The sequence below is a fragment of the Hyphomicrobium sp. GJ21 genome (assembly GCF_001006785.1).
Lineage (GTDB): Bacteria > Pseudomonadota > Alphaproteobacteria > Rhizobiales > Hyphomicrobiaceae > Hyphomicrobium_B.
In genome coordinates, this window is the sequence record NZ_CDHO01000003.1 from 904,534 (window position 1) to 1,019,876 (window position 115,343).

Here is a 115,343-nt window from a genome sequence, read left to right on the forward strand (position 1 = left end):
ATCGCTTCGACCGATGGAAAGTGCTCGAGATGCACCGCCTCGACCGTCGTGATGATCGCAGCATGCGGGCGAACCATTTTCGTCAGCGGCCGAATCTCGCCCGCGTGATTCATGCCGATCTCGAACACGCCGAAGCGTGTCTCGCGCGGCATCCGCGCCAGCGTCAGCGGCACGCCCCAATGATTGTTATAGGATTTCTCCGAAGCATGCGTCGCGGCGAGATGCGAAAGACATGCGCGCAGCATCTCTTTCGTTCCTGTCTTACCCGCGCTGCCGGTCACCGCAACGACGCGCGCATCCGGACTGAGCCGGTCTCGCGCCGCACGGCCCAGCGCTTCGAGCGCCTTCAGCGTATCGAACACGCGAAACAGCGCGCCGTCTTCCGCGCGCCGCACATAGCTTTCGGAAACGAGTGCCGCCGCGGCCCCGGCCTTGAACGCTGGAGAAACGAAGTCATGCCCGTCCCGCTGATCCTTCAGCGCCACGAAAAGATCGCCTGCCTGCAGCGTACGCGTATCGATGGAAACGCCGGTAACCGGCTGGTCCGTCCCGCCCTCGGGCGCGACGCCGAACACGGCGCTCAATTCGGAAAACGTCCACAACGGTTGCATACTGTCAGCTCTCGAGCGCCTTGCGGACTTCATCGTGATCGGAAAACGGCAGGATGCGATCTCCGACAATCTGGCCCGTTTCATGGCCTTTGCCGGCAATCAGCACAACGTCGCCCGGCTGCATCATGCTGACGGCCGTCGCGATCGCCTCCGCCCGGTTACCGATCTCCCGAGCCCCCGTGGCACCGGCCAGAATTTCGGCGCGGATCGAGGCGGCGTCCTCGCTGCGCGGATTATCATCCGTCACAATCGTCACGTCAGCTTTCTCGACCGAAATGCGACCCATGATCGGCCGTTTGCCCTTGTCGCGATCGCCGCCGCAGCCGAAAACAGAAATCAGACGGCCCGTCACGAACGGCCGGCATGCATCGAGCGCCGCGGCCAACGCTTCCGGCTTATGCGCGTAATCGACGACGGCCAGTCCCCTATTCCGTTCGCCGATAATTTCCAATCGCCCCGGCACGCCCTTGAGACTTTCGAGCGCTGCGAGAACCGCATCAGCCTTTTCGCCCGTCGCAATCGCCAAGCCCGCCGCGACCAGCGCGTTCTCCACCTGATAAGCGCCGACGAGGGGCAACCGCACGTCAAAGCTCCGGCCATCGAACAGAATTCCGATACGCTGCTGAAACCCGTCACGCGTCAGCGATGTCCGTCGAAGCGTATCGCCCGACTGCCCGACCGTCATGACGCGAAGACCGCGCGCCTTCGCTGCCGCCGCAACGTCCGCAGATCGCGCTCCGTCCGTGTTGATGACGGCGGGTTGCCCCGGCTGCAAAAGCTCCGTGAACAATCGCAGCTTGGCAGCGAGATAAGCTTCCTCTGTCGGATGATAGTCCATGTGATCGCGGCCGAGATTCGTGAATGCCGCCGCTGTCAATTCGACGCCATCGAGACGGTTCTGATCGAGCCCGTGCGACGACGCCTCGAATGCGAGATGCGTCACGCCTTCATCGGCGAGCGCGGCAAGCGTCGCGTGCAGCGTTACCGGATCAGGCGTTGTCAGCGATCCGTAGACGGCCCCATCGGGCTTCACGATTCCGATTGTCCCGACCGACGCCGCCTTGCGCCCGAGCGACGTAAAGATCTGCCGCGTGAAATCGGCGACGGAAGTCTTGCCGCTCGTTCCCGTCACCGCGACCGCGCAACGCGGCTGCCGACCGGCGAATTTCGCGGCAATCTTCGCGAGCGCCGCGCGTGGGTTATCGACCTCGATCAGCGCAACGCCGGCAGGAACCGTGACGCCTTTTCCCTTACCGATAACAATGGCGCTGGCGCCGCGCTGGAGCGCATCCGGAACGTACGACGCGCCATCGACCTTCGATCCCGGCAGCGCCGCGAAAATGGCGCCCTTGCCGACCGCCGCGCTCGCGGCCGTTATTCCTGTCACCTCAACGGAGCCTGTGCCAGGAGGCGGCTCGATGCCGGCCGGCAGCACGTCGCTAAGCCGCATACTTCCCCTCGCCCGTGTCGTCTCGGCCGCATCAAATCGCGCGGATGAATTCGCGGAAGTTAGATACGTGGCCGACCCCTCGGTCGTCAAATCGCCACCGGGTTTGCTCTGGTCTGCCTATTGGCTCGCCGCCACGTCCATCGGTGCCACGCCGAGTTGCCCCGCAATCCGCGAGATCAAGCGGCCGGTGACCGGAGCAGCGGTGTAGCCGGCCGTATGCTGGCCTTTCGTCTCTGCCGTTCCCTTGGGATCGAACAGGATGACGAATGTCACATACTGCGGATCATCCATCGGGAACGCTCCGAGAAACGACGAGATCACAGACTTCGACGAATACCCTCCGCGACCCGGCATGTCGGCCGTACCGGTCTTCCCGCCGACGCGATACCCCGGAACGTCGGCCTCCTTGCCCGTCCCATCCGGCGCGGTCACATTGAGCCGCATCAGGCGCGCCATATCGCGGGACGTCGTGCGCGTGACGAGCGATTTCTCGGCAGCCTGATCTCCGCCGTAGCGCTTGAGAAAGGTCGGATGAACCGGCTTGCCGTCATTCAGAACCGACGCCGTCGCCGCCGCGAATTGCAACGGTGCAACGGCCAGACCATGCCCGTAGGATATCGTGATCGTCGACGCCTTGCCCCACTTCGGCGGCAACTGCGGCGCGGCGACGGGGCCTTCTTCCGTCTTGAGCGGCGACAGCATTCCGAATTTGCGCAGAAACGCCTCGAATTTGTCCGGCCCGGCCTGCAACGCCAGCATGCCCGCGCCGATGTTGGAGGAATGCGTGAAAACTTCTGTCACGCTCAAGGGCCGGTTCGCGGGATGGAAGTCGGTCACCGTGAAACGTCCGACCTCCAACGGCTTGCGCACGTCGATGATCGTATCCGGCTTGGCGAGACCTTCATCCAGCGCCATCGCGATCGTCAGCGTCTTGAAGACGGAGCCGAGCTCGTATGTTCCGGCGGTCATCTTGTCGAGATACTTGTCGTCATGCGCCTGCGACGGCCACGCCGGATTGATCCGCGGCGTCGATGCGCTGGCGAGCACTTCTCCCGTTTTGATGTTGAGGACAATGCCCGCAGAACCGGCCGCCCGGTATTTCTGTTCCGCGTCGTCGAGTTCGTCTTCGAGCGCATGCTGGACACCGATGTCGAGCGAAAGCCGCACAGGCATCCGCGTCGAGAGCGACGCCGCATGAACCGGATCGGTGCCGATGCTCTCGTCGATGTATTTTTCGATGCCCGTCAGTCCGCGATTGTCGACGTTGACCGTACCGAGCACGTGGCCTGCGAGCAGTCCCGCCGGATACGCCCGCTTCAACTCATAGCGGAAGGAAAGCCCCGGAAGGCCGAGATCATGCACGCGCTGCGCGATTTTCGGCGACACGCCCCGGCGTACCCACACGAAACGGCGCGAGCGGTCCGAAAGCGCCCGCAGAAGCTCTTTCTGATCGATATCCGGCAAAACCGTCGCGAGCTTTTCAACGAGTTCGTCCCGGTCGAGCACGACGCCCGGATCGGCATAGATCGACGGCGCTTCCAAATCCGTCGCCAGAAGCCGGCCATTGCGATCGACGATATCGGGACGGCTGAAGCTCGTCGCAACCGGCTCCGAAACCGCGAGCGTCACGGCCGACTGATGACCAGCCGCCAGCGTGAGCAGATGAATCGCGACTTCCGCGAACGCGAAAAAGAGAAAGCCATAGACGACCGTTTCCGTCGCGCTGCGCGTCCGCCGCTTGCGAACGTCATCAGGCCCCGGACGGCCGATCGCGAGCGTGCCGTCAGCGGCCATTGCCACGATCCTGATCGCCGAGATCGGACACTTCGCGCCCATTGGCGAATTGATCGACACGCGGAGGCGCAAGACCGATCTGCCGCGCCAGTCCGTCGATGCGGTCCGGGCGAGCCAGCGTTCCGCGTTCCGCCTTGAGCACCGCGATGTCGTCGCGAGCGCGCTCGGCAGCGCGTTCTTTCGACTGCACTTCCGCTTCGAGACGCCGGGTGTCGTAGTTCAATCCGTAAAGGAGCAGCGCGCTCGTGATGGCGAAGAAAAACGCGGCAATGTTCAGGAGACGCATAGCGGGCTCTCTCCGTTTACTCTGGACTCAACCCTAGATACTAATCCTCGAACGCTGGAAAACCTAACGTTTCGCGATTGAGCGGCCAAGGATCCGAGTCTGTACGAAATGCTGCTCTGAGACGTGCCGACCGAGCACGCGGGTTCACATCCAATTCACCTTTAGAAGGTGTTAACGGCCGCGAGTTAACAATTCGGAAACTTGGAGGCGTGCTTTTTATCGTTTCTGTTGGCAAATGGCGCGAAACCGACTGGGTTTTGCCGCTGCGCTCGGCGATGAATTTTTTAACGATCCGGTCTTCCAGACTGTGAAATGAGACAACGACAAGACGGCCGCCGGGCTTCAGCACGCGCTCCGCGGCCGATAGTGCGGAAGCCAGTTCGCCAAGCTCGTCGTTAATGAAAATCCGCAATGCCTGAAACGTCCGCGTCGCCGGGTGCCGGCCATCGACTTTGCGTCCGTGAAAAACGCGAGACACCGTGTCGGCGAGTTCCCGCGTTCGCGCATACGGCGTCTCCGCGCGACGCCCGACGATCGCGCGCGCAATCGCCCGCGACTTGTGTTCCTCTCCGAACGCGTAAATGACGTTGGCGATTATCTCTTCTGCTGCCGAATTGACGAAATCGGCGACCGTCTGCCCGTTGCTCGACATGCGCATGTCGAGCGGACCGTCGTGTTGAAATGAAAAGCCGCGCTCCGCATCGTCGAGCTGCATCGACGAGACGCCGATGTCGAGCACGACGCCGTCCACTTGCGCGCCGCCGAGCGCGTCATGAGCGACCTCCTCAAGCCGGCTGAACGGTGACTCGACGAGCGTCAGCCGCGGACCGAACTCGGCCTGCAACGGCGCCGCGCCTCGGATGGCATTGGGATCGCGATCCAGCGCCAGCACTCGGCAGTCGGCAGCTTCAAGAATCGCGCGCGTATACCCGCCTGCGCCGAACGTGCCATCGATGTAGGTTTCGCCGGCCTTCGGCGCGAGCGTCTCGAGTACTTCGGAACGAAGCACGGGAATGTGGCGCGGAGGCTTTTCAGCCGGCCCCAGCGAGGCTCCCTCTGCCCCGCCACCGCGCGTCATTCCCGTGCTCCCGCGTCACCGTCGTCGTTCGACGTGCGACTACCCGCTGCGAAAAGCTTGCGCGTCACCTGGACTTTGCTGCGCGCTTCGGCCCGGCGTTTTTCGAAACGTCCGGGTTCCCAGATCTGAAACTTGTCACCGAGGCCAACAAACGTGACGGCGGCGCCCAGGCCGGCGTGCGCGCGAAGGCTTTCAGGAAGGACGATGCGGCCGTCGCCATCGATCGTGAGAACCTGGACGTCGCCATAGAGTGCGACAGACAGCTCGTCGCGCTCGTCCGAATAGTCCGGCAGGCCTGCGAGAAGCCCGTCGATTTTCTTTGCAAGTCTTTCGCCGCCCGCATCGAGCGCAGGAGCATCGAGCGAGGGGTAGCAGTAGAGGCCGCCCGCGTATCCATCGCGCTCCAAGACGGCGCGAAACGAGGCCGGAATTGAGACGCGGCCTTTGGCGTCGATCTTGTTTGTGAATGTCGAGACAAAGCGGTCCATCTCCCAGCTAACGAAAACTCGTCCTCCTCACTCGCTACTGGTCGCTACGCTTCGAATTGGCCCTGGCGACTCCCCTTCGGGGAGCCGGCCGCCAGGGCCGGAAAACCTGTTCTCTGGCGGCCGGCTTCGCGAAGCGAAGTGCCAGAGACAATTAGGAAAGAGGCCGTGGCGGTCGCTCAGATTTGGGCCCTCAACCAAACCGGCGCCCTACCACGGTATCCGCCCGGTGCGGACGGGCTCATATGGGATCGCATGGGATAAGGCGGTCGTCAACGGTTTCTTAAGGATATTTCTGCCCAGGCACGGTTTTGCACCAGTGCCCAGTCCGGATCGGCCCAACAAGCCCAGTTCCGGGGACTGAAGCGCGCGCTTGATTGGAGCGTTTAGCTGGACTTGAGCATGCTCACGGCTTCCTGAATTGACCGTGGAAGCGGACAGCGCATGTTAAGATGATCAGGCGAGGCGGGCGGGTATGAGAGTGCCGACGCACCTGTATGGGCTCGGCACCGCAACCTATGGGGTGTCACATGAACAGCCCTAGATCACAGTCAGCAATCCTTAATCCCGTCCTCAACCCAGGATCTGAACTTCGCTGGCCCGCATCCGGTCTCTGGCGGGACGGCGAGCCGGAAGTCCGCAAGATCACCGTTGCCGACGTGCGGGATGCGCTCGCCCAAGGCACCGAGGATTTTCGCGAGTTTCCGACACACGCCTTTTTTGCCTGCATCATTTATCCCGTCGTCGGACTTCTGCTGGCGCGGCTGTTCTTCGGCTACGACGTTTTGCCGTTGATCTATCCGATGGCCGCTGGCTTCGCGTTGCTCGGCCCCTTCGTCGCGATCGGTCTGTACGAATTGAGCCGCCGCCGGGAACTCGGTCTCGACAATACGCCCGCCCGAGCGTTCGACGTTCTGAAGAGACCCGGCATCGGCGCGATCCTGCTCCTTGGCTTGGCGCTAACCGGCATTTTTGTCGGATGGCTCTATACCGCCAACCTCATCCACACCCAGCTCTTCGGTGGCGAAGCTTCCACGCCGCAGCAATTCTGGGATCAACTCACGACAACAGAGAAAGGCATGCACCTCATCGTCGTCGGCAACGTCGTCGGCTTCGTCTTCGCGCTCGTCGTGTTGGTGACCAGCGTCGTCTCGTTCCCGATGCTCGTGGACCGAGACGTCAGCGCAGGCACGGCGGTCCGAACGTCTATCCGCGCCGCCCTCGAAAATCCCGTGCCTGTGGCGGTGTGGGGATTGATCGTTGTGATCGGACTCGTGCTTGGCGCGATACCGTTCCTGTTGGGCCTCGCCTTCGTGCTGCCGATCCTCGGACACGCGACCTGGCATTTGTATCGGAAGCTGGTCGTGCCCGAGAAAATCGAAGCTAGCGAGCGTGCGCTTCAATGAACGACGCAATCGCCGGAACGAGTTCCGGCGCCAGCAGCTTGTCGAACGCGCCGTAGATCGCAAGATTCGCGGCGCGCTCCTTTGGAGCTTCTCGCAAGACGTGGTTCATCGCTTCTATCAGAACGAGCTTCGAATTCGGCCGCCCCGCCGCCAAACGCTGCGCATCCTCCACTCTGATCTGCAAATCATGCGTGCCTTGCACGATGAGAGCCGGAGCCGTGAGGCGCGCAAGCTCTGCGGCGGGATCGAGCGGCAGCCACGACATAAGATAGGGCTGCACGCTGGGGCGATAGAGCGCCGTGAGTTCCGGCGGCACGTCCGCAACCGCAACACCGCGCGCCAAGCTTTGTGAAATTCTTTTCGACTCGATTTGAAGGTGTTCCGGAACGCCAGCATCTGAAAGCTGCCGTGCGATGAGCGCTGCGGCAGGTTCGCCCGCTCCCGCGACAAGAATGATGCCTGCAACCTTCACCCGCTGCGCCGCGAGCGTCGCGATCAAAGCGCCCTCGCTGTGACCGAGAATGAAGAGCGGACCGGTATCCTGACGCGCGCCAAGAAACGCCAGCCAGCCGATTGCGTCATCGACATACGTTTGAATACGCAGGTCCTCCTCGCGCATCGCGGCGGTTCGGCTTTGGCCGATACCGCGCTTATCGATACGGAGAGAAGCGATGCCACGTTCTGCAAGCCCGCGAGCCAGAAGCTTCAGGCTGTCGTTGCGCAAACCGGGCAAATTCCCATCTCGATCGACTGGACCCGATCCAGCGAGGATCAAAACGGTTGCAGATCGCGCGCCACGATCCGGCACAATCAGCGAGCCACGCAGCCCGTCGCGCGTCACATCTTCGTCCGACCATGACATCGCTGGTCCTGCAAACATTGCGGCGATGAAAAAGGACACGAGTAGTGCAGACAGCGAACGCATTCGGTCTTCCGAAACGCGCAAGCAAGCACTGCGCAAGAAATTTACCAGCCGGCCTGTAAGCCGGGTTCTGTCTGGAGACAGCCCAACACCGGCATGCCGGGTGTTGGCCTAAATGCTCCGCGACGGCCATTCATCTGGGACGCCTGTTGCCAGACGCCTCGTGCAATCAACCCGGATGAGTAGCGCGATGACACGCCCCGCGTCTGCGGTTTCCCGCTCCGCGCGCCCATCCCTATTCGATCTTGCTCCCGGTGGGGTTTGCCCTGCCGCCTCTGTTGCCAGAAGCGCGGTGCGCTCTTACCGCACCTTTTCACCCTTACCTCGCCGAAGCTGCAAAGCAGCGAAGGCGGGCGGTATGTTCTCTGTGGCACTTTCCCTGGGGTCGCCCCCGGCGGCCGTTAGCCGCCACCGTGTCATCAAGGAGCCCGGACTTTCCTCCACCGGATGTCTTGCTTGCGCGCCTTTAGAGCGCGTTTCGCCACAACGAAGTCCGGCAGCGGCCGCCCGGCCGGCTGGTCCCGCGACATAAGCGACGCGAGCGCGCAAACGTCAAGACCCGACCTGCGAAACGGTGAAGGCGCGGTTCGCAACAAACATCAAACGCCGTGATCGCCGGTTGCGATTGGCGCTGACGCTCCCATATCGCACCAGATCATTCAGTAACGCGGAGTATCGGATGCAGCCCAAAACTGATCGCGTGATCCGCATCCTTCCGCATCCGGCGCGCCTGCGCGTTTGCTGGCGCGGCCACGTCATCGCCGACACCACAGGCGCATTGATACTGCACGAAGGATCATATCCCGCCGTGCACTATATCCCGCGCGCCGACATCGACATGACGATGTTGAAGAAGACTGCGACCGTCACGCGCTGCCCGTTCAAGGGCGAAGCCGTTTACTTTTCTTTGCATTCGGACGATGCGACCGCGCCGGACGTGGCCTGGAGCTACGAGAAGCCCTTCCCGAGTGTCGGCCAAATCAGCGGGCACTTGGCATTCGACGCAAAGGCCGTCGAATTCATCGAAAACAACACGCCCTGACACCGACGCTCAAGACCTCAGCGGAAGGCTTGGAACAATATATCGGACTTCGCGTTGCGATCTTGTCGTGCTGCAGGCGACGGTTATCGAAGCGGATGAGCTCTCTTGAGCAGCGTGTTTTGTGCATCGTTAGGTGAGCTTCGGCAGAACGCCGCCGCTCGCCGTTTTTCGCACGTCACTTCTGGCCCAGCATCTTCAGAACGCGAAGCATTGCAGCCTAATTGCACGCGCCCGACAGCACAATATTCCACATCTCAAATCCTAGTTCTATGATCGTCGCGCGGTAGGAGCCGGCTGAGGAGAATGATTATGCATCCGACATTGCTCACCGCTGCGAGCGCCGCCCCTCTCCCAAAGTCCGCTGCGACGACGATCGCCGAAAGATTATTCGCCACGCGCCGTCATTCGCTTGCGCTTGCTGCACCGCTCACGTCCGAGGACATGGTCGTACAAGCAATGGAAGACGCGAGCCCCACCAAATGGCACCTCGCGCACGTCACATGGTTTTTCGAGAACTTCATTCTGAAGCAGCATCTCGATGGCTACCAACCGTTCGACGAAAACTTCAACTATTGCTTTAATTCTTACTATGAAGCGCTCGGACCACGCCATCCGCGTCCGAGACGAGGGCTGCTGACACGTCCCTCTGCCGAACGCATCTTTGCCTACCGCGCACACGTCGATGAGGCGCTTGAAATGCTCCTCGCATCTGAACAAGGCCAGAGCGAAGATCTTGCGCGCCTCATTGAAATCGGCATCAACCATGAGCAGCAGCATCAGGAACTGCTCCTGACGGACATTCTCGCTCTGTTTGCCGCGAGCCCGCTCAAGCCCGCCTATCAGGCGTCGCCTTCAAATGTCGACGCATCGCAGCCCGAACCCCTGCGCTGGTTTGAATTTGAGGGCGGAATTCATCGCATCGGACATGCGTCGAATGACTATTGCTGGGACAATGAACGGCCGCAGCATGACGCGCTTGTGCATCCGTTTCAGCTCGCAGACCGTCTTGTCACCAATGCCGAGTGGCTCGAGTTCATTGCCGACGGCGGCTACGTCACGGCATCGCTTTGGCTCGCAGACGGCTGGACGACGGTCAACCGCGAGGATTGGCAGGCTCCGCTCTATTGGGAAAAAAGCGACGCCGGCTGGTTCCAAATGTCGTTACACGGACTTTTACCGGTCGTACCTGCAGAGCCAGTCGCGCACGTGTCCTACTTCGAGGCCGATGCGTTCGCTCGCTGGGCTGGAAAACGCCTGCCGACCGAATTCGAATGGGAAATGGCGGCGCTTCAAGCAAGCGCGCGGCACGACCAGCCAGCAAATCATTTCAGGCCCCAACGAGCGAAAGACGCGGATCACCAAACGCCGCGACAGCTCTTTGGCGACGTGTGGCAATGGACGTCGAGCGCATATCTGCCCTATCCCGGCTATCGTCCCCCGACAGGCGCGATCGGCGAATACAACGGCAAGTTCATGATCAGCCAGCAGGTCCTTCGCGGGGCATCGTGCGTGACACCAGCGGGCCATTCGCGGCCGACCTATCGCAACTTCTTCTACCCTCATCAACGCTGGCAATTTGTCGGCCTCAGGCTGGCATCGGAGGCTCACTAATGTCTCGTGCTCAAACGCTTCCCAAAGCTTCCTGCGCTCATGCCGACACGCTCGAGAACGAGTTCGCTCGTGCCGTAATCACAGGCTTGTCGAAAGAGAAAAAAACGCTGCCGTGCCGCTATTTCTATGATGCACGCGGCAGCGAACTGTTCGAAGACATCACGCGCTTGCCGGAATATTACCCGACACGAACCGAAACGCAGATCTTGCGCGATCATGCGGCCGACATCGTCGGTGAAATCGGCGACGGAGAATTGCTCGTCGAGTTCGGCTCGGGATCGAGCTTGAAAACCGAAATCCTCCTCGACCGTATCGCATCTTCGATTGCATACGTGCCGATCGACGTCTCGGAAACGGCGCTGGCCGACGCAAAATGCAGGCTCGCGAAGCGCTATCCAGAACTTGACGTTCGGCCGATCGAAGCTGACTTCTCGCGCGCGATTGCGTTGCCCGCGGATCTCGCATCGCGCCGAAAGACCGGATTCTTTCCCGGCTCGACCATCGGCAATCTCGCGCCCTCTGACGCCCAATCTCTTCTGTCGTTTTTCGGCCGCGCGCTTGGCGAAGGCAGCCGCCTAATCATTGGCGTCGACCTCAAGAAAGATCCGCGTGTCCTCATCGAGGCCTACGACGATGCCGCAGGCGTGACAGCTGCGTTCAATCTCAACCTGCTTCACCGCATCAATCGCGAACTTGGCGGCGACTTCGATGAACGAGGGTTTCGGCATCGCGCGCTCTATGATCCAGCCAAAGGCCGGGTCGAAATGCATCTCGTCAGCGCTCGCAATCAGCGTGTCGTAATCTGTGGCCGCTCGTTCCGGTTCAGAGAGAACGAAACCATCCACACCGAGAATTCATACAAGTACACGCTCGATCAGTTTCGCGAGGTCGCACGCGCATCAGGCTGGAACGCGAAGCGAGTCTGGACCGACGCCAACAATCGCTTCAGCGTTCACGAACTCATCTGGCCAAAAACGGGCCGCAGCGTCGGCTGAATTCAAGCGTCTTCTTCGATCGCCGACTGCGCGATTTCGGTCGCCCCGCCATTGAAGTGCGCGCCGACCAGATGGCCGACGGCAACGGCGCCGATGCAAAGCGCCACCGACAAGACGATGTTCAGGGCCGCGCGGCCGAGAGCGCCGTCTCTCAGCAGATCGAGCGTCTGCAGGCTGAAGGATGAAAACGTCGTATAGCCGCCGCAGATGCCGATCATCACGAACAGCCTGAATTCTTCCGACACCGGAAAGCGCCCATGCGCCAAGGTGAGCGTTCCGAAAAGTCCGATGATGAACGATCCCGTGATATTGACGATGATCGTGCCCCAGGGCAGCTGGCTGCTGATCGGCAGCGCAAACAGCGACACCAGATAGCGCATCAGCGTTCCGAGCGCGCCGCCGAACATGACGATCAGGCATGTCGTGAAATTCATATGGCTCTCCCTTACCTCATTCCGAACGAATGCGGCCTCGCCAGGAGTCATCAGCCATAGCGGCGGTTATCGGGGAACCCCATCCCCATCGACGGCTACTCTTACACGAAAATCTTGGGAAACTAAACGGCCTCAAGCCGTAAAATGGCGACCCTCGCCGGGGCGGATGAAAATAGTCAGGGCCGAGACCTGCAGCAGGATCTGACGCGCAACCCTTCCTACCCGGGCCGTCGAGCCATGATCGCCAGCCCACAATACTCCGCACGCAGCGGATAATCGAACATCGACGGACTCGCACGGTCTGATTGAAGTTGGCCGATATCGATTTTGCCATAGATCATATCTATCGCGATACGATGCCGTGGAGCAAAAATACAACGCTCAATCATATAAGAAAATAAATCCAAAATGTCGCCTTGGAGCCCTTCAGAAATTCGATATAGCCACAAGGCTATGAAAACATAGCCACTCGGCTATATTGCGGTCTCTGGGGGGAGTCCTATGCGTTCGAAAAACGTCTGTGCGTCAGCGTGCATTGCGCTGGCGATGACATCTGCTGGCAGCCTGCATGCGCAGGAAGCGGGCGCTACCAATCAAGGCGCGTCGGAAGTCACGCTCCCGCCCGTCGTGGTGGCGGCGCCGAAGCAACGCATCGCTCAGAAGCCAAAAACGAAGCCCAAAGGGACGGACACGGCTCAGTCAGGCTCGACAAGCGGCCAAGCCGAAGACGTCGACGCTGATGGCGTGGGCACCGACGGAGGCTTGAGCGGCAACGGCCTGCCTGGAACGGCAGGCGTCTTCACGCTCGGTCAGATCGACATGGTCGGCGGCAGCGCCATCACCAATGACGCCATGTGGACCTTCTCGAAGTCCACACTCGATCAAGCGCTAGCACTGGCGCCAGGCGTCGCGGCGTCTAATTCCGGCGGCAGCCGCAACGAGCAGCTGATTTTCGTACGCGGATTTGATCGCTGGCAGGTTCCGCTCTCAATCGATGGCATCACCATCTATCGACCCGCCGACAACCGCATCGACTTTTCCAGCTTTTTGACCGCCGACATCTCGGAAGTTCAAATCGCGAAAGGCTATACGTCGGTATTGAACGGCCCCGGCGGCATGGGCGGCGCAATCAACCTCGTGACCAAGAAGCCGACCAAGGCCGTCGAAGGCGAAGTCCAGGGCGGCATGATGTTCGGGACCGATGGACAATACGAGGGCTACAAGACCTACGCCTCGCTTGGAACACGTCAGCGCGGATACTACGCCCAGGTCAGCGGCGCGCTGTTGGACACCGATGGCTGGTTCATGTCCAACGACTTCAAGCCGACCCCGGTCGAAAACGGCGGCGAACGCGATCATTCCTACAAGGACAACTGGCAGATCAGCGCCAAGCTCGGCTTAACCCCGAACGCAACGGATGATTACTCCATCAACTTCGTCCGCATGAACAATGCCAAAGGCGCGCCCTACCACGTGACGGACCCCGTCGCCCAGCAGCGCTATTGGGATTGGCCGGATACCACTCAGCAGAACTTGTACTGGCTCTCGCACACCAAGCTCGGCTCAGCTTCCTTCGTCGAAACGAAAGCGTATTACACGACGTTCCAGGACAATCTCGTAAGCTACGATAATCCGGCTCAGACGACCCAAAGCCTACCGAAAGCGTTCATCAGCAATTATGACGACTGGGCCGGCGGCGGCAGCATCCTCTTTGGAACCGACGTCACACCGTGGGATACGTTCAAAGCGACCTTCCTTTATCGCCGCGACCAGCACGATGAAACGCAGGCGTACAACATCAGAAACGTATCCTGCGGATCGACAAAGCCGTGCTTCCGGGAACCGACCCAGACAGATCTGGAAGACACGTATTCGATCGCCTTCGAAAATACTGTTCACGCGACCAATCGGCTCGATATCGTCGCAGGCGTGAGCTACGATTGGCGCAAGCTCTACAAGGCCGAGGAATTCACAGCCCCCTCCACTGCCCCAACTCCTTCTAATCCAGGCACTTTCTTCGAGTACAATAAGAAGGACTCGGACGCCTTCAACTGGCAAAGCGCGATCGTCTATCGTTCCGATGACTTCAACACCTGGCACGCCAGCGTTTCGGATCGCACGCGCTTCCCGACAATCTTTGAGCGCTTCAGTTCACGCTTCGGCGGCGCGACGTCGAACCCAGGCCTCGAACCCGAGCGGTCAATCAATTACGAAGTCGGCTGGACGAGCGCATTCGCGCGCAACAGCCAGATGTCTGCAGCGGTCTTCTACAGTGATGTGACGAATCTCATCCAGTCCGTTCCCTTCATCTATCAAGGGAATGCCGTCTCACAGAGCCAAAACGTGGGCGACGGCCACTACTATGGCATCGAGTACTCGATCGATTATGCGGTCAACGACAAGCTGCTGATTGGTGGCAACATCACTTGGTTGCAACGCGACATCCACAACCCGTCGAATGCGGCATTCGAGCTGACTGGAATGCCTACGGTCAAAGGCATCAGCTACCTGACCTACAAAATCACCGATGCGTGGAGCATCACGCCGAACGTCGAGTTCGCATCGGATCGCTGGACGGTCAATTCAGCCGGCACGCTCTATTATAAAACAGGCGCATTCGCTCTGGCGAACTTCCAGACCGAATACGATCTGACCGACAAGACGAGCCTGATGTTCACGGCACGCAACATCCTCGACGAGAACTATGTCCTGACCGATGGCTATCCTGAGATGGGACGTAGCTTCTACGCCAACATGCGCACGCAATTCTAACCCGATTAGGTTCTTCGCTATGAAACGTTCAATCTCCCGTTTGCACGTATCATTGCGGCTCCTGCCCGTTGCCGTTTTCGCGGCAACGGGTTTTCAGGGCGCCGCCTCGGCAGAAACGTGTGCTGCCTTCAAGTGGTCCGTTGCCGCTGACTTGACCCTGATGGCGGCGCCGGAAGCTGTAACCGTCGCTTCAGGCGGCGCGATCGCGTCCGTTCCGAGCAAGGCGATTCAGTTGCAGCTTGAACCGTCGCCGGGCATCAAATTCCCGGCAGCATCCGGCATCAAAAAGCAGGCGATACCCCAGAACAGCTTTTCTGGATGGTTCAAGATCGACGCCATCGCCAAGCCTGGTCTCTACCAGATCACGATACCCGACCACTCCTGGATCGATGTCGTGCAGAACGACGAACTCGTTCAGTCTACGGCCTTTTCCGGCGACCCGGAATGCAAGACGCTGCGAAAGAGCGTGCAGTTTGAACTCGGCTCAGGGCCTGTGATCGTGCAGATCGGTGGCTCTGCGGAAAAGACGATGAAACTGACGGTCCGCGAGGCCGATAAGAAATGATGGTTCGGGTCGAAAGACTCGCGATTGCGCGCTGGCTTCGCCGAAGCATCGCTTGCATTTACTTCTGCGCGGCCACCGCGGCCGCGGCAGCGTCCTGCATTACGCTTCAATCTGCGCAGGCTGAAAACTTAAAGACGCGCGAAAAACTCGGGGAAGCGCTGTTTTCGGACAGAAACCTGTCCTTCAGCCGCAAGCAGAACTGCGTCAGCTGCCACTCGCCAGAACTGGCATTCACCGATCCGAGAGTTCTAGGCGAAATCCAAGGCGCAGTGTCACGCGGTGGCGACGGCCGCTCGCTGGGCGACCGCAATTCGCCAACGCTTGTCTACATCCGCACGACGCCGGCATTTCATATATCGCCGGCACGCGAGGCCGTCGGCGGAATGTTTTGGGACGGACGCGCAGGAACACTCGAAGATCAAGTCCGCGACCCAATTCTCAATCCGGTGGAAATGGCCATGCCGGACGAGGCAAGCATCGTCGCCCGCCTGCGCGAGAATGCAGACTACCGCGCTGCCTTCGCCGCGCTCTATGGCGAGGATGCGCTGGCTAGCACGCCGAAAGCAATCGCAGCGCTCAAAAACGCACTTGCGGCATTTCTCAGCACACCCGAATTCGCGCCGTTCACTTCGAAGTACGACCGTTCATTGCGCGGCGAAGTTTCGCTATCGGAAACCGAAGCACGTGGCCGCGACTTGTTCTTCTCCAACGACGGCGCGGGTTGCAATCGCTGCCACTCAAGCGTAGCCGCCGGCACCCGCGATGAAGTGTTCACCAACTTCGGCTATTTCAACTTGGGCGTGCCGCGGAATGCTGTCGCGCGGCGCCTGAACGACAGCAAACCACAGCGCGTTGATCACGGGCTCATGGAAAATCCCGTGGCAGCGCACGGCGAGTTCGACGGAAAGTTCAAGGTTCCGACACTTCGCAACGTCGCCATCACCGGACCCTACATGCACAACGGTATTTTTCGGGACCTGAGAACCGCGGTGCTTTTCCACCTCCGCTCATCTGATACCGCCATCGCCAAAACCAATCCCGAAACGGGTTCCGTTTGGGACAATCCCGAAGTTTCGGCCAATATCGCCGATCTCGGATCTCGCTCACTCAGCTCCTCAGATGTCGACGCTCTCCTGGCGTTCCTGAAAACACTCACCGATCGCAAATACGAGAACCTGCTCTCGCAATAAAACGGGCTCGGATCAAAGTGAGCCAAGCGAGATCATACCGATGCTCGCAAGCATCGTCACGTGTCTAGCCCGTCCGACAACGCACGCCCCGTGCTTGCCCAGATTCTTTCACACGGCATCAGCTCGCAGTGCGGCCGGCGTGCGCCAACGGCAAACCGCGTTAGCCGGAAATCGGCCCTCCGCAAGCGCTGACACAAGCAACGTTGAGCCCGGATCAGCTCCGCCAACCCTTATGGTATGAATAAATTTTGCATATTCTATCGCATTGCAGCGACGATTGCCGTCAGTGTGAAGACGATAAAGCGCCAGCGCGCTTGTAAAATCTCGCGAACATGAAATCTTCTGCGGCACGAAGAACCATACTTGCCGCATCCCGAAAGCAAACATGATCAAGGTCGAGATTGATCCGATATGGCGTTTCCAGCGCGACGGCGACGCCCAATCAATGAAGATCATGCTCGAATTCCTCACCGAAATTCGCGCGACCGGAAAGATTACGGCAGCGGCCGACCGAGCCGGCGTTTCTTACCGGCATGCCTGGAACCTGATTGAGAAGTGGTCTGATTTCTTCAAGATGCCGCTCGTTATCCGCAAGCAAGGAGCGGGAACACAACTGACCGACTTCGGCGAAAAGCTGGTGTGGGCCGGACAAAGATTGGAGGCGCGGCTGCGACCGCTGCTGCAGAACCTCTCGCAAGAACTTGAAACCGAAATCAACGAGTTGCTTCCGAACGGTCCTCTGATATTGCGAGTCCATGCCAGTCACGGATTTGCCGTGCCGAAGCTTCGCGAGCTATTAGGTCGGGAACCCAAGATCGGCATCGACTTCCGTTATGTGAGCAATCAAAACTCGCTCGCTTCTCTCGCGCACGGCGGATGCGATCTCGCCGGAATGCATTTGCCTCAAGGAAAATTACGCCAGCGCGCGATCGCCGCGAACAAGGAGTGGCTCAATCCAAACACGCACCGCGTTATTTCCCTGGTGACCAGAGAGATGGGCCTGATGGTTCAGCGCGGAAATCCACTGCAAATTTCTAATCTCGAAAGTCTTCGTAACCCGGCCGTTCGCTTCGTCAATCGCGAGCCGGATTCCGGAACCCGACTGCTGTTTGATCAACTCCTGGCGCAACATCGCATAAATACTTCGTCCATCCGAGGCTATGAGCAGTCCGAATTCACCCATGCCGCGGTCGCTGCATATGTCGCCAGCGGCTTGGCCGATGTCGCCTTTGGCGTTGAATCCGCGGCACGCCAGTTCAATCTCGACTTCGTTCCGGTCCTGACCGAGGACTACGTTTTTGTCTGCCGCAAACAGATCCTCAAATTACCAGCGATGCAGCGCGTGCTCGAGATCATGCGCGGGAAGGAATTCCACGCCGCCATTGCGGCGCTACCGGGCTATCGCGTCAAGGACGCCGGAGCCATAAAGACAATCAGCCAAGTCTTCCGCAATTCGGTATAACGCGGCGCGCGCTCTAAAAATTTCTAACCCCTCTGGCAGGTTCACATCGATGAAGGGAATGATCGCACGGCTCGGCTGGTTGGGCTCCGCGATACTCTTCATCGTGGTCGCTCTCGCAATTTTTTACGGCTCCGGTCATTTCCGCAAACATGCCTTGCGCGCGTCCATTCTTCAATCTGACCCCGCACGTCTGGAGCGCCTCGGCCGCCGGTTGATCGTCGGATACAAGGACGTCGCAAAGATCAAAGCACTCGTCGAAAAACGCGCAATCGCCGGCATATTCCTCACCACACGCAACGCTCAGGATCGCACCGCCGATCAGATCCGCTCCGAGATCGAGAGCTTGCAGGCGATCCGAAAAGCGCAAGGCTTGCCTCGCCTCATCGTTGCCGCCGATCAGGAAGGCGGTATCGTTTCGCATCTGTCGCCGCCTCTGACGGCTCAACCTTCACTTGGTGCGACGATCTCAGACCTGAGTTCCGATGACGAACGGGAAAAGGCAGTCAAAGCGTATGCCGCGCCCCAGGCTCGCGAACTGCAGACGCTGGGCGTAAACATGAACTTCGGGCCGGTCGTCGACTTGCAGCCGTCGGCCGCTCCCGCCAACGACAGCGGAAGCCGGATCTACTCACGGGCAATTTCCAGCGATCCCGACCTCGTCGCAAAAGTTGCGGTCTGGTACTGCGAGACACTCGCAGAATTCGATGTCACGTGCACGTTGAAGCACTTCCCGGGCCTCGGGCGCGTCGCCAACGATACGCACGTCGCAGCCGGCACACTGGCGACGCCGGAACCGCAACTCGAGCGCGAGGACTGGCTGCCGTTTCAGCGCCTCAAGAACGATCCCCGTTTCGCAATGATGATCGGCCACGTGCGCGTCGACGCGATAGATCCGACGCTCCCTGCCTCATATTCTTCAGAGGTAATCAACGGGCTGCTCCGCACGCGCTGGAAGGTCGATGCCTTGCTCGTCACCGATGATTTTGGAATGGGAGCGATCCTTGAGTCGAAAGACGGCATCGGGGAAGCGGCGATCAAGGCACTCAATGCCGGCGTCGACCTCGTGCTGCTGTCCAACTCTGACAAGCATTTCGATACCGTGATGACGGCTCTGGTCGCCGCGGATAGCGGAGGCCTCATCCGCAAGGACTTGGAATCAGAGACTTTTCGCAGGCTTGTTCGCGCGTCAAAGCACCCTTAGCCCACGCCGCGCCGATGTTCTGGCGCCAGATCGTCCGTATCCGTTGTTTCTTCCACTCGATCCAAAAATCCCTTTCATAAAGTCACTGTGTTGTGGATCAAACGATCCACCCCATTCCGAATCACTAATAATCGCTCCGTGCATTTGCGGAGCGCGGCATGCTGGGCAAATCTCTTTCGGACGCCACCGAATACGTCGAACGAAGAACGGCTGCTGCGGCGGTCACAGCTCGCGACGCGCTTCTGCCTGTCGCGTTCACGTTCGCTCTGATGTCGCTCGTCGCCCCCAAGTTCAGCCACACCCTATTGCCGGCCGCATTCGCTTGTCTTGTGCTGTTACACGGTCGATCGGCCGCCCGTCAGACGACTGCACAGCCGATGTCCTTCGGCTCCGGTTTCACGCCCATTTATTTTATTGCTGCGGCCCTGTACTTGTTCGCTCGCGCAGTGACGGCGCCACAACCAGCAAGCGCTTTAGCGCTACTTGCCGTTTTTGGCGCGTTCCTGACGATGGCCTGGCAGATGAGCCGTACGCTCACCGGGCTTCATCCGATTGATCAGCGAAAACTCTCTCAAGGTCTTCTGGCTGGAACCTTGGTCGGCGCCGTGTATCTCGTTGCCGAACTCTTGACCTCGCAATCCATCGTCACATCAATTCTCAATCATGTGCCCTTGCTGGCCGGCGGACGAAAAGGCCATTTCATAATCGCAGACGATAGGATCCAATCCGTCCGCACGTACGTTTTCAATCGCAACATCGGCGTTTTGAACCTGCTCTTCTGGCCAGTTCTGCTCATCGCAGCGAACGAGGCCGAACGCTTGAAGGACCTCAAAAGCAAGCTCTGCGTCTATGGCCTGTTTTTCGCGACGTTCTGCGCAACCTTCCTGTCGGTCCATAAGACATCGAAGGTCGCGCTGGTGTTTGCCTGCGCCGTTTTTGTTCTGAGCAAACTATCGAAGCGGGCGGCGCTATCGGCAATGACCGTCATCTGGATTCTGGCAACGCTGGCTGTCGTCCCCGCATCCCGCATCGCCTACGACAACGGCCTACAAAATTCCACGGTGCTCGCCGGATCGGCGCGAGCCCGCATCGTCATCTGGAATTTCGAAGCCCAACAGATTCCCGAGGCCTGGCTATTCGGCCGGGGGATCCAAAGCGTGATATACTACGACCAGCTCCAAGCTCCGACCGCGACCGTCGTTCCTGGCGAGCTGAGCGCGCAACGCAATGGTCACCACTCGCACAACATCTACCTGCAAATCTGGTACGAGCTGGGCGCTGTCGGAGCGCTGCTGTTCTCGATCGCCGGTCTCCTGATTTTGCGGCGAATAGCATCGATGCCCGCCCGATCGTTCCCGTTTGCGATCGCAGCGTTCGCCTCAGTAACCGCCATCATGGCATTCAGCTGGGGCCTCTGGCAGCACTGGTATTTTGCGGCGGTATGTATGAGCGCAGCTGTTCTGGCGTTGGCCAGCACGGGCGAGAGAACAGGCGGAATGCGCGGAGCTGCGGAAACGCCTTCGCGAACAACCTCACAGGCTTGACGAAAAGATACTTCCGGCTGGGCCGCATCCCGGCTCGAATAAACCGTTGCCGAGCCGGATGGCCAAATATGCCGTTGGTGCCTCAGGAGGGACTCGAACCCCCACACCCTTGCGAGTAGCAGATTTTGAGTCTGCCGCGTCTACCGTTCCGCCACTGAGGCTTAGCCGCCCGAAACGAGCGGAAGGGGCGATCTATACCGGCCTGCACGCCTGCGTCAACGCGTGAGACAGGCTATTTCAGCGTATGAGTGACGCGGCCCGTTCCGTGGTGGTGCTCCACGACCTGAATTTCGTCGCCAACCTTGATGCCGCGCGACTTGTAAGCCAGCACGCGGATCAGCGGCCCGTGATCGAGTTGAACGATCACGTTTTCTCCTTCGGCCTCGGCCACGCTCGATTTCGTCACCAACGGCTCGATGTCGGTCACCTTGCCATGGACGTCTTTGTTGTCGACCTTCGTGTCGAGCGTCTCATATCCAAAGGCCAGCCCGATCGCCGCGACAATGCCGAGACCAATTCCGAGGTACTTCGCACGATCGAGCCATATGGCTCGATCCAGTCGCCGCCGAACATCTTCGCGCACGGGTCTCTCCCTTGAAGCCGAGCCGCCTGTATCAGAACTCACCGCGCCATGTCATCCACTGCATGGGGGTAAATCTATGATCGGCGACGCCGCGTGGCCGCCGGGCCTGAGAACGTCATCGCCCGGCGCGGCAAATCCACGATAAAAATCAAAGCGAGAATAAAGGCGCGTTAGCCCCGCCCGATCGGTACGGCCTCAAGCCGCCGCACTGGTGTGCTGGTCAACCAGCTGGACGATATCCGCCATGATGTCGTTCAGCTGGAAGTCTTTCGGCGTGTAGACGGCCGCAACACCGAACGCTTTCAAGGCCTTCTCGTCTGCTGGCGGAATGATGCCGCCGACGATCACCGGCACATCGTCGAGGCCTTCCTTGCGCATCCGCTCCATGACGTCCTTGACGAGCGGCACATGCGACCCCGACAGGATCGACAATCCGACGACGTGCACCGCTTCGTCGACGGCGGCGCGCACGATCTGCGCGGGCGTCAGCCGGATACCCTCGTAGACCACTTCCATGCCGACGTCGCGGGCACGGACGGCGATCTGCTCGGCGCCATTTGAATGGCCATCGAGACCCGGCTTGCCGACAAGAAACTTGATGCGGCGTCCGAGGCGATCGGACACCTCGTTCACGGACTCGCGAACGGTTGCAAGCTGCGAACCCTCGCGCACGACGGCCGCCTGCGCGACGCCGGTCGGGGCACGGTATTCGCCGAAGACCTTGCGGAGCGTCGTGCCCCACTCGCCCGTCGTGACACCGGCTTTCGCGGCGGCGATGGACGAATCCATGATGTTTATGCCTTCTTTCGCCGCCCGCTCGACCTCTGCCAGCGCCGCCGCAACCTTCTTGGCGTCGCGATTGGCTTTCCAGGCCTTGAGGCGCCCGATCTGCTCGGCTTCGACAGCAGGATCGACGACCATGATCGCATCCGTTCCGCCCGACAGCGGCGACGGCTCTGTTTCCTTGAACCGGTTGACGCCGACGACGGTCAACTCGCCGCTTTCGATCTGCGAAAGCCGGCCCGTACCGCTTTCGACGAGCCTGCGCTTCATGTAGTCGATAGCCGCGACCGCGCCGCCCATCTTGTCGATCGTCGCAAGCTCGGCCTTGGCCTCTTCTTTCAGCGCCGCGACCTTCTTCGCGATCTCGACCGACCCGTCGAAAATATCGCCATATTCCAGCAGATCCGTCTCATACGCCACGATCTGCTGCATGCGGAGCGACCATTGCTGATCCCACGGCCGCGGCAATCCCAGCGCTTCATTCCAGGCGGGCAACTGAACGGCGCGAGCACGCGCGTTTTTCGACAGCGTGACGGCCAGCATTTCCAGCAGAATACGATAGACGTTGTTCTCAGCCTGCGGCTCGGTGAGGCCGAGCGAGTTGACCTGCACGCCATAGCGGAAACGCCGGTGCTTGGGGTCTTCGACGCCATAGCGATCGCGCGCGATCTCGTCCCAAAGCTCGTTGAACGCGCGCATCTTGCACATCTCGGTGATGAAGCGCATGCCCGCGTTCACGAAAAACGAAATGCGGCCGACCACGTTGCCGAATTCTTCCGGCGGCACCTCTCCCGATGCCTTGACGGTGTCGAGCACGGCGATGGCCGTCGCCAGCGCGTAGGCGAGTTCCTGCACGGGCGAGGCGCCGGCTTCCTGCAAGTGGTACGAACAGACGTTCGTCGGATTCCACTTCGGCACGTTCTTCGTCGAAAAGACGATCGTGTCCTTGATCAGCCGGAGCGACGGCTGCGGCGGAAACACGTAGGTGCCGCGCGACAGATATTCCTTGATGATGTCATTCTGGATCGTGCCGGTAAGCTTCAGCCGCGATGCACCCGTCTGGTCGGCGACGGCGATATAAAGCGACAGCAGCCACGCGGCGGTCGCGTTGATCGTCATCGACGTGTTCATCTGGTCGAGCGGAATGCCGTCGAGCAGCGTCAGCATATCGCCGAGATGCGAGACCGGAACGCCGACCTTGCCGACTTCGCCGCGCGCCAGCTCGTGATCGGAATCGTAGCCCGTCTGCGTCGGAAGATCGAAAGCGATCGACAGGCCCGTCTGACCCTTGGCCAGGTTTTTCTTATAAAGCTCATTAGACTTTGCCGCGGTCGAGTGCCCGGCATAGGTCCGAAACAGCCAAGGCTTCTCGCGCTCGACCTTGCCGTCTTTTGCTTTGGCTGGACTTGCAGTCTTGGATTCGGACATGCGAACGGCGTCTCTCGGCTCAGGAACAGTCGCTAGGATCAGGGGCTGTAAGGTAATAGAATGTCGCGGAAACGCAAAAACGGCAGTTCGCCGCGTTTTGCCGACTTGATAACGCCCGGCTTATACCAAAATCAAGCTATCGGTTCGACGGCAAGCGCCGGGTCGGTGAATGGGCGGCGACCGGCTCGATACGCGCGCGGCGCGCCTGATGTTCGAGCAACAGCGCCCAGAGCCATTTGACACTTACAATCACGAGGAGTGCGGCCACCACCCCGACCGCCACGGTCGCGGCGGTATTGGTATCGCGATCATAAGTCAGCGAGACCATCGCCCTCCGAAATCCGATCGGAGCCAGAATGCCTCCGAGCAGCAAAAACGGCACGGACACAATGGCCAGCACCGGCGCGTTCACGATTTCCCGGATGAACCAGAAAACGGCGGCCGCGAACGCGATAGCGATATAGAACGTGAACGCGTCAGTTTCTCTGATCTGCCACAGCAGGTCTTGCATGTCGGATCATCCGGTCGAAAGGCGTGCGGCGAATGTGCGGGTGGCAAAAAGTATCAGTTCTTGTACACGCTAAAACCTAGACGTCCCCGGTTAAGGAGTTCTTGATCCTCGGTTAACGTCAGGTTTGAGCCCCCTTCATTGCAGCGCAAAAACGTGCTTCATACTGCGACCCCCTTTACCGGACCGCAGGGGAAGCGCGAAGAAGACGAGCCAGAACGGCCCCTCATCGCGGGGAAAGTCGGGAGAAGCAATATCAATGGCGAGCCAAAACGTGGCAACGAAAAATGAGGCGGCGGCCGCTGCCCACCCGCTAGAGGCAGGGGTCAAGAAAGACCTCTACGAGATCGGCGAGATCCCGCCTCTCGGACACGTACCAAAGAATATGTACGCCTGGACGATCCGCAAGGAACGGGAAGGCGAACCCGATAAAGCCATGCAGGTCGAGGTCGTTCCGACGTGGCAGCTCGACAGCCACGACGTGCTGGTTCTCGTTATGGCGGCGGGCGTGAACTACAACGGCGTCTGGGCCTCGCTCGGCAAGCCGATTTCGATGTTCGACGTTCACAAGCAGCCCTACCACATTGCGGGCTCGGATGCGTCCGGCATCGTCTGGGCCGTCGGCTCCAAGGTGAAGCGCTGGAAGGTCGGCGATGAGGTTGTCGTTCATTGCAATCAGGACGACGGCGACGACGAGGAATGCAACGGCGGCGATCCCATGTTTTCGCCGAGCCAGCGCATCTGGGGCTACGAGACCCCGGATGGGTCGTTCGCGCAGTTCTGCCGCGTACAGGACCGCCAGCTTCTCGAGCGTCCGAAACATCTGACCTGGGAAGAGAGCGCTTGCTACACGCTTACGCTCGCGACGGCCTACCGCATGTTGTTCGGCCATCGTCCGCACGTGCTGCGGCCCGGCCATAACGTGCTCGTCTGGGGCGCTGCAGGCGGCCTTGGCGCATTCGCCGTACAGCTTTGCGCGACATCGGGCGCGAACGCCATCGGCGTCGTGTCGGATGACGATAAGCGAGACTTTGTCATGCAGTTGGGCGCCAAGGGCGTCATCAACCGCAAAAACTTCAAGTGCTGGGGCCAGCTGCCGAAGGTCAATTCGCCCGAGTACAATGTTTGGCTGAAGGAGATGCGCAACTTCGGCAAGGCGATTTGGGACATCACCGGCAAAGGCGTGAACGTCGATTGCGTGTTCGAGCATCCCGGCGAAACAACGATCCCCGTCTCGGTGCAGGTCGTGAAGCGCGGCGGCATGGTCGTCATTTGCGCCGGCACCACCGGCTACAATCTGACGATGGACGCGCGCTATTTGTGGATGCATCAGAAGCGCGTCCAGGGCTCGCACTTCGCGAACCTCGCGCAGGCTTCGCAGGCCAACAAGCTCGTCGTCGAGCGCCGCATCGATCCCTGCATGTCGGAAGTTCTGTCTTGGGAGCAGATCCCCAAGGCGCACATGCGGATGATGCGTAACGAGCATAAACCCGGCAACATGGCCGTTCTTGTCTCGGCTCCGACGACTGGACTTCGCACGCTCGAGGACGTCATCGAAGCCGGTCCCCGGCTAGGCTAAGGCGCCCGCGCCAAGGCTTATGCATCGGCCCTAAACGAATGCTCTATCCCCTCCCCTCGACGGGAGGGGATAGATCCCCAAGCTCTCAGCTCGGCGAACCACCGTGAAAGGCTGCACGCTCGGCCGCTTCACGCCGCATCCGCTTCATTTCGCTGACACCGCGATTGAACTCCGCGCCAAGCAAAATCGTGATCGCCGTGAACTGAAAGAAGATCAGCGCGATCATCAGCTGCGAAAGACCCGCGTAGAATAGCGAGTAGTTGGTAATCGCGAGATACCGCGACCAAAGTCCCGCCAGCGCCAGCCAGAGCACGATCGACAGCAGGACGCCCGGCCACACGTCAGCCAGGCGACGACGGCCGGCCGCCAGCCATAAATGCAAGGCGCAGAGCTGCGCCGCGATCACCGCACCGGCGAGCCCATATCGAACGCCCGGACCCAGCGCCGTCGAGTCGAAGAGGCGCTTGATCCATTCCGACTGGAACTGCGACGCGATTGCCGGACCGACGACGCTCGGGCCGACGACGACCGCCCACGTCAGAACCAGCGTCGAAATCGCGCTGACGAAAACAAACAGCATGCTGATCAGCAGGCAGAGCGGATACGGCCGCTTTTCGTGCACGCGATAGGCTCCGTTGAGCGCCGCACGCAGCGTCTCGATCGCGCTCGTCGCGAAGAACAGCGCCAGAAATCCGCTGGCCGTCAGAAGATCGATACGCCGCGATCCCATCACCGCCTCGATCTCCGGCGCGATGCCCTTGGCGACCGGCTCAGGCAGAATGGCGAAGAGCTGGTTGATGGCATCCTGCGCCAGTTCCCGCCCACCGAACACGCCGGACAGCGCGCCCAAGAAGATGCAAAACGGAAAGATCGACACCACGAAGGAAAACGCGACTGCACCCGCCATGGCGAACCCGGAATGCTCGTAGAGCCGATAGATGGCTTCGAACAATCTGCGCGCGCGCTTCATCGTTTGTTTGGTCTCCCGGCCTGCCGTTCGCCGCGGAACCTAGTTGCTGAGGTTCCGGAGGTCCATAATCCTTAAAGCAGCTGGTCCGCTCGGGCTGCATTTCAGACACAGGTTTTTCTACCTGCGTTCGATCCGTTAACCGCCAGCCCTCAGGCTGCCCAGTGAGGCGGCCGCATGAGCCCCGGACCGCCAAGCTGCGGCTCAGTACCGGTTGCGGCGGACGACCAGTTGGCTTATTTCCGGCCGCTAGTAAACTGTTCGTGGCGTGGCGAATGAGCATCGCGGCTCGAGCCAACGCTCCCAGCTATTTTCAGGAGAAATCCATGTCCGTCGCGCCCTTGAAGGCCGGAACCTCTATTCTGCACGCCGGTTCCGAGAAACTGATCGAGCGCTGCGGCGAAGCCGTCACCGGCGCCGATCGTATCCTGCAGGCAGCGAAAGCCGGCGTCCGCGTCAAGATTCAGGAAGCCGGCGGCATCGACAACGCGCAGCACACCGCGCACGGGCTCGCATGGCTCGCGACCGCCGTCGAAGGCCTTCGCCAGATGCACGACTGGGCGAGCCGCCTCTCCGGCGAAGGCCGCTTCGGCGAATTCGAACAACTCCTCCTGATCGCCGCATTCGCGGAATACGGAGCCCAGATCTCCAGCGGCATTCCGATGAGCCAGCTCGAGATCGCCCGTCCCGACGCGCTCGGCGTGCCGAAGGCCGATCTCCGCCGCTTCGAGGATTCGATCGCCGATCTCGTTGCCGAAGGCGGCTCGGAACCGGTGAAGGCGCGCCTCGGCGAATTGATCGCGGCCCAGCCGGAAGCGATGACGTTCGGCGACACCGGCCTCGACGAAACGCACGCTCAGATTCAGGACCTGATGCGCCGCTTCTGCCTCGATGAAGTTTATCCGCACGCGCACGAGTGGCACCTGAAGAACGAATACATTCCGCTCGACGTCATCGCGAAGCTCGCCGAACTCGGCGTCTTCGGATTGTCGCTTCCGGAAGAATTCGGCGGCATGGCGCTCGGCAAGGAATCGATGTGCGTTGCCTCGGAAGAGCTGTCGCGCGGCTACATCGGCGTCGGCTCGCTCGGCACGCGCGCCGAAATCGCGGGCGAGTTGATCCTGCACAACGGCACGCCCGAGCAGAAAGAGAAATACCTCCCGAAGATCGCATCCGGCGAAATCCTGCCGACCGCCGTCTTCACAGAGCCGAACACCGGCTCCGACCTCGCCTCGCTCAAAACGCGCGCTGTGAAAGACGGCGACGTCTACAAGATCACCGGCCAGAAGACGTGGATCACGCACCCGGTCCGCGCCGACATCATGACCGTGCTGACGCGCACCAACCCGAACGAGCCGGGCTACAAGGGCCTGTCGATGTTCATCGCCGAAAAGCCGCGCGGCTCCGACAAAGACCCATTCCCGGCCGAAGGCATGACCGGCGGCGAGATCGAGGTTCTCGGTTATCGCGGCATGAAGGAATACGACATTTCCTTCGACAATTTTGAAGTCCCGGCGGCCAATCTTCTCGGCGGCGCCGAAGGTCAGGGCTTCAAGCAGCTGATGAACACCTTTGAAGGCGCGCGCATCCAGACCGCAGCCCGTGCCGTCGGCGTCGCCCAGTGCGCGATGGATCTCGGCCTCAAGTACGCGCTGGAACGCAACCAGTTCGGCAAGGCGATCTACGCCTTCCCGCGCGTCCGCAACAAAGTCGTGATGATGGCCGTCGAAACGATGATCGCGCGCCAGCTCACCTACTTCTCCGCACGCCAGAAGGACGCCGGACGCCGCTGCGATCTCGAAGCGGGCATGGCGAAGCTGCTCGGTGCTCGCGTCGCGTGGGCCAACGCCGACAACGCGTTGCAGATCCACGGCGGCAACGGCTTCGCACTCGAATATCCGGTGAGCCGCGTACTCTGCGATGCGCGCATCCTCAACATCTTCGAGGGCGCCGCCGAAATTCAGGCACAGGTCATCGCACGCCGCTTGCTCGAAAACGCCAACTGAGTGACAGCCTTACCAAGGGAATGAGGAGCCGAGCCCGATGAAATTCACAACGGCAGTCCTCATGGCGGCGCTGACCTTCGCGGCCGGCGCCCCTGCCCTCGCTGAAGATGACGAAGGCGCGCCGGCGGCCAGCTGGATCGCCGTCGAACTCAACGGCAAAGCCGTCGATGGACTGACGCTCGACTTTACGTCGGACAAAGCCTCCGGGACCGGCGGTTGCAATCGCTTCACCGGTCCTATCAGCATCGAGGACGACGCGATCCAGATCGGACCGTTGGCCTCGACGAAGATGTTCTGCGAAGGCAAATCCGAAACGGAAGCGCAATACTTCGCCGCTCTCGAGGCCGCGCGGTCGTTCACGACCGACGGCTCTCTCGTCAGCCTCAAGGACGAGAGCGGCAAGGTGATCCTGAAATTCAAGAAGTGACCTTCGCGCCTAAAGCCGTTCCAACCCTGCAAAATTTTTGCGCCTTTGCAGTTGCGTCCGTGAGCCTATACACGAGGACGAACACCGTCCTCGATTCACGTTGCTAACCGGGCTTTCATGGCACGCTCAATTCTCATCACCGGATGCTCGTCCGGCATCGGCCTCGACGCCGCCCGAACGATGAAACAGCGCGGCTGGCGCGTAATCGCGACGGCCCGGAACGCCGAAGACCTCAACCGCCTCAACACGTACGAAGGCCTCGAAGTTCTGCGGCTCGAATTGGCCGATCCGCAATCGATCGCAACATGCGCCATTCGCGCGCTGGAATTGACCCACGGACACCTGGATGCGTTGTTCAACAACGCGGCGTACGGTCAACCGGGTGCTGTCGAGGATTTGACCCCAGCGCTCCTGCGCGAACAGCTCGAAGTCAATCTCGTCGGAACGCACGATCTGACACGACGGCTCATTCCGTCGATGCGCAAGAACGGCGCCGGACGCATCGTCAATTGCTCTTCGGTCTTGGGAATGGTCGTCGCGCCGTATCGCGGTGCCTACTGCGCGTCGAAGTTCGCACTCGAAGCACTGACGACCTCGCTACGGCTCGAACTCGAAGGCTCCGGCATCGGCGTGTCGCTGATCGAGCCTGGCCCGATCCGATCGCGCTTCGTCGAGCATTCCGTCGCGCGGCTGCTCGCGACGATCGACATCGACAACTCTCCGCACCGGGACGTCTATCGAACGCGGCTCGAGCAGATGAAGGCCGGCGGCCAGATATCGTTCAAGCTGGAGCCCGAGGCCGTGAGCAAACGCCTGATCCATGCTGTCGAAAGCAGCCGCCCGAAAGCGCATTACTACGTGACGACGCCGACGCTGATCGCCGCCGCGATGCGCCGCCTGCTGCCGCAGTTCGGCATCGACTATTTCGCCCGGCGCTTCTGAGCCACCAGCGATCCCGCCAGTTTGGCCCGCCAAACGCCGAGCTTCTCCTCAAGCGATTTCGTGTAGAGCGGGCTCGACGACGGTAGATCGATCATCGCGCAAACCTGTTCCGGCACGTGTCCCGGCTTCACGACATGACGGCGGAACAAGTCGCGCGCCTTTTGGCCATTGAACGCGATCGTCCGGATGTTCGGATAGTCGGCGAGAAATGCCGCGAACGGATTAACGATCGCATTCCGAATGGCGGCGTCCGAGCTTCCGATGCGCTCCGCGCTTTCCAGCACGTCCCAAAGCGCGCAACCGTGGCGCTTTAGAAGAGCGATCCGCGCAGAATAGTCGGATGGCACAGCCTCGCCGAAAATCGCGGCGATCAGCGGCCAGAAATGATTGCGCGGATGCCCGTAGTATTGCTGCAGTCGCAGCGATTCCTCACCCGGCAGCGTGCCGAGAATAAGCAGATGCGCGTCCGCCGTGACGATCGGCGGAAAGCTGTATTTCGCCTTCGCTCCCGGCATAACGCATCACGCCCGATGATAAGGATGCCCTGATAGAATGGTCGCCGCCCGGTAAAGCTGCTCGAGCAGCACGACGCGCGCGAGACCATGTGGCAGCGTCAGAGAACCAAGCGACAGCGTCATTCCAGCTGACTTCAAAACCTGCGCACCGTGCCCATCCGGCCCACCGATCAGGAACGCGCACGTTTTGACCGCACCGTCGCGTTTTTCGCCGAGCGTGCGCGCGAAAGCTTCGCTGCCGACGGACTTGCCTGCAGGATCGAGCGCGACGACGAACGTGTCGGCCGCCAGATCCTTCAAAAGCCGCGCCGCTTCATCTTGCTTGCGCTCATCGGCGCTCGCCTGCCGGCTTTCGTTCAACTCGCGAATATCGATCGGCCCCAATCCGATGGACCGGCCCGCGCCGTTGAAGCGCTTGGCGTAACGATCAGAAATCGCCCGCTCCTCGGCGTCTTTCAGCTTGCCGACGGCGAGGAGCGAAATGCGCATGAAAACCGCCCGCGGTCACCAAGCGAACCGCGCAAAACAACAATTAGGAGCGCGACGCGAGGCTCAGTGCTGCGAGCTGTCGCCGCGCGAGGCATCGGCGGGGATATCCGCCTGCCACATCTTCTCGAGGGTATAGAATTCCCGCACCTCGGGTCGGAAGACGTGGACGATGATGTCGCCCGTGTCGATCAGGACCCAATCGCAGGCGTTCAATCCCTCGACCCTCACGCGAGCCTCACCGCGCGCTTTGAGCTTGTCGCGCAGCTGCTCGGCGATAGCGCCGACATGCCGGTCGTTACGACCGGACGCGACAACCATGAAGTCGCCGAGTGAAGACTTGCCTTTGAGAGGGATGGAAACGATTTCCTCGGCTTTAGCGTCGTCAAGCCAATGGACGACGTCTTCGAGGAGAGCGGCCGAATCCGGCGCCTTGGCGGCGGACTGGGCTTGAGAGCTACCCTTGCGGGCGGCCTCGGCTGTGGTTCGGATCAAGCGGTAAGCATCCTTTGCTGATTGGTCCCGCATGTCAGACGGCCCGGCCGATTCCGGGTTGGCGTTATATTAAACGGCGTCGCCCTAGCCCGCAAATGAAATCCGGAAGCCGTCTGTCGCGAAAACGTCATAAATTTTAATGGCTTAACTGACATGCTCTGGCTCAGAGCGCGCGGCGCTACGCAACGCCGTCGACGAAAGGTCCGAAAGACGGATCGTCAGCAGTACCCAGGCCGGCGGCTTTCTGGCAGCCAGTCCATGGGCCTCGGATTCAGGAATGCGCCAGCGCGAAAGCGCGAGAGCGGCTGGCGACGACAGGCCTCGCAACCGCCAGCCGGGCCGGTCCACCACTGCGATCGGCATCAGATCGGCGATGCTCCGCCAATGCTGCCAACGGTCGAAGAACGCGAGATTGTCGGCGCCCATCACCCACACGAAGCGCACGCCAGGATACCGCCGCTTCAAGTATGCCAGCGTCGCAGCCGTGAAACTCGTGCCGAGTTCGCGCTCAAAGCTCGTCACTTTCATTTTCGGACCGACGGCGAACTGCCGGACCGATGCCATCCGGCCGTCCAGCGCCGACAGACCATCGCGCGACTTGAGCGGATTGCCGGGCGTGATCAGCCACCACAGCTGATCGAGTCCCAAACGCTTCATCGCGGCTTCGGCTGCAATGCGATGCCCAGCATGCGGCGGATTGAAAGAGCCGCCCATGATCCCGATCCGTTGACCAGGAAGGCACATCGGCGGATGGACGCGAAGCGATCCAAAACTCTGCTGCGGAATCTTTCGCGTCAAATCAGACGTGCCTCATCCGTAGCGCTACTTCGGCCGCGTCTGGCCGGTGCCTCGCACCTTGTACTTAAAGCTCGTGAGCTGCTCGACGCCGACCGGCCCACGCGCATGCATCTTGCCCGTCGCGATGCCGATCTCGCCGCCGAAACCAAACTCGCCGCCGTCGGCGAACTGCGTCGATGCGTTGACGAGAACGATCGCGGAGTCGACGCGGTTCAAAAACCGCTCCGCTGTCGCCTCGCATTCCGTGATGATCGCATCGGTATGCTGCGAACCATAGCGCGCGATGTGCTCGATGGCGCCGTCGACTCCATCGACCGTTTTCACAGCGATAACGGCATCGAGAAATTCCTTGCCGTAGTCATCGGGCTGAGCCGCCTTGACGCGAGGATCGACCTTTTGCGTCGCCTCGTCGCCACGCACTTCGCAACCATCGTCGAGCAGGGCTTTGACAATCGGCGACAAGAGATCGGTACGCGCATTCTTGTCGACGAGCAGGCACTCGGTCGCGCCGCAAATTCCCGTGCGCCGCATCTTGGCGTTGACGACCAGCGGCACGGCGATCTTCAGGTCCGCACCCTGATCGACATAGGTGTGACAGATACCTTCGAGATGCGCGAAGACCGGAACGCGCGCTTCGCTCTGCACGCGCTCTACCAATCCTTTGCCGCCGCGCGGTACGATGACATCAACCGACCCGTCCAAGCCGCGCAGCATCGCGCCGACGGCTTCGCGATCCGTTGTCGGAACGAGCTGGATCGCGGCTTCGGGCAAACCAGCCGCGCGAAGGCCTTCAACCAGGCAGGCATGAATCGCGACGCTCGAATGATGGCTTTCCGAACCACCGCGCAGGATCGCCGCGTTCCCGGCCTTGAGCGCCAGCGCGCCCGCATCGGCCGTTACGTTCGGGCGGCTTTCGTAGATGATGCCGATCGTGCCGAGCGGCACGCGCACGCGCTGAAACTTCAAGCCATTGGGCCGCGTCCATTCCGCCAGCACGGTTCCGACGGGATCGGGAAGTGCTGCGATCTCTTCAAGACCGGCGGCGATGCCGTCGATGCGCTTCTCGTTGAGCAGCAACCGATCGACGAACGCATCCGGTCGGCCTGCGGCTTTCGCGGCTTCGATGTCCTGCGCGTTCGCCGCGAGGATTTTGGGCGTCGCTGCGCGCAGAGCTTTCGCCGCCGCGACAAGCGCCGCGTTCTTTTCCTCCGGCGTCGCGATCGCAAGCCTGCGGCTCGCAGCCTTCGCGGCTTGTCCGATGCCGCGCATCAGCTCTGCGGTCTCGTTTTCGATGCGCTCCGGTTTGTTCATACTCATTTCCTCGTCAGCGCCATGTCGTCCCGATGGATCAGCGTCGCGCGCCCCTTGAACCCGAGGATCGCGGCGATCTCGCTCGAACGCTTACCCATAATACGTCGCGCATCGTCCGCCGCATAGGCGACAAGGCCCCGGCCCAGTTCCCGGCCGTCCGCCGATCTTATCGTAACCGCATCGCCGCGGTCGAAGTTGCCGTCGATACGGGTGACACCCGCCGGCAGAAGGCTTTTTCCCGATGTGAGAGCCTTCTCGGCACCTGCATCGAGGTAAACGTGGCCGCTCGGCTCGAGCTGCCCGGAAATCCAACGCTTTCGCGCCGTCACCGGATCTGAATTGGCGACGAACCACGTGACACGTGCGCCGTCCGAGATCGCCTTGAGCGGATGAAGAACCTTGCCGGTCGTGATGACCATATCGGTACCGGCCGAGAGCGCGATCTTGCCCGCCTCGATTTTCGTCTTCATGCCGCCTTTGGAAAGCTCGGTCCCGGCGTCACCAGCCATGGCCTCGATCTCCGGCGTGATCTCGGTCACGAGCGGGATGTGCCTGGCGTTCTGATCGTCGGCCGGAGGCGCGGTATAGAGGCCGTCAACATCCGACAGCAGCACGAGGCAATCCGCCGACACCATCGACGCGACGCGCGCTGACAGTCGGTCGTTATCACCGTAGCGGATTTCCGCCGTCGCGACCGTATCGTTTTCATTGACGACCGGAATGGCCTTCAGCGCCAGCAGAACTTCAATGGTGTTGCGCGCGTTGAGATACCGCCGCCGCTCTTCCGTATCGCCGAGCGTTAGAAGGATCTGCGCCGCCGTCAGACCGCGCGCGGCCGCGAGTTCCTGATAGGCGTGCGCGAGACTGATCTGCCCGACGGATGCCGCAGCCTGACTCTGTTCGAGTTCGAGCGGTCCCTTCGGCAGCTTCAGCACATGCCGGCCCAGCGCGATGGAGCCCGACGACACCAGCACGATGTCCTTGCCGGCGCGCGCAAGCTCGGCGACATCATCCATGAACGAGTTGAGCCAGTCCGACTTGATGCGGCCGGTGCTTTTATCCGCCAGCAGCGCCGAACCGATTTTCACGACAATGCGCCGCGCCTTCGCCCATTCAGGGCGCGCGGTAGCGATCGTAGCGGCGGACTGCGGAGCGCGGATCATGGCAATCCCGGATTGAAAGTCGAACCCGATGCGCGAGGCACCGGAGCATCGCGTGCTTATCTGTAAATGCGCGCATTCGGGCAAGAGGCCGATGCCGCATATCAGCCCGCCACGTCAATTTTTACCTAATTAACTGCCTGCAAGTCCGCCTTAGGGGACCACGGCGAAGAACAGGAACGTGCCGAACAGCACCAGATGCAGGAAGCCGAAAAGCACATTCGTCCGCCCGGTGCCGAATGTCAGGATGCTGGCGCCAAGCGTCATCACGACGAGCGCCATGTCCCGCGGATCGAGGCCGAGAATGAGCGGCTTTTGCAGAATGATGTTGGCCGCAGCGATTGCCGGGATCGTCAACCCGATCGTCGCCAAGGACGACCCCAGCGCCAGATTGATGCTTTTCTGCAGATTATCGCGGCTCGCCGCCCGGATCGCCGCAATCGACTCCGGTAACAGCACGATAAACGCGATCACGACGCCGCTAAACGCCGGTGGGGCGCCAACAGCCGAAACGGCGGCGTTCACTTCAATCGCGAACAGCTTGGCGAGCAGCACAACGGCGACAAGCGCGACGCAGAGAAAGAGGATCGAGCGGATCAGCTTCCCGCCTGTCTGCGCATTGGGATCGGGCGGATCGTAATCTCCGGCAAAATAATCCCGGTGCCGAACGGTCTGCGTAAAGACGAAGACCGCATAGAGCGCGATAATCGCGAAGCTCATGAACGCCAGCTGGCTCGTCGAGTACAGGCGACCCGGAGCCGAGCTGGTATAATTCGGCAGGATAATCGACAGCGTCGTCAAGACCAGCAGCATGGCTAGATAGATCTTAGCCGAGGTCACGTCGAACGACTGCTCGCGATATCGAATACCGCCGACGAGAAGACACGCTCCCACGAGCCCCGTCGTAATGATCATGACCACAGAGAACACGGTATCGCGCACCAGCGTTGGCGCCGCCTTACCGGTCAGCATGAGGGACACGATCAAAGCCAGTTCGATCACCGTCACGGCCATCGTCAGAACCAAGGTTCCGATAGGCTCGCCGGTGAGATGCGCGACCTCTTCCGCATGATAGACCGCCGAAAATACAGCGCCCATAAGAAGAGGGATCAGGATGATCGCAATAGCGATACCGAGAGGGTCCGACGCAAAATCATCGCCAAACCCGACCCATGTCGCGAACACGAAAAGCGCTACCCCAACAATCGGCAGTGCCCACGACCAAACCGGCGTTCGCGTCGAATGAACCATTGATGCTCTTTTTTATGAGGATTGAAGGCGGATGCGCGATTGTGCGCGACTTGCGGGCATCTCGCAAGTCAAAGCGCAAAGTTCTTTAAGGCTGCCACGCCCCGCTTGCGTCGCGATCCTCATCCTCTTCCGCCGCATCTTTACGCGAGATTTCGCGCGTCAGTGCGTACAGGGCTTCCTTGATGCCAGCGCCGGACACCGCAGAAAGCAGCAGAGGCGTCTTGCGCGCCGCCTTCTTCAAAGCTTCGCGTCGTTCCGCAAGCGTCTCCTCATCCAGCGCATCGATCTTCGAAAGCGCGACGATCTCTTTCTTCTTCTCGAGAGCGCCGCCGTAGGCTTTGAGTTCCCGGCGCACGGTCTTGTAGTCGCTCGCCACATCCGCCGAAGTTGCATCAACGAGATGAAGAAGAACGCGGCAGCGTTCGATATGCCCGAGGAAACGGTCGCCGAGCCCCGCGCCTTCACTCGCACCCTCGATCAACCCCGGAATGTCGGCGAGAACGAAATCGACGTCCCCTGCGCGCACGACGCCGAGGTTCGGGTGAAGCGTCGTGAACGGATAATCGGCGATCTTCGGCTTCGCGGCGCTCACTGTCGCGAGAAACGTCGATTTTCCAGCGTTCGGCAAACCGACGAGCGCCGCATCCGCAATCAGCTTCAGCCGCAGCCAGATCGTCAGTTCTTCGCCCGGCTGTCCGGGATTGGCGTGACGCGGCGCCTGGTTCGTCGAGCTTTTGAAATGCGCGTTGCCGAAACCGCCATTGCCGCCCTTGGCGAGACGAACGCGCGCGCCGGGCTCCGTCAGATCCGCAAGCAGCGTCTCGCCGTCTTCGGCGAACACCTGCGTGCCCGGAGGCACCTTGACCGTGCAGTCGCGCCCGTTCGGACCCGCTCGATTCTGCCCCATGCCGGGCGTACCGTTCTGCGCGGAAAAATGCTGCTGATATCGGTAGTCGATGAGCGTGTTGAGGTTCTGCACGCACTCGACCCAGACGTCGCCGCCATTACCGCCGTCGCCGCCGTTCGGCCCACCGAACTCGATGAACTTCTCACGCCGGAACGCGACGCAGCCGTTTCCGCCAGCGCCGGACTTTATGTAAATCTTGGCTTGATCGAGAAATTTCATGACGCCAAAGCTCGAATGGCCATCGTCCACGGCCTGCGCAGTTCATAGCTCAGCGCCGGAAGCTCGCACTGGCGAGCTTCGCACCAGCCGGTGGAATCTCCAACGTACTTGAAGCCGAGCTTCTGGATCACGCGCGCCGAGCCGGGATTGCCGGCGAGATGCCTGCAAACGAACCGCCTGACGCCCGCCTTGGTGAATCCATAAGCCATCACGGCGCTCGCCGCTTCGGTCGCATACCCATGACCCCAATACGGCTTACCGATCCAATAGCCAAGCTCGGCATCGCCGTTGGTGTCGATCGTGAAGCCGCAAATCCCGATGAACTCTGCTTCGCGTTCGATCCCGAAAACTTGTTCGCCCTCTTCGACGCCGCTGATCCAATGATGCGCGGCATCCGCCGAGTAGGGATAGGGAATGCGGCCCGTCATGCTCGCGACATCCCAGTCACCCGCGAGATCGGCGATCCGGGCGGCGTCACTGTCGACAACGGCTCTGAGGCGAAGGCGGGCGGTCTGCATGCCTGACAACTAAACGAACGTGTGTGGCGAAAAGGGATACGAGGCCGCCGCCAGAAAAGCAAAAGGGGACGGCAGCGCCATCCCCGAATTCGCAGCAATCTGGTCTCGCGGCTTACTCGGCCGCGACAACCTTCGCCGGCTTGACCGAGATATAGATGCGGCCGTTGCGCTTGGTATCGAACTCGACCGTACCTTCTTCGACTGCGAAGATCGTGTGATCGGTTCCCATGCCGACACCCGAACCCGGATGCCACTGCGTGCCGCGCTGACGGCAAAGGATGTTACCGGGAATGACGTACTCGCCGCCGTAGCGTTTGATGCCGAGACGTTTGCTCTCGGAATCGCGGCCGTTACGCGTCGAGCCGCCTGCTTTTTTCTGTGCCATTTCAGAATCCTCGAATGAAGCGGCGGCTCGTTACGCGCCGGTGATATCGGTAATACGCACGATCGAAAGGTCCTGACGGTGTCCCTTCTTGCGGCGTGAATTTTTGCGGCGGCGCTTTTTGAATGCGATGAGCTTCGGCCCGCGCGACTGCTCGACAAGCTCTGCAACGACCTTCGCGCCCGAAATGATCGGTGCACCGATCTTAACGTCGGCGCCCGAGCCGACCATTAGCACTTGGTCGAATTCAACGGTGGCTCCGGCATCGCCGGCAACCCGTTCGATCGTGACGACATCGTCCTTGGAGACGCGGTACTGCTTGCCGCCCGTCTTGATGACAGCGTACATGTTCAATCCTTCCGGCCTTCTTGGCCTGTTTCCGCGCCCTGTGGCGCCATCGAAAAACGATGGACTTTCAGAGAGATGCTGAATTTATCAGCATGAGCCTCGGGCAGCGCATTGAAGGCGGAACTTTTATTCCGCCTGCGAGTGGCGGTTTATTGTCGAACTGAGGCACCTTGTCAATCGCCATGCGGCGTTTCGCTTTTTGTTTGAGCGACCTCGCTGCTCCTCGCAAAAACGCCACCCAGTAACCATTTTCACTCGCGATAGGCAAAGCCGGCAGCAAGACTGCCGGACCATTCAAGAGGAAAGCCGGGAAACGCGATGCAGGCACAGCTTCAGCACGATGCAGCTGCAATTCGCGCGCGCGTACCGAGCCTCACCGAAATCCCACTTCTCGATACCGGACGCGATTTCCCGCTCGCAACGCTCCGCACCTTCGAAGACCGCACCCATGCCCTGCTCGATGCCGCATCGCGGCGCTATCCGCGCAGCGCGCTGACGGCCCTCGACAAGGTGTCCCGTGCCTGGCTCGCGCGCTGGAACAATCGCCATCTTCCTGAAATCGATGAGATCGCCCGCACGCTCGGCCGCCCCGGAGCCTACTTTTTCTCCGTCAATTACGAATGGGCCTGCACCTGCCGCGCAGCACCCTCTCCCGACGGCCGGTCGGCCCGCCTGATCAGGGTTCTGGACTGGAAAGCCCCGGGCCTCGGCGCCAACCTCGTCTGTGCGAAAGTATCGGGCGCCGGCGCGGGACCGTTCTCGCTGCTGACTTGGCCGGGATACACGGGTGTCCTGCAGGTCATGGCGCCCGGCCGCTTTTCGGCGGCGATCAATCAACCTCCGATGCGCAAGGCGACGGGCCTCTTTTATCTCGACTGGGCCGCCAATCGCCGCCGCGTCTGGCATATGCCGCACCCGACGCCTGCCCACCTGCTGCGCAAAGTTGCGGAAGAAGCGCGCGATTTCGCCGAAGCCCGCCTCATGCTGATCGAAGAACCGATTTCAACGCCCGCCATCTTCACGCTCGCGGGTCTCGCCCCCTCCGAAACGGCCGTGATCGAACGCACCGAGGATGACGCTCGTGCCAGGGACGGCGCGCACGTCGCCGCCAATCACTGGGAAACGCCGGATTGGCACGGACATCCGCGCGGCGATCAAAGCACCGATCGCGCCTGCCTCATGCGCGACGTGGACACATCCTTTGAGCCGGAATTCCGTTGGCTCATATCACCCATCCTGAACGACAAGACGCGCCTCGCAATGGTTGCCGATGCCAGCGAAGGCCGCATGATCGCGCGCGGCTACGAGCCGGACGGCCCCGCGACGACAACGCTCGATTTGACTTGGCGTCCAACCGCCTGACCCGCTTGCCTAACGCGCAAAGCACAGCTACAAGCCGCACCTTGCCGTCAGGCGCCACGGCTTCCGGAGAGGTGGCAGAGTGGTCGATCGCGCCGCACTCGAAATGCGGAGTACTCGCAAGGGTACCGGGGGTTCGAATCCCTCCCTCTCCGCCACTCTAAATTATCGTTTAAAATCAATAACTTACATCGTTATTAAAAATCGATCCCGGGATTCGAACCCAGTAAAAATGTCCCAATTTCCGTGCTTTTGGATCGCTTGAGACAGTGTGACCCAAATGCGGAGTGGTCTCTCGGGCCCGCTTCTGAAAACTAATTCCGGGAATTAAAATACGGCCCGATAATTTGTCAGGCACTTGAGTTCCTGAAATTAACAATTCTAATGTAATTGGGCGTTTTGCCGAAATTACTATTTAATGACATCGGAATTGACCGCATTCGACTATATTGAGTTGGATGGAATTGTGTCCGTTTGCGAATTAAAATTGGAAAAGGCCAATTTATCCCAATAGCGGACGTCGGCGACGGTCATCCGAAATGTGCCTATCGATGGGTCCGCAGGGCGGCATTTGGGCGAAATGCTGACACCGAGCTGGGGCGGTATGTCAATCGGTGTTGAACTTTGCCCCCTATCGGCATTCGATGCTGAACCCTCTGAGGGACCAAAGTGGGTGGAATGCGCCGGGGAACACGAGCCTCGTCGTATCAGAAAGAGCTTTGTGATTATCGTCCTGCGCGCAAGATTTGCCGACTTCAGTCGGCGCCGTTGGCGTATGCGGCAGCAATCAAGGCGACTAGCGCATCGCGCTTCGTGGTGAGGTCTTCCTTTTGCAGTGATAACCTATAGCGCCCCCACCGAGCATCATACGGCAGGGTATCGAATCCGGCCTCCTCGATGACGGCGTCGGTTTCTTCGGTTTTCGGAAGGCGCGGCTCCATGTTCAGCGTATTGCGGCGGGGGCGGAGGGTGACGAAGTTGGAAGGCTGTCCGTCGCGGGCCAGCCCGATGTAGAATTTGTTGTATTTCAGCTCCAGCGACGGGTCGTGGGCTTTGACTAGGAGGAGCAGCTGGTCGGCCAGCTGGAGGGTTTCGCGGGAACCCTTGTTTTCCCAATAGGGGCGATCGCTGGGGGCGGCAGCGGCGTCTTCGTCCTCGTCGACGAGACCGCGCGTCAGTTCGCTCATTACGGTGGTGAAGACAAGGGTCAGGTTGTCGGCGACCTTGAGCGCTTGCATCTGGATGGCGATGAGGGGGATGGTGCCGTTGAAGAGGGAAATGACGTTGAGGAAGCGGCTGGTAATGTCCTCTGCTATGATGACGGCGCAATGGTCATATTGCGGGTAGCGCTTACGTTCAAGGTCCCAGTATTCGAGGGTGCGGATGATGTGGGTCTCGTCGGTTTGGCCGAGCTGGATTTCGACTTCATAGCGCCTGTTGTCGGCGTCTTGCAGCAGGAGGTCGAGGCGACCGGCGCGCGGCTGGGTGCGTTCGGCGTCGCGTAGCTCAAGGTCGCCTAGGCCCAGGATGGCAGGATCTTGGGCGATAAGGTTCTGGACCCACTTCTCGGTAAGCAGGGGATGCAGTTTGAGGCTGATGCGCTCGTTTTTGACGTAGTTGTTCAAGCGAACCTCTCGGTCTGTTGTATTGCGCGTAACTCATAAAGGAGTCGGTAGAGGTGTGGAATTGGCGCAGGTGGGCGTGAAGGAGGGTGCCAGATTGATCGACTGCTCTTCTCCGGCTGGCCTAATTCCGCATAACGTGGGCTTCTGGGTAATGCGCAAAAAGTTTCCGGATAAACTCTAAGGCATTTTGATACCGCGACGAAGAGTGTCCACCCTTCCTTAATAGGGTCGACATCAGGTGGCGGTAGCTCCAAGCCCTCTCGAACTCCTCGTCGCTGGCCATTGGATTGGCACTCGTGGGCGTCGATACGGCCCGACCATCGCGCCCAATCCTGACATAAAGGGCGTCCTGCTTGAGGCGGTCGCGCTTGCCTTCGGCAATATGCAACGCCGGAGCAGCGTAGTCAGGGGGCTCTGACCATTGCCAGTTGTTAGATACCCATCTGCCGATTTTCTCGTGGCGAAGGATTGATATAGCGTCCGCTACGGCAAGTGGAATTCCTAATCCGCACATCACCTCCTCGCGGATACGCTTGACCATCTCCTCTTCGCTCTCATCCTCAAGGGGGTTGATGTATTCGATTACCGTTCCCACAAGTTGTTTGCAGATATGGTCATTCATCGCGCGTAGAAGATAGGGACTCCATCGGATCACATCTTCACGCACGAGGAACAGAAGGAATGCCTTCGCGTATTCCTCTTGCGCCAACATCGCAAGGACAAGCTTGCTCGCGGGCGGCTCCTGACACTCCAGCCACATGGCGTCATCGATAAGCCGCTCGCCGTTTGTAATGCAGGCTTCTATGGATGAAGTCAGCGTCTTCGCCGTAGGCATGACAGGAGCATCAACCTTTGCCATAGCGCCATCTCAGCCCGCCGCAGTTGCACTGAACCCATTCAGGCCCGCCGGCTTCCGAGAGTGTGACGGGCTTCTCGCAGGTTACGCACTTGAATACCTCGAGAGCCTGCTCGCAGGCCTCGATAAGCTTCGACGCCTCGCCGGTTGTAACATCTTGTGAGTGGGAGCCCTTGTTGCCCCACGTCAGGAGCAGCTTGTGCGCGTTTTCCAGCCTGTTGAGGGCATCGGCATAGATCGAATAATCTGTGACGTCCTTCTTCTGAAAGCACTTCCTCCCGTCGGCAACTATGCGCTCAAGAAAATCGTTGCTCATTCGATGATCGTTCCTGTCACCGCGTCGGTAGGGCAACCGCAATTGGAGCTTCTCGGCAATAATTGACAGCTCGACATCCATAATCTTGCGGGCGTCGTTGCAGGCAGAGTCCGGCCGCTCCTTCAAGTGCGCGCGCGCCTCGTCAAAGTTTGTCGTCGTGCCGGACCAGCGGATGCCGAGCTGCGGCGTCTGGAACGGCAGGAGACTCCGGAAGTTCCAAGACTTGCCGTCAAGCTGGTGACGCAGCTCCGCAAACCAGTCGCGGTCATGCGTAAGAAGCACCACCTGCCTGCCGGAAAATTCCTTCTCAAGAAGCTCGACGATCATGCCGCGATGATTGCGGTCGAAGCTGACCACCACGTCATCCAGGATAAGAGGGCGGTCGCTGGCAGCCTCGCGCTTTGCGAGCGCAAGAAAGATGCAGAGCCCTAGGCTGTTGCGGTATCCCTCTGAGAGGGTCAGGCGCGGCGAATCCTGATCCTTGCCGTGAAACTTGAGTGCAATATCGATCGCCTTGTCGCTGTCAGGAAGATAGAGCCGCACCTCGTCGATCGGCTCGTCCGGGTGCAGGACCTTCCACATCTGCCCGATATCGTCCGATATATCAGCTATGGCTGCCTCCGATTTAACGCGGATCTCCTCCCGTACGTTTGCTTCCGTGGCACTGACGAATGCGAGCAGGCTCTCCAGTTTCTCGATCTCGGCGGCCAGAGAATTCGCCTCCAGTACCGCCTTGGCGGCCTCAGCAATCGATTTGTCGTCAGAAAGCGTTTTGACTGCCGGCGGTGAGTTCTGGCTGGCTGTTTCTGCGGCATCGATGAGCGGGAGGCTATTCGCCTCGACCTCCCCGAGAACTCCTTCGTCGAGCGACTGCCGCAGCGACTCAGCGTCGAGTGCCTCCAACCATTCCAGCTGCTGCTTCAGTGGGCCAGAACGTAACTCCGCTTGCCAGTCCTGGAGTTCGGTCTTGGCAAAATTCGACTTGAGCGTTTTCAACTCGTCAATCAATGTGCTGATCGCTGCGCGACGCGCTTTAAATACAGCGTTGATCTCCTGAAGGCGGTCTTGTTCCGCCTTGATATGTGCTTTGAACCGGTCTTTACCGACCTGTTGGCCGCAGGCGGGGCACGCAATATTGTCTTCGGTGGTCAGCTTTATGCCGTAGGCATGAGCCGATTCCAGAACGACCAGCCTTTCCGCGACGAGTGGTTCCACCGATCCGGCGAGCTTGGCGTTGGCGACGCGCACTGCTGCAAAGGCGCTTGCCGGCTTCGATGTCGCGATAGCCCGCAGGGTGACATGGCGAAGATTTTCCGTTGACAGTTCGTTGAGTCGGGCAGCCAGCGCGTTGATTATTTCAACGCACAGGGCCGGCGTGTCCGTCTCCGTCGAAGACGGGCAGTAAGCTGCGTGAAGGTCAGCGACCTTCTTTTCGATGTCGTCGTTGCTCTCATCGTCGAAGGCGAGTTTGCGCTTGCGGTCGATCTCGCCCGCAACACCGCGCTTTTCCTTAAGCTTTGATTGCTGTTCGACTGCGCGCGCAAGCTGTCGTACGTTTTCGGCGGCAACCTCCAGCTCTCCCAGTCCGAGAAGTGGTAGAAGATCGGAGTATTTGTCGCCCTTGCTGCTGTGGATGAACCGCGAGATTTCGTCCTGTCGCAGGACCGTCCGGCGGTAGTCCCAGGCCGTCATGTCGACGACGCCGGAACGCTTGTGCGTCCCATTGCGTCCAATAGCGACACTGCACTCCTCGTCATCTTTGAAGCGGATACTGAACTTGGTGCCACAATCATCCGGCGTGTGGGTGTTGGGTACGGCCTTTTCCTGCTTCGTGCCGCTGTACTCGTGCGCAAGGTGATCGATCTTGCCGGCCTTGCTAATGGCGTACTCGACGGCGTCGACGAAGGAAGATTTTCCGGTGCCGTTCTGGCCATAGACGACGAGGGATTTGGAACTGCAGTCGAGAACGGCGGAGTCGGCAGCACCTCGAAACCAGCTGAGGTTGATTTTATCGATCCTCATGGTGCCGCTTCTCCGGCAGGCTTCTCCACGAGACATTCGATGAGCTTCTGCGCGAGGGCAGCAAGCTCTGAATTTTTGAGCGAGCGCTCACGCGCTCTGCCTTGCAGCTCTTCGGTCAGAGCTGTCGCAACAGATGCTGGCACTGCACCGCACTTGAGTGCCTCGGCGACGCATCTCTCTGGCCAGTCGGGCTGCCATTGCAACGGATCGGGTGATGTTTCGGACGCTGTGCTGGTATCGTTCATACTGTCATGCTCCCCCTATCACCTCCAGTAGAGGCAACATTCGCAAACCTAGAACCCATCCCTGGGCTTCACACAGGAAAACGCGTGCATCAGCTAACTTGCGGTATGCGGCATCAACTCAGAAAGTGCGCCTAAGTACATTAGGCAAACTCTATTGATTCGGCAGTGGCCGAGTGCTTCCGCACCGCCGGTGGAAATAAGAGGCTTTCTGACTGGAACGAGCGTGTTCGAAGGGGCGGACCGGCACGATGGTTGAGTGCGATGACCGGCTTGCCAGCTGTTTTGCGTCGCCAATAAAGCCGTCGTGGATAGGGCACAGCGAGCTTATTAAAGACTTCGATTAAGCGACGGTGCGTTATTCCAAACTCTTGCGCCAGTTCATGCGGCGGGGTTTCCCAGGCACGTCTGTGCAACTCTTCACGGGTAATCGTTATTGTTGCGCCTTTGTCCGGATCGTTCATGCGATCCCCGATGAGGAGGGCGCGGCCCTTCAGCGGCGCAAGAAAAAGGGTCCCTTTCGCTCGCCGGTTCGAGCATCGCGTCGACTGCGACGTCTGCCCTATAACTCCGAGCTTAGCTCAACGAGCGCGAATGACCCTAAACGGCTACACGCGTTCGCAGCTCAGCTTTCGTAATGCCGACTCGTCCCAGCAATGACCGTAAGGGTGACATGAGGCATCGGTGATGCCCCTAGCGCTTGGCGGGTTTGTAGCTTGATCGCTTGCGCCTCTTGGACTCAGGCCAATTCAGCTCAGGACGCACGGGGTATGACGCCCCGTGGTAGCTGAAAAGTCGGGGCGAAACCGGCATCAGACCGAAGGTCTTCCCGAACATTTCAGGGCTCATCACCCTTGCCTTTAGAGCCGCTACGGTTGAGTTCCGGCCCTGAGCTTCGACTGACTTTATCAGCCTGAAATCCATGGTCAGAAAGCAGTAACAGTTGTGGTGCTCGGCCGTCGCAATGTGCCACGCGTCCTGGCTGTTATTGGGTCCCAAGACCTGGACGAGGGCCTTGAACAACGGATCGGCTTTCGAAGCCAAGCGCTTTTTCCGCTGTTCTTCCAGAGATGGGGTGCCAAGATATCTCGGACCGATCGTCATCGCGTAGGCCGGGTCGGGAAGTCGCTCAATCTTCACGGACGAGAAAAGACTGTGGTCATAGTACCCATAGCCGCTGTAGCGCCCGATAGGTTGCGCCATCTGCTCATCAAGAAGCTCAGGTGAAGAGAACAAGGCCAGCGTGCCATGGCGCGCAAGACTCGCAATTCCTGCGAGATACCGCACGGATCGTGCGGCCTCAGATTGATCGTCCTCGTCGTGGACTGGAATACGCGCCGAGTAGCCCGTCTCACAAGGTACCGTCCCGCCCCACATCTTGGTACCGGTGCTGATCCAGCCGGTCTCGTGGGTCACCGCGTGAGCGACAACCGTGTTGTCGACCAGAAGTCGCGAGGCCCCGGCTTGCACGATCTGCTTTCGCGAAGCGAAGGTGGACGCTTTGACGGTCCAGTCGATGGCGGCTGGAAAGTAATTATAGAGCGCATGAGATTTGGCGTTGTGTGCAATTCTTAAGAGGTGCTGTATCGCCGTCATGCGTCTCATCCGGAAAGCTATCTGATCGATTCTCTGGCAATCGCAGTGGCTTGTGCAAGTGGGATAGCAAAGATGCAAATGTCCAAATGCAACTGACCGCGATGTAGGTCGGTACCCGCGTGTCCGTACCGCCTATAATTAGTGATTCGCTCGCGATGGTTAGAAAGGTCAGTGGGTCCCTTGGACGATGAAGGTTCCGAAGAAAATCAGTCACGATATTCGCGGCATCCTGGACTCACCGCTGCAAAAGGCATTGCGGGACGTTGATGCGCTTCCCGCGATGAGGGCTGCTCGCGAACTTATGGATTCGCCCTCCATGAGGATGGCGCGTGAGCTTCAGGATTCGCCTACGATGCGGCTGATGCGCGAGTTGGAGGATTCGCCGACTATGCGGATGATGCGCGATCTCCACAGTCATGACTTCTCGATCGCCGGGCGGCTGGCGTCGCAGTTCGCCGGTGCGTTTGCGGCCGCTGGAGTGCTGCAAGACTACTCGAAGCTTGCGGCAGCCGGCACGATAGCCGGAAAGCTGGCGGACAGCTTCGGTGACATAGGCAAGATCCACGGATTGGCAAGGTACGATGTTCTGTCGTCTGTGAGCGGGCAATTGGCGGCCTTTGCGCGTGCTAACCAATGGGCGATGCAACTCCACGAGAGCAGCGCGATAAAGCTTGCGGCACTGATCGGTGCCCAGCCGGCATTTTTGGGCGAGATCGAGCGCGTCCGTCAGGCCGCAATAGGGATTTCGTCTCAGTTTGATAGCCTGCGATTGCCTGAAGCACTGGGGCTCTCGGGCGCATTCTCTTCTGAGATCGAGCACACCCGCTTGAAACTTTCGGCCCTGGCAGGCGCGGGAGATGTGCTTGGATTTGCAGCGGGCACCAGCTTCGCAGCCTATGACCGCCTGTTCGGTACTTGGCACACAAGTCCAGGTTTGCCGGTCCGATTTTGGCGCGACCCCACGATGCGGCGCCAGCACTATAGGGATGCTGACGTCGATGGAGGGTTGATCGAGGCAACTCCTGCGGTCGCCCTTGAAGTCGTGATCGGCAGCGGGCTCACCGCCGGTATCTGCGAGGAGGGAGTATCTGTAGCCGTAGTGGACATCTGCGGCATCTCGATGGAGATCCGATCCAACAATGTCTCGCGGGGTGCGTTCGAAGTGATCTGTGCGTTCGAACAGTCATTGCGAATGTTCATCAGCACAAAACTTGAGGCAGTTGCTGGCCCGAAGTGGATGAAGCATCGAGTCGATGGGCCCGCTTATAGCAAGGCACGAAGCAATCGCACGGCCGCACTAGCCAATGGCGAGCAGGAGAAATCGCTGATCTCCTACCTCGATCTTGGCGACCTCATTGCGATCATCCTGCGCAATGACAACTGGGACAGCGTGTTTGGGAGTGTATTTCCCAACAGGGAGAGCTTGCGGTTTGACCTCAACGCTCTGGTTGCGACCCGTCGGCCGACCATGCATGCTCGTAAGGTCGATGCAGTGCGGTTCGTAGAGATGATATGCATCGTGAGGCGTCTCAATCAATGGATTGATGGAGACGGAGACTGGAAGCGGTGGGCGACAGCGGACGACTAAAAAGGCAGACTCAACGCAAACGTCGCCCGCCTTCCGGCATGTCCACGTCTTTGATCCGGATGCCAATGCGTTAAGCGCGTAGCACGATATGTCGCGCTGAACAGCGGCTTTCCAGGGCTCGCCGTTTGATCTCATCGAACGCGTATGCGGGCAGCTCGACCACCGCCTTGCGCACCGGTTCGCGCACTTGATCCAGCGCGCGCTCGTAAACATGGTTTCGAAAAGCTGCATGTTTGAGCGGGCCACAGTGCCCACTTCCACCACAAATTCGTGCTTCGCACCGTCGCAGCATTGACGGTTAGGTATCGATGCAGTGGGAATGAAGGGAACTATCATGTCCGCTGCCGGCTGCTATGCGGACGCGCCGGCCGACCTTAAGCATCTCGCTTCGCTTGCGGTCCATGACGTCAGCAAACTCGGCGAAGCGGCCCTTGGTATAGAAACCACCCGAAAAACGGTTCGTGTGAAATTTGTACGAAATCTGCGCGCCGCGTCTAAGTCGGCTTTGCCGAGGAAGCAGACGTCCGCCTAAGGGCGAACCGCGCTGCCAAATCGTGTGGGTACCCGTCCGGTGTTCTACTGTTAGCGGACAGTGTGGGCAGAGGCGTGGGTTTCGGCCTCACCGTGAGTGCGCAGATCCGATCATTTGCGTGATCGTTTCAACTTAGAAAGGGCTGCGGTAACGAGGGGCGCGGCGACCTCACGATCGCTCGCGACTCTGGTGACGTCGTCGGGCGTCACTATCCCTTGCAATATCGCTTTTCGCAGCGCCGCCTCGGCAACCTTGAGACCAACCCTCTCGTGCCAGCTGAAGCAGTCGACGATCGAGCGTGCGGGCGTCGTAACGCGCACGCTAACGTCACCGCCATCAAGGAGGTACGGCGCATGGCCCGTAGCGAATACCTTCGGATCCGTGGTGAAGAGGCTGAGGCCCCGTGTGTCCGTCGGCGGTTCGGTGCCCCACATCCAGATATCGGGACTGTAACGCTCGGTGAGATCGTGAATAAAAAGTGCCGTCGTCAGGCACACGATGCCGTCCGGGTACCGATAGGCTGCAAAACGCAGAACGCGTTGTTTGATGTCCACTCCTTCGTCGCCTTCAACATCAGCGAGACGTGGATCATCCGGTGTGAGTTGTGCCACCCCGAATCGGCGCCACATTCTCTCTTCGTCGGGGGACGCGACAGCTAACGCTCGCTCAAATGCTCGAGAGCCGGAGCGGAAGAAGGGGTGAGGCGGTTGTTTCGGAGCAAATTTTGGGTACAGTTTGTGGATGTCGATCTTGGGCATCCATGTCATGCGCCAGAGACGTGACCACTCGTCGTAGGTCTTTAATTGACCATTGTAGTGGGATTCGAACTCACTGGCGAGATCAGCGATAACGCCGGCCCAACTGCGCTGCCTCCTGGAGGCAGTGAGATCGCACGAGACATCCTCGTCGACCAGCTCCTCAAACGGATCGTCATCTCCGCCGATTAGGTCATGCGGCAACCAAGGCGGGTACCGCCCCAGGGCCCATTGCCGGTCGGAATCGAGCACGATTGGCGGCCGCACCGATGTGGTGGAGTATTTCGCGGAGAACTGCTCGATTGTCAGCATGTGTTGAATCTGACCGATTCGTACACACCTTGCCAACACGTTGTCCACACGGAATGCACATTAATTGCGTCTGAGCGCATCATGCGGGTTCGATGATTGGATCAGACCTGGAAACGATGGCGAGGCTTCTCGAAGCAAGTGGCGACTACCTGCCCAATGTCTGCGGTTAGGATCTTGCGGCTGTGTCACGAAGTGGCTGCAGAGAAAGCGGTCTTTTGCAACGGGATAGCTTGTAAAGGCTCCCGAATAGATCCGCCGTCCTCGGAAAAAAGGCGCCGCTATTTGTTTGGCTGTGGGCCAATAGTAGCGTTTAGCTTAGCTACCGAGTGGATTTACATCGGAGCAAATCGACTTATACCCTGTTCTCTAACTCCTGTCGAAGGACGGTAGGCCGTAATTGCCTTATAGAGGACGGCCAATTTATATCTTTCGGGGGGCACTCTGCTGATTACAAAAACGATATTTCTTGATTATTTGATTTGTCACAAAAATTGCTGGCTCAAGGTTTATAGGCCGGATTTTGTGGATGCATTCGCTCTTTCCGAACTCGAGCTTCAACTTGTCGAGCAGGGAAACGAGGTCGAGAGCGCGGCCCGCACGCTGTTTCCCGCGGGAATACTTGTGGCAACATCTGGTGAGGACGCTGTCTGCCAGACACAGGAGCTTATGGCCAACGGGGCGACGATCTTTCAAGCGGCGTTTGCATCGGGCGACTTCTTCGTACGGTGTGATGTCATTTCTCCCGCTCCCGGCGGCGCCTGGGATCTCTTTGAGATCAAGGGCAACAACGCGCTCAAAGAAGGAAGCGAAGATCGTGATCACATTACCGATCTCACGTTCCAGGCGATTGTCGCCGAGCGCGCCGGTGTCACTCTGCGCAACCGCTCCATCGTCCTTTTGAACAAGACCTACGTCCGATTCGGCGCATTGGCTGTCGACCGCCTTTTTGAGCAAACGGAATGTTCGCCGCTCGTCGCCACGAAACAAGCGGATACGGTGCGGGCAATGGATGAAGCCCTCGTGTATCTCGAGCAAACGGACGAGCCTCAAGGCGGATGCGATTGCCACTATAAAGGACGCAGCCGCCAGTGCAGCACCTTTCCCTATTCGCATGCAGACGTCCCGGCCTATTCCGTGCACGACATCGTTCGTATCGGCGCCAGCAAGAAGAAGCTCGCCGACCTCGTCGATCGCGGGATATTCACGCTAGCAGAAGTTCCTGAGGATTTTGCCCTGAGCGACGCGCAGAAAAATCAGGTCAATGTCGCCAAGACCGGCCAGCCCATCATCAGTGGAGCGCCCATCCGTGAAGCTCTTCACTCTTACCAGTGGCCGCTTTATTTCTTTGACTACGAGACGTTTGCGCCGGCGATCCCGATGTTCGATGGCTACGGGCCCTATCGGCGCATCCCCTTTCAATTCTCGCTGCACGTTCTGACCGCTCCGGAGGCTGAGCCTGCGCACTTTGAATTTCTGCATGAAGAGCTGAGCGATCCGACGGCAGACGTCGTTCGCTTGCTCGACGAACGTATCGGACCCGATGGCTCGGTCATCGTCTGGTATGCGCCGTTCGAGCGTGGCGTGAACGCGGAGATGATGGCGCGGCGCCCTGACCTGGCGCCCGTACTCGCGCGGATCAACGGACAAATCCGGGATCTGCGGGATATCTTTGTAGACCAGCATTATGTGCATCAAGGCTTCAAGGGCAGCACGTCGATCAAAGCTGTGCTGCCGGTTCTTGCCCCGGATCTCAGCTACGAGCATCTCGATATCCAGAACGGCGGGACGGCTTCCGCCCGATGGATCGAAATGGTCACGACGACGGACGGCGATCGCCGCCGCGCAATATCTGACGCTCTCAGAGCTTATTGCAGGCTCGATACCTTCGCCATGTACGCGATCTGGAAGGAGCTTAACGCGATCGCCTTGACGCAGCAGCCGAGTTGACGGGCTTCGATTTGCCGGGGGAGGGAAGAATGCCTTTGTCTTGCCAATCATTCGAACGCTTCTAACGCCGAGTAGCGCCGAACCCGTCTTAAGAGAGACGGTGATATGAGGTTTGCTTTCATTCTCCCCCATTTCATTGGAATGGATTGCCTTGGAAACGGTTCATAATCCCGATCGGTTCATGGCGGACTTGCGCCAAATCCTCTCGCAGGGGCGCAAGAGGATCGCGTTGCTCGTCGGCGCCGGCGCGCCGCTCGCAATCAGGATCGGGAAAGACGGACACCTGTCGGAGACCGGTCAAGCCTTGATCCCGGGCGTCGATGAATTGACCAAGAAAGCGGTCGCGGGCCTCAAAGGGGGAAACCTTGCCGCCGCGACTGCGATCATCGACAGTATCGGGGCTGGCGCCAATATCGAGGCTGTTCTGACGAAAGTCCGATTGCTCGAGATGGCGCTCGGCACAACAAAGATAAGCGGGCTCGACGGCAAGGGCTATCAACTGTTGGGGGAGGAGATTTGCAAGAATATCGGAAAGATCGTCTCCGCGACATTACCTTCTGGGCGAACCGGATATTCCGAACTCGTGTCCTGGGTGAGCGGCACGCTGCGGGCCCATGCGGTCGAGATTTTTACGACCAATTATGATCTCCTCTTCGAAGAAGCGTTCGAACGCGTCAGGGCTCCCTACTTCGATGGATTTACCGGCGGTCATGCGCCTTTTTTCGATTCCGTCACCGTCGCTGGCGACGATCTTCCGCCTCGTTGGTCGAGACTTTGGAAGCTCCACGGTTCCATCGGTTGGGCGCTTGATAACGACGCGGTCGTGCGCGGACGCGGGCGGGACGCCACGCAGCTCGTCTATCCCGATCATCTCAAATACGATCTGACGCAGAAGCAACCTTATTCGGCGCTTTTCGAGCGTTTGAAGCAATTTCTCCTGACCCCCGATACGCTGATGCTGGCCATTGGGTTCTCATTTCGCGATGCGCATGTTTGCGCCGTCCTCGGCGAAACCCTGGCGATGAATGCCAACAGTGCCGTCTTTGCCTTTCAGTTCGGGTCGCTCGATAATGAGGAAGCCGCGTCCCGCCTCGCCTACGATCACCCGAATCTTTCCGTCTATGCTTCCGACGGGGCCGTGATCAGCGGCGTTCCCGGAAAATGGCGACCGGGCGAACCGCCAAAGAATTGGGAAGAAATCCGCGCGAGTTTCTGGGGCCAGCGTAACTCCGGGGAACCACCGCTTTTCTTGCTTGGGGACTTTGCCCGCTTTACCCGCTTCTGTGCCCTTGCCCAGGCCACGGATCTTTCTCTCCCGGGCGCACCGGAACCTCCCGGCGTCGACGGCCCATCTCAAGCGCTTACGGAAGCCCCCCAGTGAACAGCAACGATCCGACATTCCTCGGGACCGTAAGTGCTGTTTCGGGCGCTTCCGTTTCCGTGCGGCTGGCGGAATCGCTCGGTTCGGGATTGGCGATCATTGCCGGCCATACCTACCGCGTCGCCCAGGTCGGCAGTTTCGTTCGCATACCTCAGGGCTACCAACATCTTTACGGCGTCGTCTCTGAGGTCGGTGCGACCGCCGCACCTCAGCACCTCGATCTCGATGCCATCGCAACGGGCCGCTGGATGCGGGTCGAATTGGCAGGCGAAGCGATCGGTGATCGCTTTGAACGGGGATTAAGCCAACACCCGAACATCGATGACACCGTCCATATTGTCACCGAAGGCGACCTGCGCCGGATCTATGGCGGCCAGGGCGATGATCAGATCGAGATCGGCCACCTGGCGAGCGCCGAAAATATCGCCGTGCGCCTCTCACTCGACAATCTCGTTACCCGCCATAGCGCCATTCTCGGTTCGACCGGATCGGGTAAATCCACGACCGTAGCCAGTCTTCTGAGGTCGATCGTCAAATCCGGCGACGGCAAGGGCGGGTCTCCCGCCGCGCGGATTCTGTTGCTCGATATACATGGGGAGTATGCTTCGGCACTCGCAGATATCGCGCGCGTCTACAGTGTTTCGCCCCAAACAAACGAATTGCCCCTGTTCGTCCCCTATTGGGCGCTGGAAGCGGGTGAGCTCTTGGATCTGTTAGTCGGCAGCTTGAGCGACAACCATGAAATCACCTTCACCGACAAGATCCAGGAGCTCAAGGAAAAGCGGCTAGCTCTCAAACCAATCGCCGGCGTCGATCCGGCCTCGCTGACCGTTGATACCCCGGTGCCGTTTAGCTTGAAGCAGCTCTGGTATGAATTGATCGATTTCGAAACCATGACGTACACCGGCCCGCAAAGAGACGTGCCTGCGCTCGCCGCGCAAGGCAACGCCGACAAGCTGATGTCGCCGCGCTATCAACCGCATGCCATCGGCAGCGCCGGGCCTTACCTCAACACCGCGGCGAAGGGGATCCGGCGGCAATTGAACCTTCTGCGCTCCCGGCTTCTCGATCGCCGCTTTGACTTTATCCTGCATCCGGGGCCGTGGGAGCCTAACCTCAAAGGAGAGATCAAGCAGGACCTCCCGGAGCTGTTGCAGGGATGGCTCGGCCACGATCGGCAGATCACGATCCTCGACCTTTCCAGCGTTCCGAGCACCGTTCTGGTTCGATTGATTAGTTCAATTCTGCGCATCGTCTATGAGGCGCTCTTTTGGAGCCGCGAAAAGACGGAGGGAGGAATCCTGCGTCCGCTTCTCGTCGTTATGGAAGAGGCTCACCGTTACCTCGGAGCGGGAGGCGACAGCGCTGCCTCCGACATCGTCAAGCGGATCGCTAAAGAAGGACGGAAATACGGCGTCGGCGCCATGCTCGTCTCCCAGCGTCCGGCCGAGGTTGACGAAACGATTCTTTCGCAATGTGGAACGCTCATCGCGTTACGATTGGCAAACCCCGCAGATCGAAGTCGGGTCAAAGGTGCGTTGCCCGATAATCTCGCCGGGCTCATGGATTTGCTGCCGGTCCTGCGGACCGGAGAAGCGATCATTGCCGGTGAGGCGGCAAGATTGCCGGTGCGATGTCGAGTAACGCTGCCTCGCGAGGAGTATCAGCCGAGGAGCGCAGACCCCAAGGTGACCGAAGCCTGGGCCAATCGCCGCGTTGCGGAAGGTTATGATCGTATGGTCGCCTCATGGCGTGCCCAGAGTACGAGAGCCGTCGCGAACAACCCGGTGATCGTGCGACAATCTGTTAAAGACTCTCCCGATGATCAAGGTGGCAAGGTATGAATCGCGAATACGTATCATCAACCAATATCGCGTCCATTGGGTACGACGAGCCGACACAGACGCTTGAGGTCGAGTTCACCAACGGCTCGGTTTATCAATATTACAACGTTGGCGTGGGACTCTATGAGCAGTTCAAGGAAGCTCCGTCGAAAGGCCAGTTTCTGAACGCCTATATTCGGACCGCCTATCCTTACTCACGCGTCGGCTGAACGCATTTTTTCCATCTTGTCTGGCCCGGAGAAGCCGCCAGCGCAAGAGACCCAGGCTAAACCGCGGCTCGATCGGGCCACGTTCCACTTCAATCTGCCGTACGAGATGCAGCCCTACTCGCGCAAGCCAAAATGCGCCTCGATGGGAATGAGCACTTCTGCTCGGGCACGCCACGGCACTGATTGACGAAGCCGGTTTCACAACTTTCCTAAAGTGTTCTTTAGTCTCTTCTGGGAGACTACGGCAGTTTGCACCAACGTGTTTTGGCGCTACGGCGCGTCACAACCCGCATGTCAAACAAAGCAATCGCTTGCCGTCATGCCCACTGGGCCAAGTGCGGTCCCTCATTTATCCGATTTCACTGCGGTAGTTTGCGGCGTACATAGGTCTGAGACGCTGGGGTGCCCGCTCCTTAACCAAAGGCAGACATCTGCCAACTCACACCGGGCCATTGATCTGCGTTCATCACAGATGTCTGCAATTGGGATTTAGCGGACGTTACGGCCGCACGGCTCGCATTTGGCGTTACATCCGCAATTGGCCCCAAAGCGACGTGAGCGTATCCGACAGAGATGTTCAGTTGTGGTGGAAGAATAGAAATAAAGACCGAATCCGTTTGTGCCTTACGCGCACGTCTTTCTGCGATTTAAGATTGCGCGTCGCAAAGTCGACGACGAAACGTCTAGACGCCGAGCAGTTTCCGACAATTGGCAGCAACCTCCCTCTCGAACAAATGCTTCGACTTGAGCGCTGCTCAGCTTCGATGGTCGTCCGACTGTTGTGCCTCTTGCCCGTGCAGCCGCTATGCCAGCCTTGGTTCTTTCGCTGATGAGTGATCTCTCGAACTCGGCCAACGCACCCAGCATGTGAAACTGGAGCCGGCCGCCTGGTGTGCTCGTATCAATGGTATCCGAGATCGACTTGAAGGCGATTGCGCCGTTCTCGAGATCGGTGATGAGTGAGATTAAATGCGATAGACTGCGCCCCAGTCTGTCGAGCTTCCACGTGACGAGGGTGTCACCGGGCTTGAGCGAGGCGAAGGCATCGTCAAGGGCAGGCCTGCTTCTAAGGGCGCCGGAAAAGCCCTTGTCGCAAAACACCCTTTCACATCCCGCCTTCCGAAGTGCATCGATCTGCAGATCCAAATTCTGCTCTTCAGTTGAGACCCGAGCGTATCCAATCAACATTCCCATCGACCCGGCATGAGCAATTTGCCCGCGAGGGGCGTGCACCGAAGAAGGCAGTGGAAAAGTATCAAAAAGGGTCCTTTTTGCTCGATTACTGAGGAGTGGTTTCTGACGAAGCCAACCGCCCGCAAATCCAAGATACGTGTGCTGCTAACCATCATGCAATGAAGCTGCAACAAAAACGACCGTTTTTGCGCAATGGGCCTCGCGGCCGATCTTTATGCAGCAAGCTATTCGATGCCATTCCAACAGTTGTGGGGAAGCATGCGGCTTAAAAATTCCAATCGGCCAGGGCGTTCCTCGGGTCCGAGTAAAACGCACATTGCGATCGAAGAAATAAAGGCGCGATTAGAAGACAAGCGGCAGCCGGCTGTCTTCCTGTCGGCAAGAGACGTGGTACGCCGTACAACTCTTAGCCGTGCTCAAATCTATCGAATGGTTTCTCAGGGCACCTTTCCCAATCCCGTCGCGGTGTCTCCAGGGCGACGCGTTTGGGTTGATGCAGAGGTCAGTGAGTGGATGAAGAAGATAGTCGATGAGCGAACTTATGGTTGGCCTTCCTAACTCGCGAGCGGCAACTTGATGACAAGCTCACTATCGGGATAGGAGGCATCGGAATGCTCTGAAAATCTCGCCTCTACAACCATATTTTTTTCGTCTAACTATATGCTTGGAATAACAATTTGAGTGGGACTAGGAGAGGGACCATTTAAACAATAAAAATTCATTATTGTTTAAATTCAACGACTTAGAGAGCGGGTTCCAATCCCTCCCTCTCCGCCAAATACCGCTGATTGAATAATTCGGCGCGCGTTGCCGCTGAACGTCGCCGATGATGCTTCCCGCGGGGCGCTCGCCGACGAGCGCATAACTCAAGCTGCTCCAGCACGGCTTTCATTCCCGCCCGATCAACTCAGAGCGTCCATCAAAGCTGGAAGAATAAAAGGCTAGTGAAGTGAAAGCGGAATGCGCTTCACCGCCGCCGCTCCGAAAAGGAGCGGGATCTCGTATCCAAAAACTCGCTTATGCCGGAGCCTCAATTCCCCCGTCGCCCGGCAACCTTCATCTTCGCCATAATCAGTTGAATTGTGCTTCGAGCTCCTTTGCGAATTCGAAGATGTCCATGCAGACGCCGTAGGTCGCGACGTTGAAGATCGGCGCTTCCGGATCGGTGTTGACGGCGATGATGGTGTCGACGTGCTTCATGCCGTAGAGGTGCTGCACGGCGCCTGAGATGCCGAGCGCGACGTAGACTTTGCAGGCGCTCGCGACCTTGCCGGATTGCCCGACCTGATGCGGCTTCGGCAGCCATCCGGAATCGACGATCGGGCGCGAGCAGCCGAACGTGAAGCCGAGCCGGTCGGCGAGCCCTTCGAAGCGCGGGAGGTTGTCTTTTTCCTGGATGCCGCGGCCGACGGAGAGAATGTATTCGGCTTTCGCGATATCGATGTTCGACTGCGGCGCTTCGATGTAGCCCGTGTGCTGCATGCTCTCGGAGGCCTGGATGAGATTGGGCTCGATCGCCGTGCGCTTGGCGCTGCCTTTGGCGTCGGGCACCGGATACGTCGCGCCGCGAAGCGCCAGCACGACGATCTTGCGGTCCGGGAACGCCACCTCGAGGTTGACCTTGTTGCCGTAGGCGCCGCGCGTCGCGGTCAGGCCGGTGGCGTCGGCCGAAAGCGCCAGCACGTCGCTCGCAAAGCCCGCGCCGAGCCGCGCCGCGATGGCCGCCGCGAGCGCCATGCCGTTGACGGTATGGCCGAGCAGGATCAGCTCGGGCTGGTACGTCTTGCCGAGTTCCAGAACGCACTCTTCATAGACGTGCGGATCGAAGTGATCGGCCGGCGCCTTGACCTGCACGATCTCGTCGACGCCCGCGAGGTCGAGCGAGTCGGCGATCGCGCCGATGTCGTTGCCGATGACGGCGACGACGACCGGACCGCCGAGGCCCGCCTTCACCTGCTGCGCCGCCCCGATCGCTTCCCGGGTGATGTCGCGAACCACGCCGTTCAGATGTTCGGCGACGATGAGAATGCCGGCCATGATCAGCCCTTCTTTTCACGAATGAGGTTGGCGATGAACTTCGCGATCTCCGCCGGCGTGCCGGTCAGCATCTCGGCTTTCGACTGCTCGGGGATGTACATGCGCTTGACGACATAGCCGCCGCTACCGTCGACGACGCCGGCGCCGCTGACGACGACGAGCGGCTTCTGCTTCGCCTGCTTGACCATCTTCATGGTCGCGAAGCGCGGCGTGTTGATGCCGGTCTGGATGGCGACGACGGCCGGCGCCTTGAGATCGAAGTTGTGCCGGAGGCCGCCTTCGAGTTCGCGCGCGAGCTTCAGCGGACCCTTGCCGTCCCACTCGAAGCCGACGACGACAGCGGCATGCGGCAGGCCGAGAATGCGTGCGAGCGCGGTACCGGTGGCGCCGTGCGCCTGGTCGCCCGACTGCACGCCCGAGAACACGAGATCGGGATCTTCCGCCTTCGCGACGCCGGCGATGGCGCGCGCGATGGTGATCGGATCGGCGTTGGCGAGCGAGTCGTCCCAGATCCGCACCGCCCGGTGCGCGCCTTTAGCGAGCGCCTTGAGCAGCGACGCATCGGCATCGCCGTCGCCGACGGTGACGGCCACGACTTCGCCGCCGCCCTGCTTCTCGACGCAGCGGAGCGCTTCCTCGAGCGCCGCGTCGTCCCACTCGTTCAAGGAGAACTCCATGAACTCGCGGCGCACGTCGCGGCCGTCGGCGGTGAAGCCGTATTCGTCACCGAGCTTGGCGACGTTCTTGATGGTGACGAGAATGCGCAGGCCGGTCTTCGGCGGCGCCTGATAGTCGGCGAACGTCGCCGGCGTGACGGGCTTCAGTCCGTCCCACGAGACCGGCGTCAGCTTCTGTTCGACGGCCGGTGCCGCGGGTGCCGCGGCAGGTGCAGCATCCGGCGCCTTCGCTTCCGGTGCAGGTGCTACTTCGGCGGGAGCTTGCGTTGGTGCAGCTGGTGTCGCCGGAGCCTGCTCCGCAACGGCGGCCGGAGCTGCAGCGAGCGCCACGGGGGCGGCCGCCACCGGCAGGCTCGCGAGCCGCGCCGAGATCACGGCGTCGAGCTTCGTCGCCACCGCATCCGAGATGTGCGTTGCGATCGCGGCGACGAGGCGGTCGGCGAGCGGCGGCAGATCCTTGAGGTTGAGCGACTTCAGCTCGATGGCTTCCGCGACCAGCTCGGCCAGATCCTGGACGACGAAATCCTTCTCGTGCCCGCCGGTCTTTCGAGCATCCTCAAACATGGTCAGGTCCTTTGGACAGCAAGTGACGAAGATATCGATGTTGAGCGCCGCCGCTTCGTGCACGCGGTTCTCGGAGGGCTTCTGCGTGCCCTGCGTATCGGGGATCCAGATGCGTCCGCCGCCGGCGCCGCAGCAGAACGAGTTGTCGCGATTGCGCGGCATCTCGATCAGCTCGCAGCCGATCAGCTCCAGCACCTTGCGCGGCGCGTCGTAGCCGCCGTTCAGGCGCCCGAGATGGCACGGGTCATGGAACGTGACGCGCTTGTTGAGCGGCTTTTTGACTTTGAGGCGGCCGCTGGTCAGAAGGTCGGCGAGCACGCTCGAATAGTGCTCGATCGGCGCGACCTCACCGAAGGCCGGGTATTCGTTCTTGATCGTGTTGTAGCTGTGCGGATCGGTGGTGATGATGCGCTGGAACGGCTTCGCGCCCTGCATCTGCTCGATGTTGTGGCTCGCGAGTTCCTCGTAAAGGCCCTCTTCGCCGACGCGGCGCACGTCGTTACCCGCCGTCTTCTCGCCCTCGTGCAGCAGTGCGAAGTCTTCGCGTGCGGCTTTGAGGAGCCGCGCCACCGTCTGGCTGACCTTCTGGTTGCGCGGATCGAAGGAGGCGAAGTCGCCGACGAACCACAGCGTCGGGGCGGCATCCTCGCGGATGTCCTTGACGCGGAACTCGAGCGCCTTCGTCCATTGCGAGCGCTTGCGCGAGTTCTCGCCGAAGCTGTTGCCGGTGTCGCCGATCTGCACGATCGTGTTGCGCAGCAAGGGGTCCATCGTGCCCTGCTCGACGAGATGCCGACGCATGCGCACGATGAGGGACGGATGTTCGATGCCGACCGGGCAGATCTCCTGGCAGGCGCCGCAGGTGCGGCAGGCCCAGAGCGTCTCCGGCGCGATGACGCCGCCGACGAGATCGAGCGCCGGCGACGAGCAGCCCTTGGCCTCGTCGTTGTAGGCGCGCAGATCGAGAATGAAGTCGCGCGGGCTGAGCGGATATCCGGCCGTCCGCGCCGGACAGGCTTCATGACAACGGCCGCACTTGGTGCAGGCGTCGAGATGCAGCATGTCCTTCCAGGTGAAGTCCTCGATCGCGGAAATGCCGGCCTTCTCGGCGTCCTTGGGCTCGCCCGGCAACAGCGCCAGCGGCTGCTTGTTGCGGAAGATCAGCGATCCGACGGCGGCAATGATGTGCTTGGCCTTGTACCACGGGATCGCGGCCGTGAACGTCAGTGCCAGGATGCCGTGCATCCACCAGTTCGTATGCCGGATCGCCGCCGCCGTTTCTTCCGTCACGCCGGCGCCGGTCAGCACCTTCGACAGCGCGAGGCCCACCGGCGACCACGCCGCCCACGCCGGCTTGTCGATGATGAGGCCGCAGGCTTCCTGCAGGAAGCCCGAGCATTCGATGAGCAGCAGCGAGACGACGAAGACCCAGTCCTCGATGCGCCAGCCTTCGGCGACGGCGCGCAGCTCCGTCTCGCCGCGATAGTTGCGCACGTAGTCGAGCTTCTTGGGCTTGATGAGCGCCCGGCGCACGATCATGTAGACGAGGCCGATGATCAGGGACAGATGTCCGAGATCGAGCAGCAGGCTCATGATCAGATAGAACTTGCCCTTGACGAACGTGATGCCCGTCAGCGGCTTCAGAAGATCGACCTCGATGAAATAGAGCGTCGTCGCGATGGCGCCGAACAGATAGCCGTAGAAGATGCCCTTGTGCGCGAGGCCCGCCCAGCGATCGCGCCGCCTGAGCGTGCGATGCGAGAAGATGTCCTTCAGCCCACGGACGACGCGGTCATAAAGCTCGAGCGGCTCGACCAGCGACTTGCCGCGCGCATACTTCGCGATGTGCGCATACGCCCCGTACAGGAACACCGCCATCGACAGCGTGCCGAGCATGTAGAACATGATCAGCTGCTGCGTGTTGATGCCCCAAAATAGCTCGCGCGATTCCACCGATTTATCCTCTTTGGCCTGGCGCCGTCAGCAGCTCGTCTCTGGCTGCGCCGGACGCCATCGGCCCTTGCGATATCGTTATCGCGCCGCCGGACCTCCTCCGATCAAGGCGCGAACGACACCTGCCGGCAAATGGCGCGGATGCCCGCGCCACGCCAATCGTCGTGATTTTTCTTTGTTGTTTGTTCGGAAACGAAAGGCCGCTCCATCTCGCGATGGAGCGGCACAGCACATCACGCGATGCGGATGGCGAAGATCTTTCGGATCGTTGCTTCCGTCTTCCAGGTACCGACGAAACCGGCGTCGATCTGGAAGCTGTCGCCGGCCGAGAACTGCGCCGTCTTGCCGGTGCCGTCTTCCGTCAGCGTGACTTTGCCTTCAAACAGATGAATCAATTCGTCGGCCTTGTAGGTGACGTGATAGGTGCCGGGCTGTGCTTCCCAGAAACCGGTCAAAAACTTGCCGTCGGCGGTTTTGTTTTCGATCCACGTCTTCATCGAAGGTGTGCCGGAGACCGGCTTCCAACCGTCGAGGTCGGCAGTGATCGGCGTTGATTTCGGTGCTGTGTATTTTCCGAATGCTGTGATGGTCATTGGACTATTCCTAATGTGTTGACACGATGGAGTATGCACCAAGAAAGGAGTGGCGCTAGACGCGCCACACCAGATCCGGATTCTCGTCCGGGTTGTACGCCGTGCCCCAGGCGCGTTGCTCGCGCTTGTATGGTTTCTGATGCTGCGGATCGGCATCTTCGATCTCACGTGCCAGCCGATGCCCATCGAACGTCGCGTCCGCGATGATACGGGGCGACTCGGCATCGCCGATGACGAAGACATTGCTGATGCCGTTCGCTTCCCACTCGCTCTTCCGCGCCTTGAGCTGACGATAGAGCGTATCCTCGGACCGGCGCGACGTGACGAGGATCACGGTATCGCACTCGTGCCATTCGTGACTGGAGTTCTCGTTGCGCGGCAGCTGCCCGGCACCCTTGTAAGAGCGCTTGTAGCCTTCACCCCAGATGTTGAAGAGTTCGACGCGACCCTGTTCGACGCGCGAGCAACCCGTCTCGCCCAGAACCTTGATGCCGAGTTCGTGGATGAGACGCTGCATGTTCGCGCCCTCGAGCGTGTACTCCATGTAGGCGCCGAGACCGCACACCGTCGCAACCGTTACGTCGTGACCGGCGCGGGCGAACTTCTCCGCAAGGCTTGGCGCCGTGTAGTACGGATCGTAGTTGATGATCATCACGCGCTTGCCGACAGCCTTCTTGCCCTCGTACACCTGTTCGGGTGTCAGGACGTGCGGCAGGCTCGCATCGGCGCCGGGGATCGGCTCGTGCGTGCGGTGATTGACGCCCGTGGTGCTCCACTTCGCGCCCGTCGCAATGACGACGCGCGACGCGCCATACTGCAGAATGTCATCGGCAGTCATCGGCTTCTGCTTGAGCGCGATCTGGCACTCGGGGTTCTTCTTGAGGAGCTTTTCGAGCTGCGTCTGGCGATAGTCGCGATGGAAGCTCCACTCGCCGAGACCCGGCAGCGTGGCGACGTCGTTGACATAACCGCCGGTCTTTTCCCGCGTATCGACAAGATGCACGGTGTAGCCGCGTTCCATGAGCACACGGGCGCATTCCGATCCGGCAGGGCCGGCGCCGACGATCAGGACGTCGTGATCCGACTTCTTCGGTTCGAACTTCTCCGGATGCCAGCCGCGGCGATACTCTTCGCCGGCCGTCGCATTCTGCGTGCAGATGAACGGCACGCCGCCCATTTCCCAGCGCGAGATGCAGACGTTGCAGCCGATGCAGGTGCGGATGTCGTCGACGCGACCCTCGTCGATCTTCCGTGGCAGCCACGGATCGGCGATCGACGGACGCGCCGCACCGATGATGTCGATGATGCCTGCCTTGATGACCTGCAGCATCTTTTCCGGATCATAGTAGCGGCCGACGCCGACGACCGGCTTGTTGGTCGCCTGCTTGATATGGCGGATCCAGTCGTTTTCGTGCGCAATCGGATAGAAGCGCGAGGGACCCGCGTCTTCACCCCACTCGGCGATGTCGCCGATGTTGACGTCCCAGAGGTCGAGATACGGCGAAGCAAGCTCGATGAAGCGCAGGCCGTCCTCGGTCAGCTCGACGCCCTTCGTTCCATAGAGGGTGTCGGTCGCGCAGCGCGTGACAAGCGCCACGTCATCGTTGACGGCCCGGCGGATCTTCTCGAGCGTCTCGATCCAGAAGCGAGCGCGGTTATCGAAGCTGCCGCCGTATTTGTCGGTGCGCCGGTTGTAGTAAGGGTTGAGCCACTGCATCGGGCCATAGGCGTGAGCGCCGTAGACGTTCACGAGGTCGAAGCCGGTATCGCGGGCGCGCAGTGCCGCGTCCACATACTGCTGCTGCAGGCGCTCGAGTTCGTCGATGTCGGCTTCATGATTGTAGGTGAAGCCGGGGCAGCCCGGAACGGTTGCGAATTCGGAGTTGTACTGGCTCGGGCCACGCGAAATCGTGCGCGATTCAATGGCCGGCGCGTGCGGTCCGCCGTAGAAAAGTTCGCAGCCTGCGAGCGAGCCGTGGCTGTGCACGTGGTCGACCATGGCGCGCAGGTTGCGCATGTCGCCCTGGTCCCAGATACGGGCCGTGATGCGCAGCGTGTCGTCGCATTCCGGATGGATCGAGCACTGCTCGGTGTTGACGGCGCCCCAGCCGCCTTCGGCCTTGATGCCGCGATGAGCCATGTTCATGCCGGGCGAGTTCGTTCCCGCGCCGTTGCAGTGAGGCACCTGATAGAAGCGATTGCGTATCGTTTTAGAGCCGAGCTTCAGAGGCGTGAAGAGGATGTCGAAGCGAGGATCTCTTGCCATTTTTTAGGACTCCTTGGTTCTCCCGAGAACCAAGGATTGGCTATGGCGCGATGCCTCCCGTCTATTGTCACGACCGATTACTCCTTAGGAGGTAGATTTCTGCTGCACATGCGAAGCGCCGCCAGTTTCGGTCAACTCACAGGATAACCGTTGCTCTGGGCCTAAACAAGCGCTCGGACAGTGAGTCCAGTAGCCAGATGAAACGGTCCCTCATGGCGTATGTGCGCTATGGTCACAGACAGCTTACGAGCACGCCTGCCGCAACATATCGCATTGCGATATAACAATTAGTGCAATACGGATATTCCGCGTAATGAATTACACGAATAGTCCATATAATTAGGGGGGCTTAAGAGCGTTTGACCGAAAACAACGATAGGAAAAGAAATTTTATATACAATGCACTCGGATCTAGCTGCAAATTTCTGAAAGCGGCCCATTTGAGCGGTCGGACATATACGGCCACTCGCCGCGACGAGCAGAAAATCGAGAAATAATAAAGTTAGCCAAGTGCACTACCCTTTTCAGACATCTTGACTGGCAACGCGATGAAATGCACATCGAGCCTAGTCGGATGGCGCTCAAACCACCCGGGGGGAGGGGAGATTTCGCCTGATATGTCCAGACTGCCTATATCGTGCTTCATTATTGCTCAAAACGAGGCTGATCGCATTGTCAGAACAATTCGGTCGGTTGAACCATGGGTTGATGAAGTCGTGGTCGTCGACAGCGGCAGCACCGACGATACGGTGTCTGTTGCCCAGGGTGCGCACGCACGCGTAATTTCACAGACGTGGCTTGGCTTTGGCAGGCAAAAACGATTCGCCGAAGAGCAGTGCCATCACGACTGGGTATTGAACCTGGACGCCGACGAAGTCGTCTCCCCAGAACTTCGTACGAAAATTACGGAACTATTCCGTTCGGGCGAGCCAGCGCGTGAGGCGTATGGCATGCCGATCCACGTCGTCTATCCGCAACGGAGCAAGCCGCGCATCTGGGCTCGGGACCATTGGTGCGTCAGGCTCTACAACCGCCAGGTCGTGCGCTTCAGAGACTCGCACGTTCATGACACTGTCGTGACAGACGGTCATGCTGTAGGCCGCCTCACTGCGCCCATCCACCATTTTTCAATCCGTTCGTTCGATCACATGAGGGCCAAACTGGACAGGCGCATGTCGCTTGCGGCCGAACACGCTTCGATCACCAGCCCGGCACTCACATTGGCGCGCCTCACGATCGAATTCCCACTGAACTTTTATAAGTACTACATCGTCAGGCGACACATCACCGGCGGCGTCATGGGCGTACGCTACGCGGCGCTGCAAGCCCGCTTCAGAGCAGCGAAAGTCTATCGTCTCTGGCGGCGTCACCGAAGGCCGCACGCGTAACGAAACCAATAGGTACAAGCCTCACTCCACCAAGGTTCTCGTCGCAGTCGGCCGTTGGTACGCTTCCGAACATAACGCATCAGCTCACGTACCCGCTTTTCTGGAAAACTCGGGGACAAGCTCGAGTGCCGGCCTCGTCAACCCGCGAGAACGCGTGCAATAGCTTCTGACGAGCGGCCGTCGCCATAGGGCTGCGCATCCTTGCCGGCACTGCCGATAGCCGCGAGAATGGCCTCCGCCACGTTGCTCGTCGCTGGCGAGACGAGCCTGTTCCAGCCAAGATCCACGAGTTCGACCCATTCCGTCTCGTCTCGCAGCGTCACGCAGGGTACGCGATAGAAGAACGCTTCTTTCTGGACGCCGCCCGAGTCTGTCGCGATCAAGCTCGCCTGCGATTCAAGCGCCACCATATCGAGATAGCCAACCGGCGGCACCGTGCGCACCTTATCGAAAGCGAGGCCCGCGGCCTTCATCCTCGCTTGAGTCCGCGGATGAAGGGGCAGCACCACCGGCAGTTTCGCCGCGACCGTTTCGAGTGCCGAAACGATGGCGGTGAGACGCGCCAAATCGTCGGTATTCTCCGCCCGATGAATGGTCGCGAGCACATAACCTTTCGGCACGATGCCGAGCTTCGTCAGGAGTTCGCCCCGGCGCGCAGCAACGTCGGCGAATTGCAGAGCCGCGTCATACATCACGTCGCCAACCGCAAAGATACGTTCCGCTGCAATGCCTTCCCGTTTCAGATTTTCGACCGCGGTCTCAGTTGAGGCGAACAGGATGTCAGACAGCTGGTCGGCGACAATACGATTGATTTCCTCGGGCATGGCGCGATTGAACGAGCGCAAACCCGCCTCGACGTGCGCGACCGGTATATGCAGCTTCGCAGCAACGAGCGCGCCGGCAAGCGTCGAGTTGGTATCGCCGTAGATCAAGACGCGATCAGGCTTCAACTCCTGCAACACCGGCTCTATTTGCTGAAGCATCGCGCCGGTCATCGCGCCATGACCTCCACCGTGAATGCCCAGGTGGTGATCCGGCGCGGCGATGCCGAGTTCTTCGAAGAAAACATCCGACATGCCCGCGTCGTGATGCTGCCCTGTATGAATCAAAACCTCGCGCACTGTACCCGTCGCCGCGAGCGCTTTGCTTACCGGCGCAACCTTGATGAACTGCGGACGAGCGCCGACGATGGTAGCAATGGTTTTCATGATGTTGGTAGCTTCCTCGCGCGGTGCGCGGCCCGAACGGGCCCATGGATATAGAATGCGATAGGACTGCGATCGTCACTCTGAAATGACCGATCGCGATAAAGCCAGACTGCGCTTTTCACATTTGCGCGGCCTATTTCAACTTTGCAACATAGAAACTCAGAAAAATATAAATCGAATATGCAATCGATTGAGCAATAGAGAGAAAGATCATCGATTGCATGAGGCTAAGGCCGAAAACCTGAGTCGCCGCCAACCAGCTTGCCAACGCCAGGAAAAGAGCGCCATCGAAAACATATTTGTATTGCATGCACTTCAGCACGATCAGGCTCCGGCTGAGCGGCGACGCTATGAATTGCAGGCAGATCGCCGGAACGAGATAGAGCCCGATCTCGCCGCTGAGCGCCCAGGTTCCATTGTAGAGATTCTGAGTGAGAAACCAGAACGCGACGGCCACCGCAGGCAGCAGCACAATGGCGAACAACGTCAATAGAGCAGCCGTCTGCGACAATTGCTTTACGATCACGGAGCGATCACGCTGACGCGCCATCTGACCTTGGAATACGTCGCCGACCACCGTGCCGATCAGCGCGACCGGCAAGCCAAAGATCCGCTGAACCAGCCAGAACGCGCCACCAACTTCCGGACCATGCGTCAACAGCAAGATAACGGGCAAGCTCTCTGATTGTGCGAAATCGACGATGCTCGATGGCAGGGCAACCTTAGTGTAGTGGCCGTATCGGCGCAAAAGCGCAGCCTTCGCCTGCTTCACGAAGCGCCCGAGCGGCAAAACTTCCAATGGCTTACCGAGACGCCGCACGATGACGAGAATGCCGAGCACGCGCGCGGCGAGTTCCGTCACCAGAAGCATCAGGACGGACGGCAGGATCATCCCGAAAGCGATCTGCAGCACCTGCCGCGAAACCATCACGACATTTCGCGACAGGTAGACATCGCGGTACGCCTGCTCGCGGATCCCCCATGACTGCTGGAAAATGCCGAGACCGATAGCAACGGCGATCGGCGCCGCCATCATCGCCTGGCCACGTTCGATGGCGAGAAGATTGTAGAGTTCGGAAGGCGCTAATAGAGCAACGGCGAACAGCGCTGCTCCCCACAGAAGGAGGAGGGTTGCAGCAAACCGCATCAGCAGGTCCGCTATGCGCCGAGAATGCTCGTTGATGACGGCCCATTCGAGCCTCAGGCCGCCGTATCCGCCGACAAAATTGGCAACATAAAGGACGACCGCGAGCTTGCCGAATTCGGCGGGCGTATAGAAGGCAATGGCAAGCGGCGTCAGCGCGAGAGAAATGGCGTAGCCGACGATCTGGATGCCTACACTTGCCGACAGCAGGCCGGCATTTTCCATGCGCAGAATTTTGCGGAGGCGTTGCATCATCGTGCTGGCGCGTGAACTCTTCGGCAACCCACCTTGCTTCTCCGATCGGAACTACGCGAGCCGCCGCTTAGCACTCTGGAGGCACGAATGCAATTCACCCGGCCGCATTGTCAGCAAAGCACGATTGGACGGCAAAAATGGCTTAGTCGGCGCGGGGTGGCGGGCGCCGCTTTCTTCAATTATGAGATGCGGCGGAGCGAGAGACGCGCGATCTGACGGGGGCGATAATCTATGTGTGGGATTGCGGGCTTTATTCGCACCGATGGAGGCCCCGCGGAATTGGCCGTCGTACAGCGGATGACCGACGCAGTTCGTCACCGCGGCCCAAACGGAGCCGGGCATTTTATCGATGGGCCCGTTGCGCTCGGCCATCGTCGGCTCTCGGTGCTGGACCTGTCGGACGATGGTGCGCAGCCCATGCAATACGCCGACAGCGGGCTCGTCCTCACCTTCAATGGCGAGATTTATAATTATATCGAGATCCGGGAAGAGCTGCGCGCGCACGGCTATGCCTTTCACACTCAAACCGACTCGGAAGTGATCTTGGCGGCCTACTCGTGCTGGGGCGAAGACTGCGTCACGCGCTTCAACGGCATGTGGTCGTTCGCAATTCTGGACCGCCGGAAGAAGAAACTGTTCTGCTCGCGCGACCGGTTCGGCGTCAAACCGTTCTATTATCGAGTAGACGGCAAAGCCTTCGCTTTCAGTTCCGAGATCCGGCAGCTCTTGCCCTTCGGCGAAAGCACGGCGGCCGACATGGACGTCGTGCGCACGTATCTGGTGACGGACGCAAGCGAACTCGACGACGCAACGTTTTTCAAAGGCATTCGCCGCATGCCGGGCGGGCACAGCGGCGTCTACGATCTTGCCACCAACAAGTTCAGCATCCGCCGCTACTACGAGATCAAGCGGCGCGAGGAGATCTCGGCCCTGGGCATCGATGCCGCCATCAAGCGTTTCGGTGCGCTTCTGGAAGACGCGGTCCGGCTTCGAATGCGCTCGGATGTGAAGGTCGGCACCTGCCTCAGTGGAGGCATGGATTCTTCGACCGTCGCCACACTCGCATCTCGCCTCTACCGGCAATCGGCGGGCGGAGCCTTCGCCGCCATAACCGCTGTGAGCGAGCAGGAATCGAACAACGAGGCCCGTTACGCCGAGATGGTGGTGAAGGCCAGCGACCTCGATTGGCATCCGGTGAAGCCTGGCTATCGCGACTTCGCCGATACGCTCGACGCGGTCGTGCGCGCGCAGGAGGAGCCTTTCGGCAGTCCGTCATTGACGATGCAGTATTTCGTAATGAAGACGGCGCGCGACAACGGCATCACCGTGCTCCTTGATGGCCAGGGCGGCGACGAGACGTTGCTCGGCTACGAAAAGTACTACGCCGCCTACATCGCCTCCTCGTTCCGCCGCGAGGGCATCGGCGCGACCCTCGCAGCAATCCGCGCATCGGCCCGCAACAATTCTAAAATGGGGTCGGTCAACATGGCGAAATATCTCGTCGGCGGCATGGTCGCGCCGGCGCGTTACGCCTTCTATAAGCGGCGCCACCGCCATTTCACGCGGCACGCGGCGCGCCCGCCCCATCTCTCGGCGTTCGCGCGCAACTGCTTCGACAGCTTCGAACTGCAAAAGCTCGAGATCGAATCGACTAACCTTCCGATCCTGCTGCGCTACGAGGACAAAAACTCGATGGCGCACAGCATCGAGGCACGGCTGCCCTTCCTCGACTACCGCCTGCTCGAGATGAGCTTGTCCTTGTCCGACACCTACAAGATCCGGGACGGCTGGTCGAAATGGATCCTTCGCAAGACGATGGAGACGCGGATGCCGGCCGAAATCGTGTGGCGCAAGAATAAATTTGGCTTTGAGGCTCCGGAAGACATCTGGCTGAGGACGCATGCGGCCGAGATTGAAAAAGTTGTGGCTGCCTCACCGCTCGTGCGCGAGCTGACCAACGCGTCGGCGCTGTCGAGCGCCATGAAGCGTCTGGACAAGCGCAGCCGCTGGCGCCTCTATAGCCTCGCGTTATGGGAAAAAGAGTTCAAGATTGCCGCTTGAAATGCCAATTCGGCTCCAGCCTCCAGTCATCCGAAGGCGACACCAACCGTGAAGATCGCCCATCTCACATCGGTACATGCGCGCTTCGATACACGCATCTTCCTCAAACAGTGCCGTTCGCTGGCTGCGGCGGGCAACGAAGTTACGCTCGTTGTCGCAGATGGTCAGGGCGAGTCTAATCGTGATGGCGTCCAGATCATCGATATCGGAAAATCATACGGGCGGCGCGATAGAATGCTTGGTGCAACGCGCCGCGTCCTAAGGTGTGCGGTCGCGATTGATGCCGACATTTATCATTTCCATGATCCGGAATTACTTCCGATCGGCCTCGCTCTGAAGCGGCGCGGAAAAAGAGTGATCTATGACGCGCATGAGGATTTGCCGGGGGACATCCTTTCTAAATCTTACATTCCCGCACCGCTACGTCATCCCATCGCGGCTGTGGCGAATCGAGTTCAGAACTTTGTCGGCCGAAAGATCGATCGTGTTGTTACTGCGACTCCGGCCATCCGCGATAGCTTCACGCGCGTCGGCATTCCTGCCATCGACATCAACAATTTCCCCTTGCAGGGAGAACTTGAGGCAGAGATTGCCTGGAGCAACAAACAGAATGAAGCCTGTTATGTCGGCGGCATCGCAGAAATCCGGGGTATCCGGGAGGTAATTGCCGCAATGGCGATGACCAAATCCGGCACACGGCTGAATATCGCCGGCACATTTCAAGAGCAGGAGCTTAAAATAGAAATGGAGGCGATGCCCGGCTGGTCAAGAGTTAACGCGCTTGGCTTCCTTTCGCGCGACGAGGTACGGGATACTCTTGGACGTTCCGTTGCGGGGATCGTTACGTTTCTTCCGTTGCCTAACCATATCGACGCTCAGCCAAACAAAATGTTCGAGTACATGTCGGCCGGAATCCCCGTTATCGCGTCGAACTTCCCTCTCTGGCGCGAGATCGTCGAAGGAAACGAGTGTGGTCTGTGCGTCGATCCCCTCGACCCGAAGGCAATCGCCGCTGCAATCGACCAACTGGTCGAAAATCCTTTGCGTGCGAAGCGGATGGGCGAGAATGGCCGTCGGGCAGTCGTCGAACGCTACAATTGGGCTAACGAAGAACGTAAGCTGTTGCAAATCTATGATGAAGTCGCGGCTTGAGCAGGTGACCTACGCAGCGTCATCCGGCGGGCTCAACCAACTCGAGACGCTCTTTCGTCATGCCATGCCCCGGCGATCAAGCCCAACGCAAACATTGAAAGGCGTCCGCCCCAGTACGCGGACATCAAAAGATCACAGCCGACAATCAAGAAGCAGCATAGAGCAAATGGATCGGACCCTCTTAGGCCTATGGTTCCGGCATAAGTTAGGATCACGATTGCAAGGATAACGGCTATAAGTCCAGCCTCCGCAAACAGCTCCAGCAACACGTTGTGCGCCATAGGCGTGATGCTGTAATTCAAATTGCCATACCCCCACCCCAAGATAGGTCTCAGGTGGATGTGGCTGATCGCTGCCTTCCAAATATCAAGTCTGTTCACGCTGTCCTTTGCAAGTTTCTCGAAGTGCTTCTTGTCTTTAAAAAGTCCCTCGAGGATCTCTGGCGTGTATGCGGTGGCTTCGCGCACCTGATCTCGCTCACCGTCCGCCAGATCGACATCTTGCACTACAGCCGCATGTTCGTAGCCGGCGTCATTTGTTCCCTCGACAGTTTCCTCGCCGACGCTGCTTTTCTCTAAAGGCCCAGCGTCCACTGGACGAGGTGCAGCATCGTCCTTGCCAGATTCCGTTGCTTGGCTGCTCGTTTGAGAGCGATCGAGCGAAACGGCGGACGCCGATGACCGGCTCGTTTTCTGCTCGTACCGTAATGCAACACCATAACCTTTGATGACGATGCGGTTGAGACTCAACGGCGGGCCAACGACAGCTGAGTAAAGCCCGATCAGTGACAAGGACGCCAGCACCTGCACGCCGGCCGCCTTCACGTCATGTTGCAGAAACCACATAACGGCAACTGCCGCGCTGCCGAAGATGGCTGCCGTCACGTTGCCGCAGACCAGCGCTCCCGTAATTGAAGCGGCCAGTCCGAAAGGATTCTTCAGCGACGCGCTTGCGACCATCGAAAACGCCAACAGAAGTCCCGTCAGCTGATAGCTCGCGCCTCCGATCGCCGAAAAAGAAGTTGGATCTTTTAGACTCTGCAGCACGACAACAGCCGAAGCGGCAATTCCGACGCAAACGAGAAGCTTTTTGAGAGCGAGCCTTTCCGAGGGCTCCACGAAAATTGCATATCCCGCCATTAGCGCGACCGAGCCGAAACTGAAGATTTCGGCGATCTTCCGAATTCCCCACGGGGCAAAATCCGGAATTAATCGCAATGCGAGAAAAACATTGAGGAGGACGATCAAACCCACCAACGGCTGCACAATGCCCTGCAGCCTGACAACACGCAGGCTCAACGCGAGAGCCACGAAGCTCCCCATCAACACCGTCCAATCGACCGGTGACGGCACAGTCGTCTTGTAGAACCCCGAAAACAGGAACAACAATGTTAACGTAGGTAACACATATGAGGCCGCAGCCGAGCTCCGGAGCCGACGATACGGCGTCTGCACAAGCGTCATCGATCTAGCACCGCGTCAAAAAATTAAGTATTGCCTTCTCAGCCGACGGCTACGCCGGCCTAGTCGAGTTCATCGACAACAAACCCCGGACCCATATCATATTGACGACGGTGCCGACATTCCTAACGTCGCTATCGTGACACAAATCGCGGGTCGGTCTTTTCCTGATCGGCAACTATGTTGCGCATAATGGACTCGTTGCTTCCCGGCTATTTCGCTCCCCACCGCCGTAGGTCCCGACTGGCCGACTCCTAATCTGCTCCCGTACTCCATTTATTTCTGTTCTGGGAAGCAACCGGCCTCCGATCACCGGGAAATACCTGCAATGGATTTTCTGCAGCTGAGTCCCATAAAATTGGGGCGCGATGATAGCGCTGAGCCGTATGCTCTTGATCAGTCGCAAGACCACGAGATGGAAATCCGAACTGCATAGAGGATTGCACCCACTCTACCAAGGCGAGGCACTGCTACATCGCTTACTTATGACGTCGGCGAGCACGTGCAAAAGTAGAAACTTGGTACGCTTGAATCCATCGGCGACATTTGATGTGATGAGCATGGCAAGACCCACGCTTGCATAATCAAATTTAGTCATGTACGAGCCAATTGCTCACTCCTCAATCAATTGGATCGTGTCGTGATGCCTAATAGCGTCGAAGGTGATATTGCGCTTATCGGTCTTGGCTATGTAGGCTTGCCACTTGCGGTCGAATTCGGAAAAAAGCGCCGAGTCCTCGGTTTCGATATCAACGCCGCGCGTGTCGAAGAGCTGCGCAATGGCATCGACCGGACACTCGAGGTCGAGCGCGAAGAATTAGCAAGCGCGCGTCATCTGACATTCACAAACGACGCCGCCGATCTCGCCAACTGTCAGGTCTTCATCGTTACGGTGCCGACCCCGATCGACGATGCCAATCGGCCCGACCTGACACCACTCGTCAAGGCTTCGGAAATGATCGGCGCTGTGATGCGCCGTGGCGCAACGGTCATCTACGAGTCGACCGTCTATCCCGGCGCGACGGAGGAAGTCTGCGTCCCTGCTCTGGCCCGAGCTTCTGGCCTCGTCTTCAATCGCGACTTTTTCTGCGGCTACAGTCCCGAGCGCATCAATCCGGCCGACAAGCAGCACAAGCTGCCGACGATCGTAAAAGTCACCAGCGGCTCGACACCTGAGGTCGCCGATCAGGTCGACGCCCTCTACGCCTCGATCATCACAGCCGGAACGCACAAAGCCAGCAGCATCAAGGTTGCCGAGGCATCGAAGGTAATCGAGAACACGCAGCGCGATCTCAACATCGCTCTCATGAACGAACTCTCGGTTGTGTTTGCGCGCGTCGGCATCGATACCGCCGAAGTTCTGAAAGCCTCGTGCACAAAATGGAACTTCTTAAACTTCCGGCCCGGGCTGGTCGGAGGTCACTGCATCGGCGTTGATCCGTATTATCTCACGCACAAGGCCGAGCAGCTCGGCTACATTCCGCAGGTCGTGCTCGCGGGACGCCGGATCAATGACAACATGGGCCGCTATGTTGCACGCAATACCGTCAAGCTCATGCTGAAAAACGGCATCGATGTCCCGCGCAGCCGCATTGGCGTGATGGGCATCACGTTCAAGGAAAACTGCCCTGATACGCGCAACTCGAAAGTTGTCGACTTGGCGCGGGAGCTGGCTGAACACGGGGCGGAAATCGTCGTCGAGGATCCGCTCGCCGATCCGGACGAGGTGAGCCACGAATACGGCATCAAACTGAGCAAGGTCTCGAGCGAACATCCGGTCGATGCACTTGTCATCGCCGTGGGACACGACAGCTACCGCAGCTTGACGACTGACGAGATCAAGAGCCGGTTGCGCGGTTCGGCGCCGGTCGTCGCTGACGTGAAGAGCCTCTTCGACCGACACGCCCTTGCCGCGCGCGGCATCACCGTGTTTCGACTCTGATGTCGCGAATTGAAAGATCTGAGGCGCGCGAAGCGCGTAAACGTCGACACGATCGCAGGCGCCTGGAAATTATGGGCGTCACGCGTAGGATTGCTCCAGAACATTTGCTCACGACCCCGCCGTCGAATAACAAGACCCTAATTCATCACTCGAGCTTCGCAGCAGGATTGACACGATGACGGCGATCACAGACCGAAAGGTTCGTTTTGCACTCGTTGGATGCGGACGCATTGCAAACAATCATATCGGCGCGATCAAATCGCATAGCGAGCGATGCGAGATTGTCGATGTCTGCGACGTGTCGCCTGAGACGCTCAAAGCCGCTACGGAAGCGACAGGCGCGAACGGGCATGCCAACTTGGCTGATATGTTAGCCAAAACCGACGCCGATTGCATCGTGCTCACGACGCCCAGCGGCCTGCATTCCTCACAGGCGATCCAATGCGCGCGGGCCGGCTTCAACGTTCTGACGGAGAAGCCAATGGCAACGCGGTGGAGCGACGGCCTCGCGATGGTCGAGGCGTGCGATAACGCCGGCGTCAAACTTCTGGTCGTCAAACAAAATCGCCGCAATGCCACGCTTCAGCTTTTGAAAAAGGCGATCGAAACGCGCCGCTTCGGCCGTATCTATTCCGTATCCATCAATGTCTTTTGGGCTCGACCTCAGGAATACTATGACAGCGCTAAATGGCGCGGAACGTGGGAATTCGACGGCGGCGCATTTATGAATCAGGCCAGCCACTACATTGACTTGCTTCATTGGTTGATCGGTCCCGTCGAAAGCGTCATGGCTTACACCGGCACCCTTGCCCGCGACATCGAGGTCGAAGACTCGGGCGTCGCCGCCCTCCGCTGGCGCAACGGCGCCATCGGCACGTTGAACGTCACGATGCTGACGTACCCCAAGAACTTCGAAGGATCGATCACGATCCTCGGCGAAAAGGGCTCCGTGCGCATCGGCGGCGTCGCCGTCAACGAAATTCAACATTGGGAATTTGCAGACAAGCAAGCCGAGGACGACGAAGTCCGGCAAGCCAGCTACGCAACGACGAGCGTCTATGGTTTCGGCCACCCGCTCTACTACGATAACGTCATCAAGGTGCTGCGAGACGAAGCTGTACCGGAAACAGACGGGCGCGAAGGGCTGAAATCTCTCGAGCTGTTGATCGCGCTTTATCGCTCGGCGAGGGACGGCCGGCGCGTCGCGCTTCCGTTGGAATACTGACAGGCGAGCAAATCATACCAGCCGCGCTGAACAGGTAAGAACGATATGCAGTTCATCGACCTCAAGACCCAACAAGCCGCGATCAAAGCGAACCTCGAACGCCGCATCCACGACGTTCTTTCGCACGGCCAGTACATCATGGGCGCTGAAGTCGCGGAGCTCGAAAAGACGCTCGCCGATTATGTTAGCGCGCGCCATTGCATTAGCGTCGCGAGCGGCACCGAAGCACTACTGATCGCGCTCATGGCCTTCGGAGTGGGCCCGGGAGACGAGGTCATCACGGCTCCGTTCACGTTCGTCGCCACCGCCGAGGTCATCGTCCTGCTCGGTGCCAAGCCGGTCTTCGTCGACGTCGAACCGGCCACGGCGAACATCAACGCAGCGAGCATTGCCAGCAAGATTTCATCGCGCACCAAGGCCATTATCCCAGTCAGCCTGTACGGTCAGGTCGCCGATATCGATGAAATCAACGCCGTCGCGGCAACTCACGGAAACATTCCGGTGATCGAGGACGGTGCCCAAAGCTTCGGCGCTACCTACCGCGGACGTAAAAGTTGTGGCCTATCGACGTTCGGTGCCACGAGCTTTTTTCCGTCGAAGCCTCTTGGATGCTACGGCGACGGCGGCGCCCTGTTCACGAACGATGACGCCTTGGCGACCGCCGCGCGCGAGATCCGTACACATGGCCAGAGCAAGCGCTATGTGCACACGCGCATCGGCGTCGGAGGCCGCATGGACACGCTGCAATGCGCTATTCTCCTCGCGAAATGGCCACGCTTCGAGTGGGAGGTCGCGGAGCGCGAGCGGATCGGGCATCGCTACGGTACGCTTCTCGCGGAAGCCATCCCGAGTTTTCGTCCTCTCGAACCTGCGGACCTTCAAGCTCCTCTCGCCAGCGCTCGCGGGTTGAAGGTTTTGTCCGACCGAACCTCGGTACACGCGCAATACACGATACTCGTGCCGCATCGCGCCGAAGTGCAACAACGCCTCAACGCCGCCGGCATCCCGACCGCCGTGCACTATCCAGTGCCGCTCAACGAACAGCCGGCCTATCGCGATCTTTGCAACGACGATCCGACGCCTGTTAGCGCATGGCTGGCACAGCACGTGATAAGCCTGCCGATGGGACCGGATCTATCGGAAGCCGACCAAAACACCGTCGTTGCGGGTCTACAGAACGTTCTAAGCGCCATGTCAGTCGAAAAAACAGCCGCCGCCCGGTGATCGTTGGACACCCGCTTACGACTCCGCACCTGCAAATCTGCCATACCTCGTGAGTTCAATACGAACTCGAACTACGGAGCGGAACGTTCTCCGTCGATTTAGATCGCAGTCGAGGGCAGCAACAATGACTGTCGCCAGCGCTTGGAAAGATGCGAGATTCTGGATCATCGGATCGGTGATCGTCACGCTTGTCGCCATCGCGGCTTGGCTCAACCATCCAAGAGTGTCTCCGCTCATCTTGGCACTGCAAAACGGCAGTCAGTCCCCCGAACTTTTCGAACTGCCGAACGGCGTGAACGAGTTCGACCTGCTCTTGATCGACGGTGTCTATTATTTTGCGCAGGACAACAAGACGACAACTGAATTGCGATCTGCAAAGTCGCTGAAAGATCTTGCCGTTGCAAAGTCGTACACACCCGTGCCCGACGGTCGTTATCCCTCTATCCAATATGAAAGCGGCATCTGGCACCTGTGGCTCTGGCTGTCAGAGAAATCGGCCACTCAACATTTCACATCGTCTAAATTCGAAGGGCCGTACACCTCGACCGATACACTCCCGGCGAACTTGGCGGATATCCACGTGCGCAAGGCCCGGAATGGGCAATATTTCGCGGTGTACAAAGACCTCGGGAAAGGCGCGCAACTAGCCGCTGGCTTGCTTACAGCTCGGTCACTGGATGGCCCCTGGCATGATCTCGGCCACATTTTTGAGAACGACCGAGACGCTTGGCATGCTAGCGAAGAAGCAGATCCAGCATTCTTCGAATCATCAGGACGATCCTACGTTTCTTTTGCAGGATGGAGTGGAACCGATCATTCGCAGAACCAAAAACTTGGAATGGTTGAAGTTGACCCTGAAACAGGAAAAGCAATTGGAAAGGCGACAATTCTATTGGAAGCCAGCAAACCGTGGCACATAAAAAACAACCAGCGGAAGTTGTTCAATCCTGTTTTTCTATGCGATCAGTTTCGATCGCGGATGTTCTTCGCTCAAAATGTCAGCGCAGCCGGCATTCCCGCGGGATGGGGTTTCATTGACGCGAACACGCCATGCCAGGGATGAGACGAGAACGGCACTTCCTCAAGGCAACTTTTTCAATATCATCAACCTGGCCGCTGACAGAACAAGCTTTCACATCTGCATCCAAGCATGGACAGATCGCGCCCCGACAGGAGCTGCTACATGACCGCTAAGCCGCCGTTCGTTCATGAAAGCGCCTACGTCGACGATGACGTCGAACTCGGAGAGGGGACGAAGATCTGGCACTTCAGCCACATCCTTTCGCGCACCCGTATCGGCCGCAATGTTTCAATCGGACAAAATGTGGTCGCAGGCCCGGACGTCACGATCGGCGACAATTGCAAGATTCAGAACAACGTTTCTCTCTACAAAGGCGTCGAACTGGAGCAGGGCGTGTTCTGCGGTCCGTCCTGCGTTTTCACAAACGTGCTCAACCCGCGCGCCGAGATCGAGCGGAAGGATGAGTTTCGCTTAACCCGCGTCCGGCGCGGCGCCACCATTGGCGCCAACGCGACCATCGTCTGCGGTCACGAGCTCGGCGAATATTGCATGATCGGCGCCGGCGCCGTCGTGACCAAGGACGTGCCAGCCTACGCGTTGATGGTCGGCGTGCCCGCCCGACGCATTGGCTGGGTCTCAAGAGCAGGTGAAATCCTCAACGAGACTCTGACTTGCCCAAGAACGGGCGAACGCTACACCGAAGAGCGCGGCACGCTGCGGCGGACAGATGACGAATAGGTCGTCGTCACCGCAACACCCGCGCGTCCTGTTAGTCGAAGTTGGATTCGTCAGTAATTGGGCCATAACCGAAAGCCTTTTCAAGGTTCACACCGAAAATGCAGAAACGCCTTGCAGGAACGCAAAGCAGCATTGTAGGGGGAGTGAATAGATGGCATCGACTATCTACGACTGTCGGCAAACGCACACATTGCTCCAATCGACATGAAGCACGTCTGGATCCTAAACCACTACGCGCAGGAACCGGGCGGAGCGGGAGGCACGCGGCATTTCTCCCTCGCCCGTCACTTATCCAGCTACGGCTGGAAGGCAACAATCATCGCCGCCAGCACCGATCATTCAACCGGATTGCAGCGCCTGAACGCTGGAGAGACGCAGCGACTCCAGACCTACGATGGCGTTCCATTTCTTTGGCTGAAAACGCGCGGGTATTCCGGAAACGGAATGGACCGCGTGGCGAACATGTTCGACTACACTCGCGCTGTCCTAAATCGCCGGAATCTCTCTTCGCTTGATCCACCTGACGCGATCATCGGTTCAAGCGTCCACCCGCTTGCCGCATGGGCCGGACGTAAATTGGCGAAGCGCCACGGCGTGCCATTCGTGTTCGAGGTCCGCGATCTATGGCCGCAAACGCTGATCGACATGGGACGGCTCTCGGATCATCATCCAGCCGCCATCGGACTTCGATGGCTGGAGAAATCGCTCTATCGCGCTGCTTCGCGAATTATCGTGCTCCTGCCGCATGCCCACGAATACATCGAGCCGCTCGGAATAGCGCGGGAGAAAATAGTCTGGATTCCAAATGGGACCGACACAGATAGTTTTGGGCGCCAAATGCCCATCATGGAAACGGATAAATTCACGCTGATGTATTTCGGTGCCCACGGCGCCGCGAACGGACTGGATAATCTGCTGTCAGCGATGCAAATCGTAGCGAAAACTCCAAAAGGCGATCGAATTTGCCTGCGGCTGATTGGAGACGGGCCGTTGAAGCCGTCTCTTATGGCGGCGGCGAAAGCCAAGGGCCTGACGAATGTCGAATTTGAAGATCCGGTTCCTAAGAACGACATTCCCGCGCTCGCCGCACAGGCCGATGCTTTTGTATTCAACCTGATTGATGCGCCGGTTTTCAAGTACGGCATAAGCTCAAATAAGCTTTTTGATTTTCTGGCAGCCGGGCGCCCTGTGCTGTTCTGCTGCGCTTCGTCAAACAATCCCGTCGCTGATGCCGGTGCCGGAGTTACCATCCCGCCCGAAGACCCCCAGTTGCTCGCCGATGCGATAATGAATGTCGCATCGCTTTCCTTGGCACAGCGCACGGAAATGGGTCTCGCCGGCCGGCGGCATCTCGAACAAAATTATGCTATGGATCGTCTCGCCGGTCGGCTTGCCTCTATGTTGGATGTAGCGTGATTTCGCAATGAAGCGAGCGTTTGACATCGTCGCTGCCGGTTTGGCCGTTATCGTGTTCGCGCCATTCATCGCAATGATCGCGCTATTGGTACGCTGGCGACTAGGCAGTCCTGTCCTGTTTCGCCAAATGCGTCCGGGCAAGGATGCCCAGCCTTTCGAGATACTGAAGTTCCGATCAATGACGGATACCCGCGACACGGAAGGCCGTCTGTTGCCAGACGCCGACCGGCTGACACGGTTCGGCCGTTTCCTGCGGTCAAGCAGTCTCGACGAGCTTCCAGAATTGTGGAACGTGCTCAAGGGTGACATGAGCCTGGTCGGGCCGCGCCCGCTTCTGATGGAATATCTACCGCTATACTCGCCTGATCAGGCACGCCGTCATGACGTGCGGCCCGGATTGACCGGATGGGCGCAAATCAATGGGCGTAATGCGCTGTCGTGGGAACAGAAGTTCGCACTGGACACGTGGTATGTCGATAATCGGTCGTTCTGGCTGGATATCAAGATTATTGGACGTACTATTGTTGGCGTATTGAAGCGCTCAGGAATTTCGGCGCAGGGCGAGGCAACCATGCCGCGCTTCACAGGAACTGAGAATGGGAAGGGAAATTCGGCGTGACGCGATCCCTTCTCGTTTTAGGTTGCGGAGGACATGGCCGCGTGGTTGCCGATGCCGCGCTCGACTGCGGTTATGAAGAAGTCGCATTTCTCGATGACGCCGCATCTGTAGATCGCCCAACCGGACTAAGGGTACTCGGTCCTTTCAAGGCGGCAACGGAACTGGCAAACGAATGGCCTGTCGCCATCGCCGCAGTTGGCAACGGCGCTGTGAGGCTGGAGTTATTTCACAACTTGCGTCGTATGGGCTTTCAAACCCCCCGCATTGTTCACCCTTCGGCAGTCGTCAGTCGCGGTGCTTCCCTCGGTGAAGGCATATTCGTCGGAGTTGGCGCCATCATCAACGTTGGCGTGCAGATCGGCGACGCCGTGATCGTCAACACCGGAGCCAGGATTGACCATGACTGCGAGATCGGGGCGGGAAGCCACATCGCCCCCGGCGCAACTTTATCAGGTGGCGTCGTAGTCGGTGAACGAGCTTGGCTCGGAACGGGCTGCGCGGTTCGGCAAGGCGTCAAGATCGGCAGCGGTGCATTGATCGGTGTCGGTGCAGCCGTGGTCAGTGACCTTGCAGCCGATAAAACGTTTGCCGGCGTTCCGGCTCGCATACTCGAGTGAGCAACCAGATAAGGCGCGGCATGCTCAATACCCCCTTCTCTCCTTGGCCGTCCTATTCTGAAGAAGAGATCGACGCCGTCGCTCGTGTTATGCGCTCGAACCGCGTCAACTACTGGACCGGCGACGAATGTCGCAAATTCGAGAACGAATTTGCCCAATGGACTGGATCGAACCACGCCGTTGCGCTCGCCAACGGCACGCTGGCACTCGAGCTGGCGCTTCATGGGCTCGGGATCGGACCAGGTGACGAAGTCGTCGTAACGCCACGTACCTTCCTCGCTTCCGTTTCCTGCGTAGTCAGCGCAGGCGCCATCCCGATCTTTGCCGATGTCGATCGCGACAGCGGTAACATCACTGCCGCTTCCATCGCCGCTGTACTCACGCCGCGCACAAGAGCCGTTATACCCGTGCACTTGGCGGGCTGGCCTTGCGATATGGACCCGATCATGGAGCTTGCTGCTCGCCACGGATTAAAAGTGATCGAGGATTGCGCTCAAGCCCACGGCGCCCGCTACAAGGGCCGTTCGGTTGGCACGATCGGCCATGTCGGTGCTTGGTCGTTCTGCCAGGATAAAATCATCACCACCGGCGGCGAGGGCGGCATGGTGGCCACCAACGATTCAGAAGCATGGTCGCGCATGTGGTCGTTCAAAGATCACGGCAAGAGCTGGAAAGCAGTTTATGAGCGTAAACACCCGCCGGGATTCCGCTGGGTGCATGAAAGTTTCGGCAGCAATTGGCGCATGCTCGAGATGCAGGCTGCTATCGGCCGCATTCAATTGACGCGCATGGCGAATTGGAATGCCGCCCGCTCGGCCAATGCGGCGAAGATTCTCAATGCTCTCGTTCCGTTTACCGGCGACACGGGACCACTGCGAACGCCAACGCCTCCTCACGACGAAGGCTCAAGTCATGCGTGGTACAGACTATATGCTTATGTGCGGCCCGAGAACTTGGCCGAGGGGTGGAGCCGCGACCGGATCGTGAATGAAATCGCCGAACGCGGTGTGCCCTGCTTTCAGGGTTCATGCTCGGAAGTTTATCTCGAAAAGGCATTTGACGGCACGGGCTGGCGTCCACGCGAAAGGCTGCCGGTAGCCCGCGAACTAGGCGAAACCAGCCTAGCTTTCCTCGTTCACCCAACGCTGACCGAGCAAGAGATCAATCGGACCAGCTCCGTGGTCGGCGAAGTTCTGCACGCCGCGAGCTACTGATCTCGAATGGAGCGGAAGCATCAGATCCGCGCACCATCGATAAACCGCTCTACCCTACGAGTTTCCGAGATAAGCGCGAAGCGCGTTGGCTAAGCCGAGCCCGCGTACGCCGTCGATGCGTCCCTTGAGGTAACGCAGGGGATGCGATCTCCAGTAGTACCTTCGCCGCACACTCTTCGGGATCGAGGACTCGAATTTCTCGCTCGGCCCGGCAGGCGGCGGCAGAATGCCGTAACCGTTGAGTCCCATTTCCCAACCGTAGCGAATGTCGACGTCCACCGGACGCGTCCGTTGACGCGACGCCAGCAGCTTCCGGCAACCCGACTGACTGAGAACGTAGGCGGTTGTTGTTTTCGGAAAATGCGCATACCGCACCAGCCAGCGCTCGCCGCTCAATTGCGAAAGGCGGCAGTGCGGAAGGCTCTTGACGTCGGATAAGGCGACGATGTCCCACCCTGCTGGCAAATGCTTGACGCAAGTCTCGACGACTTCATGAAAGTCGCTCGCCAGGATGGCATCGTCCTCGAGCACAACGGCGTAAGGCAGTCCGCGCGCGACGATGTTCTCGGCGGCGATGAGATGACTGGCGTAACAGCCTATCTCACCCGCCAGGAGCGATACTGATCCGCTGAAATTCGCCGCCAATCGCTCAGGCACTGCGTCGCCGCGAACCGCTTCGATGCGCTCGAACGGACCACCGATCTGGCCGCTGATATAGGCGAGGCGATCTGTAGCTGATGCGAGATTGATGACGAAGACTTGCATGCGCGCGGGGCAGGACTTATCCAGTTGAACCATCCCAGTGCAATGCGTCGCGATTCGCCGTCAAAGTCGGACGGGACGGCAAACGACAACGTGGCTCATATGCTTTCAGCAGCATCCGTCTATTCCATCGCGGAAAAGCTTAGCCAAAAAATTCGCGACAATCCAGCACGCGCACTCTTCATCGCATTTCTCATCTCGATCTTTTTTCTGAAAGGAGGCGCATCCCAAGTCGTTGCCGTCGCGTGTTTCGCCGTCAGTTGGATTTTGATCTTGCGCAAACCGCGCAGCTCCGAATTACCGACGCCGCTGATGGCGCCCATCGTCATTGCGTTTCTCATCGCGAGCGAGTTGCGCCTGCTTTTGCCTCCCTACGGGAGTGCCACCGCGACGTTCGGTTCAGGCATATCTCACGCGCTTTTCATTGCGGGTTTATACGGTCTCATTCTTTACGCACAATTGCATCTGCGCTTTCGCGAAATCCTGTGGCTAACAGCCGGTGCAGCCTGCGCATGCGTGATCGTCACGTTCGTAGCGGCCACGCATATCGGCGGCAGATTGCTCCTCGTCGGTCGAACCGATAATCCCATTCTCGCGGCTGGAGCCATGGCCGCAGGCCTGCTCGCGGCAGTCACATTGCTCGCCTACCACATCGACATTCGGCGCACGCCGCTGAAAGCGCTGCTGGCAGCGACGATGATCTGCATCACGCTGACCGCAATTTATCTTACCGGTAGCCGCGGACCGCTCCTCGCGCTGATACTTGCGCTCGCCCTGACGACCCTGGTCATTGTTTACGGATCACGAACGCTGCTCATTGTCAGCGCGTTCGGCGCGTACGGACTGGTAGCTTCCAGCGTCTTGTTTTATGGCCCGATCCGCGACGCACTCTGCCCCGCGATCGACCTCGCTTGCCGTGATCCGTACCGATACGGCATCTGGATGCAAAGCCTCGATGCGATCGCAAGCCATCCACTTTGGGGAGTAGGCTCCGCCTTTCGCTTCCCAGGTGAAATTCCTCACGCCCACAATACCTATCTTGGGATGGCTCTGCACTACGGGATTCCGCTTGCCATTTTTTTCATTGCCGTGATGGCCGTCACACTTTCTCGCGCATCCGAGCTCAAGAGTAAGGATGAGAAGTTTTTCATCGTGGCGATGCTCATATTCGCCAATGGCTTTATGGCGTCGGATCTGAGCGAGCCGCTGCGTTCGTTCAACACGCACTATTTGTTTTTATGGACGCCGATTTTTCTGGCCTTGATCCGGCCGCACGCTGCTCAAGATGAGACGCACATCGAGGAAGCACAACAATCCTCGCGGTGAATGGGCGACAGCCAAACCGCAAGCAATTTATCGCGGCGCTGCGGCGATGTGATCAATGAATCGTTTGCGAGATCGGCTCTTGATCCGGGCTCTGATGCGCACCTTTGCCAGGCTTCGCACCAGACGCCGGCTGATAACCCTCAACAACGCGCGTCAAAACGCTCTTGAGCGCAATCATGTCTTCGGCCTCGATCGCCAGCATCAGCAGATCGAACTCTCGCTCGAGATCCTTCAACGGCAGAAACGGCTCGTCGGACTTGTAGATGCGCTGGTGCTCGGTAGGCTTCGTGCTGGCGCCGATCAGTAGCTCCTCGTACAGCTTCTCGCCTGGCCGCAAGCCGGTAAAACAAATTTCGATATCGCCGTCTGGATTTTTATCGTCGCGAATTTCGCGATTGGAGAGCCGCACCATGAGCCGCGCGAGATCGAGAATGCGGACCGGCTCACCCATTTGCAGCACGAAAACTTCACCACCGGTCGCCATCGCCCCGGCCTGTATCACCAGCTCGGCAGCCTCATGGATCGACATGAAATAGCGCACGACATCGGGATGCGTGACGGTGAGCGGACCGCCCTCGGCGATTTGCTTACGGAAAAGCGGCACCACGGACCCGGAACTGTCGAGCACGTTGCCGAAGCGTACCGCCGTGAAAACCGTTCCGCTTTGACTTGCCGCTTCGGCCTGCACCACGAGTTCCGATAAGCGCTTCGACGCGCCCATCACGTTCGTCGGACGCACCGCCTTGTCGGTCGAGATCAGAACAAAGCGTTCGACCCGGTTGCGTACGGCAGCCTTAGCGATAACGAGCGTGCCAAGCGCGTTATTGATGATTCCGGCGGTCGGATTGCACTCCACCATCGGCACATGCTTGTAGGCAGCCGCATGGTAGATCGTCTCGACGCGGTGCTCACTGAGCAGAGCGTTGACCAGCCTTTCATCGCTGACCGAGCCGAGAACCGTAACGACGCGAGGCCTGACAACATCTGCCGGCAACTTTGCCAACGCGTCTCGGATTTCCGATTTTGTAGAGCGCCGGCTCCGAGATTTCGAGCAGCACGAGCAGGCGTGGCAGCTGCCGCACCACTTGATGCACCAGTTCGCTGCCGATAGAACCACCTGCACCGGTCACCAGAACCGACTTGCCCCGCGTATTCCGTTCCATGAGCTCGTGGCGCGGCATCACAGGATCGCGGCCCAGGAGATCGTTGACATCGACGTTACGCAAGCTGTTGACGCCGACATGACCCGACGTGAAGTCCTCGTACGCGGGCAAAACCTTGACCGTAACCGGAAGCTTCTCGAGTTCCTTCAGAACCTCGCGCCGCTCCTGCCTTTGCGATCCGGGCAAAGCGACCAAGACTTCACACGGAGCTTCGGACTCGACCAGCGAAGCCAAACGGCTCGGCGGATAAACTTTGACCCCACCGGCATACTGACGCCAAAGCGTAGGCGAGGAATCGATGAACGCGACGATGTCGCGATCGCGCGCGCGCCGCACGTTGTTAAGCAGCTCGATTCCCATCCGGCCCGCGCCGTAGATCAGCGTCGGTCTAGGTGGCACGCGCGTATACTCACGCGCAGTCATGATATCGGCGCTGTTGAGGATCGCCTTGATCGCATAGCGCACCGCAATGAGAGCCAGCGCGCCGAGAACCCCATAGGGGATGATGATCGAGCGCGGAATGCCGTTCTGGCCCGAAAGGAACACCAGCAGCGCCCAGATCAACGTGGAAAGTCCGACGGCAAGCCCAATCTGGCTCGCGCCGCGATAGCCGACGAAGCGGGTGACCACCCGATAGACGTTGAAACGCCACAGTATCGCGAGGGTTATGAGCGGCGCAGCTAGAACCAGCGCCCAGGTGCCTTCGCCTTCCGGAACCTCGAGCTGTCCAAGACGGATCGCCATCGGCAGCCGCAGCGCAATGATAAGCAGCACGAAATCGACGACAATCAACACCGCGCGCTTGTGATAGCGCGGCATTTCAAAGATGCGGCTCCTCATGGCACCCCGATAGAACTAGACCGCTTAGCAATATTTTCTTTTGATCGAAATGCAAGCCATTAGTGGTTGGCCTGTCTCCACAATTCGTGCCGCAATGTCCGTTTTATAACACAGTGAGAGCACCCCAAATCAACGCCACTGCAATCCCGGAAACGATCACGTTTGATTGCAGATCTTCACCTGGCAAATGCTCTTTGTGTTTGAAGTGGCGATACATGAAAACGGGCGGCTCCGCGCCGCGACGGCGCATCGAAACGCTCTACAGCTTCGCTGCGCATTGAAGACGACACCGAAATTACAGGCCGATCGCAAGCAACGCCTCGGGCTGCAAACCACAGTCACTTCGGTTAGCGGAACGGCCCCTTCGATTTTGCAGTCATTCGAATTGGAGATTGCAACGACATCCAATGAGTTCCGGAAAAAATGCATAGCCATTACGGCCATGTCTTTCCGCGTTTCATGTGGATTTGCTCAGCTGAATAATTTGGCATTCGCGGTAATACCACACCAAACACCTATTGAAGCGAATTCAATATGTGTTCGATTTCGCACAAACGCCCCTCGGACCCGCCGCAAATAGCATCGAACTACGACGCATTTTTCGCCGTCTCGGAACTACGGTCCCCTCGCCTCGGCTCCGCTCGAACTCGGCCACGCCATCCGCAACACGGACTCTCCAACCACCGTTCGATCAAAAAAAATCGAAAGGAGTTTGCTGCAGAGCACCAAGAAAACTTCATAAGCCCTGCATTATAACGCAGGATCCATATAAGCGGCGACAATCGCGCAGTGCGATCAAACGCGCGACACAGCCAGAAAAACACGCGCCGTAGAAACAGCATCTCGTTGTCACAACCGCAGTGCAGCATAATAAAGACCTGCGCGGCCCAACAATGTTGCTTTACTCGAATAAAACATTCGCTATACGAAACCGCGATTACTGAGCGATAGCCGCGGAGCAGCTGCATGTCCCAAGGATCCGACATCGAAATAGCGCGTCATGCGAAACTGAAGCCTATCACCGACGTCGCCGCAAAATTTGGAATTCCGGCAGACGCTCTCATTCCCTACGGCTGGACCAAAGCAAAGGTCACCGCGCAGTATCTTGAAAGCATCCAATCCTTCAGCAACGGCCACCTGATCCTCGTCACGGCGATCAGCCCGACGCCAGCGGGCGAAGGCAAGACGACGACGACGGTCGGCCTCGGCGACGGCCTCAACCGCATCGGCAAGAAGGCGATCATGGCGCTGCGCGAGCCGTCGCTCGGACCGTGCTTCGGCGTCAAGGGCGGCGCCGCCGGCGGCGGTTACGCCCAGGTCGTGCCGATGGAAGACATCAACCTGCATTTCACCGGCGACTTCCACGCCATCACCAGCGCCCACAACCTGCTTTCCGCGCTGATCGACAACCACATCTACTGGGGCAACGCCCTCGGCATCGACCAGCGCCGCGTCGGCTGGAAGCGCGTCCTCGACATGAACGATCGCGCGCTGCGCTCGATCGTCAACTCGCTGGGCGGCGTCTCGAACGGCTTCCCGCGCGAGGACGGCTTCGACATCACGGTCGCCTCGGAAGTCATGGCGATCCTCTGCCTGTCGAAGGATCTGAAGGATCTCGAAACCCGCCTCGGCAACATCATCGTCGGCTACACGCGCGACAAGAAGCCGGTCCGCGCCCGCGATCTCAAGGCCGACGGCGCCATGACGGTACTCTTGAAAGACGCGCTGCAGCCGAACCTCGTGCAGACGCTCGAGAACAACCCCGTGTTCATTCACGGCGGTCCGTTCGCCAACATCGCGCATGGTTGCAACTCGGTGCTCGCGACGACGACGGCTCTGAAGCTCGCCGACTACGTCGTGACCGAAGCCGGCTTCGGCGCTGACTTGGGCGCGGAGAAGTTCTTCGACATCAAGTGCCGCAAGGCCGGCCTCGCGCCGTCGGCGGTCGTCATCGTCGCGACGGTGCGCGCGCTCAAGATGCATGGCGGCGTCGCCAAGGATGATCTCAAGGCCGAGAACGCCGCGGCGGTGGCCAAGGGCTGCGAGAACCTCAAGCGCCACATCGAGAACGTCAACAAGTTCGGCGTTCCGGCTGTCGTGGCGGTGAACAAGTTCATCACCGACACCGACGCCGAGATCGCGGAAGTGCAGAAGGCCGCCGAAAGCATGGGCACGAAGGCGTTCCTGTGCACGCACTGGGCCGACGGCGGCAAGGGCACGGAAGACTTGGCGCACCACGTCGTCAAGGTCATCGACGAGGGCAAGGCGAACTTCAAGCCGCTCTACCCGTCGGAAATGAGCCTGCGCGACAAGGTGAAGACGATCGCGACGGAAATCTATCGTGCCGCCGACATCTCTTGCGACGCAAGCGTCGAGACGCAGTTCAAGGACTTCGAAGCGGCGGGCTTCGGACACTTCCCGGTCTGCATGGCGAAGACGCAGTATTCGTTCTCGACCGATCCCAACAAGCGCGGCGCGCCGACCGGCCACATCGTGCCGATCCGTGAGCTGCGGCTCGCGGCCGGCGCCGAGTTCATCGTCGTCGTGACGGGCGAGATCATGACCATGCCCGGCCTGCCGAAGGTTCCCTCCGCCGACAACATCCGCCTCGACGACAAGGGCCTCATCCAGGGCCTGTTCTAGGTCGCTTATCGGCGGCACTGTGCTGCCGCTGAATTGAGCAGCCTGCGTAGTTGCTCGGCAATCTGATGCCGCGAAGACTGTCATCACGCAGTCTTCGCGGCATTTTTTCAATCTGGCCCAGACTTTGCGATGCGCTCGAAAGGAGATCGCGGAGGAGGGCAACTCGTGCGCACAGCGTTCGACGAAATGAACGGCTTCGGCGGCGAAGTGCGCGCGCCCTATCGCGCCTTCGTCGAATGGCTGGGTGTTCAGCACATGAACACGCTGAGCCAGAAAACCGCCGAGGCCGAAGTCCTGTTCCGCCGTTCGGGCATCACCTTCGCAGTCTACGGCGATGAGGCCGCTGCCGAACGCCTCATCCCGTTCGACATTTTTCCGCGCATTATCTCGGGCGAGGAATGGCGCAAGCTCGAGCTGGGAATCGAGCAGCGCGTCCGGGCGCTGAACGCGTTTCTATACGATATCTATCATCGCCAGGACATTCTGCGAGCCGGCATCGTTCCCGAAGAACTCGTCATTCAGAACGCCGCCTTCCAGCCGGAAATGATTGGCGTCGATCCGCCGCGAAGCGTCTACAGCCATATCATCGGCATCGATCTCGTGCGCACGAATGAAGACGAATTCCTCGTGCTGGAGGACAACACGCGGACGCCGTCGGGCGTCTCCTACATGATCGAGAACCGGGAGACGATGATGCATCTCTTCCCGGATCTGTTCAGCCGCAACCGCGTGCGCCCTGTCGAAAACTATCCCGATGCGCTGATGAAAACGCTCGAAAGCGTCGCGCCGAGCAACCTCGATGCGGAGCCGAACGTCGCGCTGCTGACGCCCGGCATTTTCAATAGCGCCTATTTCGAACATTCATTCCTCGCCGACCAGATGGGCATCGAGCTCGTCGAGAGCAGCGACCTCATCGTGATCGACGGCCTGCTCCGCATGAAAACGACTGAAGGCCTGAAGCGCGTCGACGTCCTTTATCGTCGTATCGACGATACGTTTCTCGATCCATTGGTGTTCGATCCCTCGTCGCTCCTTGGCGTTCCGGGGCTGTTCGACGTTTATCGTTCAGGCCGCGTGACGATCGTCAACGCGCCGGGCGCAGGCATCGCGGACGACAAGGCGATCTACAGCTATATTCCCGCGATCATCGAATTCTATACCGGCAAGCCTCCGATCCTCGGCAACGTCGAGACTTACAATTGCCGAGACGCGGAAAGCCTGAAGTACGTCTTGTCCCGCTTGCCTGAACTCGTCGTCAAGGAAGTTCATGGCTCCGGCGGATACGGAATGCTCGTCGGACCGCGTTCGACGGCGGAAGAGATCGCCGCGTTCCGCGCAAAAATTCTGGCCAATCCCTCCAACTATATCGCGCAGCCGACGCTCGCGTTGTCGACAGGCCCGACACTTGCCGGCTCCGCCGTTTCGCCGCGCCATCTCGACTTGCGGCCGTTCGTGCTCGTCGGCGACCGCGTGCGCTTGATCCCGGGCGGCTTGACGCGCGTGGCTTTGAAGAAAGGCTCTCTCGTCGTCAACTCCAGTCAGGGAGGCGGCACGAAGGATACGTGGGTGCTTCAGGAATAACGCGCGCATGCTTGGACGAACTGCAAACGATCTCTATTGGCTCTCCCGTTACATCGAGCGCGCCGAAAATATAGCGCGCCTGCTGGAGGTCGGTTACCGCATCGTGCTTCTGCCGCGCGAGGGCGAAGGCTTTCACGAGGAGTGGCGATCGACGCTCGAAAGCGCGGGCTGCATGCAGGGATACATGCTGCGCCATGGCGATCTCGTCTCGCGCAAAGTCATCGACTACATGCTGTTCGATACGTCGAATCCGTCGAGCATCGCGGCGTGTCTCGCAAGCGCGCGCCGCAACGGACGCGCGCAGAGAACGTCGCTAACGCGTGAGATGTGGGAAAGTCTGAACAGTTCGTGGCTCGAATTCCAGGCCATAAAACCCGCGACGATCACGTCGAACTCGTTGCCGGAGCTGCTTGACTGGGTGCGTGCCCGTTCAGCGCTCTATCGCGGCGCGATGCTGAACACGATCCTGCGCAACGACACCTTTTACTTCGGCCAGATCGGCACCTTTATCGAGCGCGCCGATAGCTCCGCGCGCATTCTCGACGTCAAATACTATCACCTGCTTCCATCGAGCGAGATGGTCGGAAGCGGAACGGATAATTTCCAATGGTCGGTGCTGTTGCGCTCGGTATCGGCGCATCGCAGCTATCGTTGGGTGTTCAAGGATCAATACCGCCCGCCGAAGATCGCCGACTTCATGATTCTCAATCGACAGATGCCGCGTTCGCTACGCGCCTGTTACGATGAGTTGACCGTCGCGCTCCGTGATCTCGCCGCGCTTTATGGCGCGCGCCACGAATGCCATGCGACCGTCGAGGCGACGCGCGACCTGCTGCTCGAAGCCGATATCGAAACCGTGTTCCAGTCCGGGCTGCATGAATTCGTTCAGGACTTCATCGGCCGTAACAGCAGGCTCGGCAACGAAATCTCTGCCGCTTACCATTTCATCGATTGAGGCCTGCTCCATGCGCATCTCGATTGGCCACGTTTCGCGTTACACGTACAGCGAAGCGACGAACTATTCGATCATGGCGCTCCGGCTGACGCCGCCGTCGTTTCTCGGTCAGCGCGTTGTCGACTGGCGGATTATTGCGCCGGGCATCGATTCCGCTCACGCGTTTCGAGACGGCTTCGGAAACGTCGTGCATCTTGCGAGCTCCGTCGGCCGGCAATCCGAATCGCTCATCATCGCGAAAGGGGTCGTGGAGACTGAGGATTGCGCCGGCATCGTTCGCGGCCTCAAGGAAATCGCACCGTTGACGGTCTACCGCCGCCAGACCGCAAAGACGGCAGCCAACGATGACATTCGCAGCCTCGCAAGCGGAACGAAAGCAGCCGCCGGCGTGAGCGGCATGCATGAGCTGATGACCGCCGTTCGTAAAGCCATCGACTACAGGACGGGAGCAACGAACAGCCACACCACCGCGGCCGACGCCTTGCGCGATGGCGCGGGCGTCTGCCAGGACCACGCCCACGTCTTCATTTCCGCGGTGCGCTCGCTGGGCATCCCGGCGCGCTACGTCAGCGGATACCTGATGAGCGGCGGCGACGCGCCTGCAGAGGCCAATCATGCCTGGGCGGAAGTCTGGATCGAAGACCTCGGCTGGGTCGGCTTCGACCCGGCCAACGGCGTCTGCCCGACGGAGCTTTACGTTCGGCTCGCCGCCGGCCTCGACGCGACGTTCGCAGCACCGATCCGCGGCATGCGTCACGGCATCGCCGAGGAAAGGCTTGACGTGATCGTTGAAGTTCAGCAGCAGATCAGTCAACAGCAATAGCTGCCGGCCGGAGACGACGAATGACGTATGCCGTGGCGCTCAATCTCGAGCGGGGTTTGGTTTTTGCCTCTGACACACGAACGAATGCGGGGTTCGACAACATCGCGCAGTATCGCAAGATGCAGATCTGGCGAAAGCCCGGCAATCGCGTCTTCGTTCTGTTGAGCGCCGGTAACCTTGCCGTCACGCAAACGGTCGTCAACCTTTTGAACGAGCGGCTCGACGACGAAGAATCGAACGTGCCCAATCTCTACAACGCCGCCAACATGTACCGGGCGGCGCGCATCGTCGGTGACGCGATCCGCGAGGCCCGCCGCATCGACGGCGCCGCGCTGGAGGCGGCTCGTGTCGGCTTCAATACGCATTTCATTTTCGGTGGCCAGATCGAGGGTGAAAAACCGCGCCTTTTCCAGGTCTATCCGGAAGGCAACTTCATCGAGTCGACCAGCGACACGCCGTTCTTCCAAATCGGCGAGCACAAGTACGGCAAACCGATCCTCGATCGCGTCGCCCGCGCCGACATGCGCCTCGGCGAAGCCGCGAAAATCGTTCTGCTCTCGTTCGACTCGACGCTTCGGTCCAATCTCTCCGTCGGCATGCCGATCGACCTCGTCGTCTATGAGCGCGACGCCCTCGACATCACACGCGAGATCCGCATCGGCCCGGACGACGCATACTTCCGTAAACTGTCGAATGCCTGGTCGGAGGCGCTGCGGCAGGCCGTGACGACCATCGACGAGTTCAAGGTCTAACCTTCCCGTCCTCACGAGGGCGCTCGCCCGCCCCTCCCCGAATGATTAACGTGAGGTTCCAACGGCTCCGATGCCTGCGGCTGATACGGCGTCGCGCGGTCAATTCGCCCTCTGTTTCGCACCCGCGCAAAACTCTAAACGCACTTGTCTATGCACATCGAATGCGCTTGTTCGCTCGCTTCTCCGACGTAAGTAGGATTAGATAAGCGAACGCTGCGCGGCAGTGGGTTTGCCGGAAGGAGTGCGATGGGTCTCGCGACGCTCAAAGACTATCTGTCGGACTGGACGCTGGACGGTCGCACGCGCAGCCACGTCGCGGACACCGTGCTGGCCTTGGCCGAGACGAGCATTCGGATTTCCGAGCTGGTCGCGCGCGGATCACTTGGCGGCCGACTAGGTCAGATCGTTTCGAAGGCGGGCGAGTTCGACGAACAGAAAGAAATTGATCTCCTGACGAACGGCATGATCGCCGAGGCACTGAAGGCCGCGCCGGTCGCAGCGTTGGCCTCGGAGGAATCGGAGCACCCGATCACCTTGAATCCCGACGCGCCTCTGCTGGTTGCGACGGATCCGCTCGACGGCTCTTCGAACGTCGATGCCAACGTATCGTTCGGGACGATCTTTTCAATTCTGCCGCGTCATCCGGCATCCGTCGGCGAAGCGGCGTTCCTGCGGCCCGGATCGCATCAGCTCGCAGCGGGCTTCGTCGTTTACGGACCGCACACGGCGCTGGTCCTGACCGTCGGCCTCGGAACCCAGATCTTCACGCTCGACCGCAGCACCAACACGTTTCACATGACGTCGCGCAATGTTTCGATGCCGGCAGAAACGACCGAATACGCGATCAACTCATCGAACGCCCGCCATTGGGACGATCCGATCCGCATCTACATCCACGATTGCGAGAATGGCGCCAACGGACCATGCGGCCACGATTTCAATATGCGTTGGACGGGCTCGCCCGTTGCCGACATCTTACGCATCCTGACGCGCGGCGGCATTTATCTTTATCCCGGAGACCGGCGCAAAGGCTTCCATCAGGGCCGCATTCGCCTGATCTACGAAGCCAATCCGTTCAGCTGGCTGATCGAGCAGGCGGGCGGCAAGGCGACGACCGGCCGCGATCGCGTGCTCGATGTTGTCCCGTCGTCGCTGCATCAACGGACACCGCTGATTTGCGGCTCGCGCTACGAGGTCGATCGTGTGGTGCGCATTTACAGCGGCCAGGAATTCAAAGGCGATCGCTCGCCGCTTTTCGGACGCCGCGGTTTGTTCCGGGCGCTACCATGATCGCGTCCATCCCTTCCCCTGCAATGACGGTTTGAACTCCGCCGATGTCAATCAAGCATCCCATCATCTCGGTCACCGGCTCGTCGGGCGCTGGCACATCGTCAGTGCGCCATACCTTCGAGTACATTTTCCGCCGCGAGCAGGTGAAAGCCGCGTTCATTCAGGGCGACGCCTTCCATCGCTACAATCGCGAGGATATGGACGCGGCAATGAAGGCGGCCGCTGAGCGCGGCAACCACCACTTCAGTCATTTCGGCGCCGAAGCCAATTTGCTGGAAGAGCTCGAGCAGCTGTTCCGCACCTATGGCGAAACCGGAACCGGCAAAACGCGCGTCTATTCGCACAACGCCGAGGATGAACGGACGAGCGGCGCGGCCATCGGCACGTTTTCGCCTTGGACGCACCTGGAGCCCGACAGCGATCTGCTGCTCTACGAAGGTCTGCACGGCGCGATCGTGACCGACAAGGTCGACGTGGCACGTTATGCCGATCTGAAAATCGGCGTCGTGCCGGTGATCAATCTCGAGTGGATTCAAAAGATCCAGCGCGATCGGTCCGAGCGCGGCTACACGACTGAGGACGTCACGCAGGCCATCCTGCGCCGTATGCCGGACTACGTGGAATACATTTGCTCGCAGTTCGCCCATACGGACATCAACTTTCAGCGCATCCCGACGGTCGATACGTCCAATCCCTTCATTGCCCGCTGGATTCCGACGCCTGATGAATCGATGGTGATCATTCGGTTCAAGGAGCCGCGCGGGATTGATTTCGCCTATCTCTTGTCGATGCTGCACGATAGCTTTATGTCCCGCGCCAACTCGATCGTCATTCCGGGCAGCAAGCTCGATCTGGCGATGCAGCTCATTCTGACGCCACTCATTTTGCAGCTCGTCGAGCGCCGCCGTCGCGCGCTTTGACGCAGCCGGCACGAAGACAAGAACGAAGATTGGAAGGTTATCCGTGACCCGCCCCGTTTTGATCGCTCCGTCCATCCTGTCGGCCGACTTCGGCAAGCTCGCCGACGAAATCCGCGCCGTCGACGCGGCCGGAGCCGACTGGATTCATTGCGATGTGATGGACGGCCACTTCGTTCCCAACATCACGTTCGGGGCGCCGATCATCAAAGCCGTGCGCGGCGCATCGAAGAAGATTTTCGACGTGCACCTGATGATCGCGCCCGCCGATCCCTATCTCGCCGACTTCGCCGCCGCCGGAGCCGACATCATCACCGTTCACGCCGAAGCCGGACCGCACCTCGACCGCTCGCTGCAGGCGATCCGCGCGCTTGGCAAAAAGGCGGGCGTATCGCTCAATCCCTCGACGCCGGAAAACGTCATCGAATATTGCCTCGACCGTATCGATCTCATTTTGCTGATGTCGGTCAATCCGGGTTTCGGCGGCCAGTCCTTCATTCCGTCGGCGCTCGAAAAGATCCGGCGTGTGAAGGCGATGGTTGGCGCGCGCCCGATCGACATCGAGGTCGACGGCGGTGTCACGCCCGAAACCGCGCCCGAAGTCGTCAAAGCCGGAGCCAACGTCCTCGTCGCCGGGTCCGCCGTATTCAAGGGTGGATCTGAGAAAAGCTACGCTGCGAACATCGCCGCGATCCGCAACGCGACGAAGTCCGTCTAACCAATCTTTCCATCATGGCCGGTCCGATAGTCTCCGCGCCGCTGCCGATCGATGCCGTTCTTGGTGACGTGCGCAATGCGCTCCGCACGCACGGAACCGGCGTCCTCGTTGCGGCGCCCGGCGCCGGTAAGACGACGGGCGTGCCGCTGGCGCTGCTCGATGAGCCTTGGCGCGATAGCGGCAAGATCATCGTCCTCGAACCGCGCAGGATCGCCGCGCGCGCCGCTGCCGAACGGCTTGCAGCCGCGCTCGGCACACGCCTTGGAGATCGCGTCGGCCTCAGAGCAAGGCTCGCATCGAAGACGAGCGCCAACGTCGCCATCGAGGTGGTGACCGAAGGCGTCTTCACGCGCATGATCCTCGACGATCCGGAGCTTTCCGGCGTCGCCGCCGTTCTGTTCGACGAATTCCACGAACGCTCGCTGGATGCCGATCTCGGCTTGGCGCTGGCGCTCGACACGCGCGGCGCGTTGCGGCCTGACTTGAAGATACTGGTGATGTCCGCAACGCTTGAAGCTTCTCGCGTTGCGAAGCTCCTGGGCGACGCGCCGGTCATTGCCAGCGACGGCCGCACGTTCCCGATCGAGACGCGCCATATCGGACGTCGCGCGCAGCGCATTGAGGACGACGTTGTCGATGCGGTCCGTCGCGCGCTCGAACGCGACACGGGCTCAGTTCTCGTGTTCCTGCCGGGCCAGGGCGAGATCACGCGCGTTGCCGAACGCCTGCGCGCGCTCGATCTTCCGGTGACGATCGACATCGCGCCGCTCTACGGCGCGCTCGATCCAGCGACACAGGACCGTGCGATATCGCCCGCGAATGCCGGGCATCGCAAAATCGTGCTCGCGACATCGATCGCCGAAACCTCGATCACGATCGAAGGCGTGCGCGTTGTCATCGACAGCGGCCTGGCGCGCGTCCCGCGCTTCGAGCCGGATGTCGGCGTGACGCGGCTCGAAACCGTGCGCGTTTCGCGCGCGTCCGCCGATCAGCGCCGAGGACGTGCGGGCCGAACCGAACCCGGCATTTGTTATCGGCTCTGGGATGAACCCGAGACGCAAGGCCTCGTCCCGTTCGCAGAGCCCGAAATCCGCGTCGCCGATCTTTCGAGCCTGCTTCTCGATTGCGCCGAATGGGGCGCGAATGATCCGCGATCGCTTGCCTGGCTCGATCCCCCAAGCGAGGGCGCGCTGGCGGCCGCGCGATCCGGACTGCAGGCCATCGGCGCGCTCGACGACGAAGGACACATCACACAGGAAGGACGGCGGCTCCGCGCGCTGCCATTGCCGCCGCGTTTGGCGCGTATGCTGTTGAAGGCTGGAGAACTCGGCGCGGCTGAGGGCGCTGCCGAGCTTGCGGCCGTCCTCGTCGAACGCGGCATCGGCGGCAACGATCTCGATATCGCGACGCGGCTTGAAAATTTCCGCCGCGATCGCTCCCGTCGCTCCCAAGACATGCGGGCGCTCGCTCGCCAGTGGGCGCGTGCGGCGACGACGAACCCGAAAGACGACACGTTATCGCCTGCCGAATTGCTCGCCCTCGCCTATCCGGAACGGATCGCGAAAAATCGCGGCAAGCGCGGCAGCTTTCTGCTGGCTAACGGCCGCGCCGGTTTGCTCGATACGGCCCATCCGCTCGCAGGCGCGCCTTATCTGGTCGTCGCGGAATTGCAGGGCCGTGCCGCTGCAACGCGGATCATGCTGGCAACGGCAACGGACGAAGCGGAAGTTTCGGTCTTTGCCGGAGATCGCATCGCGAGCGACGACGCGCTGGCATTCGATAAGGACTCCCGTTCGGTCAAAGCCCGGAGCGTCCGCCGCCTCGGCGCGATCGAACTCCGAAGCGAGTCGCGCCCCGTTCGTTCGGATGAAGACTCGGCGCCTGTCCTCGCAAACGGCGTCGCGCAACTCGGCATCGGAAATCTGCCGTGGTCGAAGGCGCAGCTTCAATTGCGTAACCGCGTCGGATTTCTGCGCGCCAACGATGAAAGCTGGCCGGACCTGTCCGATGCTGCGCTTGCCGCAACCGTCGACGAATGGCTCCAACCTTATTTGTCCGGAAAAACGCGCGTTTCGGAAATCGACGCGTCGACGCTCGAGCAGGCGCTTACTTCGGCGCTTCCGTGGCTGATGCGCCAGCGTCTCGACGCCGAAGCGCCGACGCATTTCGAAGCTCCGACCGGAAACAGTCACGCGCTCGATTACGAGAGCGCCGCCGCTCCGGCGTTGCACATCCGTGTGCAGGAACTGTTTGGCTTGAAGGAGCACCCGGCGATTGCGCGCGGCCGCTTGCCGTTGACACTCTATCTGCTGTCGCCCGCGCATCGGCCGATCCAGATCACGCGCGACCTGCCGGGTTTCTGGGCAGGATCATGGGCGGCGGTCAAAGCCGACATGCGCGGCCAGTATCCGAAACACGTCTGGCCCGACGATCCGGCGAACGCGACACCGACGTCGCGCGCCAAGCCGCGCGGCAAGTGAGCGAACCGTCAGCCGTAATATGACCGATACCACGCAACGAAACGTGCAATGCCCTCTTCCAGCGGCGTCGCCGGCTTGAAGCCGACGTCGCGCACGAGATCGTCCACATTGGCGAACGTCGTCGGCACGTCGCCCGGCTGCATCGGAAGGAAAATCTTCTTCGACTCGCGGCCGACCGAGCGCTCAATCGCGGCGATGAAATCCATCAGCTCGACCGGATTGTTGTTGCCGATATTGTAGACGCGGTAGGGCGCCATCGACGTCGCCGGATCGGGCTTCTCGCCGCTCCAGTCCGGATTTGGCGTCGCGATTTTGTCCGCTGTCCGCAGCACGCCCTCGACGATGTCGTCGATGTACGTGAAATCGCGCGCATGATAGCCGTTGTTGAAGACTTCGATCGGCTCGCCCGCAAGAATCCTCCGCGTGAATTTGAACAGCGCCATGTCCGGACGCCCCCAAGGCCCGTACACCGTGAAGAACCGCAGCGCTGTTACCGGAAGCTGGTAGAGGTAGGCATACGTGTGCGCCGTAAGCTCGTTCGATTTCTTCGTTGCCGCATAAAGGCTCAGCGGATGATCGACGTTGTCGTGAATGCTGAACGGCATCGCGGTGTTCGCGCCGTAGACGGAACTCGACGACGCGAGCACGAGATGCTTGACGTCATTATGCCGGCAGCCTTCGAGAATGCTCTGCGTGCCAACGATATTGGACTCGATATACGCGCCCGGATTTTCCTGGCCATAGCGAACGCCGGCCTGTGCCGCGAGGTGAATGACCTTGTCGGGCCGTTCCGATTGAAACAGCTCCGCCATTGCCGCGCCGTCAGCAATGTTCAGGCGATGAAATGAAAACCCGTTGCGTCCTTCGAGCTTTGCGAGGCGCGCTTCTTTGAGCTTCGGATCGTAGTAATCGTTGATGTTGTCGACCCCGATGACGACATCGCCGCGTGCGAGCAATCGCTCCGCCGTATGGAAGCCGATGAAGCCCGCAACCCCCGTCACCAGAAATTTCATGCGATCAGTTCTCCTGCCTGCAGGGGTTTAGGTTGTCGTGAGCCAGCGCGCAATCGCGCGCCCGGCTGCAGCATCCGGTGAATGCGTCTTCCCAGAAAAAAGTTATCCCCGGCCTACCGGGCGGCCGTATTTTGAAGGCCGAGGAGAGGTCTTTGGGATTTGTACTGCATATGAACGACACGCCGAACCTTGCGCTGCCCTATATTCTGCCGGCTCAGGCGCAGAAGCATGTGACGCACAACGAGGCCATCCGCGCCATCGATGGCCTGATGCAGCTCTCCGTCGCGAGCCGGACGCTGACCGCGCCCCCAGAGTCGCCCGCCAATGGCGACCGTTACATCTTGGCGGCTGCGGCCACCGGCGGCTGGACGGGCCACGATGGCGAGGTCGCGGCATATCAGGACGGAGCATGGGCGTTCTACGTACCCAAGGAAGGCTGGCGCGCGTGGTGCGCAGCCGAAGGCGCCCTGCTCGTCTATCGCGCTGGCGCATGGTCTCCGCTATCGAGCGGCGACGGCGACCTTCCGGATGCATTCGATAACCTGACGCACGCCGGCATCAACACAACGGCCGATGCCACCAACCGTCTGTCGCTGAAATCTCCCGCAAGTCTCTTCGACAACGAAGGTGCGGGACATCAGCAAAAGATCAACAAGCATGCGAGCGGCGACACTGCGTCAGTGCTGTATCAGACCAACTATTCCGGCCGCGCCGAAATGGGCCTCACGGGCGACGACGATTTTCATTTCAAGGTCAGCCCGAACGGCTCGACGTGGTTCGAGGCCATGAAGATCGATCGCAACACCGGCCGGGTCTCGTTCCCAACACTCGGCGGCCCGCGCGAGGTTCTGGCGGCGAACCGAACCTACTATGTCCGCTCCGATGGCGCCGACACCAACACCGGCTTGGCCAACACATCGGGCGGCGCTTTCAAGACGCTTCAAAAAGCCATCAACGCCGCGTGCGCGCTCGATTTCAGCCTGTACTCCGTCACCATCAGATTGGCCGACGGCACCTATACGCCGGGCAAATTCTCGGTCCCGACGAACGGCAAAATTATCATCGACGGCAATGCGACGACGCCTGCGAATGTCGTCGTCTCAGGATCGACCCCCATCGAGGTCGCCGCCGCTTGCGACGTCACGATTCAGAATTTCGAGGCGCAGGGATCGTCCTATGCGTTGCGCACAGCAGCCCCAGGGGCCGCGCTGACGATCGGCGTCGGAATGCGCTGCACCGGATCGGGCACGGCGATCTCGGTCAACAAGCTTTCTTCCGTCAGCAGCAACGGCGGCTCGCTGTTGATCTCCGGTAACAAACCGAGTTGGCTGATCGCTGTCGAAAACTGCTCCGTGCAATTGTTCTCCATGACGATCACGTTCTCGGGGACGCCTGCGTGGTCGAACGTCGGCATCAGCTTCGCGATCGGCGCTGCGATCTACATGTGGAACGTCACGATGAGCGGAGCCGCCACGGGCTCGCGATATTACGGCACCACGAACGCGGTGCTGCATTCGAGCGGCGCCGGATCGGCATCGACCTATTTCCCTGGCGATGTGAACGGCATCACCGACAAGGGCGCGCAGCAGCTTTAGAGGCAACCCCGGACGGAGGGCCCGTCGTACACCTGGAGTTTGAGCGGCCGTGCTGATGCATCTCGAAGCGTTATGGTAAAGAATTGAACGGCATTTTGAGTTAAGTCATTGTTTGCCCAGAGATTGCGCGTTGGTACCGGCCTGCGCTACGACCAAAGTCGAATTTGGCAGTGTTGCCACACCGGGCATGAGTGCCCGAAATGGCAGCTCGCAGATCGTGGTTTGTGCAGTGGTAACCTGGCCCGCGCAGGCAAATGCCCGTTGCTCTGGAGGTGAAATTTGCCCGTACCGGCACGTATCTTGATCGTCGACGACCATCCGCTGTTTGTCGAAGCCCTGCAGCGAGCCATCGTCGGCGCGTGTCCCGACACCGAGACCCGCGATGCCGTTTCGATCGATGCGGCGAAGAAGGTTCTGGAGAGCAAGACCCCGTTCGACATCGTCTTGCTTGATCTGGCGCTGCCCGGAACGCGCGGCTTTGAAGGCCTTCTTGAACTCAGAAAGCTGCATCCGAGCTTGCCGATCGTTGTCGTGTCGGCGCTGGAAGATCCGCGCATCGTCCAGGACGTCATGCGCTACGGCGCCGCCGGATTCATCTCGAAGTCCGCCGACCGATCCGAAATCGCATCCGCGCTGAAGGATGTCATGGAAGGCTCGCTGACGCTTCCGAAAGGCTACAAGCCTCCCGAAGCGCCGACCAACGCCGAAGCGCGCGGCGATCTCGTGCATCGCCTCAAGATGCTGACGCCGAAGCAGTTGAGCGTGCTCCGCATGCTCCGCCAGGGCTTGCTCAACAAGCAGATCGCGCACGAGCTTCAGATCGAGGAAACGACCGTCAAGGCGCACGTCTCGGAAATTCTGCGCAAGCTCAACGTCTCGTCGCGAACGCAAGCCGTCATCGAGGCGCAGAAGATCGATTTTGAAGCCGTCCTCGGCGAGACGGACGATAAGGCCTGACGTTTACGCGATAAGATGCTGCATGAGTGCCCGCAGCTCTGCCGGTCGGACCGGCTTGTGAAGCAGCGCGCAATCGAACTGCCGCGCCGCCTCCGCAGTCGCCTGCGTGCGATCGGCGGTAATCAGGATCGCTGGGATAGCCCGTCCAAACGCTTGCCGGATCCGCACGACCGCCTCGATGCCGAGCACGCTGCCATCGAGGTGATAGTCAGCGAGAATAATGGCCGGAGTGAAGGCCGTATCGGACAGGATTTCGTTCACGTCGTCGAGATCGCGCGCCAGACGAACGTCCGCACCCCAACGCGATAGCAGCGTTTGCATCGCCCCGAGCACGCTGAGATCATTGTCGATGACGATCAGCGGCCGGGCGACGAGATAATTGTTGTTCGACGGCGCGGACTGGACTTTGGGCTCGGCCTGCGAGAGCAGCGCCGCATGCGGCGCCGTGATCGAAAAGCGCGAGCCGACGCCGACGCGCGATTGCAGTTTCAGTTCATGCCCAAGCGATTCCGACATGCGCCGGACGATCGCGAGCCCAAGCCCGAAGCCGGCGCCGCCCGATCGCTCCGACGCTTCGCCGCGATGGAATTCCTCGAAGATGCGCTCGCGTTCCTGCGGAGCGACGCCCGGGCCCGTATCCCAGACTTCGATCTCGACCTGCGAGCCCCGCCGACGGGCCGCGAGCAGCACGCCACCCGCTTCCGTGTAGTGAGCGGCATTGGCAACGAGATTCTGCACGATGCGCCGGAGCATAAGCGGATCGGAGCGCACGCCGAGGTTCGTCGGCCGCCAGCGAAAATCGAGACGCTTGCGACGCGTGACCGGTTCGATGTTGCAGGCGAGCTGCTCGAAAATCGCACCGAGCGAGACCGTCTGAATGTTCGGCACGAACACGCCTGCTTCCAGCTTCGAAATGTCCAGGATGCTCGTCAGCAATTCTTCGATCGTGACGAGCGCGCTCGAAATGTTGTTCGTGAGCTGCTTCTGATCGGGCTCCGACTGCGTATCCATCAGCTCGGACAGCGTCAGGCGCGCGGCATGCAGCGGCTGCAGAAGATCGTGACCGACGGCGGTGAAAAAGCGCGTCTTGAAAACGTTGGAGCGTTCCGCCGCGTCGCGTGCGGCGCTGAGTTCCACGTTGGCCTGCGCGAGCTTCGTCAGAGCGTTGTTCAGCTCTTCCGTCCGGATGCGGATCTGCGTTTCCTGATTGATCGCGGTTTGGAACAGCGAAAACGCGTTCGCCTGCTGATCCATCGACCGCTCGACGCGCTTCATCAAAGCGTCGTTGATCTTGCGCAGCTTGTCGACCGCCCGGCCGAACTCTAAAGGCGTTTGCGGCTGGCGATCAGTCGGTGTGCCATCGGTCATGGTTCACGCGGCTTGTCGATCGACGTGGCGAAAGCGATCCCGGTGAGTGTCTGGTTGAGATGCATCGCGTTGAATTGCTCACCGTACGTATGGAACCCGGCCACGCCGAAACGCTGATAGATTTCTTCAACTTTGTGACGCACTTGCCGGCTTTCCGCGTCGAGCCGGCGCAAAATGCAATCAAAGCCCAGAACGAAATCGGTGCCGCCGAGCGCGGCATCGACACCTTCGAGCGCTTCTAACGTTGTTCGCAGCATATCACGGGGGCGCGCGACCGTGAAAACCAGACCTTCGTCGATGGCACAAAAGAACGATAAAGATCCGTCAAGGTTCACGGTGCGGATGCAGCGGCAATAATAGTTTCCACCGACTTTCACCACGAGTGGATACGACGCAAAAGTGTAAGGCCCGAGCTCATCGGGCCGCAGCCCGATCGCCGCCGCGTACTCGGCGGCCGCCGGCTCCGCATTCAGCTCGTAGACGATCCGATTGGCCGTATCGGCGGCGGTGACGACGAGCTTGACCGGCGTCGGCTCAAAATTCTGCGTCTTGAAGATGCGTACCGGGAGTTCGGTCTCGATGACGAAAAGAATTGCTCCTCGCCGCACGAGGTTGCCGCGATAGATCAGAACAGTATCCTGGAAATCGAGCCCATCGCCCGCCGAGCCGCCGACCAGTTCGATGCCATTGAGCGAAAGATCGAGCGCCGCGATCAGCGCTTCCTCCGCGTTCGACAACCCGTCGACCAGGACCAGCGCGAACACATGCTCCTTTGCGGAACGGCTCGCCGAACCGATCATCTGAATGCGCAGACGTCGTGCGATCTCGGAGGCGCGCTCGACGCCGCCCTTATCGATGTCGGTGATGACTTCGCTCATCAGCCGGAAGCCGTTTTCCGGAAACGCGATGATGACGATGCCGCCTTTCATCATGCCGAGGGGGCCGATTTCCCCTGACGTGCTGCAGCCCGAAACCGACGTATCGTTGAAATCGCGCTTCAACGCGTCGAGCAGGATTTCGGGGTCGTGCTCGTTGGAGAAAAAGACGATGATGTGCTGCAGGATCTCGCCGGCGAGCTCTGAGCGCGCAGCGGCAACCGCCTCACGCGTCGGAAGGGAGCTTGCGACGACGCGGATGCCGCAAGCGGCGCGAGTGGATTTAGTCGACATTAAACGCTTGGCTTTCCTCTGCCGCCGGATTTTTCTGGAATGAGGTTCTGTGGCGGACTTTAAGAGCAAACGTGCCATAGCGCCAAAATCCGGGCAATGGCTCCGAACATGGTCAATGGCGCGTCATCGGCCGTCGATCAGTCCTGAATCCATCAGACGGCGGTGGAACGACAGAATGCTTTTCGACTTCGCGCAGGTGTAATAGCGCCCGTCGCAAAGACGCATCAGTTCGAGCCGCGCCTGGTACGACGGCGGCAGCGGGAGCCGGGCCGCGTTAAGCAGGATTGTCCCGAGATACGGCACCTCGACGACATCCTCGTCCGGCAGCGGCGGCGGCTCGTAATTGACGCCATCGACCGCATAATAGGTCAGCAGGCCAGGACTTTCAGGCGTGAGCTGAATATCCTCGGCCGCCGCGCCTTTGTCGAAGCCGAGCAGCGTCCGCGTCGCGATCGGCTGATGGTCGCCGTACTGAACGATCAGGAAGCGCTCCTTCGGGAAACGCTTCGCCAGCAGCGACCGGAATTCGTCGAAATCCATATGCGCCATCGCAAGGCGGCGCAAATATTCGCTCATTTCCGGATCGGTTCCGGCTCCGCCGCCGGGGACATCGACGTCTGGCGCGTACTTGTAGGTGTAGGGCAGGTGAGTCGCGGATGTGACGACGAAAGTGAACAGCGGGCTGTCCGATTTCGCGAGATTGCCGTCGATGTTGTCGAGCACGCGCTGATAGTAGAAACGATCACGCTCGTTGAAGCGCTTCGCGCCCTGGGCGCGGTAGTCGTAAATGTCAGGAATGCCGATCGTCGAATAGAACCGGCCGCTCGCCACGAAATCCTTGGGCACCGGATAGAAGAGGCTGTTCTTGTAGCCGCAGCGCGCAAGAACCTGGGGCACCGCGTCGTGAATTTTCCCCTCCATCAGCGACTGCACGAATGTCCGCATGCCGCCGAACGAATAGGTGGAGACGCCCGCCAGAACCGAGAACTCCGTCAGCCACGACGCGCCGCCGTACGTCTCCACGCGCAGTTTGTGCAGGCGTCCGTCGAACGATTTGAAGAACGGATCAAGCGCCGTGTCGTATGCGATCTGCGGGAAAAACGACGGCGGCACCGCGCTTTCCTGATGGATCAGGATGACGTGCGGCGGCTTTTCCGTGAGGTCGCACGTCGCCGGGACTGCGAACGGCGGCAACGGCTGCGCCTTCACTGCGTCCATCAACTGTCCGCGCCAGAGCGTCGAGATCGTTTCCGGCCAAGATGAGTAAAACGACGCAAGATATTGATTGTCCCAGAAAAATGAGGTGTTGCGTCGCTCACCTTTGGCGTAGCTCGCAACGGCAGCGAGGCCAATGCAAAACACCAGAAGCAGGCTGCTGACCGAGCGCCGCACGCGGGTCCCGTCGATCTGCCAGAGAAGAAGCCCGGAGCCTGCGGCGAGCGCGGCCATGCCGGCCAGCGCCAGCAGCATGAGCTTATGGTCGGCCCAAAGGAAAACGAGCGTCGACCACGACGTCAGATAGAAAACGACGTCATACGCGTGAAGCACCATCTCGATGTAGTGCCGCTTGACGTCCGCCGCCATGACGATCGTTGCGACGAGCAGCGCGATGAGCACGATGGAAAAAAGCGCGCGCCGGGAAATCAGCAGCAGCAGGCTGAACAGCGAGGCGGTTATCGCCCCCGCAAAAACGATCGTCTGCAGCCAGCCTTCATAGCGCCAATGATAATAGACGAGAGCCACGGCGAAGATCGCCGTCAAGGTCCAGCAGACTTGCGAAGAAAGAGTCAGATCTCGAAGCCAAGCGCGCGACCGCCTCCAGGAAGAGACGTCGTAGCTCGCAAGGTGCTCGGTTGCCATGTCGTTGCAACGCAATAAAAAAATCGATGCGGCGACGCGCCCGCGCGCCTTCGAATGTAAAGGGCACGGCTTTTGTGACGGGTCAATGACCGGACGGTTCGTTTGGAAAAAAAGCTCGGCGAACGGCAGAGAGTTAAAGTCTGGAACAGCGCCGAGTGGCCTCGCCGCGCTGTGCGCGAGGCGAGATAATCCTTCAGCGGGAAAGGTCTCGAAAGGCGAGCCTACTGGCGCGGATAGATGATCACGGACAGGTAGGTCATCGGCGCTTCGATCAGACGAGCCGGACCATGCGGAGCCGCGCTGTCGAACAGAATGGCGTCGCCTGCGCTCAAGCGATAGCTGCGATCGGCGTGAGCATATTCGACTTCGCCGGTCAGCATGAAGATGAACTCCACGCCTTCATGCTGAAAGCCGGTATAAGCAACCGCATCGTCGGACAGCGTGATCAAGTAGGGCTCGACCACGACGTCGCCGTCGAGCGAATGCCCAAGCAACTGATATTGATGGCCGACCTTGGTGCCGCGGCGGCGGATGACGACGCCCTCGCCGGACCTGACATAAGAACAGTCGCGGCGCTGCTCGAAGGACGAGAACAGCACTGTCAGCGGCACGTTCAACGCAGCCGCAAGCATCTGCAACGTGCTGAGCGACGGCGAAATCTGGCCGTTTTCGATCTTCGACAACATGCCGGGCGAAATTTGCGCGGCAACCGCAAGCTCCGCGACGGTTAATCCCGCCTGCTTGCGATGATGCCGGACCTGATGCCCGATGGCCTGCTCAAGAGTATGTTCCGCAGCTCCGGGGGCGTTCGAGCCCGTCGCTAGAGGCTCCGGCTCGGCGATAGCCACCTGAGTTTTGCGCGTCTTATCCGACATGAATGCCCTTCCACACCGCTGTAGACCAGCGGTGCTGGTCTAACGGCGGGGCGCAAGTTGGCACGTCTCGGAAAAGAATTCTACCCGGCCTTTGTCGCGGGTGGTCTATGCAGGTTGGAATCGGTCAAATCAGGCCGGTATTAATTTCCCGCAGGTCTCATAAAGCCATTCGGAAAACGCAACGGCGTAAGTCCTCGCGCAGGCAAATTCGTAGCCTTTTCCGTCGGGAAGCCGCCAAACGATGACGCCGAGGTGAGATGCGTGCGTAATCGCGACATCTCCGGGCTTGAACACCTGATCGTGGAAATCGATCGCCATGCCGGGGGCAAGGATCTCGGTCGCTTTTTGACCTTCGACCCGGAAAAGAACCCGACTGTCACCGACATCGACGATGGAGGCGACGCCTTTGAGGGCTTCCGCCAACTCGACGCTCGGATCTTTACCGCCAGACTTGGGCTCGACGACAAGCCACTGTTCCGGCCCGGCCCAGACGACGAGCTTGCCCGCACCTTCGACGGCGCGTGCCGTCGGTGGAAGGGCGGCGCCGAACAAAGCACCAGCGCGCTTTTCCAGTTCAGATTGCGCACCGCGCCGGAGGGCAACGTGCGTCATGGCGACGTCTTCGCGCTTCGTAATCTTGATGCCGTTGCGCTTCAAAGCCGCTTCGTTGTGAGGATCAGACACGGAGTCTCGCTCCTTCGCTATCGACGAATATGGGTGACACGACTTCGACCAGGATATCGCCGCCGCGAACCGGATCGTATGCGCGGACGATTTCGCCCATGCGGGACTCGGCGTTCTTTAAGAAGCCAAGACCGATCCAGTGGCCGTTCGACGGCGAGTAGGCGACCGAAGTCAGGTAGCCTTGATCATTGGCGGCCGTCGGCTCCGCATTGCGGTTGACGAAGTGCGCGCCGGCTCGCAACCGTTCTGCACGATCCACCGGCCGGAAGCCGATGAGACGCGGACGGTCGGCATCGGTCAGACCTGAGCGTTCCGACAGGGTCCGGCCGATATAGTCTTTCTTCTTCGACGCCATTTTTCCGAGGCCGACATCGGCCGCCGTCGTCATGCCGTTGATTTCCGGTCCGCCGACGTGACCCTTCTCGATACGCATGACGCCAAGCGCTTCCGTACCGTACGGGGTAACGCCGAGGTCGGCGCCCTTTTCCATCAGCGAGCGGGCAAGCAAATCGCCATGCCGCGCCGGAACCGCGATCTCGTAAGCAAGCTCGCCCGAGAACGACAGCCGGTAAATCCGGGCCTTCAGTCCGCCGAGCGCCGTGATTTCGGCGACGCCCATGTACGGAAGACCTTCGTTCGAAACGTCGTACGGCTTGTCGACGATGCGCGAGATGAGTTCGCGCGCCCGCGGACCTGCGACCGAGTATTGCGCCCACTGGTCCGTCGACGGAATGATCTGCACGTCGAGGTCCGGCCAATGCCACTGCTTGCACAGCTCGAGATGCTGCACGACCTTGATCGCGTTGACCGTCGTCGTCGTGACGAAGTAGCGATCCTCCGCGAAACGCGCAGCCGTGCCGTCATCCATCATGATGCCGTCTTCGCGCAGCATCGCGCCGTAACGCGCTTTGCCGACCTGCAACGTGCTCATCATGTTGATGTAGACGCGGTCGAGGAACTTGCCGGCATCGGCGCCGTGCACTTCGACCTTGCCGAGCGTCGACACATCGCAGAAACCGACGCCGTTGCGCACGCCGTTGACTTCGCGGATGACCGACGTCAGCGAGTCCTTTTCAAAAGGCTTCGGGAAGTAAAGCGACCGGAGCCACAATCCCGCTTCGACGAAAACAGCATTCTGCGACTTCGCCCAGTTGTGCGACGGGGTGAGGCGGAACGGCTTGAAGTGCTTGCCGCGATGTTCGCCAGCAAGCGCGCCGAGCGAGACCGGCGTGTACGGCGGACGCGCAGTCGTGATTCCCGTCTCCGGGATGGACTTGCCCGTCAGCCGCGCCATGATCGCCATGCCGTTGACGCCCGAGGTGCGGCCCTGATCGGTCGCCATGCCAAGCGTAGTGTAGCGCTTGAGATGTTCGACGGAGCGATAGCCTTCGCGTTCGGCGAGGGCGACGTCCGCTGCCGTGACGTCGTTCTGGAAATCGACGAAGGCTTTGTGCTTCGCGCCCTCGACATGCCAGAACGCAGCGACGCTGCTCGGCTCGTCGTCGGACGACGGAACGGCGATCGGCTTCGCATCGAATCCGGCGCTGGCGGCTGCCGCGCTTCCGGTCCGTGCGCCTTCGGCCAGGCACGATGCCAGCGAGAAGGACCCGTTCGCCGCGCCTGCGGCTGCGAGATTCTTCGGCATCGTTCCGGGCACGAACGCGGCGATGTCGTCACGCCATTGCGAACGGCCGCCAAGATGCGTCGTGATCTGGACGTTCGGGCTGAAGCCGCCCGAGACGACGAGCAGGTCGCACGAAATCGAATGAACGCCGCCCGAAGCGTCGACGATACGCGCGCCCTTGACCCGCGAGCGTCCGATCGCATCGCTGACGACGCCGCCGGAGAAGACGCGAATGCCGAGCGCATCAGCACGCGACTTGATCGCCTGCGGCAGCGCCGGACGTGCGTCGACGAGAGCCGCGACCGTGATGCCTGCCGCCGTGAGATCGTTGATGGTCGAAGCGCCGTCGTCGTTGCTCGAGAAGACGACCGCGATGCTGCCTGGAGCAACGCCGTGACGGTTGATATACGTCCGTGCAGCGCTTGCGAGCATGACGCCCGGGCGATCGTTGTTGCCGAACACGATCGGCCGTTCCGTCGAACCCTGTGCGGCGACGACCTGCTTCGCGACGATACGCCAGAGCCTCTGCCGCGGCTGACCTTCGGCCGGCTTCAGCAGATGATCGGATACGCGCTCCACCGCGCCGAAGGTGCCGCCGTCATAAGCGCCGAACACGGTCGTTCTCGGAAGAAGGCGGACATTCGGCAGCGCCGAAAGCTCTGCCACGGCGCTCTTCGCCCAGTCGGCCGAACTCTTGCCATCGACCGTGCGGTTCTCGGCGAGAAGACGTCCGCCGAGCGTGAAGCTCTCATCGGCGAGGATGACACGCGCGCCGGAGCGGCCCGCAGCCAGCGCCGCCATGAGACCGGCAGGGCCGGCGCCCACAACGAGAACGTCACAGAACGCGTTGGCCTTGTCGTAGGTATCGGGATCGTCTTCCATCGCGGCGCGGCCGAGACCGGCAGCGCGGCGGATCATCGGCTCGTACAGCTTTTCCCAGAACGACGCCGGCCACATGAACGTCTTGTAGTAGAAGCCCGCCGAGAAAACTGGCGACAGCAGACCATTGACGGCCATCAGGTCGAGCCGCAGCGACGGGAAGCGGTTCTGGCTGGTCGCCTCGAGCCCGTCATAGAGTTCGATCGTCGTCGCTTTGGTGTTGGGCTCGCGGCGCGCGCCGGAGCGCAGCTCGACAAGCGCGTTCGGATCTTCCGATCCGGCCGACAGGATGCCGCGTGGGCGGTGATACTTGAACGAACGGCCGACGAGATGAACGCCATTCGCGAGAAGCGCCGACGTCAGCGTATCTCCCGCGTAGCCGTCGAACTCCATGCCGTCGAAAGAAAATCTCAACAGCTTCGAACGGTCGACGATGCCGCCCTTCGAAAGCCGGAAGGCCTGATTACCGCTCATGCTGCACCTGCCGTCGGTTTGATGCGCTTCGACGCGACGTCTTCAGCAAGTTTCACGTCGGAAATTTCATGGCTGCGCGTATCGCGCGTCACGACCAGCCAGGCGTGGCATCCCGCTTGGTGATACCAAAGCTCTTGCGTTGGGCCGGCAATGTTCCGGCGCTCGTAGGCGTAGGCGTAGAATTCGTTGGCCGCGTCCGGGGAGGCCGGATCAGGCCGCGTCACGCTCGCGTCGCCAAGATACGTGAATTCGTCGAGGGCTCGTTCGCCGCAATGCGGGCATCGAATGCGCATGGTTTTTTAGCCTTCAGTGCAGATTGGGTTGGTTGCCCATGCCTTTTTCGTCGATCATGTGTCCGGTGCGGAACCGATCGAGGCGATAGCTGCGCGCAACCTCGTGCGGCTCGTTCTTCGCGATGAGATGCGCGAAGCAGAGACCCGAGGCAGGCGTTGCCTTGAAACCGCCGTAGCACCAGCCGGCATTGATATAGAGGCCGTTGATCGGCGTCTGATCGATGATCGGCGAACCGTCCATGCTCATGTCCATGATGCCGCCCCACGAACGGAGCAGCCGGACCCGGCCGATACGCGGCATCAGTGCCATGCCGCCTTCGATGACGTCTTCGACGACTGGCAGGTTACCGCGCTGCGCGTAGGAATTGTAACCGTCGAGATCGCCACCGAACACGAGACCGCCCTTGTCGGACTGGCTGATATAGAAGTGACCCGCGCCGAAGGTGACGACGCCGTCGATGAACGGCTTGATGCCTTCCGACACGAACGCCTGCAGCACATGGCTTTCGATCGGGAGATTGAGGCCGGCGAGCGCCGCGACGCGCGAGGAATTGCCCGCGCAGGCAAGGCCGACTTTTTTCGCCGCGATGAAGCCGCTGGTCGTCTCGACGCCGCTGATGCGGCCGTTGTCGACACGAAAGCCGGTAACTTCCGTGTTTTCGATGATGTCGACGCCGAGCTGGTCGGCAGCGCGCGCATAACCCCAGGCGACGGCGTCATGGCGAACCGTGCCGCCGCGCTTCTGCAGCAGGCCGCCCTTGATCGGGAAGCGCGCGTCGTTGAAGTTCAACCACGGGTACATCGCGCGAACGCCCTCGTCGTCGAGGAGTTCGGCATCGACGCCGTGCATCCGCATGGAGTTGCCGCGACGCGCATAGGAGTCGCGCTGGCCATCCGAGTGATAGAGATTGAGGATGCCGCGCTGCGAAACCATCGCGTTGTAATTGATGTCCTGCTCGAGACCTTCCCACAGCTTCATGCTCGTTTCGTAGAACGGCACGTTGCCGGGCAGCAGGTAGTTCGAGCGAACGATCGTCGTGTTACGACCGATGTTGCCCGAGCCGACCCAGCCTTTCTCGACGACGGCAATGTTTTTGATGCCGTAGCGTTTTGCGAGGTAGTAGGCGGTTGCAAGGCCATGTCCGCCGGCACCGACGAGAACGACGTCGTAGGCAGGCTTCGGAGTGGCTTTGCGCCAGGCCGGACGCCATCCGGTTTGACCCCGGAAAGCTTCAAGCAGAACTGGAAATATGGAATAGCGATTAGACGCCATGGCTGTTCTTCAAGTCCCTGTCGCGGATGGCATGGGAACGTCGTAATACCAACGGCATGCCTTGTACATCAGCAGGGAATTGACCTTAATATAAGTCATTCTTATTATGTGAAGGCCATGACAGCTCGCCAAAACCGGCTCCCGTTCGACCTGCACGCGCTCGAAGCTTTTCTGGCCGTATGCGAAGCACGTTCAATGGCGGCCGCTGCCAAAAAACTCTCTCTCACGCAGCCCGCGATCTCGCAGGCCATCGCCGATCTCGAAACGAGAACGCGCGTTAAGCTCTTCGATCGCAGCGTGCGTCCGATCGCGTTGACGCCGGCCGGCGAGATCATGCGCCAGCGCGCATCAGGGCTGTTGTCGGAAGCGCGTCAGATCACGACGGCGATCCGGCAAACGGCGCGCGGCAGGCTCGCGCTCATTCGCGCCGGACTTGTCGATAGCTTGTCGCGCGCGTTGACCGGACCTGTCGCGTCGTTCCTTGCCGAGCACGCCGAGCAGGTGTCGATCCAGTCCGGATTGACGGCATCGCATGCGGGCTCGCTGTTGACCCGCAATCTCGATCTTTTCATCGGCGTCGACGACATGAGCGACATCGAAGGCCTGGATCGCTTCGAGCTGCTGAACGAGCCCTACATTTTAGTCTTTCCAGAAAAGACGAAAGTGCCGCGTTCGATTGCCGATCTTGCCGAGGCAGCGGACAGGCTGCCGTTCCTGCGCTACAGCGCAAGGTCGAGAACGGGCATCGACATCGAGCGTCATCTCCGCCGGCTGAATATCGATTTTCCGCATGGGCTCGAATTCGATACGCCGTTTGGCGTGACGGATATGGTGGCGCGCGGCAAGGGCTTCGCGATTTCGACGCCGGTCTGCGTCGCCGAAACGGCGTTCGACGGCAATCGCATCCGCACCGCGCCGCTGCCCGGTCCAAGCCTCCGGCGGACCTTGACATTGGTCAGCCGGCGACAGGAACTTGGTACGCTACCGCGCGAACTGACCCGCGCTTGCAAGGCGGCGTTGGAACGCTCGGTGCTTGCGGGCTTGCGCGAAACGATGCCGTGGCTCCGCGACGAGCTTCGCTGACGAGCGGACTGAATCAGGAAAAAAAGTTTCGCACCGCTCCGGCATGTGTGCATTGCAGCGTCGCCGTCCGCGTCGATTGGCCCGCGACCGCCGCGTTCGTCACGCACGATTTGCGCCTTGTTTACAGACTTTACGTCGCGTTGGCGGGGGATGCCGCCAGGTGTACTTAAGTCGGTAAGGCCTTGGGTTGTGAACGGCAGCAGATGACTCTTCAGGTCATTATCATTCGGGCAGATGGCGCCCTCGCGGAAACTGAGGACGTTCGCTGGCGAGCGTTCGCGAAAGCCTTCTCGGAATCCGATTATCAATGGTCATGTGACCGCGAAGGCTTCGCGCTGACGACGAAGCTTGGCGGCAGCGAAGCGCGCATGGCGCATTACGTCCGCTCGCTTCTGCGCGGCCGGCCCGAGACTGAAGACTTCACTCTGCTGATCCAGGCGATGCACCGGCGTGCGTGCAAGATCTTCAGCGAAATGCTGGCCGATAGCCGGATCGAACCGCGGCCTGGAATTCGTGAGCTGCTCGTCACCGCGCGCTCCGAAGGACTCCATCCCGTTCTCGTCTCCACACTGTCGCGCCGCGATACGGATCGGCTTCTTGAAACGGTTTTGGGTCAGCGCGGCCGCGAAGTCTTCCATCACGTCGTCGCCGACGAGGCCCGTTACAGCGGCGATTGCGAACGCCTTTATCGCGATACGCTGGCGCTCCTCGAAACCGGCCCCGGCCATTGCATCGTCATCGAGGCTGGCCGCATCGGCCGCGAAGCCGCGCGCGCGGCGGGGTTCCCGGTCATCACGACCCGCAGCGCATTCTGCAAGGAAACACCGGCGTTCGGCGCCGGAAGCGTGGTTGTCGAAAATCTCCCGGATCTCATTGCTGGCCCCGACCGGCACCGCTTGGATCTTCTGAACTCTGAAAATAAAGCTGCCCTGT

At 60.0% G+C, this 115,343-nt stretch carries 98 protein-coding genes, 2 tRNA genes, 1 other RNA gene and 1 riboswitch (2 of these 102 only partly in view); of the genes, 48 read left to right on the forward strand and 53 right to left on the reverse strand.

What is annotated here, in order from left to right:
* The 6 genes from HYPGJ_RS12595 to mraZ form a co-directional block, all read right to left on the reverse strand.
* Nucleotides 1–611, reverse strand: the 5' end (the start) of a protein-coding gene (locus HYPGJ_RS12595) for a UDP-N-acetylmuramoylalanyl-D-glutamyl-2,6-diaminopimelate--D-alanyl-D-alanine ligase (RefSeq protein ID WP_046847466.1). Its footprint begins 793 nt before the window's first position; 611 of the gene's 1,404 nt are visible here — the first part of the coding sequence; its start codon is at nt 609–611; its stop codon lies beyond the left edge, outside the window.
* 4 nt (nt 612–615) lie between these two features.
* Complete coding sequence (locus HYPGJ_RS12600; protein WP_046847467.1) at nt 616–2,061, reverse strand: UDP-N-acetylmuramoyl-L-alanyl-D-glutamate--2,6-diaminopimelate ligase; 1,446 nt, start codon at nt 2,059–2,061, stop codon at nt 616–618.
* A gap of 117 nt (nt 2,062–2,178) precedes the next feature.
* Nucleotides 2,179–3,855: a penicillin-binding protein 2 gene (locus tag HYPGJ_RS12605; RefSeq protein WP_046847468.1), complete on the reverse strand. Its 1,677-nt coding sequence runs from the start codon at nt 3,853–3,855 to the stop codon at nt 2,179–2,181.
* The gene (locus tag HYPGJ_RS12610; protein ID WP_046847469.1) at nt 3,845–4,141 is read right to left on the reverse strand and encodes a hypothetical protein; all 297 of its coding nucleotides are present in this window, start codon (nt 4,139–4,141) and stop codon (nt 3,845–3,847) included. The genes HYPGJ_RS12605 and HYPGJ_RS12610 overlap by 11 nt, the downstream gene beginning before the upstream one ends.
* A 40-nt stretch (nt 4,142–4,181) precedes the next feature.
* The gene (gene rsmH / locus HYPGJ_RS12615) at nt 4,182–5,219 is read right to left on the reverse strand and encodes a 16S rRNA (cytosine(1402)-N(4))-methyltransferase RsmH (RefSeq protein WP_046847470.1); all 1,038 of its coding nucleotides are present in this window, start codon (nt 5,217–5,219) and stop codon (nt 4,182–4,184) included.
* Nucleotides 5,216–5,707 (reverse strand): division/cell wall cluster transcriptional repressor MraZ, encoded by a 492-nt coding sequence (gene mraZ / locus HYPGJ_RS12620; RefSeq protein WP_013214278.1) that lies wholly within the window; start codon nt 5,705–5,707, stop codon nt 5,216–5,218. The genes rsmH and mraZ overlap by 4 nt, the downstream gene beginning before the upstream one ends.
* Nucleotides 5,708–6,234: 527 nt before the next feature.
* On the opposite strand from mraZ, the gene HYPGJ_RS12625 reads away from it, so the two are divergent.
* Nucleotides 6,235–7,110 carry a DUF2189 domain-containing protein gene (locus HYPGJ_RS12625; RefSeq protein WP_046847471.1) on the forward strand — a complete coding sequence of 292 codons (876 nt, stop codon included), beginning with the start codon at nt 6,235–6,237 and terminating at the stop codon, nt 7,108–7,110.
* On the opposite strand, the gene HYPGJ_RS12630 is transcribed toward HYPGJ_RS12625, so the two are convergent.
* Entirely contained in the window at nt 7,088–8,035 is a 948-nt protein-coding gene (locus tag HYPGJ_RS12630; RefSeq protein ID WP_046848383.1) for an alpha/beta fold hydrolase, read from the reverse strand. The two genes, HYPGJ_RS12625 and HYPGJ_RS12630, sit on opposite strands and share 23 nt — an antisense overlap.
* Before the next feature lie 40 nt (nt 8,036–8,075).
* An RNA gene (rnpB, locus tag HYPGJ_RS18505) (RNase P RNA component class A) lies at nt 8,076–8,551 on the reverse strand.
* Nucleotides 8,552–8,711: 160 nt separating this feature from the next.
* Between rnpB and HYPGJ_RS12635 the strand changes: the two genes are divergently transcribed.
* From HYPGJ_RS12635 to egtD, 3 genes are all read left to right on the forward strand, one after another.
* A complete protein-coding gene (locus HYPGJ_RS12635) occupies nt 8,712–9,074 on the forward strand; it encodes a DUF427 domain-containing protein (RefSeq protein ID WP_046847472.1) in 363 nt (120 codons plus the stop codon).
* Between the two features lie 309 nt (nt 9,075–9,383).
* Entirely contained in the window at nt 9,384–10,685 is a 1,302-nt protein-coding gene (gene egtB / locus HYPGJ_RS12640) for an ergothioneine biosynthesis protein EgtB (protein WP_046848384.1), read from the forward strand.
* Entirely contained in the window at nt 10,685–11,680 is a 996-nt protein-coding gene (gene egtD / locus HYPGJ_RS12645; RefSeq protein WP_046847473.1) for an L-histidine N(alpha)-methyltransferase, read from the forward strand. Before egtB ends, egtD begins: the two co-directional genes overlap by 1 nt.
* A 2-nt stretch (nt 11,681–11,682) precedes the next feature.
* Here egtD and crcB read toward each other — a convergent pair whose 3' ends face one another.
* Nucleotides 11,683–12,114 carry a fluoride efflux transporter CrcB gene (gene crcB / locus HYPGJ_RS12650; RefSeq protein ID WP_046847474.1) on the reverse strand — a complete coding sequence of 144 codons (432 nt, stop codon included), beginning with the start codon at nt 12,112–12,114 and terminating at the stop codon, nt 11,683–11,685.
* Between the two features lie 34 nt (nt 12,115–12,148).
* Nucleotides 12,149–12,210, reverse strand: a riboswitch (Fluoride riboswitch).
* A 405-nt stretch (nt 12,211–12,615) separates the two neighbouring features.
* Between crcB and HYPGJ_RS12655 the strand changes: the two genes are divergently transcribed.
* The 6 genes from HYPGJ_RS12655 (at nt 12,616) to HYPGJ_RS12680 (ending at nt 20,848) form a co-directional block, all read left to right on the forward strand.
* Nucleotides 12,616–14,886 (forward strand): TonB-dependent receptor, encoded by a 2,271-nt coding sequence (locus HYPGJ_RS12655; protein ID WP_046847475.1) that lies wholly within the window; start codon nt 12,616–12,618, stop codon nt 14,884–14,886.
* A 160-nt stretch (nt 14,887–15,046) separates the two neighbouring features.
* Nucleotides 15,047–15,451 (forward strand): hypothetical protein, encoded by a 405-nt coding sequence (locus tag HYPGJ_RS12660; protein ID WP_244466115.1) that lies wholly within the window; start codon nt 15,047–15,049, stop codon nt 15,449–15,451.
* A complete protein-coding gene (locus HYPGJ_RS12665) occupies nt 15,451–16,641 on the forward strand; it encodes a cytochrome c peroxidase (RefSeq protein ID WP_244466248.1) in 1,191 nt (396 codons plus the stop codon). Before HYPGJ_RS12660 ends, HYPGJ_RS12665 begins: the two co-directional genes overlap by 1 nt.
* 385 nt (nt 16,642–17,026) lie before the next feature.
* Entirely contained in the window at nt 17,027–18,103 is a 1,077-nt protein-coding gene (locus HYPGJ_RS12670) for a substrate-binding domain-containing protein (RefSeq protein WP_046847477.1), read from the forward strand.
* Between the two features lie 58 nt (nt 18,104–18,161).
* Nucleotides 18,162–19,304, forward strand: a complete 1,143-nt coding sequence (locus HYPGJ_RS12675; RefSeq protein WP_244466116.1) for a glycoside hydrolase family 3 N-terminal domain-containing protein — start codon at nt 18,162–18,164, stop codon at nt 19,302–19,304.
* Between the two features lie 158 nt (nt 19,305–19,462).
* On the forward strand, nt 19,463–20,848 hold the full coding sequence (locus HYPGJ_RS12680; protein ID WP_046847479.1) for an O-antigen ligase family protein: 1,386 nt from the start codon (nt 19,463–19,465) through the stop codon (nt 20,846–20,848).
* Nucleotides 20,849–20,923: 75 nt separating this feature from the next.
* Here the strand turns inward: HYPGJ_RS12680 and HYPGJ_RS12685 are convergent.
* From HYPGJ_RS12685 to HYPGJ_RS12700, 4 genes are all read right to left on the reverse strand, one after another.
* A tRNA-Leu gene (locus tag HYPGJ_RS12685) sits at nt 20,924–21,009 on the reverse strand.
* Nucleotides 21,010–21,080: 71 nt separating this feature from the next.
* Nucleotides 21,081–21,431 carry a hypothetical protein gene (locus HYPGJ_RS12690; protein WP_013214263.1) on the reverse strand — a complete coding sequence of 117 codons (351 nt, stop codon included), beginning with the start codon at nt 21,429–21,431 and terminating at the stop codon, nt 21,081–21,083.
* Nucleotides 21,432–21,626: 195 nt separating this feature from the next.
* Nucleotides 21,627–23,642, reverse strand: coding sequence for a protein meaA (locus HYPGJ_RS12695; protein WP_046847480.1), 2,016 nt, complete (start codon nt 23,640–23,642; stop codon nt 21,627–21,629).
* Nucleotides 23,643–23,778: 136 nt separating this feature from the next.
* Nucleotides 23,779–24,153, reverse strand: coding sequence for a hypothetical protein (locus HYPGJ_RS12700; RefSeq protein ID WP_046847481.1), 375 nt, complete (start codon nt 24,151–24,153; stop codon nt 23,779–23,781).
* Nucleotides 24,154–24,409: 256 nt separating this feature from the next.
* Here HYPGJ_RS12700 and ccrA point away from each other — a divergent pair, with 256 nt between their 5' ends.
* Nucleotides 24,410–25,729 carry a crotonyl-CoA carboxylase/reductase gene (ccrA, locus tag HYPGJ_RS12705; RefSeq protein ID WP_244466117.1) on the forward strand — a complete coding sequence of 440 codons (1,320 nt, stop codon included), beginning with the start codon at nt 24,410–24,412 and terminating at the stop codon, nt 25,727–25,729.
* Nucleotides 25,730–25,814: 85 nt separating this feature from the next.
* Here the strand turns inward: ccrA and HYPGJ_RS12710 are convergent, their stop codons facing one another.
* Entirely contained in the window at nt 25,815–26,699 is an 885-nt protein-coding gene (locus tag HYPGJ_RS12710; RefSeq protein WP_046847482.1) for a YihY/virulence factor BrkB family protein, read from the reverse strand.
* Between the two features lie 323 nt (nt 26,700–27,022).
* On the opposite strand from HYPGJ_RS12710, the gene HYPGJ_RS12715 reads away from it, so the two are divergent.
* From HYPGJ_RS12715 to HYPGJ_RS12725, 3 genes are all read left to right on the forward strand, one after another.
* Nucleotides 27,023–28,702, forward strand: coding sequence for an acyl-CoA dehydrogenase family protein (locus tag HYPGJ_RS12715; protein ID WP_046848387.1), 1,680 nt, complete (start codon nt 27,023–27,025; stop codon nt 28,700–28,702).
* A 37-nt stretch (nt 28,703–28,739) separates the two neighbouring features.
* Entirely contained in the window at nt 28,740–29,129 is a 390-nt protein-coding gene (locus tag HYPGJ_RS12720) for an META domain-containing protein (RefSeq protein WP_046847483.1), read from the forward strand.
* A gap of 117 nt (nt 29,130–29,246) precedes the next feature.
* Nucleotides 29,247–30,071 carry an SDR family NAD(P)-dependent oxidoreductase gene (locus HYPGJ_RS12725; RefSeq protein WP_046847484.1) on the forward strand — a complete coding sequence of 275 codons (825 nt, stop codon included), beginning with the start codon at nt 29,247–29,249 and terminating at the stop codon, nt 30,069–30,071.
* Here the strand turns inward: HYPGJ_RS12725 and HYPGJ_RS12730 are convergent.
* The 11 genes from HYPGJ_RS12730 to rplU form a co-directional block, all read right to left on the reverse strand.
* On the reverse strand, nt 30,050–30,586 hold the full coding sequence (locus tag HYPGJ_RS12730; protein ID WP_046847485.1) for a DNA-deoxyinosine glycosylase: 537 nt from the start codon (nt 30,584–30,586) through the stop codon (nt 30,050–30,052). The two genes, HYPGJ_RS12725 and HYPGJ_RS12730, sit on opposite strands and share 22 nt — an antisense overlap.
* Nucleotides 30,587–30,592: 6 nt before the next feature.
* Nucleotides 30,593–31,075 (reverse strand): 23S rRNA (pseudouridine(1915)-N(3))-methyltransferase RlmH, encoded by a 483-nt coding sequence (gene rlmH / locus HYPGJ_RS12735; protein WP_046847486.1) that lies wholly within the window; start codon nt 31,073–31,075, stop codon nt 30,593–30,595.
* 63 nt (nt 31,076–31,138) lie between these two features.
* Nucleotides 31,139–31,567 (reverse strand): ribosome silencing factor, encoded by a 429-nt coding sequence (gene rsfS / locus HYPGJ_RS12740; protein WP_244466118.1) that lies wholly within the window; start codon nt 31,565–31,567, stop codon nt 31,139–31,141.
* A 144-nt stretch (nt 31,568–31,711) separates the two neighbouring features.
* Nucleotides 31,712–32,311: a nicotinate-nucleotide adenylyltransferase gene (locus tag HYPGJ_RS12745; RefSeq protein WP_046847487.1), complete on the reverse strand. Its 600-nt coding sequence runs from the start codon at nt 32,309–32,311 to the stop codon at nt 31,712–31,714.
* 78 nt (nt 32,312–32,389) lie between these two features.
* Nucleotides 32,390–33,676 (reverse strand): glutamate-5-semialdehyde dehydrogenase, encoded by a 1,287-nt coding sequence (locus HYPGJ_RS12750; RefSeq protein WP_046847488.1) that lies wholly within the window; start codon nt 33,674–33,676, stop codon nt 32,390–32,392.
* Nucleotides 33,677–33,678: 2 nt separating this feature from the next.
* On the reverse strand, nt 33,679–34,839 hold the full coding sequence (proB, locus tag HYPGJ_RS12755) for a glutamate 5-kinase (protein WP_046847489.1): 1,161 nt from the start codon (nt 34,837–34,839) through the stop codon (nt 33,679–33,681).
* Nucleotides 34,840–34,989: 150 nt separating this feature from the next.
* Complete coding sequence (locus HYPGJ_RS12760; protein ID WP_046847490.1) at nt 34,990–36,087, reverse strand: ionic transporter y4hA; 1,098 nt, start codon at nt 36,085–36,087, stop codon at nt 34,990–34,992.
* A gap of 85 nt (nt 36,088–36,172) precedes the next feature.
* Complete coding sequence (gene obgE, locus HYPGJ_RS12765; RefSeq protein ID WP_046847491.1) at nt 36,173–37,213, reverse strand: GTPase ObgE; 1,041 nt, start codon at nt 37,211–37,213, stop codon at nt 36,173–36,175.
* A complete protein-coding gene (locus tag HYPGJ_RS12770; RefSeq protein WP_046847492.1) occupies nt 37,210–37,731 on the reverse strand; it encodes a GNAT family N-acetyltransferase in 522 nt (173 codons plus the stop codon). The genes obgE and HYPGJ_RS12770 overlap by 4 nt, the downstream gene beginning before the upstream one ends.
* A 112-nt stretch (nt 37,732–37,843) precedes the next feature.
* The gene (gene rpmA, locus HYPGJ_RS12775) at nt 37,844–38,116 is read right to left on the reverse strand and encodes a 50S ribosomal protein L27 (protein WP_013214246.1); all 273 of its coding nucleotides are present in this window, start codon (nt 38,114–38,116) and stop codon (nt 37,844–37,846) included.
* Nucleotides 38,117–38,146: 30 nt separating this feature from the next.
* Nucleotides 38,147–38,461: a 50S ribosomal protein L21 gene (rplU, locus tag HYPGJ_RS12780; RefSeq protein WP_013214245.1), complete on the reverse strand. Its 315-nt coding sequence runs from the start codon at nt 38,459–38,461 to the stop codon at nt 38,147–38,149.
* Nucleotides 38,462–38,779: 318 nt separating this feature from the next.
* Between rplU and HYPGJ_RS12785 the strand changes: the two genes are divergently transcribed.
* A complete protein-coding gene (locus HYPGJ_RS12785) occupies nt 38,780–39,823 on the forward strand; it encodes a hypothetical protein (protein ID WP_046847493.1) in 1,044 nt (347 codons plus the stop codon).
* A gap of 65 nt (nt 39,824–39,888) precedes the next feature.
* Nucleotides 39,889–39,978: transfer RNA gene (locus HYPGJ_RS12790), tRNA-Ser, on the forward strand.
* A 597-nt stretch (nt 39,979–40,575) separates the two neighbouring features.
* On the opposite strand, the gene HYPGJ_RS12795 is transcribed toward HYPGJ_RS12790, so the two are convergent.
* From HYPGJ_RS12795 to HYPGJ_RS12815, 6 genes are all read right to left on the reverse strand, one after another.
* The gene (locus tag HYPGJ_RS12795; RefSeq protein ID WP_046847494.1) at nt 40,576–41,445 is read right to left on the reverse strand and encodes a hypothetical protein; all 870 of its coding nucleotides are present in this window, start codon (nt 41,443–41,445) and stop codon (nt 40,576–40,578) included.
* 121 nt (nt 41,446–41,566) lie between these two features.
* On the reverse strand, nt 41,567–42,304 hold the full coding sequence (locus HYPGJ_RS12800) for a hypothetical protein (RefSeq protein WP_046847495.1): 738 nt from the start codon (nt 42,302–42,304) through the stop codon (nt 41,567–41,569).
* Complete coding sequence (locus tag HYPGJ_RS12805) at nt 42,291–44,639, reverse strand: AAA family ATPase (protein ID WP_046847496.1); 2,349 nt, start codon at nt 44,637–44,639, stop codon at nt 42,291–42,293. The genes HYPGJ_RS12800 and HYPGJ_RS12805 overlap by 14 nt, the downstream gene beginning before the upstream one ends.
* On the reverse strand, nt 44,636–44,884 hold the full coding sequence (locus HYPGJ_RS19130) for a hypothetical protein (protein WP_046847497.1): 249 nt from the start codon (nt 44,882–44,884) through the stop codon (nt 44,636–44,638). Before HYPGJ_RS19130 ends, HYPGJ_RS12805 begins: the two co-directional genes overlap by 4 nt.
* Nucleotides 44,885–45,024: 140 nt before the next feature.
* Complete coding sequence (locus tag HYPGJ_RS19135; protein ID WP_143440524.1) at nt 45,025–45,345, reverse strand: hypothetical protein; 321 nt, start codon at nt 45,343–45,345, stop codon at nt 45,025–45,027.
* A gap of 229 nt (nt 45,346–45,574) precedes the next feature.
* The gene (locus tag HYPGJ_RS12815) at nt 45,575–46,477 is read right to left on the reverse strand and encodes a hypothetical protein (protein ID WP_143440525.1); all 903 of its coding nucleotides are present in this window, start codon (nt 46,475–46,477) and stop codon (nt 45,575–45,577) included.
* Between the two features lie 187 nt (nt 46,478–46,664).
* Here HYPGJ_RS12815 and HYPGJ_RS12820 point away from each other — a divergent pair, with 187 nt between their 5' ends.
* Nucleotides 46,665–48,065: a Swt1 family HEPN domain-containing protein gene (locus HYPGJ_RS12820; protein WP_046847498.1), complete on the forward strand. Its 1,401-nt coding sequence runs from the start codon at nt 46,665–46,667 to the stop codon at nt 48,063–48,065.
* Between the two features lie 642 nt (nt 48,066–48,707).
* Here HYPGJ_RS12820 and HYPGJ_RS12830 read toward each other — a convergent pair.
* On the reverse strand, nt 48,708–49,664 hold the full coding sequence (locus HYPGJ_RS12830; RefSeq protein WP_046847500.1) for a hypothetical protein: 957 nt from the start codon (nt 49,662–49,664) through the stop codon (nt 48,708–48,710).
* Between the two features lie 522 nt (nt 49,665–50,186).
* Here HYPGJ_RS12830 and HYPGJ_RS12835 point away from each other — a divergent pair.
* From HYPGJ_RS12835 to HYPGJ_RS12850, 4 genes are all read left to right on the forward strand, one after another.
* The gene (locus HYPGJ_RS12835; RefSeq protein WP_046847501.1) at nt 50,187–51,611 is read left to right on the forward strand and encodes a DUF2779 domain-containing protein; all 1,425 of its coding nucleotides are present in this window, start codon (nt 50,187–50,189) and stop codon (nt 51,609–51,611) included.
* A 181-nt stretch (nt 51,612–51,792) separates the two neighbouring features.
* Nucleotides 51,793–52,992: an SIR2 family protein gene (locus tag HYPGJ_RS12840; RefSeq protein WP_046848390.1), complete on the forward strand. Its 1,200-nt coding sequence runs from the start codon at nt 51,793–51,795 to the stop codon at nt 52,990–52,992.
* A 59-nt stretch (nt 52,993–53,051) separates the two neighbouring features.
* Nucleotides 53,052–54,836 (forward strand): ATP-binding protein, encoded by a 1,785-nt coding sequence (locus HYPGJ_RS12845; protein ID WP_244466119.1) that lies wholly within the window; start codon nt 53,052–53,054, stop codon nt 54,834–54,836.
* Complete coding sequence (locus HYPGJ_RS12850) at nt 54,833–55,045, forward strand: KTSC domain-containing protein (RefSeq protein WP_046847503.1); 213 nt, start codon at nt 54,833–54,835, stop codon at nt 55,043–55,045. The genes HYPGJ_RS12845 and HYPGJ_RS12850 overlap by 4 nt, the downstream gene beginning before the upstream one ends.
* 624 nt (nt 55,046–55,669) lie before the next feature.
* Here the strand turns inward: HYPGJ_RS12850 and HYPGJ_RS12855 are convergent.
* On the reverse strand, nt 55,670–56,239 hold the full coding sequence (locus HYPGJ_RS12855; RefSeq protein WP_348270902.1) for a recombinase family protein: 570 nt from the start codon (nt 56,237–56,239) through the stop codon (nt 55,670–55,672).
* Nucleotides 56,240–56,497: 258 nt separating this feature from the next.
* Between HYPGJ_RS12855 and HYPGJ_RS19590 the strand changes: the two genes are divergently transcribed.
* Complete coding sequence (locus HYPGJ_RS19590) at nt 56,498–56,797, forward strand: AlpA family phage regulatory protein (RefSeq protein ID WP_083984185.1); 300 nt, start codon at nt 56,498–56,500, stop codon at nt 56,795–56,797.
* Between the two features lie 513 nt (nt 56,798–57,310).
* Here the strand turns inward: HYPGJ_RS19590 and HYPGJ_RS12860 are convergent.
* The 4 genes from HYPGJ_RS12860 to HYPGJ_RS12875 form a co-directional block, all read right to left on the reverse strand.
* Nucleotides 57,311–58,276, reverse strand: a complete 966-nt coding sequence (locus HYPGJ_RS12860) for an electron transfer flavoprotein subunit alpha/FixB family protein (protein ID WP_046847193.1) — start codon at nt 58,274–58,276, stop codon at nt 57,311–57,313.
* A gap of 2 nt (nt 58,277–58,278) precedes the next feature.
* On the reverse strand, nt 58,279–61,470 hold the full coding sequence (locus HYPGJ_RS12865; RefSeq protein WP_046847194.1) for a heterodisulfide reductase-related iron-sulfur binding cluster: 3,192 nt from the start codon (nt 61,468–61,470) through the stop codon (nt 58,279–58,281).
* Nucleotides 61,471–61,703: 233 nt separating this feature from the next.
* Nucleotides 61,704–62,063: a cupin domain-containing protein gene (locus HYPGJ_RS12870; RefSeq protein ID WP_046847504.1), complete on the reverse strand. Its 360-nt coding sequence runs from the start codon at nt 62,061–62,063 to the stop codon at nt 61,704–61,706.
* Between the two features lie 55 nt (nt 62,064–62,118).
* Nucleotides 62,119–64,329, reverse strand: coding sequence for an FAD-dependent oxidoreductase (locus HYPGJ_RS12875; RefSeq protein WP_046847505.1), 2,211 nt, complete (start codon nt 64,327–64,329; stop codon nt 62,119–62,121).
* 617 nt (nt 64,330–64,946) lie between these two features.
* Here HYPGJ_RS12875 and HYPGJ_RS12880 point away from each other — a divergent pair.
* Complete coding sequence (locus HYPGJ_RS12880; RefSeq protein ID WP_046847506.1) at nt 64,947–65,717, forward strand: glycosyltransferase family 2 protein; 771 nt, start codon at nt 64,947–64,949, stop codon at nt 65,715–65,717.
* A gap of 137 nt (nt 65,718–65,854) precedes the next feature.
* Here the strand turns inward: HYPGJ_RS12880 and wecB are convergent, their stop codons facing one another.
* Together wecB and HYPGJ_RS12890 are read right to left on the reverse strand one after the other, a co-directional pair.
* Entirely contained in the window at nt 65,855–66,925 is a 1,071-nt protein-coding gene (gene wecB, locus HYPGJ_RS12885) for a UDP-N-acetylglucosamine 2-epimerase (non-hydrolyzing) (RefSeq protein WP_046847507.1), read from the reverse strand.
* Nucleotides 66,926–67,058: 133 nt separating this feature from the next.
* The gene (locus tag HYPGJ_RS12890; RefSeq protein ID WP_210166504.1) at nt 67,059–68,351 is read right to left on the reverse strand and encodes a hypothetical protein; all 1,293 of its coding nucleotides are present in this window, start codon (nt 68,349–68,351) and stop codon (nt 67,059–67,061) included.
* 204 nt (nt 68,352–68,555) lie between these two features.
* Between HYPGJ_RS12890 and asnB the strand changes: the two genes are divergently transcribed.
* Both asnB and HYPGJ_RS12900 read left to right on the forward strand, forming a co-directional pair.
* Nucleotides 68,556–70,385, forward strand: coding sequence for an asparagine synthase (glutamine-hydrolyzing) (gene asnB, locus HYPGJ_RS12895; protein WP_083984123.1), 1,830 nt, complete (start codon nt 68,556–68,558; stop codon nt 70,383–70,385).
* Nucleotides 70,386–70,433: 48 nt separating this feature from the next.
* Entirely contained in the window at nt 70,434–71,537 is a 1,104-nt protein-coding gene (locus tag HYPGJ_RS12900) for a glycosyltransferase family 4 protein (RefSeq protein ID WP_046847509.1), read from the forward strand.
* 32 nt (nt 71,538–71,569) lie between these two features.
* On the opposite strand, the gene HYPGJ_RS12905 is transcribed toward HYPGJ_RS12900, so the two are convergent.
* Nucleotides 71,570–72,889 carry an O-antigen ligase family protein gene (locus HYPGJ_RS12905; protein WP_143440526.1) on the reverse strand — a complete coding sequence of 440 codons (1,320 nt, stop codon included), beginning with the start codon at nt 72,887–72,889 and terminating at the stop codon, nt 71,570–71,572.
* A gap of 751 nt (nt 72,890–73,640) precedes the next feature.
* Between HYPGJ_RS12905 and HYPGJ_RS12910 the strand changes: the two genes are divergently transcribed.
* The 9 genes from HYPGJ_RS12910 (at nt 73,641) to HYPGJ_RS12950 (ending at nt 83,013) form a co-directional block, all read left to right on the forward strand.
* Entirely contained in the window at nt 73,641–74,939 is a 1,299-nt protein-coding gene (locus HYPGJ_RS12910; protein WP_046847511.1) for a nucleotide sugar dehydrogenase, read from the forward strand.
* A gap of 175 nt (nt 74,940–75,114) precedes the next feature.
* Nucleotides 75,115–76,164, forward strand: coding sequence for a Gfo/Idh/MocA family oxidoreductase (locus HYPGJ_RS12915; RefSeq protein ID WP_046847512.1), 1,050 nt, complete (start codon nt 75,115–75,117; stop codon nt 76,162–76,164).
* Nucleotides 76,165–76,209: 45 nt separating this feature from the next.
* Complete coding sequence (locus tag HYPGJ_RS12920; RefSeq protein WP_046847513.1) at nt 76,210–77,388, forward strand: DegT/DnrJ/EryC1/StrS family aminotransferase; 1,179 nt, start codon at nt 76,210–76,212, stop codon at nt 77,386–77,388.
* 124 nt (nt 77,389–77,512) lie between these two features.
* Nucleotides 77,513–78,451 carry a family 43 glycosylhydrolase gene (locus HYPGJ_RS12925; protein WP_046847514.1) on the forward strand — a complete coding sequence of 313 codons (939 nt, stop codon included), beginning with the start codon at nt 77,513–77,515 and terminating at the stop codon, nt 78,449–78,451.
* Between the two features lie 120 nt (nt 78,452–78,571).
* Nucleotides 78,572–79,147 carry an acyltransferase gene (locus tag HYPGJ_RS12930; RefSeq protein WP_046847515.1) on the forward strand — a complete coding sequence of 192 codons (576 nt, stop codon included), beginning with the start codon at nt 78,572–78,574 and terminating at the stop codon, nt 79,145–79,147.
* Nucleotides 79,148–79,351: 204 nt separating this feature from the next.
* Nucleotides 79,352–80,563: a glycosyltransferase family 4 protein gene (locus HYPGJ_RS12935; RefSeq protein WP_046847516.1), complete on the forward strand. Its 1,212-nt coding sequence runs from the start codon at nt 79,352–79,354 to the stop codon at nt 80,561–80,563.
* A 7-nt stretch (nt 80,564–80,570) separates the two neighbouring features.
* Nucleotides 80,571–81,182, forward strand: a complete 612-nt coding sequence (locus tag HYPGJ_RS12940; RefSeq protein ID WP_046847517.1) for a sugar transferase — start codon at nt 80,571–80,573, stop codon at nt 81,180–81,182.
* On the forward strand, nt 81,179–81,799 hold the full coding sequence (locus tag HYPGJ_RS12945) for an acetyltransferase (protein WP_046847518.1): 621 nt from the start codon (nt 81,179–81,181) through the stop codon (nt 81,797–81,799). Before HYPGJ_RS12940 ends, HYPGJ_RS12945 begins: the two co-directional genes overlap by 4 nt.
* Nucleotides 81,800–81,819: 20 nt before the next feature.
* The gene (locus HYPGJ_RS12950; RefSeq protein ID WP_046848393.1) at nt 81,820–83,013 is read left to right on the forward strand and encodes a DegT/DnrJ/EryC1/StrS aminotransferase family protein; all 1,194 of its coding nucleotides are present in this window, start codon (nt 81,820–81,822) and stop codon (nt 83,011–83,013) included.
* 54 nt (nt 83,014–83,067) lie between these two features.
* Here HYPGJ_RS12950 and HYPGJ_RS12955 read toward each other — a convergent pair whose 3' ends face one another.
* Nucleotides 83,068–83,811 carry a glycosyltransferase family 25 protein gene (locus HYPGJ_RS12955; RefSeq protein ID WP_244466122.1) on the reverse strand — a complete coding sequence of 248 codons (744 nt, stop codon included), beginning with the start codon at nt 83,809–83,811 and terminating at the stop codon, nt 83,068–83,070.
* An 86-nt stretch (nt 83,812–83,897) separates the two neighbouring features.
* Nucleotides 83,898–84,104, reverse strand: coding sequence for a hypothetical protein (locus HYPGJ_RS19140; protein ID WP_143440527.1), 207 nt, complete (start codon nt 84,102–84,104; stop codon nt 83,898–83,900).
* 22 nt (nt 84,105–84,126) lie between these two features.
* Here HYPGJ_RS19140 and HYPGJ_RS12960 point away from each other — a divergent pair, with 22 nt between their 5' ends.
* The gene (locus HYPGJ_RS12960; protein ID WP_143440528.1) at nt 84,127–85,101 is read left to right on the forward strand and encodes an O-antigen ligase family protein; all 975 of its coding nucleotides are present in this window, start codon (nt 84,127–84,129) and stop codon (nt 85,099–85,101) included.
* A 52-nt stretch (nt 85,102–85,153) separates the two neighbouring features.
* Here HYPGJ_RS12960 and HYPGJ_RS19490 read toward each other — a convergent pair whose 3' ends face one another.
* Both HYPGJ_RS19490 and HYPGJ_RS19495 read right to left on the reverse strand, forming a co-directional pair.
* A complete protein-coding gene (locus HYPGJ_RS19490) occupies nt 85,154–86,104 on the reverse strand; it encodes a polysaccharide biosynthesis protein (protein WP_244466123.1) in 951 nt (316 codons plus the stop codon).
* Nucleotides 86,037–87,083: a polysaccharide biosynthesis protein gene (locus HYPGJ_RS19495; RefSeq protein ID WP_244466124.1), complete on the reverse strand. Its 1,047-nt coding sequence runs from the start codon at nt 87,081–87,083 to the stop codon at nt 86,037–86,039. The genes HYPGJ_RS19490 and HYPGJ_RS19495 overlap by 68 nt, the downstream gene beginning before the upstream one ends.
* Before the next feature lie 987 nt (nt 87,084–88,070).
* On the opposite strand from HYPGJ_RS19495, the gene HYPGJ_RS12970 reads away from it, so the two are divergent.
* The 9 genes from HYPGJ_RS12970 (at nt 88,071) to hrpB (ending at nt 99,263) form a co-directional block, all read left to right on the forward strand.
* On the forward strand, nt 88,071–89,747 hold the full coding sequence (locus HYPGJ_RS12970; protein WP_046847520.1) for a formate--tetrahydrofolate ligase: 1,677 nt from the start codon (nt 88,071–88,073) through the stop codon (nt 89,745–89,747).
* Nucleotides 89,748–89,912: 165 nt separating this feature from the next.
* A complete protein-coding gene (locus HYPGJ_RS12975; RefSeq protein ID WP_101536155.1) occupies nt 89,913–91,328 on the forward strand; it encodes a circularly permuted type 2 ATP-grasp protein in 1,416 nt (471 codons plus the stop codon).
* Nucleotides 91,329–91,335: 7 nt separating this feature from the next.
* Nucleotides 91,336–92,283, forward strand: coding sequence for an alpha-E domain-containing protein (locus HYPGJ_RS12980; RefSeq protein ID WP_046847522.1), 948 nt, complete (start codon nt 91,336–91,338; stop codon nt 92,281–92,283).
* Nucleotides 92,284–92,293: 10 nt separating this feature from the next.
* The gene (locus HYPGJ_RS12985) at nt 92,294–93,106 is read left to right on the forward strand and encodes a transglutaminase family protein (RefSeq protein WP_046847523.1); all 813 of its coding nucleotides are present in this window, start codon (nt 92,294–92,296) and stop codon (nt 93,104–93,106) included.
* A gap of 20 nt (nt 93,107–93,126) precedes the next feature.
* Entirely contained in the window at nt 93,127–93,858 is a 732-nt protein-coding gene (locus HYPGJ_RS12990; protein ID WP_046847524.1) for a peptidase, read from the forward strand.
* Between the two features lie 246 nt (nt 93,859–94,104).
* Nucleotides 94,105–95,148, forward strand: coding sequence for a class 1 fructose-bisphosphatase (locus HYPGJ_RS12995; RefSeq protein WP_046847525.1), 1,044 nt, complete (start codon nt 94,105–94,107; stop codon nt 95,146–95,148).
* A 44-nt stretch (nt 95,149–95,192) separates the two neighbouring features.
* Entirely contained in the window at nt 95,193–96,068 is an 876-nt protein-coding gene (locus tag HYPGJ_RS13000; protein ID WP_046847526.1) for a phosphoribulokinase, read from the forward strand.
* A gap of 43 nt (nt 96,069–96,111) precedes the next feature.
* Nucleotides 96,112–96,783, forward strand: a complete 672-nt coding sequence (rpe, locus tag HYPGJ_RS13005; protein ID WP_046847527.1) for a ribulose-phosphate 3-epimerase — start codon at nt 96,112–96,114, stop codon at nt 96,781–96,783.
* 14 nt (nt 96,784–96,797) lie between these two features.
* Nucleotides 96,798–99,263, forward strand: a complete 2,466-nt coding sequence (gene hrpB, locus HYPGJ_RS13010) for an ATP-dependent helicase HrpB (RefSeq protein WP_046847528.1) — start codon at nt 96,798–96,800, stop codon at nt 99,261–99,263.
* 8 nt (nt 99,264–99,271) lie between these two features.
* Here hrpB and HYPGJ_RS13015 read toward each other — a convergent pair whose 3' ends face one another.
* Nucleotides 99,272–100,276 carry an NAD-dependent epimerase gene (locus tag HYPGJ_RS13015; RefSeq protein ID WP_046847529.1) on the reverse strand — a complete coding sequence of 335 codons (1,005 nt, stop codon included), beginning with the start codon at nt 100,274–100,276 and terminating at the stop codon, nt 99,272–99,274.
* Nucleotides 100,277–100,446: 170 nt separating this feature from the next.
* Here HYPGJ_RS13015 and HYPGJ_RS13020 point away from each other — a divergent pair, with 170 nt between their 5' ends.
* Both HYPGJ_RS13020 and HYPGJ_RS13025 read left to right on the forward strand, forming a co-directional pair.
* A complete protein-coding gene (locus tag HYPGJ_RS13020) occupies nt 100,447–101,871 on the forward strand; it encodes a DUF2793 domain-containing protein (protein WP_046847530.1) in 1,425 nt (474 codons plus the stop codon).
* Nucleotides 101,872–102,150: 279 nt separating this feature from the next.
* Entirely contained in the window at nt 102,151–102,828 is a 678-nt protein-coding gene (locus HYPGJ_RS13025; RefSeq protein ID WP_046847531.1) for a response regulator transcription factor, read from the forward strand.
* A gap of 3 nt (nt 102,829–102,831) precedes the next feature.
* Here HYPGJ_RS13025 and HYPGJ_RS13030 read toward each other — a convergent pair whose 3' ends face one another.
* The 8 genes from HYPGJ_RS13030 to HYPGJ_RS13065 all read right to left on the reverse strand — a co-directional run bounded on the left by HYPGJ_RS13030 (nt 102,832) and on the right by HYPGJ_RS13065 (nt 113,327).
* Nucleotides 102,832–104,196 (reverse strand): hybrid sensor histidine kinase/response regulator, encoded by a 1,365-nt coding sequence (locus HYPGJ_RS13030; protein WP_046847532.1) that lies wholly within the window; start codon nt 104,194–104,196, stop codon nt 102,832–102,834.
* The gene (locus tag HYPGJ_RS13035) at nt 104,193–105,365 is read right to left on the reverse strand and encodes an FIST N-terminal domain-containing protein (RefSeq protein ID WP_052750902.1); all 1,173 of its coding nucleotides are present in this window, start codon (nt 105,363–105,365) and stop codon (nt 104,193–104,195) included. Before HYPGJ_RS13035 ends, HYPGJ_RS13030 begins: the two co-directional genes overlap by 4 nt.
* A 123-nt stretch (nt 105,366–105,488) precedes the next feature.
* Nucleotides 105,489–107,126 (reverse strand): sulfatase-like hydrolase/transferase, encoded by a 1,638-nt coding sequence (locus HYPGJ_RS13040; RefSeq protein WP_244466126.1) that lies wholly within the window; start codon nt 107,124–107,126, stop codon nt 105,489–105,491.
* 320 nt (nt 107,127–107,446) lie between these two features.
* On the reverse strand, nt 107,447–108,100 hold the full coding sequence (locus tag HYPGJ_RS13045; protein ID WP_013217074.1) for a helix-turn-helix domain-containing protein: 654 nt from the start codon (nt 108,098–108,100) through the stop codon (nt 107,447–107,449).
* Nucleotides 108,101–108,229: 129 nt separating this feature from the next.
* Nucleotides 108,230–108,784, reverse strand: coding sequence for a sarcosine oxidase subunit gamma (locus tag HYPGJ_RS13050; RefSeq protein WP_046847534.1), 555 nt, complete (start codon nt 108,782–108,784; stop codon nt 108,230–108,232).
* Nucleotides 108,777–111,761, reverse strand: a complete 2,985-nt coding sequence (locus HYPGJ_RS13055) for a sarcosine oxidase subunit alpha family protein (protein ID WP_046847535.1) — start codon at nt 111,759–111,761, stop codon at nt 108,777–108,779. Before HYPGJ_RS13055 ends, HYPGJ_RS13050 begins: the two co-directional genes overlap by 8 nt.
* Nucleotides 111,758–112,054, reverse strand: coding sequence for a sarcosine oxidase subunit delta (locus tag HYPGJ_RS13060; protein ID WP_046847536.1), 297 nt, complete (start codon nt 112,052–112,054; stop codon nt 111,758–111,760). The genes HYPGJ_RS13055 and HYPGJ_RS13060 overlap by 4 nt, the downstream gene beginning before the upstream one ends.
* Before the next feature lie 13 nt (nt 112,055–112,067).
* Nucleotides 112,068–113,327, reverse strand: a complete 1,260-nt coding sequence (locus HYPGJ_RS13065) for a sarcosine oxidase subunit beta family protein (RefSeq protein WP_046847537.1) — start codon at nt 113,325–113,327, stop codon at nt 112,068–112,070.
* Between the two features lie 117 nt (nt 113,328–113,444).
* Here HYPGJ_RS13065 and HYPGJ_RS13070 point away from each other — a divergent pair, with 117 nt between their 5' ends.
* Together HYPGJ_RS13070 and HYPGJ_RS18845 are read left to right on the forward strand one after the other, a co-directional pair.
* Nucleotides 113,445–114,410: a LysR family transcriptional regulator gene (locus HYPGJ_RS13070; RefSeq protein WP_046847538.1), complete on the forward strand. Its 966-nt coding sequence runs from the start codon at nt 113,445–113,447 to the stop codon at nt 114,408–114,410.
* A gap of 203 nt (nt 114,411–114,613) precedes the next feature.
* Nucleotides 114,614–115,343, forward strand: partial view of a CBS domain-containing protein gene (locus tag HYPGJ_RS18845; RefSeq protein ID WP_052750903.1) — the 5' portion only. The gene runs 503 nt beyond the window's last position; the window shows 730 of its 1,233 coding nt (coding positions 1–730); the start codon lies at nt 114,614–114,616; its stop codon lies beyond the right edge, outside the window.

What these genes read in the sequence shown, in the direction of transcription:
- HYPGJ_RS12610 (WP_046847469.1), bottom strand. Translation starts at nt 4,141, where the DNA reads ATGCGTCTCCTGAACATTGCCGCGTTTTTCTTCGCCATCACGAGCGCG.
- HYPGJ_RS12625 (WP_046847471.1), top strand. Translation starts at nt 6,235, where the DNA reads ATGAACAGCCCTAGATCACAGTCAGCAATCCTTAATCCCGTCCTCAAC.
- HYPGJ_RS12770 (WP_046847492.1), bottom strand. Translation starts at nt 37,731, where the DNA reads ATGCAGACCGCCCGCCTTCGCCTCAGAGCCGTTGTCGACAGTGACGCC.
- egtB (WP_046848384.1), top strand. Translation starts at nt 9,384, where the DNA reads ATGCATCCGACATTGCTCACCGCTGCGAGCGCCGCCCCTCTCCCAAAG.
- HYPGJ_RS19135 (WP_143440524.1), bottom strand. Translation starts at nt 45,345, where the DNA reads ATGAACGATCCGGACAAAGGCGCAACAATAACGATTACCCGTGAAGAG.
- HYPGJ_RS12985 (WP_046847523.1), top strand. Translation starts at nt 92,294, where the DNA reads ATGCGCATCTCGATTGGCCACGTTTCGCGTTACACGTACAGCGAAGCG.
- HYPGJ_RS13060 (WP_046847536.1), bottom strand. Translation starts at nt 112,054, where the DNA reads ATGCGCATTCGATGCCCGCATTGCGGCGAACGAGCCCTCGACGAATTC.
- HYPGJ_RS12990 (WP_046847524.1), top strand. Translation starts at nt 93,127, where the DNA reads ATGACGTATGCCGTGGCGCTCAATCTCGAGCGGGGTTTGGTTTTTGCC.
- HYPGJ_RS12660 (WP_244466115.1), top strand. Translation starts at nt 15,047, where the DNA reads ATGGCGGCGCCGGAAGCTGTAACCGTCGCTTCAGGCGGCGCGATCGCG.
- ccrA (WP_244466117.1), top strand. Translation starts at nt 24,410, where the DNA reads ATGGCGAGCCAAAACGTGGCAACGAAAAATGAGGCGGCGGCCGCTGCC.
- HYPGJ_RS12880 (WP_046847506.1), top strand. Translation starts at nt 64,947, where the DNA reads ATGTCCAGACTGCCTATATCGTGCTTCATTATTGCTCAAAACGAGGCT.
- HYPGJ_RS12940 (WP_046847517.1), top strand. Translation starts at nt 80,571, where the DNA reads ATGAAGCGAGCGTTTGACATCGTCGCTGCCGGTTTGGCCGTTATCGTG.
- HYPGJ_RS12720 (WP_046847483.1), top strand. Translation starts at nt 28,740, where the DNA reads ATGAAATTCACAACGGCAGTCCTCATGGCGGCGCTGACCTTCGCGGCC.
- HYPGJ_RS12700 (WP_046847481.1), bottom strand. Translation starts at nt 24,153, where the DNA reads ATGCAAGACCTGCTGTGGCAGATCAGAGAAACTGACGCGTTCACGTTC.
- HYPGJ_RS13015 (WP_046847529.1), bottom strand. Translation starts at nt 100,276, where the DNA reads ATGAAATTTCTGGTGACGGGGGTTGCGGGCTTCATCGGCTTCCATACG.
- rplU (WP_013214245.1), bottom strand. Translation starts at nt 38,461, where the DNA reads ATGTACGCTGTCATCAAGACGGGCGGCAAGCAGTACCGCGTCTCCAAG.
- HYPGJ_RS12955 (WP_244466122.1), bottom strand. Translation starts at nt 83,811, where the DNA reads ATGGTTCAACTGGATAAGTCCTGCCCCGCGCGCATGCAAGTCTTCGTC.
- HYPGJ_RS12925 (WP_046847514.1), top strand. Translation starts at nt 77,513, where the DNA reads ATGACTGTCGCCAGCGCTTGGAAAGATGCGAGATTCTGGATCATCGGA.
- egtD (WP_046847473.1), top strand. Translation starts at nt 10,685, where the DNA reads ATGTCTCGTGCTCAAACGCTTCCCAAAGCTTCCTGCGCTCATGCCGAC.
- crcB (WP_046847474.1), bottom strand. Translation starts at nt 12,114, where the DNA reads ATGAATTTCACGACATGCCTGATCGTCATGTTCGGCGGCGCGCTCGGA.
- obgE (WP_046847491.1), bottom strand. Translation starts at nt 37,213, where the DNA reads ATGAAATTTCTCGATCAAGCCAAGATTTACATAAAGTCCGGCGCTGGC.
- HYPGJ_RS12915 (WP_046847512.1), top strand. Translation starts at nt 75,115, where the DNA reads ATGACGGCGATCACAGACCGAAAGGTTCGTTTTGCACTCGTTGGATGC.
- HYPGJ_RS12920 (WP_046847513.1), top strand. Translation starts at nt 76,210, where the DNA reads ATGCAGTTCATCGACCTCAAGACCCAACAAGCCGCGATCAAAGCGAAC.
- HYPGJ_RS19130 (WP_046847497.1), bottom strand. Translation starts at nt 44,884, where the DNA reads ATGAACGATACCAGCACAGCGTCCGAAACATCACCCGATCCGTTGCAA.
- HYPGJ_RS12995 (WP_046847525.1), top strand. Translation starts at nt 94,105, where the DNA reads ATGGGTCTCGCGACGCTCAAAGACTATCTGTCGGACTGGACGCTGGAC.
- HYPGJ_RS12830 (WP_046847500.1), bottom strand. Translation starts at nt 49,664, where the DNA reads ATGCTGACAATCGAGCAGTTCTCCGCGAAATACTCCACCACATCGGTG.
- HYPGJ_RS12670 (WP_046847477.1), top strand. Translation starts at nt 17,027, where the DNA reads ATGATCAAGGTCGAGATTGATCCGATATGGCGTTTCCAGCGCGACGGC.
- HYPGJ_RS12785 (WP_046847493.1), top strand. Translation starts at nt 38,780, where the DNA reads ATGCAGGCACAGCTTCAGCACGATGCAGCTGCAATTCGCGCGCGCGTA.
- HYPGJ_RS12840 (WP_046848390.1), top strand. Translation starts at nt 51,793, where the DNA reads ATGGCGGACTTGCGCCAAATCCTCTCGCAGGGGCGCAAGAGGATCGCG.
- HYPGJ_RS12980 (WP_046847522.1), top strand. Translation starts at nt 91,336, where the DNA reads ATGCTTGGACGAACTGCAAACGATCTCTATTGGCTCTCCCGTTACATC.
- HYPGJ_RS12750 (WP_046847488.1), bottom strand. Translation starts at nt 33,676, where the DNA reads ATGAACAAACCGGAGCGCATCGAAAACGAGACCGCAGAGCTGATGCGC.
- HYPGJ_RS12730 (WP_046847485.1), bottom strand. Translation starts at nt 30,586, where the DNA reads ATGCCGGGAGCGAAGGCGAAATACAGCTTTCCGCCGATCGTCACGGCG.
- HYPGJ_RS12695 (WP_046847480.1), bottom strand. Translation starts at nt 23,642, where the DNA reads ATGTCCGAATCCAAGACTGCAAGTCCAGCCAAAGCAAAAGACGGCAAG.
- HYPGJ_RS12725 (WP_046847484.1), top strand. Translation starts at nt 29,247, where the DNA reads ATGGCACGCTCAATTCTCATCACCGGATGCTCGTCCGGCATCGGCCTC.
- HYPGJ_RS12655 (WP_046847475.1), top strand. Translation starts at nt 12,616, where the DNA reads ATGCGTTCGAAAAACGTCTGTGCGTCAGCGTGCATTGCGCTGGCGATG.
- HYPGJ_RS12850 (WP_046847503.1), top strand. Translation starts at nt 54,833, where the DNA reads ATGAATCGCGAATACGTATCATCAACCAATATCGCGTCCATTGGGTAC.
- HYPGJ_RS12630 (WP_046848383.1), bottom strand. Translation starts at nt 8,035, where the DNA reads ATGCGTTCGCTGTCTGCACTACTCGTGTCCTTTTTCATCGCCGCAATG.
- HYPGJ_RS12605 (WP_046847468.1), bottom strand. Translation starts at nt 3,855, where the DNA reads ATGGCCGCTGACGGCACGCTCGCGATCGGCCGTCCGGGGCCTGATGAC.
- HYPGJ_RS13035 (WP_052750902.1), bottom strand. Translation starts at nt 105,365, where the DNA reads ATGTCGACTAAATCCACTCGCGCCGCTTGCGGCATCCGCGTCGTCGCA.
- HYPGJ_RS12910 (WP_046847511.1), top strand. Translation starts at nt 73,641, where the DNA reads ATGCCTAATAGCGTCGAAGGTGATATTGCGCTTATCGGTCTTGGCTAT.
- HYPGJ_RS12970 (WP_046847520.1), top strand. Translation starts at nt 88,071, where the DNA reads ATGTCCCAAGGATCCGACATCGAAATAGCGCGTCATGCGAAACTGAAG.
- HYPGJ_RS12800 (WP_046847495.1), bottom strand. Translation starts at nt 42,304, where the DNA reads ATGGCAAAGGTTGATGCTCCTGTCATGCCTACGGCGAAGACGCTGACT.
- HYPGJ_RS13065 (WP_046847537.1), bottom strand. Translation starts at nt 113,327, where the DNA reads ATGGCGTCTAATCGCTATTCCATATTTCCAGTTCTGCTTGAAGCTTTC.
- HYPGJ_RS12815 (WP_143440525.1), bottom strand. Translation starts at nt 46,477, where the DNA reads ATGACGGCGATACAGCACCTCTTAAGAATTGCACACAACGCCAAATCT.
- HYPGJ_RS13045 (WP_013217074.1), bottom strand. Translation starts at nt 108,100, where the DNA reads ATGTCGGATAAGACGCGCAAAACTCAGGTGGCTATCGCCGAGCCGGAG.
- HYPGJ_RS13020 (WP_046847530.1), top strand. Translation starts at nt 100,447, where the DNA reads ATGAACGACACGCCGAACCTTGCGCTGCCCTATATTCTGCCGGCTCAG.
- rsmH (WP_046847470.1), bottom strand. Translation starts at nt 5,219, where the DNA reads ATGACGCGCGGTGGCGGGGCAGAGGGAGCCTCGCTGGGGCCGGCTGAA.
- HYPGJ_RS19140 (WP_143440527.1), bottom strand. Translation starts at nt 84,104, where the DNA reads ATGACGATGGGCGCCATCAGCGGCGTCGGTAATTCGGAGCTGCGCGGT.
- HYPGJ_RS12950 (WP_046848393.1), top strand. Translation starts at nt 81,820, where the DNA reads ATGCTCAATACCCCCTTCTCTCCTTGGCCGTCCTATTCTGAAGAAGAG.
- proB (WP_046847489.1), bottom strand. Translation starts at nt 34,839, where the DNA reads ATGATCCGCGCTCCGCAGTCCGCCGCTACGATCGCTACCGCGCGCCCT.
- HYPGJ_RS12760 (WP_046847490.1), bottom strand. Translation starts at nt 36,087, where the DNA reads ATGGTTCATTCGACGCGAACGCCGGTTTGGTCGTGGGCACTGCCGATT.
- HYPGJ_RS12680 (WP_046847479.1), top strand. Translation starts at nt 19,463, where the DNA reads ATGCTGGGCAAATCTCTTTCGGACGCCACCGAATACGTCGAACGAAGA.
- HYPGJ_RS13030 (WP_046847532.1), bottom strand. Translation starts at nt 104,196, where the DNA reads ATGACCGATGGCACACCGACTGATCGCCAGCCGCAAACGCCTTTAGAG.
- HYPGJ_RS12855 (WP_348270902.1), bottom strand. Translation starts at nt 56,239, where the DNA reads ATGGGAATGTTGATTGGATACGCTCGGGTCTCAACTGAAGAGCAGAAT.
- HYPGJ_RS12600 (WP_046847467.1), bottom strand. Translation starts at nt 2,061, where the DNA reads ATGCGGCTTAGCGACGTGCTGCCGGCCGGCATCGAGCCGCCTCCTGGC.
- HYPGJ_RS13000 (WP_046847526.1), top strand. Translation starts at nt 95,193, where the DNA reads ATGTCAATCAAGCATCCCATCATCTCGGTCACCGGCTCGTCGGGCGCT.
- HYPGJ_RS12870 (WP_046847504.1), bottom strand. Translation starts at nt 62,063, where the DNA reads ATGACCATCACAGCATTCGGAAAATACACAGCACCGAAATCAACGCCG.
- HYPGJ_RS12930 (WP_046847515.1), top strand. Translation starts at nt 78,572, where the DNA reads ATGACCGCTAAGCCGCCGTTCGTTCATGAAAGCGCCTACGTCGACGAT.
- HYPGJ_RS19495 (WP_244466124.1), bottom strand. Translation starts at nt 87,083, where the DNA reads ATGCCGCGCTATCACAAGCGCGCGGTGTTGATTGTCGTCGATTTCGTG.
- HYPGJ_RS12860 (WP_046847193.1), bottom strand. Translation starts at nt 58,276, where the DNA reads ATGGCCGGCATTCTCATCGTCGCCGAACATCTGAACGGCGTGGTTCGC.
- HYPGJ_RS12875 (WP_046847505.1), bottom strand. Translation starts at nt 64,329, where the DNA reads ATGGCAAGAGATCCTCGCTTCGACATCCTCTTCACGCCTCTGAAGCTC.
- mraZ (WP_013214278.1), bottom strand. Translation starts at nt 5,707, where the DNA reads ATGGACCGCTTTGTCTCGACATTCACAAACAAGATCGACGCCAAAGGC.
- rlmH (WP_046847486.1), bottom strand. Translation starts at nt 31,075, where the DNA reads ATGCGCATTTCGCTCCTCGCCGTCGGCAAGCTGAAAGACGCCGAGGAG.
- wecB (WP_046847507.1), bottom strand. Translation starts at nt 66,925, where the DNA reads ATGAAAACCATTGCTACCATCGTCGGCGCTCGTCCGCAGTTCATCAAG.
- HYPGJ_RS12675 (WP_244466116.1), top strand. Translation starts at nt 18,162, where the DNA reads ATGATCGCACGGCTCGGCTGGTTGGGCTCCGCGATACTCTTCATCGTG.
- HYPGJ_RS12635 (WP_046847472.1), top strand. Translation starts at nt 8,712, where the DNA reads ATGCAGCCCAAAACTGATCGCGTGATCCGCATCCTTCCGCATCCGGCG.
- HYPGJ_RS12665 (WP_244466248.1), top strand. Translation starts at nt 15,451, where the DNA reads ATGGTTCGGGTCGAAAGACTCGCGATTGCGCGCTGGCTTCGCCGAAGC.
- HYPGJ_RS12710 (WP_046847482.1), bottom strand. Translation starts at nt 26,699, where the DNA reads ATGAAGCGCGCGCGCAGATTGTTCGAAGCCATCTATCGGCTCTACGAG.
- HYPGJ_RS12805 (WP_046847496.1), bottom strand. Translation starts at nt 44,639, where the DNA reads ATGAGGATCGATAAAATCAACCTCAGCTGGTTTCGAGGTGCTGCCGAC.
- HYPGJ_RS12820 (WP_046847498.1), top strand. Translation starts at nt 46,665, where the DNA reads ATGAAGGTTCCGAAGAAAATCAGTCACGATATTCGCGGCATCCTGGAC.
- rpmA (WP_013214246.1), bottom strand. Translation starts at nt 38,116, where the DNA reads ATGGCACAGAAAAAAGCAGGCGGCTCGACGCGTAACGGCCGCGATTCC.
- asnB (WP_083984123.1), top strand. Translation starts at nt 68,556, where the DNA reads ATGTGTGGGATTGCGGGCTTTATTCGCACCGATGGAGGCCCCGCGGAA.
- HYPGJ_RS12935 (WP_046847516.1), top strand. Translation starts at nt 79,352, where the DNA reads ATGAAGCACGTCTGGATCCTAAACCACTACGCGCAGGAACCGGGCGGA.
- HYPGJ_RS12745 (WP_046847487.1), bottom strand. Translation starts at nt 32,311, where the DNA reads ATGTGCCTTCCTGGTCAACGGATCGGGATCATGGGCGGCTCTTTCAAT.
- HYPGJ_RS12715 (WP_046848387.1), top strand. Translation starts at nt 27,023, where the DNA reads ATGTCCGTCGCGCCCTTGAAGGCCGGAACCTCTATTCTGCACGCCGGT.
- HYPGJ_RS19590 (WP_083984185.1), top strand. Translation starts at nt 56,498, where the DNA reads ATGCGGCTTAAAAATTCCAATCGGCCAGGGCGTTCCTCGGGTCCGAGT.
- HYPGJ_RS13055 (WP_046847535.1), bottom strand. Translation starts at nt 111,761, where the DNA reads ATGAGCGGTAATCAGGCCTTCCGGCTTTCGAAGGGCGGCATCGTCGAC.
- hrpB (WP_046847528.1), top strand. Translation starts at nt 96,798, where the DNA reads ATGGCCGGTCCGATAGTCTCCGCGCCGCTGCCGATCGATGCCGTTCTT.
- HYPGJ_RS13070 (WP_046847538.1), top strand. Translation starts at nt 113,445, where the DNA reads ATGACAGCTCGCCAAAACCGGCTCCCGTTCGACCTGCACGCGCTCGAA.